Annotated in this window: 107 protein-coding genes and 3 pseudogenes; 47 read left to right on the forward strand and 63 right to left on the reverse strand. The window is 70.6% G+C overall.

Translation table 11 applies throughout. The features are described 5' to 3' along the window. Nucleotides 1-209: 209 nt before the first annotated feature. The 3 genes from Van01_RS22085 (at nt 210) to Van01_RS22095 (ending at nt 4,493) form a co-directional block, all read left to right on the forward strand. Nucleotides 210-1,421 carry a thiolase family protein gene (locus Van01_RS22085; protein ID WP_204010856.1) on the forward strand — a complete coding sequence of 404 codons (1,212 nt, stop codon included), beginning with the start codon at nt 210-212 and terminating at the stop codon, nt 1,419-1,421. Next, a complete protein-coding gene (locus Van01_RS22090; RefSeq protein WP_204010858.1) occupies nt 1,418-3,487 on the forward strand; it encodes a 3-hydroxyacyl-CoA dehydrogenase NAD-binding domain-containing protein in 2,070 nt (689 codons plus the stop codon). The genes Van01_RS22085 and Van01_RS22090 overlap by 4 nt, the downstream gene beginning before the upstream one ends. A gap of 130 nt (nt 3,488-3,617) precedes the next feature. Beyond that, a complete protein-coding gene (locus tag Van01_RS22095) occupies nt 3,618-4,493 on the forward strand; it encodes a hypothetical protein (RefSeq protein WP_204010860.1) in 876 nt (291 codons plus the stop codon). Between the two features lie 94 nt (nt 4,494-4,587). Here Van01_RS22095 and Van01_RS22100 read toward each other — a convergent pair whose 3' ends face one another. Beyond that, entirely contained in the window at nt 4,588-5,010 is a 423-nt protein-coding gene (locus tag Van01_RS22100) for a winged helix-turn-helix transcriptional regulator (RefSeq protein ID WP_444543476.1), read from the reverse strand. 138 nt (nt 5,011-5,148) lie between these two features. On the opposite strand from Van01_RS22100, the gene Van01_RS22105 reads away from it, so the two are divergent. Beyond that, entirely contained in the window at nt 5,149-6,018 is an 870-nt protein-coding gene (locus tag Van01_RS22105) for an aldo/keto reductase family oxidoreductase (RefSeq protein ID WP_204010865.1), read from the forward strand. Nucleotides 6,019-6,083: 65 nt separating this feature from the next. Here the strand turns inward: Van01_RS22105 and Van01_RS22110 are convergent, their stop codons facing one another. From Van01_RS22110 to Van01_RS22130, 5 genes are all read right to left on the reverse strand, one after another. Continuing rightward, nucleotides 6,084-6,497 (reverse strand): VOC family protein, encoded by a 414-nt coding sequence (locus Van01_RS22110; RefSeq protein ID WP_204010867.1) that lies wholly within the window; start codon nt 6,495-6,497, stop codon nt 6,084-6,086. A 621-nt stretch (nt 6,498-7,118) separates the two neighbouring features. Then, the gene (locus tag Van01_RS22115) at nt 7,119-7,511 is read right to left on the reverse strand and encodes a hypothetical protein (protein ID WP_204010869.1); all 393 of its coding nucleotides are present in this window, start codon (nt 7,509-7,511) and stop codon (nt 7,119-7,121) included. Continuing rightward, a complete protein-coding gene (locus tag Van01_RS22120) occupies nt 7,508-10,849 on the reverse strand; it encodes an RHS repeat-associated core domain-containing protein (protein WP_239099223.1) in 3,342 nt (1,113 codons plus the stop codon). The genes Van01_RS22115 and Van01_RS22120 overlap by 4 nt, the downstream gene beginning before the upstream one ends. A gap of 547 nt (nt 10,850-11,396) precedes the next feature. Continuing rightward, the gene (locus Van01_RS22125; protein ID WP_204010870.1) at nt 11,397-11,714 is read right to left on the reverse strand and encodes a hypothetical protein; all 318 of its coding nucleotides are present in this window, start codon (nt 11,712-11,714) and stop codon (nt 11,397-11,399) included. Between the two features lie 155 nt (nt 11,715-11,869). Further along, the gene (locus Van01_RS22130) at nt 11,870-12,127 is read right to left on the reverse strand and encodes a hypothetical protein (RefSeq protein WP_204010871.1); all 258 of its coding nucleotides are present in this window, start codon (nt 12,125-12,127) and stop codon (nt 11,870-11,872) included. Between the two features lie 141 nt (nt 12,128-12,268). Here Van01_RS22130 and Van01_RS22135 point away from each other — a divergent pair, with 141 nt between their 5' ends. Together Van01_RS22135 and Van01_RS22140 are read left to right on the forward strand one after the other, a co-directional pair. Continuing rightward, the gene (locus tag Van01_RS22135; protein ID WP_204010872.1) at nt 12,269-13,477 is read left to right on the forward strand and encodes a helix-turn-helix domain-containing protein; all 1,209 of its coding nucleotides are present in this window, start codon (nt 12,269-12,271) and stop codon (nt 13,475-13,477) included. Nucleotides 13,478-13,487: 10 nt separating this feature from the next. Further along, entirely contained in the window at nt 13,488-14,024 is a 537-nt protein-coding gene (locus Van01_RS22140) for a GNAT family N-acetyltransferase (RefSeq protein WP_204010874.1), read from the forward strand. Between the two features lie 10 nt (nt 14,025-14,034). Here the strand turns inward: Van01_RS22140 and Van01_RS22145 are convergent, their stop codons facing one another. From Van01_RS22145 to Van01_RS22155, 3 genes are all read right to left on the reverse strand, one after another. Next, nucleotides 14,035-15,177, reverse strand: coding sequence for a sensor histidine kinase (locus tag Van01_RS22145; RefSeq protein ID WP_204011133.1), 1,143 nt, complete (start codon nt 15,175-15,177; stop codon nt 14,035-14,037). A gap of 44 nt (nt 15,178-15,221) precedes the next feature. After that, nucleotides 15,222-15,890 (reverse strand): response regulator transcription factor, encoded by a 669-nt coding sequence (locus tag Van01_RS22150; protein ID WP_204010876.1) that lies wholly within the window; start codon nt 15,888-15,890, stop codon nt 15,222-15,224. 71 nt (nt 15,891-15,961) lie between these two features. Then, a complete protein-coding gene (locus Van01_RS22155) occupies nt 15,962-17,257 on the reverse strand; it encodes an outer membrane protein assembly factor BamB family protein (RefSeq protein WP_204010878.1) in 1,296 nt (431 codons plus the stop codon). A gap of 97 nt (nt 17,258-17,354) precedes the next feature. On the opposite strand from Van01_RS22155, the gene Van01_RS22160 reads away from it, so the two are divergent. Beyond that, on the forward strand, nt 17,355-19,175 hold the full coding sequence (locus tag Van01_RS22160; RefSeq protein ID WP_239099231.1) for a DUF6311 domain-containing protein: 1,821 nt from the start codon (nt 17,355-17,357) through the stop codon (nt 19,173-19,175). A gap of 10 nt (nt 19,176-19,185) precedes the next feature. Here Van01_RS22160 and Van01_RS22165 read toward each other — a convergent pair whose 3' ends face one another. From Van01_RS22165 to Van01_RS22200, 8 genes are all read right to left on the reverse strand, one after another. Further along, nucleotides 19,186-19,572 (reverse strand): AtzH-like domain-containing protein, encoded by a 387-nt coding sequence (locus Van01_RS22165; RefSeq protein ID WP_204010881.1) that lies wholly within the window; start codon nt 19,570-19,572, stop codon nt 19,186-19,188. 106 nt (nt 19,573-19,678) lie between these two features. Beyond that, the gene (locus Van01_RS22170) at nt 19,679-21,340 is read right to left on the reverse strand and encodes a permease family protein (RefSeq protein WP_204010884.1); all 1,662 of its coding nucleotides are present in this window, start codon (nt 21,338-21,340) and stop codon (nt 19,679-19,681) included. A gap of 12 nt (nt 21,341-21,352) precedes the next feature. Beyond that, a complete protein-coding gene (locus Van01_RS22175) occupies nt 21,353-22,045 on the reverse strand; it encodes a cysteine hydrolase family protein (protein ID WP_204010887.1) in 693 nt (230 codons plus the stop codon). Between the two features lie 8 nt (nt 22,046-22,053). Next, nucleotides 22,054-22,743, reverse strand: coding sequence for a biuret amidohydrolase (gene biuH, locus Van01_RS22180; RefSeq protein ID WP_204010890.1), 690 nt, complete (start codon nt 22,741-22,743; stop codon nt 22,054-22,056). 18 nt (nt 22,744-22,761) lie between these two features. After that, nucleotides 22,762-24,582, reverse strand: coding sequence for an allophanate hydrolase (gene atzF / locus Van01_RS22185; RefSeq protein WP_204010900.1), 1,821 nt, complete (start codon nt 24,580-24,582; stop codon nt 22,762-22,764). Nucleotides 24,583-24,658: 76 nt separating this feature from the next. Beyond that, nucleotides 24,659-25,324 (reverse strand): GntR family transcriptional regulator, encoded by a 666-nt coding sequence (locus Van01_RS22190; protein ID WP_204010902.1) that lies wholly within the window; start codon nt 25,322-25,324, stop codon nt 24,659-24,661. 44 nt (nt 25,325-25,368) lie between these two features. Continuing rightward, entirely contained in the window at nt 25,369-27,189 is a 1,821-nt protein-coding gene (locus Van01_RS22195) for a DUF6311 domain-containing protein (protein ID WP_239099224.1), read from the reverse strand. Next, the gene (locus Van01_RS22200) at nt 27,189-29,108 is read right to left on the reverse strand and encodes a DUF6311 domain-containing protein (protein ID WP_204011139.1); all 1,920 of its coding nucleotides are present in this window, start codon (nt 29,106-29,108) and stop codon (nt 27,189-27,191) included. The genes Van01_RS22195 and Van01_RS22200 overlap by 1 nt, the downstream gene beginning before the upstream one ends. Nucleotides 29,109-29,473: 365 nt before the next feature. Between Van01_RS22200 and Van01_RS22205 the strand changes: the two genes are divergently transcribed. Next, a complete protein-coding gene (locus Van01_RS22205; protein WP_204010906.1) occupies nt 29,474-30,673 on the forward strand; it encodes a hypothetical protein in 1,200 nt (399 codons plus the stop codon). Between the two features lie 153 nt (nt 30,674-30,826). On the opposite strand, the gene dxs is transcribed toward Van01_RS22205, so the two are convergent. The 3 genes from dxs to Van01_RS22220 all read right to left on the reverse strand — a co-directional run bounded on the left by dxs (nt 30,827) and on the right by Van01_RS22220 (nt 36,203). Beyond that, nucleotides 30,827-32,779: a 1-deoxy-D-xylulose-5-phosphate synthase gene (gene dxs / locus Van01_RS22210; RefSeq protein WP_204010907.1), complete on the reverse strand. Its 1,953-nt coding sequence runs from the start codon at nt 32,777-32,779 to the stop codon at nt 30,827-30,829. A gap of 149 nt (nt 32,780-32,928) precedes the next feature. Beyond that, a complete protein-coding gene (locus Van01_RS22215) occupies nt 32,929-34,149 on the reverse strand; it encodes a class I SAM-dependent RNA methyltransferase (protein WP_204010908.1) in 1,221 nt (406 codons plus the stop codon). Continuing rightward, entirely contained in the window at nt 34,146-36,203 is a 2,058-nt protein-coding gene (locus Van01_RS22220; RefSeq protein ID WP_204010909.1) for an APC family permease, read from the reverse strand. Before Van01_RS22220 ends, Van01_RS22215 begins: the two co-directional genes overlap by 4 nt. Nucleotides 36,204-36,355: 152 nt before the next feature. Between Van01_RS22220 and Van01_RS22225 the strand changes: the two genes are divergently transcribed. Together Van01_RS22225 and Van01_RS22230 are read left to right on the forward strand one after the other, a co-directional pair. Beyond that, nucleotides 36,356-37,018 carry a potassium channel family protein gene (locus Van01_RS22225; protein WP_204010911.1) on the forward strand — a complete coding sequence of 221 codons (663 nt, stop codon included), beginning with the start codon at nt 36,356-36,358 and terminating at the stop codon, nt 37,016-37,018. A 2-nt stretch (nt 37,019-37,020) separates the two neighbouring features. Beyond that, the gene (locus tag Van01_RS22230) at nt 37,021-37,710 is read left to right on the forward strand and encodes a potassium channel family protein (RefSeq protein WP_204010913.1); all 690 of its coding nucleotides are present in this window, start codon (nt 37,021-37,023) and stop codon (nt 37,708-37,710) included. Between the two features lie 58 nt (nt 37,711-37,768). Here the strand turns inward: Van01_RS22230 and Van01_RS22235 are convergent, their stop codons facing one another. The 4 genes from Van01_RS22235 to dut form a co-directional block, all read right to left on the reverse strand. Beyond that, complete coding sequence (locus Van01_RS22235; RefSeq protein ID WP_204010916.1) at nt 37,769-38,491, reverse strand: DUF3159 domain-containing protein; 723 nt, start codon at nt 38,489-38,491, stop codon at nt 37,769-37,771. A 31-nt stretch (nt 38,492-38,522) separates the two neighbouring features. Next, nucleotides 38,523-38,903 (reverse strand): OB-fold nucleic acid binding domain-containing protein, encoded by a 381-nt coding sequence (locus tag Van01_RS22240; RefSeq protein ID WP_099851986.1) that lies wholly within the window; start codon nt 38,901-38,903, stop codon nt 38,523-38,525. Between the two features lie 174 nt (nt 38,904-39,077). Then, nucleotides 39,078-39,764, reverse strand: coding sequence for a DUF3710 domain-containing protein (locus Van01_RS22245; RefSeq protein ID WP_204010919.1), 687 nt, complete (start codon nt 39,762-39,764; stop codon nt 39,078-39,080). Then, nucleotides 39,761-40,288: a dUTP diphosphatase gene (gene dut / locus Van01_RS22250; protein WP_204010922.1), complete on the reverse strand. Its 528-nt coding sequence runs from the start codon at nt 40,286-40,288 to the stop codon at nt 39,761-39,763. Before dut ends, Van01_RS22245 begins: the two co-directional genes overlap by 4 nt. A 78-nt stretch (nt 40,289-40,366) precedes the next feature. On the opposite strand from dut, the gene Van01_RS22255 reads away from it, so the two are divergent. Then, complete coding sequence (locus tag Van01_RS22255) at nt 40,367-40,867, forward strand: DUF3093 domain-containing protein (RefSeq protein ID WP_373306280.1); 501 nt, start codon at nt 40,367-40,369, stop codon at nt 40,865-40,867. 22 nt (nt 40,868-40,889) lie between these two features. Here the strand turns inward: Van01_RS22255 and Van01_RS22260 are convergent, their stop codons facing one another. Next, complete coding sequence (locus tag Van01_RS22260) at nt 40,890-41,687, reverse strand: hypothetical protein (protein WP_204010927.1); 798 nt, start codon at nt 41,685-41,687, stop codon at nt 40,890-40,892. A gap of 143 nt (nt 41,688-41,830) precedes the next feature. Beyond that, complete coding sequence (locus Van01_RS22265; RefSeq protein ID WP_007075406.1) at nt 41,831-42,127, reverse strand: DUF4193 domain-containing protein; 297 nt, start codon at nt 42,125-42,127, stop codon at nt 41,831-41,833. Between the two features lie 428 nt (nt 42,128-42,555). Here Van01_RS22265 and Van01_RS22270 point away from each other — a divergent pair, with 428 nt between their 5' ends. After that, on the forward strand, nt 42,556-43,071 hold the full coding sequence (locus Van01_RS22270; protein WP_204011142.1) for a LytR C-terminal domain-containing protein: 516 nt from the start codon (nt 42,556-42,558) through the stop codon (nt 43,069-43,071). Nucleotides 43,072-43,289: 218 nt separating this feature from the next. On the opposite strand, the gene Van01_RS22275 is transcribed toward Van01_RS22270, so the two are convergent. Continuing rightward, nucleotides 43,290-44,111 (reverse strand): inositol monophosphatase family protein, encoded by an 822-nt coding sequence (locus Van01_RS22275; RefSeq protein WP_204011144.1) that lies wholly within the window; start codon nt 44,109-44,111, stop codon nt 43,290-43,292. A 286-nt stretch (nt 44,112-44,397) separates the two neighbouring features. Here Van01_RS22275 and Van01_RS22280 point away from each other — a divergent pair, with 286 nt between their 5' ends. Continuing rightward, the gene (locus tag Van01_RS22280; RefSeq protein WP_204010930.1) at nt 44,398-45,999 is read left to right on the forward strand and encodes an RNA polymerase sigma factor; all 1,602 of its coding nucleotides are present in this window, start codon (nt 44,398-44,400) and stop codon (nt 45,997-45,999) included. 244 nt (nt 46,000-46,243) lie between these two features. After that, on the forward strand, nt 46,244-46,477 hold the full coding sequence (locus Van01_RS22285; RefSeq protein WP_099846999.1) for a DUF7455 domain-containing protein: 234 nt from the start codon (nt 46,244-46,246) through the stop codon (nt 46,475-46,477). A gap of 187 nt (nt 46,478-46,664) precedes the next feature. Here the strand turns inward: Van01_RS22285 and Van01_RS22290 are convergent, their stop codons facing one another. From Van01_RS22290 to Van01_RS22300, 3 genes are all read right to left on the reverse strand, one after another. Further along, nucleotides 46,665-48,395, reverse strand: a complete 1,731-nt coding sequence (locus Van01_RS22290; protein ID WP_204010933.1) for a DEAD/DEAH box helicase — start codon at nt 48,393-48,395, stop codon at nt 46,665-46,667. A gap of 195 nt (nt 48,396-48,590) precedes the next feature. Continuing rightward, entirely contained in the window at nt 48,591-49,244 is a 654-nt protein-coding gene (locus Van01_RS22295) for a trimeric intracellular cation channel family protein (protein ID WP_204010936.1), read from the reverse strand. Between the two features lie 40 nt (nt 49,245-49,284). Beyond that, a complete protein-coding gene (locus tag Van01_RS22300; RefSeq protein WP_119573379.1) occupies nt 49,285-49,503 on the reverse strand; it encodes a DUF3039 domain-containing protein in 219 nt (72 codons plus the stop codon). 88 nt (nt 49,504-49,591) lie between these two features. On the opposite strand from Van01_RS22300, the gene Van01_RS22305 reads away from it, so the two are divergent. Both Van01_RS22305 and Van01_RS22310 read left to right on the forward strand, forming a co-directional pair. Then, on the forward strand, nt 49,592-50,527 hold the full coding sequence (locus Van01_RS22305; RefSeq protein ID WP_204010939.1) for a pseudouridine-5'-phosphate glycosidase: 936 nt from the start codon (nt 49,592-49,594) through the stop codon (nt 50,525-50,527). Beyond that, nucleotides 50,524-51,459 (forward strand): carbohydrate kinase family protein, encoded by a 936-nt coding sequence (locus Van01_RS22310; RefSeq protein ID WP_239099225.1) that lies wholly within the window; start codon nt 50,524-50,526, stop codon nt 51,457-51,459. Before Van01_RS22305 ends, Van01_RS22310 begins: the two co-directional genes overlap by 4 nt. A gap of 15 nt (nt 51,460-51,474) precedes the next feature. On the opposite strand, the gene Van01_RS22315 is transcribed toward Van01_RS22310, so the two are convergent. Beyond that, entirely contained in the window at nt 51,475-51,837 is a 363-nt protein-coding gene (locus Van01_RS22315; RefSeq protein WP_204010942.1) for a DUF3099 domain-containing protein, read from the reverse strand. 110 nt (nt 51,838-51,947) lie between these two features. Here Van01_RS22315 and Van01_RS22320 point away from each other — a divergent pair, with 110 nt between their 5' ends. Both Van01_RS22320 and Van01_RS22325 read left to right on the forward strand, forming a co-directional pair. Further along, a complete protein-coding gene (locus Van01_RS22320) occupies nt 51,948-52,247 on the forward strand; it encodes a hypothetical protein (RefSeq protein WP_204010945.1) in 300 nt (99 codons plus the stop codon). 2 nt (nt 52,248-52,249) lie between these two features. Continuing rightward, nucleotides 52,250-52,561 carry a hypothetical protein gene (locus Van01_RS22325; protein WP_204010948.1) on the forward strand — a complete coding sequence of 104 codons (312 nt, stop codon included), beginning with the start codon at nt 52,250-52,252 and terminating at the stop codon, nt 52,559-52,561. Nucleotides 52,562-52,657: 96 nt separating this feature from the next. Here Van01_RS22325 and Van01_RS22330 read toward each other — a convergent pair whose 3' ends face one another. Together Van01_RS22330 and Van01_RS22335 are read right to left on the reverse strand one after the other, a co-directional pair. Beyond that, nucleotides 52,658-53,884 (reverse strand): low temperature requirement protein A, encoded by a 1,227-nt coding sequence (locus Van01_RS22330; RefSeq protein ID WP_204010951.1) that lies wholly within the window; start codon nt 53,882-53,884, stop codon nt 52,658-52,660. 33 nt (nt 53,885-53,917) lie between these two features. After that, nucleotides 53,918-54,499, reverse strand: coding sequence for an HhH-GPD-type base excision DNA repair protein (locus Van01_RS22335; RefSeq protein WP_204010954.1), 582 nt, complete (start codon nt 54,497-54,499; stop codon nt 53,918-53,920). 118 nt (nt 54,500-54,617) lie between these two features. Here Van01_RS22335 and Van01_RS22340 point away from each other — a divergent pair, with 118 nt between their 5' ends. The 3 genes from Van01_RS22340 to Van01_RS22350 all read left to right on the forward strand — a co-directional run bounded on the left by Van01_RS22340 (nt 54,618) and on the right by Van01_RS22350 (nt 58,430). Then, the gene (locus tag Van01_RS22340) at nt 54,618-55,673 is read left to right on the forward strand and encodes an iron ABC transporter substrate-binding protein (protein WP_204010957.1); all 1,056 of its coding nucleotides are present in this window, start codon (nt 54,618-54,620) and stop codon (nt 55,671-55,673) included. Between the two features lie 65 nt (nt 55,674-55,738). Continuing rightward, on the forward strand, nt 55,739-57,280 hold the full coding sequence (locus Van01_RS22345) for an ABC transporter permease (RefSeq protein ID WP_204011147.1): 1,542 nt from the start codon (nt 55,739-55,741) through the stop codon (nt 57,278-57,280). 76 nt (nt 57,281-57,356) lie between these two features. Then, the gene (locus Van01_RS22350; protein WP_204010959.1) at nt 57,357-58,430 is read left to right on the forward strand and encodes an ABC transporter ATP-binding protein; all 1,074 of its coding nucleotides are present in this window, start codon (nt 57,357-57,359) and stop codon (nt 58,428-58,430) included. Between the two features lie 101 nt (nt 58,431-58,531). Here the strand turns inward: Van01_RS22350 and Van01_RS22355 are convergent, their stop codons facing one another. Beyond that, entirely contained in the window at nt 58,532-59,752 is a 1,221-nt protein-coding gene (locus Van01_RS22355) for a S8 family peptidase (protein WP_204010962.1), read from the reverse strand. 176 nt (nt 59,753-59,928) lie between these two features. Between Van01_RS22355 and Van01_RS22360 the strand changes: the two genes are divergently transcribed. From Van01_RS22360 to Van01_RS22380, 5 genes are all read left to right on the forward strand, one after another. Then, nucleotides 59,929-61,413 carry a DUF7782 domain-containing protein gene (locus Van01_RS22360; protein ID WP_204011150.1) on the forward strand — a complete coding sequence of 495 codons (1,485 nt, stop codon included), beginning with the start codon at nt 59,929-59,931 and terminating at the stop codon, nt 61,411-61,413. A 52-nt stretch (nt 61,414-61,465) separates the two neighbouring features. Beyond that, nucleotides 61,466-61,888 (forward strand): D-aminoacyl-tRNA deacylase, encoded by a 423-nt coding sequence (gene dtd, locus Van01_RS22365; protein WP_204010965.1) that lies wholly within the window; start codon nt 61,466-61,468, stop codon nt 61,886-61,888. 77 nt (nt 61,889-61,965) lie between these two features. After that, a complete protein-coding gene (locus tag Van01_RS22370) occupies nt 61,966-62,430 on the forward strand; it encodes an SRPBCC family protein (RefSeq protein WP_204010967.1) in 465 nt (154 codons plus the stop codon). After that, nucleotides 62,427-62,765, forward strand: coding sequence for an ArsR/SmtB family transcription factor (locus tag Van01_RS22375; protein ID WP_204010969.1), 339 nt, complete (start codon nt 62,427-62,429; stop codon nt 62,763-62,765). The genes Van01_RS22370 and Van01_RS22375 overlap by 4 nt, the downstream gene beginning before the upstream one ends. Before the next feature lie 88 nt (nt 62,766-62,853). After that, on the forward strand, nt 62,854-63,294 hold the full coding sequence (locus Van01_RS22380; protein WP_099847015.1) for an SRPBCC family protein: 441 nt from the start codon (nt 62,854-62,856) through the stop codon (nt 63,292-63,294). Nucleotides 63,295-63,318: 24 nt separating this feature from the next. Here the strand turns inward: Van01_RS22380 and Van01_RS22385 are convergent, their stop codons facing one another. Continuing rightward, nucleotides 63,319-64,107: a sporulation protein gene (locus tag Van01_RS22385; RefSeq protein ID WP_204010971.1), complete on the reverse strand. Its 789-nt coding sequence runs from the start codon at nt 64,105-64,107 to the stop codon at nt 63,319-63,321. A 245-nt stretch (nt 64,108-64,352) separates the two neighbouring features. Here Van01_RS22385 and sigB point away from each other — a divergent pair, with 245 nt between their 5' ends. The 4 genes from sigB to Van01_RS22405 are packed head-to-tail and all read left to right on the forward strand — an operon-like array spanning nt 64,353 to nt 66,741. Beyond that, nucleotides 64,353-65,363 (forward strand): RNA polymerase sigma factor SigB, encoded by a 1,011-nt coding sequence (gene sigB / locus Van01_RS22390; protein WP_373306279.1) that lies wholly within the window; start codon nt 64,353-64,355, stop codon nt 65,361-65,363. Nucleotides 65,364-65,405: 42 nt separating this feature from the next. Further along, a complete protein-coding gene (locus tag Van01_RS22395) occupies nt 65,406-65,849 on the forward strand; it encodes an ArsR/SmtB family transcription factor (protein ID WP_204010975.1) in 444 nt (147 codons plus the stop codon). Continuing rightward, on the forward strand, nt 65,846-66,337 hold the full coding sequence (locus Van01_RS22400; protein ID WP_204010978.1) for an SRPBCC family protein: 492 nt from the start codon (nt 65,846-65,848) through the stop codon (nt 66,335-66,337). The genes Van01_RS22395 and Van01_RS22400 overlap by 4 nt, the downstream gene beginning before the upstream one ends. Continuing rightward, nucleotides 66,334-66,741, forward strand: coding sequence for a VOC family protein (locus Van01_RS22405; protein WP_204010990.1), 408 nt, complete (start codon nt 66,334-66,336; stop codon nt 66,739-66,741). The genes Van01_RS22400 and Van01_RS22405 overlap by 4 nt, the downstream gene beginning before the upstream one ends. A 13-nt stretch (nt 66,742-66,754) precedes the next feature. On the opposite strand, the gene Van01_RS22410 is transcribed toward Van01_RS22405, so the two are convergent. The 3 genes from Van01_RS22410 to Van01_RS22420 all read right to left on the reverse strand — a co-directional run bounded on the left by Van01_RS22410 (nt 66,755) and on the right by Van01_RS22420 (nt 71,444). Further along, complete coding sequence (locus tag Van01_RS22410; protein ID WP_204010998.1) at nt 66,755-69,313, reverse strand: bifunctional acetate--CoA ligase family protein/GNAT family N-acetyltransferase; 2,559 nt, start codon at nt 69,311-69,313, stop codon at nt 66,755-66,757. A gap of 28 nt (nt 69,314-69,341) precedes the next feature. Further along, nucleotides 69,342-70,523, reverse strand: a complete 1,182-nt coding sequence (locus Van01_RS22415) for an acetoin utilization protein AcuC (protein WP_204011000.1) — start codon at nt 70,521-70,523, stop codon at nt 69,342-69,344. Nucleotides 70,524-70,595: 72 nt separating this feature from the next. Then, nucleotides 70,596-71,444 (reverse strand): sulfurtransferase, encoded by an 849-nt coding sequence (locus Van01_RS22420; RefSeq protein ID WP_204011002.1) that lies wholly within the window; start codon nt 71,442-71,444, stop codon nt 70,596-70,598. A 100-nt stretch (nt 71,445-71,544) separates the two neighbouring features. Between Van01_RS22420 and Van01_RS22425 the strand changes: the two genes are divergently transcribed. After that, entirely contained in the window at nt 71,545-72,234 is a 690-nt protein-coding gene (locus tag Van01_RS22425) for an iron-dependent transcriptional repressor DtxR (protein WP_204011005.1), read from the forward strand. 15 nt (nt 72,235-72,249) lie between these two features. Here the strand turns inward: Van01_RS22425 and Van01_RS22430 are convergent, their stop codons facing one another. Beyond that, nucleotides 72,250-72,489, reverse strand: coding sequence for a DUF5522 domain-containing protein (locus tag Van01_RS22430; protein ID WP_204011007.1), 240 nt, complete (start codon nt 72,487-72,489; stop codon nt 72,250-72,252). A 91-nt stretch (nt 72,490-72,580) separates the two neighbouring features. Here Van01_RS22430 and Van01_RS22435 point away from each other — a divergent pair, with 91 nt between their 5' ends. Further along, nucleotides 72,581-72,922, forward strand: a complete 342-nt coding sequence (locus Van01_RS22435) for a YciI family protein (RefSeq protein ID WP_204011009.1) — start codon at nt 72,581-72,583, stop codon at nt 72,920-72,922. A gap of 86 nt (nt 72,923-73,008) precedes the next feature. Continuing rightward, the gene (locus tag Van01_RS22440) at nt 73,009-74,187 is read left to right on the forward strand and encodes an RNA polymerase sigma factor (RefSeq protein WP_204011158.1); all 1,179 of its coding nucleotides are present in this window, start codon (nt 73,009-73,011) and stop codon (nt 74,185-74,187) included. A gap of 117 nt (nt 74,188-74,304) precedes the next feature. Here Van01_RS22440 and Van01_RS22445 read toward each other — a convergent pair whose 3' ends face one another. The 4 genes from Van01_RS22445 to Van01_RS22460 form a co-directional block, all read right to left on the reverse strand. Continuing rightward, nucleotides 74,305-75,576, reverse strand: coding sequence for a BtrH N-terminal domain-containing protein (locus Van01_RS22445; RefSeq protein WP_204011020.1), 1,272 nt, complete (start codon nt 75,574-75,576; stop codon nt 74,305-74,307). A gap of 386 nt (nt 75,577-75,962) precedes the next feature. Further along, nucleotides 75,963-76,913, reverse strand: a complete 951-nt coding sequence (locus Van01_RS22450; RefSeq protein ID WP_204011023.1) for a DUF2332 domain-containing protein — start codon at nt 76,911-76,913, stop codon at nt 75,963-75,965. A 57-nt stretch (nt 76,914-76,970) separates the two neighbouring features. Beyond that, a complete protein-coding gene (locus tag Van01_RS22455) occupies nt 76,971-77,405 on the reverse strand; it encodes a type II toxin-antitoxin system VapC family toxin (protein ID WP_204011032.1) in 435 nt (144 codons plus the stop codon). Further along, the gene (locus Van01_RS22460; RefSeq protein WP_204011033.1) at nt 77,390-77,797 is read right to left on the reverse strand and encodes a hypothetical protein; all 408 of its coding nucleotides are present in this window, start codon (nt 77,795-77,797) and stop codon (nt 77,390-77,392) included. Before Van01_RS22460 ends, Van01_RS22455 begins: the two co-directional genes overlap by 16 nt. Nucleotides 77,798-77,885: 88 nt before the next feature. On the opposite strand from Van01_RS22460, the gene Van01_RS22465 reads away from it, so the two are divergent. The 3 genes from Van01_RS22465 to Van01_RS22475 are packed head-to-tail and all read left to right on the forward strand — an operon-like array spanning nt 77,886 to nt 79,172. Then, nucleotides 77,886-78,341 (forward strand): HIT family protein, encoded by a 456-nt coding sequence (locus tag Van01_RS22465; RefSeq protein ID WP_204011034.1) that lies wholly within the window; start codon nt 77,886-77,888, stop codon nt 78,339-78,341. Beyond that, entirely contained in the window at nt 78,338-78,967 is a 630-nt protein-coding gene (locus tag Van01_RS22470) for a DUF5753 domain-containing protein (RefSeq protein ID WP_239099227.1), read from the forward strand. The genes Van01_RS22465 and Van01_RS22470 overlap by 4 nt, the downstream gene beginning before the upstream one ends. Nucleotides 78,968-78,986: 19 nt before the next feature. Further along, entirely contained in the window at nt 78,987-79,172 is a 186-nt protein-coding gene (locus Van01_RS22475; protein WP_204011036.1) for a DUF397 domain-containing protein, read from the forward strand. 119 nt (nt 79,173-79,291) lie between these two features. On the opposite strand, the pseudogene Van01_RS33660 reads toward Van01_RS22475, so the two are convergent. The 4 genes and pseudogenes from Van01_RS33660 to nrdR form a co-directional block, all read right to left on the reverse strand. Beyond that, nucleotides 79,292-81,718, reverse strand: a pseudogene (locus Van01_RS33660) (vitamin B12-dependent ribonucleotide reductase); the annotation flags it as partial. Nucleotides 81,719-81,895: 177 nt separating this feature from the next. Further along, nucleotides 81,896-82,777, reverse strand: a pseudogene (locus tag Van01_RS33665) (LAGLIDADG family homing endonuclease); the annotation flags it as partial. Beyond that, nucleotides 82,778-83,245, reverse strand: a pseudogene (locus Van01_RS33670) (vitamin B12-dependent ribonucleotide reductase); the annotation flags it as partial. Between the two features lie 69 nt (nt 83,246-83,314). Further along, nucleotides 83,315-83,815, reverse strand: coding sequence for a transcriptional regulator NrdR (gene nrdR / locus Van01_RS22495; RefSeq protein ID WP_204011039.1), 501 nt, complete (start codon nt 83,813-83,815; stop codon nt 83,315-83,317). 552 nt (nt 83,816-84,367) lie between these two features. On the opposite strand from nrdR, the gene lexA reads away from it, so the two are divergent. After that, entirely contained in the window at nt 84,368-85,150 is a 783-nt protein-coding gene (gene lexA, locus Van01_RS22500; RefSeq protein WP_204011042.1) for a transcriptional repressor LexA, read from the forward strand. A gap of 52 nt (nt 85,151-85,202) precedes the next feature. On the opposite strand, the gene Van01_RS22505 is transcribed toward lexA, so the two are convergent. Continuing rightward, entirely contained in the window at nt 85,203-86,906 is a 1,704-nt protein-coding gene (locus Van01_RS22505) for a beta-propeller fold lactonase family protein (RefSeq protein ID WP_204011045.1), read from the reverse strand. A gap of 64 nt (nt 86,907-86,970) precedes the next feature. Further along, nucleotides 86,971-88,419, reverse strand: coding sequence for a GTPase HflX (gene hflX, locus Van01_RS22510; protein WP_204011049.1), 1,449 nt, complete (start codon nt 88,417-88,419; stop codon nt 86,971-86,973). 175 nt (nt 88,420-88,594) lie between these two features. On the opposite strand from hflX, the gene Van01_RS22515 reads away from it, so the two are divergent. After that, nucleotides 88,595-90,067: an NAD-dependent malic enzyme gene (locus Van01_RS22515; RefSeq protein ID WP_204011052.1), complete on the forward strand. Its 1,473-nt coding sequence runs from the start codon at nt 88,595-88,597 to the stop codon at nt 90,065-90,067. 105 nt (nt 90,068-90,172) lie between these two features. On the opposite strand, the gene dapF is transcribed toward Van01_RS22515, so the two are convergent. Genes dapF through Van01_RS22530 form a run of 3 tightly spaced genes read right to left on the reverse strand, consistent with a single transcriptional unit; the run spans nt 90,173 to nt 92,671 of the window. After that, nucleotides 90,173-91,018, reverse strand: coding sequence for a diaminopimelate epimerase (dapF, locus tag Van01_RS22520; RefSeq protein WP_204011055.1), 846 nt, complete (start codon nt 91,016-91,018; stop codon nt 90,173-90,175). A gap of 7 nt (nt 91,019-91,025) precedes the next feature. Next, nucleotides 91,026-91,955 carry a tRNA (adenosine(37)-N6)-dimethylallyltransferase MiaA gene (gene miaA / locus Van01_RS22525; protein ID WP_373306281.1) on the reverse strand — a complete coding sequence of 310 codons (930 nt, stop codon included), beginning with the start codon at nt 91,953-91,955 and terminating at the stop codon, nt 91,026-91,028. After that, the gene (locus Van01_RS22530) at nt 91,940-92,671 is read right to left on the reverse strand and encodes a class III extradiol ring-cleavage dioxygenase family protein (protein WP_204011061.1); all 732 of its coding nucleotides are present in this window, start codon (nt 92,669-92,671) and stop codon (nt 91,940-91,942) included. Before Van01_RS22530 ends, miaA begins: the two co-directional genes overlap by 16 nt. 259 nt (nt 92,672-92,930) lie before the next feature. On the opposite strand from Van01_RS22530, the gene Van01_RS22535 reads away from it, so the two are divergent. Further along, nucleotides 92,931-94,139, forward strand: coding sequence for a DUF349 domain-containing protein (locus Van01_RS22535; RefSeq protein WP_204011064.1), 1,209 nt, complete (start codon nt 92,931-92,933; stop codon nt 94,137-94,139). A 425-nt stretch (nt 94,140-94,564) separates the two neighbouring features. Further along, entirely contained in the window at nt 94,565-96,007 is a 1,443-nt protein-coding gene (locus tag Van01_RS22540) for a pectate lyase family protein (protein ID WP_204011068.1), read from the forward strand. 190 nt (nt 96,008-96,197) lie between these two features. On the opposite strand, the gene Van01_RS22545 is transcribed toward Van01_RS22540, so the two are convergent. From Van01_RS22545 to Van01_RS22550, 3 genes are read right to left on the reverse strand one after another with little or no spacing between them, the layout of a single operon-like run. Further along, nucleotides 96,198-96,989, reverse strand: a complete 792-nt coding sequence (locus Van01_RS22545; RefSeq protein WP_239099229.1) for a hypothetical protein — start codon at nt 96,987-96,989, stop codon at nt 96,198-96,200. 18 nt (nt 96,990-97,007) lie between these two features. Then, nucleotides 97,008-97,349 carry a helix-turn-helix domain-containing protein gene (locus tag Van01_RS33205; RefSeq protein WP_239099230.1) on the reverse strand — a complete coding sequence of 114 codons (342 nt, stop codon included), beginning with the start codon at nt 97,347-97,349 and terminating at the stop codon, nt 97,008-97,010. Continuing rightward, the gene (locus Van01_RS22550; protein WP_204011162.1) at nt 97,346-97,504 is read right to left on the reverse strand and encodes a hypothetical protein; all 159 of its coding nucleotides are present in this window, start codon (nt 97,502-97,504) and stop codon (nt 97,346-97,348) included. The genes Van01_RS33205 and Van01_RS22550 overlap by 4 nt, the downstream gene beginning before the upstream one ends. A gap of 193 nt (nt 97,505-97,697) precedes the next feature. Between Van01_RS22550 and Van01_RS22555 the strand changes: the two genes are divergently transcribed. Both Van01_RS22555 and Van01_RS22560 read left to right on the forward strand, forming a co-directional pair. Next, on the forward strand, nt 97,698-98,546 hold the full coding sequence (locus Van01_RS22555; protein ID WP_204011070.1) for a helix-turn-helix domain-containing protein: 849 nt from the start codon (nt 97,698-97,700) through the stop codon (nt 98,544-98,546). Continuing rightward, on the forward strand, nt 98,536-98,724 hold the full coding sequence (locus Van01_RS22560; protein WP_204011071.1) for a DUF397 domain-containing protein: 189 nt from the start codon (nt 98,536-98,538) through the stop codon (nt 98,722-98,724). The genes Van01_RS22555 and Van01_RS22560 overlap by 11 nt, the downstream gene beginning before the upstream one ends. A gap of 57 nt (nt 98,725-98,781) precedes the next feature. On the opposite strand, the gene Van01_RS22565 is transcribed toward Van01_RS22560, so the two are convergent. The 5 genes from Van01_RS22565 to miaB form a co-directional block, all read right to left on the reverse strand. After that, the gene (locus tag Van01_RS22565; RefSeq protein ID WP_204011072.1) at nt 98,782-99,987 is read right to left on the reverse strand and encodes a tetratricopeptide repeat protein; all 1,206 of its coding nucleotides are present in this window, start codon (nt 99,985-99,987) and stop codon (nt 98,782-98,784) included. After that, nucleotides 99,984-102,251 carry a CHAT domain-containing protein gene (locus tag Van01_RS22570; RefSeq protein WP_204011073.1) on the reverse strand — a complete coding sequence of 756 codons (2,268 nt, stop codon included), beginning with the start codon at nt 102,249-102,251 and terminating at the stop codon, nt 99,984-99,986. Before Van01_RS22570 ends, Van01_RS22565 begins: the two co-directional genes overlap by 4 nt. Continuing rightward, the gene (locus Van01_RS22575; protein WP_204011074.1) at nt 102,244-102,594 is read right to left on the reverse strand and encodes an effector-associated constant component EACC1; all 351 of its coding nucleotides are present in this window, start codon (nt 102,592-102,594) and stop codon (nt 102,244-102,246) included. Before Van01_RS22575 ends, Van01_RS22570 begins: the two co-directional genes overlap by 8 nt. Further along, complete coding sequence (locus Van01_RS22580; RefSeq protein ID WP_239099233.1) at nt 102,594-103,844, reverse strand: tetratricopeptide repeat protein; 1,251 nt, start codon at nt 103,842-103,844, stop codon at nt 102,594-102,596. The genes Van01_RS22575 and Van01_RS22580 overlap by 1 nt, the downstream gene beginning before the upstream one ends. A gap of 157 nt (nt 103,845-104,001) precedes the next feature. Next, the gene (gene miaB / locus Van01_RS22585) at nt 104,002-105,519 is read right to left on the reverse strand and encodes a tRNA (N6-isopentenyl adenosine(37)-C2)-methylthiotransferase MiaB (RefSeq protein ID WP_204011075.1); all 1,518 of its coding nucleotides are present in this window, start codon (nt 105,517-105,519) and stop codon (nt 104,002-104,004) included. A gap of 53 nt (nt 105,520-105,572) precedes the next feature. On the opposite strand from miaB, the gene Van01_RS22590 reads away from it, so the two are divergent. Further along, nucleotides 105,573-105,809, forward strand: coding sequence for a DUF2277 domain-containing protein (locus Van01_RS22590; RefSeq protein ID WP_204011077.1), 237 nt, complete (start codon nt 105,573-105,575; stop codon nt 105,807-105,809). A gap of 76 nt (nt 105,810-105,885) precedes the next feature. Here the strand turns inward: Van01_RS22590 and Van01_RS22595 are convergent, their stop codons facing one another. Together Van01_RS22595 and selD are read right to left on the reverse strand one after the other, a co-directional pair. Beyond that, nucleotides 105,886-106,365: a hypothetical protein gene (locus Van01_RS22595; RefSeq protein ID WP_204011080.1), complete on the reverse strand. Its 480-nt coding sequence runs from the start codon at nt 106,363-106,365 to the stop codon at nt 105,886-105,888. 215 nt (nt 106,366-106,580) lie between these two features. Continuing rightward, entirely contained in the window at nt 106,581-107,582 is a 1,002-nt protein-coding gene (selD, locus tag Van01_RS22600) for a selenide, water dikinase SelD (protein ID WP_204011083.1), read from the reverse strand. Between the two features lie 188 nt (nt 107,583-107,770). Here selD and Van01_RS22605 point away from each other — a divergent pair, with 188 nt between their 5' ends. The 4 genes from Van01_RS22605 to Van01_RS22620 all read left to right on the forward strand — a co-directional run bounded on the left by Van01_RS22605 (nt 107,771) and on the right by Van01_RS22620 (nt 111,096). Continuing rightward, nucleotides 107,771-108,517 carry an amino acid ABC transporter ATP-binding protein gene (locus tag Van01_RS22605; RefSeq protein WP_099847044.1) on the forward strand — a complete coding sequence of 249 codons (747 nt, stop codon included), beginning with the start codon at nt 107,771-107,773 and terminating at the stop codon, nt 108,515-108,517. A gap of 60 nt (nt 108,518-108,577) precedes the next feature. After that, nucleotides 108,578-109,444 (forward strand): glutamate ABC transporter substrate-binding protein, encoded by an 867-nt coding sequence (locus Van01_RS22610; protein ID WP_204011086.1) that lies wholly within the window; start codon nt 108,578-108,580, stop codon nt 109,442-109,444. An 81-nt stretch (nt 109,445-109,525) separates the two neighbouring features. Beyond that, nucleotides 109,526-110,200, forward strand: coding sequence for an amino acid ABC transporter permease (locus Van01_RS22615; protein WP_204011089.1), 675 nt, complete (start codon nt 109,526-109,528; stop codon nt 110,198-110,200). Continuing rightward, nucleotides 110,200-111,096 (forward strand): amino acid ABC transporter permease, encoded by an 897-nt coding sequence (locus Van01_RS22620; RefSeq protein WP_204011092.1) that lies wholly within the window; start codon nt 110,200-110,202, stop codon nt 111,094-111,096. The genes Van01_RS22615 and Van01_RS22620 overlap by 1 nt, the downstream gene beginning before the upstream one ends. A 64-nt stretch (nt 111,097-111,160) precedes the next feature. Here Van01_RS22620 and rny read toward each other — a convergent pair whose 3' ends face one another. Beyond that, nucleotides 111,161-112,927 carry a ribonuclease Y gene (gene rny, locus Van01_RS22625; RefSeq protein ID WP_204011103.1) on the reverse strand — a complete coding sequence of 589 codons (1,767 nt, stop codon included), beginning with the start codon at nt 112,925-112,927 and terminating at the stop codon, nt 111,161-111,163. Nucleotides 112,928-113,679: the final 752 nt, after the last annotated feature.

The following is a 113,679-nucleotide window of genomic DNA, read 5'->3' on the forward strand; positions in this document are numbered from 1 at the left end:
GTCGGACTGACGCAAACTTCTTGATCACCGCAGTGGGTGGGGGCGGGAGGAGGTGGGCGGAGTGTGGGGTGGGTTACAGGGGGGAGGTCGGGCGCGGTGTTATTACTGGCGAGTAGCATCGGGGAAACGCCAGTGCTGGCGACCCTTGTTCGGTCCGTCATGCGCCTGCGGCGCGACGGACCGGATCGTGGTCGAATAGGAGGCTCATCGTGCCCCGTGAAGTCCGGGATGTCGTCTTCGTCGACGGTGTCCGCACCCCCTTCGGCAAGGCGGGTGGCATGTACGCCAACACCCGCGCCGACGACCTGGTGATCCGCTGCATCCGCGAGCTGCTGCGCCGCAACCCCCAACTGCCGCCGGAGCGGGTCGAGGAGGTCGCCATCGCCGCCACCACCCAGATCGGCGACCAGGGCCTGACGATCGGCCGCACCGCCGCGCTGCTGGCGGGCCTGCCCAAGACGGTTCCGGGTTTCGCCATCGACCGGATGTGTGCCGGGGCCATGACCGCCGTGACCACAGTCGCCGGCGGCATCGCCATGGGCGCGTACGACATCGCGATCGCCGGTGGCGTCGAGCACATGGGCCGGCACCCGATGGGTGAGGGCGTCGACCCGAACCCGCGCATCATCGCCGAGAAGCTTGTCGACCCGTCCGCGCTAGTGATGGGCTCCACCGCGGAGAACCTGCACGACCGGGTTCCGCACATCACCAAGCAGCGCACCGACGCGTTCGCCCTCGCCTCCCAGCAGAAGACCGCGAAGGCGTACGCCAACGGCAAGCTCCAGGACGACCTGGTTCCGGTGGCGATCCGCGACGAGGAGAACGGCTGGGGCCTGGCCACTGTTGACGAGGCGCCCCGGGACACCTCGATGGAGAAGCTCGCCACCCTCAAGACCCCGTTCCGCCCACACGGCAAGGTCACCGCGGGCAACGCCGCCGGTCTCAACGACGGCGCCACCGCCAGCCTGCTCGCCGACGAGGCCACCGCCCGCGAGCTGGGCCTGCCGGTCGCGATGCGGCTGGTTTCGTACGGCTTCGTCGGCGTCGAGCCCGAGGTGATGGGCGTCGGCCCGATCCCGTCGACCGAGAAGGCGTTGCGGATCGCCGGGCTGACCATCGACGACATCGGCCTGTTCGAGCTGAACGAGGCGTTCGCCGTGCAGGTGCTGGCCTTCCTCGACCACTTCGGCATCGCCGACGATGACCCGCGGGTCAACCCGTGGGGCGGCGCGATCGCCATCGGTCACCCGCTCGCCTCCTCCGGCGTACGGCTGATGACCCAGCTCGCCCGGCAGTTCGCCGAGCACCCGGAGGTCCGCTACGGCCTCACCGCCATGTGCATCGGCATCGGCATGGGCGGCACGGTCATCTGGGAGAACCCGCACTGGACCGGGTCCGCGCAGGAGGGTGGAGACAAGTGAGCGCGCTCGCCGCACCGAACGAGGTCGTCACCAGGGCGCTGCTGCGGCAGGTGAACGTGCCGGGGCTGGACCGCCCGGCCGCTCTGATCACCCTGGACAACGGATTCGACCACACCAAGCCGAACACCTTCGGCCCGGCCGGTCTGACCAGCCTGGACGAGGCGATAAGCGCCGCGCTCGCGGCCGAACCGGCGTTCATCGCGGTCACCGGAAAGCCGTACATCTTCTGTGTCGGCGCGGACATCACCGGCCTGCCGCAGCTCGCGGACCGCGAGCAGGCGCTGGAGATCGGCCGCCTGGGTCACCGGGTCTTCGCCCGGCTCAAGGACAGCTCCGTACCGACCTTCGCCTTCGTCAACGGCGCGGCGATGGGCGGCGGTCTGGAACTGGCCCTGCACTGCCACTACCGGACCCTGTCGGCCGGCGCGGCGGCGCTGGCGCTGCCGGAGGTCTCCCTCGGTCTGATCCCGGGCTGGGGCGGCACCCAACTGCTGCCGAACCTGATCGGCATCCCGGCGGCCACCCAGGTGATCATCCAGAACCCGTTGATGCAGAACAAGATGCTCAAGCCGAAGCAGGCGGCCGAGCTGGGCATCGCCGACGTGCTGCTGGAGCCGGCCGACTTCCTGGAGCGGTCGCTGGAGTGGGCCGCCGGTGTCGTCCGGGGCCAGGTCGAGGTGACCCGGCCCGAGGTCGACAAGGACATGTGGGCGGGCGTGCTCTACTTCGCCCGGCAGACGCTGGACCAGCGGCTGCACGGCGCGGTCCCGGCCGCTTACAAGGCGCTCGATCTGCTGGAGACGGCGAAGGACGCCGACTTCGCCACCGGCACCGCCGCGGAGGACGAGGCCCTGGCCGACCTGGTCTTCTCCGAGGAACTGCGCAGCGGCCTGTACGCCTTCGACCTGGTGCAGCGGCGGGCCAAGCGGCCGGCCGGCGCACCGGACAAGGGCCTGGCCAGGCCGGTGACGAAGGTCGGCATCGTCGGCGCCGGTCTGATGGCCAGCCAGCTGGCGCTGCTGTTCGCCCGCCGCCTCCAGGTGCCTGTCGTGCTCACCGACCTGGACCAGTCGCGGGTCGACAAGGGCGTGGGCTACGTGCACACCCAGATCGAGAAGGCGGTGAGCAAGGGCCGGATGGACAAGGGCACGGCCGCGAAGCTGTACGGCCTGGTGTCCGGCTCGGTCGACAAGTCCGTCTTCGCCGACGCCGACTTCGTCATCGAGGCGGTCTTCGAGGACCTGAGCGTCAAGAAGCAGGTCTGGGCCGAGCTGGAGAAGATCGTCAAGCCGGAGGCGGTGCTCGCCACCAACACCTCCTCGTTGTCGATCACCGAGATGGCTGCGGAGCTGGAGCACCCGGAGCGGGTCGTCGGTTTCCACTTCTTCAACCCGGTGGCGGTGCTGCCGCTGCTGGAGATCGTTCGGGGCGAGCGGACCGACGACGCCACCCTGGCGACCGCGTTCGCCGTCGGCAAGCAGCTCAAGAAGTCGAGTGTGCTGGTGAAGGACGCCCCGGCGTTCGTGGTCAACCGGCTGCTCACCCGATTCCTGGGCACCGTGTTCGCCGCCGTCGACGCGGGCACCCCGCTGGAGGTGGCGAACCGGGCGCTGGACCCGCTGGGTCTGCCGATGCGGCCCCTCGCCCTGCTCCAGTTGGTCGGGCCGGCCGTCGCGCACCACGTGGGCGGGACCCTGCACGCGGCGTTCCCGGACCGGTTCGGCGTCAGCGAGAACCTCAAGCGGATCGCCGACTCCGGCCAGCCGATAGTGGTCGACGACGAGATCAACGCCGAGGTGGCGAAGCTGCTGGTGGTCGGCGACCAGCCGCTCACCGAGGAGCAGGTACGCCAGAACGCGCTGGACGCACTGGCGCAGGAGATCCGGCTGATGCTCGACGAGGGCGTCGTGGCCGAGGCGCAGGACATCGACCTGTGCATGATCCTCGGTGCCGGTTGGCCGTTCCACCTGGGCGGCGTCACGCCGTACCTGGACCGGACCGGCACCAGCGAGCGGGTCACCGGTAAGCGGTTCCTGCCGCGCGGCGCGGCCAGCCTGGCCGGGTGACCGGCCTGACGACACCGATCGCGGTGGTCACCCGACAAGGGTGGCCACCGCGATTCGCGTTCGGTGCCGACGGTACGGATGAACCACCTGGCTACGATGACCGGTCCACCCGAGATCAGGAGCTGACAGGATGTCCCACCCCCCGGACGAGCACCAGAACCCGCCGGCCGCCGGGCCGTATCCGCCCTCGGGCGGATACCCGAACGCCGGCCCAGCTCCGCATCCTCAACCGGGTGTCGGGCCGTACCCGCCGGCCGGTGCCCAGCCGGGCGGTTACCCGGCACCACCCGGCACCTACCCACCGCCCGGCGGCGCTCTGCCTCCGCCCGGCCAGCCGTATCCCGGGGGTCCGGGATTCGGCGGCACAGAGCCGGGGCTCGGCGGTCCGGGGCTGGCCGGTCCGGGCCTGGCAGGTCCGCAGAAGAAGAAGTTCGGGGTCGGGAAGATCCTGCTTGTCGTCTTCGCGGTCCTGTTGGTGCTGTGCGGCGGCGGTGGCACCGCCATCTGGTTCGCGGTGAAGGATGACGTCACCGAGGCCGTGGAAGCCACCCGGACCCGGATGGTCGCCCCGGACACCCTGGCCGGCCGACCAAAGATCACCGACCCGGAGTTGCAGCAGGCGGCCGACGACATGGTCCGCAACATCGAGGCGACGGTGAGCAACGAGACGAGCGCGGTGGGCGCGTTCTACGGTGACCCGGCCGACCAGGACCTCATCATGATCGCGGGCGCGTCCGGCCTGATGTCCGATCCGAAGCAGGAACTCGACGCGGCGGTCCAGGGACTTTCCGCCGAACTGGACCTCACGAACATGGCAGCTGTCGATCCGGGGCCGCTCGGTGGCGAGGCGAGGTGCGGCGACGGCGGGTCGGATGGTGTCCCGCTGGGCATCTGCACCTGGGCCGACCGGGGCAGCGTCGGCCTGATCGTGATGTTCTTCTCGTCCCGCGCCGACGCTCAGGCCGAGTTCGTCACCATTCGGAGCCAGGTCCAGCAACGCGAGTGAGCAGGGCCGGCAACAGGGCGGCGGACGCGACCCGCCAGCCCTGTTGCCGGCCGCTCCGGGTCGCCTGCCGGGCTGGAGTCCGGCAGGTGCCGGGTCAGGAAGCGTCGTATTCGTCGCGGTGGGCCAGAACCTCGCCCATGTGGGCCTGAGCCCAGTACCTCATCTCGCGTGTCGTGCGGTGCAGCGACAGACCGAGATCGGTCAGCTCGTAGGTGACGGTGACCGGGACGGTAGGCGTCACGGTACGGGTGAGCAGGCCGTCCCGCTCCAGCGCACGCAGGGTCTGGGTCAGCATCTTCTGGCTGACGCCGGCCAGCAGGCGGGCAAGCTCGGAGTAGCGCATCGCTCTCGGCGCGTCAGACGCGACAGGTCGCTGAGCGGCGTCGCCGCCCAACGCGCACAGGATCAGCACGACCCACTTGTCCGAGATCCGGTCGAGCAACTGGCGGCTGGGGCACACCGCGAGGAACGCGTTGTACTCCTCCCGGGCCTGCGCCTGCCGCTGCGCCGCCTTCATCGTCGTCACTGAGCGCCCCTCTTGCTGCTGGGTGGGTTACGCACTTTCGAGTGCCTACTTCCCGTTGGAAAGTTTCTCTCCAAGACTGACGTAGGCAAGCGAAACGCGCCACCCTCTCACCAGCGAGGAAGCGACACGATGAGCACTACTCCCTCCCTACCCGGCGGCACCTGGCCACTCGGCGATCAGACCGTCACCCGATTCGGCTACGGCGCCATGCAACTCGCCGGCCCCTTGGTGATGGGGCCGCCCGCCGACCGCGACGGTGCCCTGGCCGTGCTGCGCGAAGCGGTCGACCGGGGAATCACCCACATCGACACGAGCGACGCCTACGGGCCCCGGGTCACGAACGAGCTGATCCGCGAAGCACTGCATCCCTACCCGGAGTCACTTGTCATAGCCACGAAGGTGGGGGCGAACCGCGACGCGCAGGGCGGCTGGCCGACCGCCCGCCGACCGGAGGAACTGCGCGAGCAGGTCCACCAGAACCTGCGTTCCCTCGGGGTCGAGACCCTGGATCTGGTCAACATGCGCATGGGTGACGCCGCAGGCCCCCAGCCCGGCTCGATCACCGAGGCGTTCGAGACGCTCGCCGCGCTCCAGCAAGAGGGCCTGATCCGTCACCTCGGCGTCAGCAACGTCACCGCGGAGCAGGTCGCCGAGGCCCGGGCCGTCGCCCCGGTGGTGTGCGTGCAGAACATGTACAACCTCGCCCACCGCCACGACGACTACCTCATCGAGCAACTCGCCGCCGACGGCATCGCCTACGTGCCGTTCTTCCCGCTGGGCGGCTTCTCGCCGGTGCAGTCCGAGGCGCTCTCGGCCGTCGCCGCCCGGGCGGGGTCGACACCGATGTCCGTCGCCCTCGCCTGGCTGGTGCAGCGCTCACCGAACATCCTGCTGATTCCCGGTACGTCGAAGGTGGCGCACCTGCGCGAGAACATCGTCGGCGCGGGGCTGCCGTTGTCCGCCGAGGACGTCGCCGCGTTGGACGGCATCGGCCGCTGACCGTACGCGGGACCGACATCGGAGCGGCGGCACCCCGCCGCTCCGATGTCACGGCGTCGCTCCGCTCAGCCGTCCGTCACGGTTCCCTCCGCCGCCGGCCGGGCCGCCGCCTTCTCGGCGGCGCTCCGCAGGACGCAGAACTCGTTGCCCTCCGGATCGGCGAGCACCACCCAACCGGCACCTGTCGGCCCGATGTGGTCGGCGATGTGCCGCGCCCCGATGCCGAGCAGCCGCTCGACCTCCTCGTCCCGGGTCCGGTCGGTGGGTTCCAGGTCGAGGTGCAGCCGGTTCTTCACCGTCTTGCCCTCCGGTACCGCCAGGAAGAGCACCTCCGGACCACCCGGCGGCAGCAGCATGGCCTCCGGATCGCCCGGGAAGTCGTCCGGCTGGCGGGGGCACTCGAAGACCTGGGCCCAGAAACCGGCCAGGGCGTACGTGTCGTGACAGTCGATTCCGATGTTGTGGATCCGTGCGCTCATGTGTCGTCCCTCGTGGTGTTCGCCACCGGCGTCGCAGCCCTGTCGGCTACCGCCAAAGGACCGCCGGAACCGGCGAGCCTGCGAGAGGCACGACACGGCGCGGCGGGGTCGGAGGCGGCCCTGCGGGCACGGACGTCGGGGCAGTCAGAACTGGCGTGTCTGGTCCGCTGAGTTACGGGACAGCGATCCCGCTACAGGTGCCCCGCGAGGATGAGCGGTCAGCCGGCAAGGCGGGGCGCGGACAGCATCATGGTGAACATCGACGCACCCCCCTCCTTGATCGGGCTGACCTCGTGATCCTCGCACTGCCACGCCCGGGGGAGCAACCCGCAGCGCAAATGTAGTAGCAACCTGACATCAGCCTTCAAACTGAGGCCACCAACCGGGCACCGTGCGCCTTGGGCACGGTGCCCGGTCAGTAGCCGGCTCTACCTACGCGCCCGGGCTTCTTCTCTCTCGTAATCGCCGTGATCACCGCGAATAACGCAACAACCAGGACAGCGCCGCCGGGATCCGCTCACCACAAGCCGAGAATCCCCAGTTCAGCGCCACGGGCCCGCGCACGACGCATGCGTGGCCCGATGGTTGCTGCGCAACCATCGGGCCACGTTGCAAGGCGCGTCACCTCGACGTTACTCGCCCCGCCAGACCAGCGACGAACATCAGCGCTAAACCACACCCCAGTAGCATTAACGCGGGCAGGGAAACCGTCAAGTCAAGGTTGAGGGCGATCACCATACCGAGCAACCATAGGACTAGACCACTACCACCCGCGAGCATTAGCTGCTGCGTACCTTTTCGCGGCGGCTGGCCGTTCCATCTGCCATGCTGCACCCTCCAGGCTATTAGCACGACGAGTACCGCCGCGATCGCGATTGCGATCGCAATCCAGCCGAGGGTCGGCACGACAAGCAGAGCCAGAAAGGCAGCCATACACGACAGCGATAACAGCAGCAGAACCGGGACCAGGAACCGCGGCGCATCGCCCTTGTCGGCAGTACTGAAGTCACTCATCCCTTGAAACCGCCCTTCACGAAGACACCTCCAGCCAAGCCCATGACTGCCCCTACGGCGCACGTCAACCCCAGACCACTCGCCGACACATCACCATTCGTGGATATCACATTGGATGTCATCCCGCCAGCGCAACCAGCAACCATCGACGCAACGATCACCGGAACACCAAAACCGCCAGTGAGTAAGCCCCCCACCCCCAATGCGACCACAGTTCCAAGAATCATGCCCATCGCGTTCAGCGACTCACCCTCCGTTACCATTCCTGTGGGATCGATGAAGGTAGTCGGATTAGCGCCAGCATAAGCGTAGCGGTTGCCGTTTCCCGGATTGCCGATAAAGCTGAGGTTGTCCTGCTGGGTGAAGCGGCCTTGGGTGGGGTTGTACCAACGCTGGCCAAACTTGGTGTAGCCGGTTGCGGGGTCGTAGGTGCCGCCAGCGTATCGGAGGATGTTGGCTTGCCCGAGGCCCGTTTCTGAAGCGCCGAGAATGTTGCCGTAGGGGTCGTAGGTGTAGCTGGCGGACAACGAGCCGTCGGCTTTGACGGCGGCGACGACGGAGCCGAGGCCATCGAGGACGAACGCGTGGTCGGTGGTGCCGATGCGCAGGCCGAGCGGGGTGCCGAGGCCGTCGCGTTCGACGTAGGCGTTCAGGTTGACGCCGTTCTTCCAGGACTGGAGCCAGGGCATGCCGTGCTGGTCTTCGTACCCGTAGGTCAGGTTGATTCCACCGGCACGGGTGAGTTCGACCTGGTCGGTGCCGGCGTAGCCGTAGGTGGTGGTGCCGGTGGTGGTGGCAGTGGTCATCTGCCGTGCAGCGTTGTAGCCGATGCCGCTGACCGCCGGCGTGCTGGTCCTGGTCTGGTTGCCGCGGGTGTCGTAGGTGTTGTTGGCCGTGGTGACCTGGTTGGCGCTGTTGTAGGTCAGGGTCTGGGTGGTGGTGCCGTCGACCTTGACGGTCTCCCGGTTGCCGTTGGTGTCATAGGTGTAGTCGTAGGTCTTGGAATGGTGGTTGGCGGCCTTGGTGAGACGGTCGCCCTTGTCGTAGGTGTACTGGGTTACCTGCCCGTTGGCTTCGTTCTTCTGCCATTGCCGTATGCCGGTGTCGTCGGCCTTGGCGGTGGAGCAGGGCTGCCCGGAGACGTACTTCGCGTAGCAGTATGTGGCGTCGAAGACGGTGGCGGGAGTGGTGGAGTTGCGGGTGGCCGTGATGCGCTTGGGCCGGTCGGACTTGTCGTACGTGGTGGTGACGCGCAGGGCCCAGGTGCTGTTGGTGTCGTTGGTGGCGAACCACATGTTTGTGCGGTTGCCGTCCTTGTCGTAGGCGAAGTTGTAGCGGGTGCCGCCGGCGGTGTCCATCCGGACCAGCCAGTTGCGAGTGTTGTAGTAGTACTTCGTGGTGCCGCGCCCGTCGATGAGTTCGTCGAGGTTGCCGGCGGCGTCGGGGCGGTAGGTCTGCTCCGGGGCACCGGGGGCGGTGCGCTTGCGCAGACGGTTGAGCTGGTCGTACTGGTAGATGGTGGTGCCTGTGGCATCGGTGCGGATCAGCAGGTTCCCGGAGCCACCGTGTTCGTAGGTGACCGTGCCAGTGGTGGCGCAGCCGGAATAGCTGGTCTTCGTCAACCGGTCGTCGAGGCTGTATTCGTAGGTGGTGGTGCAACCCCCTGCGGTCTCGGTGCGCAGCCGGCCGTAGGTGTCGTAGGTGAATGTCTTCGCCGACAGGGTGTTACCGGTCGGCGGCGTCATCGTCTTGAGTTGCTTGTCGCTGTCGTAGCTGTAGGTCGTGGCATTTGTGCCGTTGCCGGGGTCGGTGGACGACTTGACGGTGCCGTCGCTGTTGTAGTCGACCTTCGCCTCGGCGGCGAGGGCGTCCGTGCTTGAGGTCTTGTTGCCGGCGCCGTTGTACGTGTAAGTGGAGCTGTTGCCCTGCGTGTTGATCGACGACGACGGCTGGAAGTTCGCCGTCGGATTCGTCGAGGTCGCCGTGTTCGCGTACGCGGCCGACGCGCTGGCACCGGTGGGCGACTCGGACTTCGTCTGGGACTGACCGCTGTTGGCGCCGTGCGTGTTGGTGGTGGTGCCGCCCTCGGCGGAGACGCTCGTCGCGACGTCGCTGAACGGGGTGTACGTCTTGCTACGGCTGTTTCCGGCCGGGTCGGTGACCTTCGTGACCCGCTTGTTGGAGTTCAGCTCGTAGGTGGTGCGCGGCACCGAGGTGACCGGCAGCGACAGATCCTGTCGGGGGTCAGCCACGTCGGTGACCGTGGAGCTGGTGTAGGCCAGGCGGGTGGTGGAGCCCTTCATCGTGGCGTTGTCGGTGACCTGGGTCAGCGACGTCACCCGGTGCTGCCCGTCGTAGGTGATCGTGACGAAGGTGTCGTCCTCCATGATGATCTTCGTCAGGTCACCGGAGCCGTCGTACTCGAAGGACACCTTGCGCCAGGTCGCACTCTGGATCGTCTTGAGTCGGTTGTTGGCGTCGTAGACGTACGACACGTCACGCCAGTTGCCGTCGCTGCCGGTGTGCCGGTAACGGGTCAGCCGATCACCGGTGTAGGTCACCGCCGCCGTACGCACCGACCCGACGCCCCGGTCCGAGGTCACTGTCGACATCTTCCCCCCGCTGTAGGAGAAGTCGACCACGTTGTCGTTACGGTCCTCGGTCTTGTCGAGCACACCGTCCGAGGTGAAGAACAACTCCTTGCCGCTGTCGTTCTCGGTCAGCTTCCAGCCGGTGCCGTTGCGGGCCAACTGCGCCTTGAACTCACCCGGCGAGGTGTAGCCCGAGCCCGACGCGGTGAACTTCCCGACCACTCCGTCGGCGGCCACGTAGGTGACCGAGTTGTCGTCGGTGGCCTCGATCAGCCGTACGTCCACTCCAGAGCGGGTCCGCCACCCCGGGCCGTGCGCCCCGTTGGCGATGTCGCTGCCCAACAGCAGGCTGTTGAACGACGCCCCGAGGGTCACGTTCTCCGCGATCCCCGGCAACGTCAACTCCGTGCTGGTCAACAGCAGGTTCCCGGAGCCGACGTTGACCTTCGCCTGCAATCGGTCGGTCAACGAGAACGACAACTGCGTACCGTTGCGCACCGGCCCGGTGCCCTTCGGCACCGACGGTGCCGCACCCGCCACCATCGCCCGAGCCGCCGGCTGCGTCGCGGAGTCGAAAAGCCACACGTTCGGCCCCGACTGCGGCGACACCACCGGCTCAATTCCGGCGGACGGCGGAACCGCAGCCTCTGGCGCCGCCTGCACCGGCAGCGCAACCAGGGTTGACGCGGCGATGAACACCGACGCCACCCCGACACTTACCTGACGAGATAACACACACCCTCCCAATATGAATTCGACAGGCCGATCCCGCCGAAGAAAAACCCGTTTCCGGATTACCGATAAAGCGCACGGTGCCGCCGCGACGCATCCCAAACAGGTAATGCATCGCAAGCAGATAAATCAGGCGGCCCGCTTCAGTTCGTCATCCTCATGGAGCGACGGATCATCCTGCCGACTCGGCGGCAGCGACGCGAGAATGCGCAAGTCGCGGTCGACTCTGCGGGACGCTCGAATCAACGCCCAGGCGGCGTACAGACTCAGGAGAAAACAAACTAGCCCGACAGCAGCCGCCCTCATGGACAGCGCACAATGGCATAACGCACGAAGCTCCCCGTAACAGCTCGTCCAGCAGATACTTGCCTTACGACAAGCTATAGCAGGGCTTGAATCAGAGCAATGCAAGTTACAAGCTGCAAGGAGCTTCCTCATGAACCGGGCAATACGAACCTTTGGTGTCACAGCCAGTTACTTGTGACAGTCCTGTCTGAGTGGCGGCGAAGAGGCACCTGACGGACAACCCGTACACGGCCCTGGCATCAGCCGACGCGCCGCGTCACCGTCGCCTCCGTAGTGGTCGGGGTGTGGCCGCCGGGCCGGCGGACGGTTTGCGTCCCTGCCTGCGCAGACATTCGGGCTCCGGGCAGATACACCGGAAGCGCACCTCCTCGGTGGGGATCTTCGATCCGCCGCAGTCGTGCTCGATGCCGGGCAGGATCGTCGGCACGCACCCCATGCACCGGGTCTCCGCGATGGGCTGGGCGCGACGCACCCAGCCGACGATCCGCAGGTGCAGCTCCTGCGGCGACACGTCGGGCAGGTCGGCGATGGCGTCGTAGTAACAGGCGGCCATCGCCAGGGACAGTCCGGACACATCCGGGCCGTACCTCCGCAGCAAGTGGCCGCGTACCGTGCCGCAGGGCCACGCGTCGCCGCACCCCGCGCAGCCCCAGGAAGGGCGACCAGGGCGGTGTCGGTCAGGATGCGACGGGTCCGCCAACCGCCGCCGGTCGCCAGGCTCGCCGCCGGTCATCGCGCGCCGGACAGGCACGCCCTGATGGCCGCCACCAAGACGTACGCCTCCCAGCAGTGATGACGTCCACAGTCGGGACTCCGGTGGTCACAGGAGTGGGCGTGCGTCAGGACCAGTCCGTCGGTGACCTGACGGCTCACCGCGACCACCGACACGAGGACATCGCGCCCGGCAGCCCTACCCGGCTCCGGATACCACTCACCGGCCAGCAGGAGCAGCACCTGGCCGGGGGGCACGTCAATGTCGATCGGCACGCCGCACCTCCACCTGAGCGCCTTCATCCCTTCGGTTCCGGCCAGTCGGCGCGGACCTGAACGTAGGTTGCCGACTACCCTGCGTGTGCGGAAAGGTGTGAGCAGTGTGCCCACAGCACAGCCAACGTGGTGGAGGCGCCGATGGCGGATTTCGGGGCGACCCTGAAACGGCACCGGCTGGCGGCAGGCTTGTCGCTGCGCGCACTCGGTGCGGCAACCCACATCGACTACTCGTACCTGTCCCAGGTGGAGCGAGGTGCCCGGAACGCGTCCCGGAAGCTGGCGCAGGTTTGCGACGACACGCTCGGTCTGGGCGGCGCGCTCGTACAGGTCTGGCAGCAGCAGGTAGGCGAGGCCGACATGCACAGACGCAGGTTCCTTGCAATGGGTGCCCTGGCCGCCGCGCCAGCTGTCGCCCCGATGGTCAATCTGGAAGCCCTCCGGCACGGTTTCAGCACCGCCGCAGGACACACCGACGAATGGGACCAGATCGTCGTCGACTACGGCTATGACTATTACCGGCTCCCCGCCGACCTGCTGGGTCGCCAGCTCACCGCCGACCTGACTGTTCTTCAGCATCAGCTCGCAGTCACCAACGGCCCCGAGCGGGCAGGGCTGCTACGGGCCGCCTCGAAGCTGTCGCTGGTCGTCGCGTTCGGGATGGTCGCCTCGGGGCAGGGTTGGGCGGCCAGCAGGTGGTGGCGGTCAGCGCGCAGACTCGCCGAAGAATCCGCTGATCCGGACTCGGTTGTCGCAGGATGGGCGTGGGATGTGGTGAACGGCTGCTACGACGGCCGTGATCCCGACAAGGTCGTAGAGCTGTCGGACCATGCAATGCCACTGATATCCGGGCGAGCGTCGGCGGCGACATGCGGTCTACTGGCCGGACGGGCGCAGGCCCTCTCGCTGGCTGGACGGCATGCGGAGGCGATAGCCACCGTCGAGCAACTGTCGGACCTCGCAGAACAGCTACCCACTTCGGTGATCAACGACGTTGGATCACTTTGGGGGTGGCCCGAGCACAGGCTGCATCACACAGCCTCGTGGGTGTACACGCACGCCGGGCGCTTCGTGGACGCGGAGCGCGCCCAAACCCAGGCACTCGCGTTGTATCCGCAGCCCCAGGCGCGGCTACGCGCCCAGGTGCAACTGCACAAGGCCGCATGCTTGGTTCGGGACGGTGACATCCCCGACGGTCTGCGGTTGGCCGCCGACCTGCTCGATGGTTTGCCGGCCGAGCACCGCAACGAACTGCTGCTGACCGTGGCCAGGCAGGTGGCAGACGCCGTTCCGGCAGGTGAGCGGCGGCGACCCGCGTACGGGGAGTTGACCGCCCGGGTCGGCGCATAGGCTGCCGGCCATGGGCATCGCCTACATTCACCACACCAGCCTCACCCCTGCCCTGGTGGACGTCCTGGCTGACCTGTACGCGGTGGTGTACGCCGAACCGCCCTACGACGAGGGACCGGACGAGGTGGCGGGTTTCCGCGACGGCCTACCCGAGCAGGCCGAGCGGGCCGGATTCACCCTGCACACCGCCCACCAGGATGACGCGTTGATCGGAGCGGCGTACGGATGGACGATGCCGGCCGGGGCGTGGTGGCGCAATGCCGACCGGCATCCGGCCCCCGACATCCACGGCGCCGACAAGCTCGCGGTCATGGAATGGATCGTCCATCCACGGTTCCGCCGCCGGGGTGTCGGTGCTGGGCTGATGCGACGTCTGCTCGACGGGCGGCAGGAGCCGGTCGCGACACTTGCAGCCAACCCGGAGTCGGCCGCCCGAGGCATGTACGAGCGGGCCGGGTGGGTGCAGGTCGCGAAGTCGACGTTGCCGTGGGGTACGCCGATGGACGTTCTGGTGTTGCGGCTGCCCTCCGACGGCATCGACGGTTGACGGCGACGGGTCAGCGGGCGACCTCGGCCGCCGGCAGGCTGACGGTCACCTCCAGGCCGCCACCGGGCTGCGCGATGGCTGTCACCGTGCCGCAGTGCGCGTCGCAGACCGCGCGCACGATGGACAGGCCGAGGCCCGACCCGCGTGCCCCGGTCCGCTCCCGGCCGCCCCGCCGGAAGGGCTCGAACAGCCCCGGCACGTCGGCCGGGTCCACCTCGAAGCCGGTGTTGCCGACCACCAGCCAGGATCGCTGCCCGTCCGAGCCGGTCCGCACCCAGAGCCGGCCGTGCAGGTGGTTGTAGCGGACCGCGTTCTCGATCAGGTTGCCGGCCAGCCGGTCCAGCAGCCCCGGATCGCCCACCACCGGCGCCGGCTCCAGCGACGTCTGGACCGCCAGCTTGATCCGCTCCACCTCCCGGCGTACGGCGGAGAGCGCGTTGACGGTGCCGGCGGCCAGGTCGAACTCGCTGCGCCGGCCGAGCCGTTGACCGGCCTGCGCCTCGCTGCGCGCCAGCACCAGCAGCGCGTCGACAAGCCCGTTGGCCCGTTCGGAGGCGTCGCGGACCACCGTCGCCATCCGGCGGTACTCGGCCGTGTCCGCCTCGTCGTCGCTGAGCGTCACGTCGATTTCGGTACGCATCACCGCCAGCGGCGTACGCAGCTCGTGTGAGGCGTTGGCGACGAACCGTTTCTGTGCCTCGAAGGCGGCGGCGATCCGATCCAGCATGGCGTCGAACGTGTCGGCCAGCTCGGCCACCTCGTCGTTCGCTCCGGAGTAGCCGATCCGTTGGTCCAGCGTGGTCTCGCCGAGCCGACGTGCGGTGGCGGTGACCTGGTGCAGCGGACGCAGCGCGCGCCCGGCGACGGCGTACGCGCCGACCACGCCGACCACGCCGATCGCGAGCAGCGCGGCCAACCCCTTGGCCAGCAACTCCCCCGAGGCCGAGTCGACGAGCCGCTGCTGCCACGCGGCGGCCTCCAGGGTGCTCCCGTCGGCGAGCACGACGGTGGTGCCGGGCAGCAGCTCGTCGGTGGGGCGCAGCGCGTCGCGCACCAGCAACCAGGCCAGCAGGACCAGGATCGCACCGGCGCCGACAAGCAGCACGCCGTTGAGCAGGGTCAGCCGCAGCCGCAGCGTGGGACGTAGCCGCAGGTCGGGCCGCCGCAGCACGGGCAGCCGCCGGTTCGATGGGCGGCTCACGCCACCACCTCGGCCGTCCGGTAGCCGGCACCGACCACGGTCTCGATAAGCGGTGGGTCACCCAGTTTGCGGCGCAGCGTCATCACGGTGACCCGGACGATTGTGGTGAACGGGTCGGTGTTGGCGTCCCAGACCCGTTCCAGCAGTTCCTCGCTGGAGACCACCGCGCCCCGGGCCTTGAGCAGCTCGCAGAGCACACCGAACTCCTTGTTCGTCAGCTCCACGGACGCGCCGCCCCGGGTGGCCGTGCGGCGGGCCGGGTCGACCACCAGGTCGGCGAGTTCCAGCACCGGCGGTGCCGCCGGAGTGGCGCGGCGGCCCAACGCCTGCACCCGGGCGACCAGTTCGTCGAAGGCGAACGGCTTGGGTAGGTAGTCGTCGGCACCGAGCTGTAAGCCTTCCACCCGGTCGGCGACCGTAACGCTGGCGGTGAGCATCAGCACCCGGGTCAGCGCGCCGGAGGCGGCCAGCTCCGCGCAGATCTGGTCACCGTGCATGCCGGGCAGGTCGCGGTCGAGCACCACCACGTCGTACCGGGTCACGAACACCATCTCGTGACCGCTGTCACCGTCGTACGCGACGTCCACAGCCATGCCGCGTTTGCGCAGGCCCCGCGCTATCGCGTCGGCGAGGTTGCGCTCGTCCTCGACCACCAGTACCCGCATGCCCGCCCCTTTTCCGCCCGCTGACCACCGACAACGTAACGTCGCCGGCCAAGCCGCCCGTGACGGGACGGTCAGCCGGGCAGTTGCCAGATGCCGAAGTCGCCGTCGACCAGGCGGCAGGCGACGAGGTCGTCCCGGCTCTGGCAGTCACCGCCGGCGTCCGGCAGCACATCGATCCGGCGGGCCGGTGCGCCCGTCGGGTCGAGCCGGGCCAGCACCACGCCCACCTCGGGCACGGCACGCACCACGAACACCTGCGGGGTGTACTCGTAGCGGGCCACCATGTTCCACGACCCGTGCTCGGTCAGCACCGCACCGGAATCCAGGACGATAGTGACGATCTCGTTGTTGTTCGGTGCCACCGCGAGAACGTTGCGATCGCCGACGAGCGCGATGTCGAGGATCTCCTCGCTGCGCCACCGTTGCGCCCCGGTGGCCGGGTCGAGGACCTGCACGCCACCGCTGGCCAGCCCCGCGCAGAGCAGTGGTCCGCAGGCGGTGACGTAGGTGGCCGTCGGCACCGTCGTCTGCCAGCGCTGGACCAGACCGTCGACGGTGAGCGCGACTACCGCACTGGAGTTGCGCACCACTGTCACCAGGTCACCCGCCACCCACGCCTGCTGGTAGCCGCTCTGGTGGTCGACGGGCGGGGGAAGGCGGTGTCGTACCGTCCCGGACATCGGGTCGATCACCTGGACCTCGCCGGCGAGCGTGGCCACGACGATGGCGTCGAGCCCACCGTCGTCGCGCTGCCGGAGGTCGACGTTGGCCGCCGACAACGGCATTGACCACAGCTCACGGGCGGTCGCCAGGTCGATCATCCGGAGCACGTTCGGCGTGCTGTCGCTGTACGTGCGCAGCAGCGCCCGGTCGGGCATCTCCACGATCGCGATACCGGGCACTCGCCAGCGTTCCTCGCCGGTACGCGCGTCGAGTCGTACGGTCTCGCTGGCACCGGTGTCCCGCCGGGCCGTGGCGATCAGGAGCCCGCCGTCGGGCACGGGCTGCGCCCGGTAGACCCGGGTCTGCGGTGGCACGGGTGTCCGCCACTGCGGCACCAGCCGCTGCGGCGTCGCGGTGGCCCGGTCGGGGCGCGGGTAGGCGATGAGTTCCTGGCTGCCGTCGGTGACCCCGGGCAATGGAACGACCGTGAAGATCTGATCCCCGGCGAGGAACAGGTCGCTGCCCAGGAAAGCGGGCACTATCGCGTGGACCCGCCCGGCCGGCGGTGCCGCACCCGCCAACGTGAGCAGCGCTACCAGCGCCATCACCACCACCGCCACCCGGCGGCCAGCCGGTGTGGGGCGGCGGTGCGGCGCTGGCGGATCGGTCAGCTCGGTCAGTTCACCGAGGTCGATCAACGTCACGCTTGTCCTCCCCTGACACACACCAGACACGCGGCGGGCCGGCGAGGTTCCGCCTGTACGATGGCCCGTCGTGGCTGCGCCGGTGGTGAATCCCTCGCTGAACTCCGTCTCCGAGAGCGTCGAGACGCGATCAACGACAACACGTCCCCGGCGACGGCCGACGCGCGCCGACGCGCTGGCCATCGGAGCCTACGTGCTGCTCGGCGTCGTCGTCTGCCTGAACTACTGGGCCGACGTGAACAACCGGGTCTCGTCCCACCTGCCCACCGACCACAGCTGGTTCGAGTGGCTCTTCGCGCACGGTGCTTACTCGGTGCAGCACCTGGAAAACCCTCTCTTCACCGCCCGGCAGAACGCGCCGGACGGGGTGAACATGATGGCCAACACCTCGCTGCTCGGGGTGACGTTGCCGTTGGCGCCGCTCACCCTGTTGCTCGGCCCTCAGGTGGTCTACGCGCTCTATCTCGGCGGGGCGCTGGCCGCCACCGCCGGCACCTCGTACTGGATGCTGTCGCGGCACCTGGTGCGCTCCCGGGCGGCAGCCTTCGTCGGTGGCGCGTTCCTCGGTTTCGCCCCCGGCATCGTGCACCACGCCAACGGTCAGCCCAACTTCGTCTCCAACTTCCTGCTGCCACTGATCGTGGTGCGGGTGTTTCGGTTGGCCGAGCCGGGCCGGTGGCGGCGCAACGGGCTGGTGCTGGGGCTGCTGGTGGCGTACCAGATCTTCATCAACGAGGAGATGCTGCTGCTCACGGCGATGGCCTGCCTGGTCATCGTGGTCGCGTACGCGGCGATGCGTCCCCGCCTGGCGTGGGCGCGGGCCGGGACGTTCGCGGCGGGTCTCGGCACCGGCGGGGCGTTGGCGCTGCTGTTGACCGCCTACCCGATCTGGTTCCAGTTCAACGGCCCGCAGTCCTACCGGGGGCTCCAGGGCGGGGTGTTCCACAGTTGGGGCGAGGACGTCGTCGCCTTCGTCACCTTCCCCCGCGACACCATCGCCGGCACCGAGGCGGTGGAGGCGACGATCGGCATGACCGAGCAGAACACCTGGTTCGGCTGGCCGCTGGTGCTGCTGTCGGTGGTGGCTCTGGTCCTGCTGGTCCGCCGCTCGTTGGTGGCCCGGATCCTGGCTGTGCTCGTGGTGCTCTTCTCGGTCGCCGCGTTGGGCCCGGAGATCCGGTTCAACGGCGAGCTGACAGGCATCGCCGGCCCGTGGTCGTACATCCCGGCGGATCTGCCGCTTGTCGAGATGATGATGCCGACCCGGCTGACCCTGGTGACCACCGCCGCGCTCGGCGTACTGCTGGCACTGGCCTGGGACGCGGTGGCCGGCCACCGCTCGCCGGTGCCGGCGCCGCGCGCCCCGGAGGGCGCCGCGACCGACCGGCGGCGACCCCGCTGGCAGCACCTCGTCGGGTACGCCGCGATAAGTCTCGCCGTGCTACCGCTGCTACCCACGCCGCTGCCGGCCGAGCCGGTCGACCCGCCGCCGGCCTTCATCACCTCCGGCGCCTGGCGACCGTACGTGCCGGACGGCCGCACGCTGGTGCCGGTGCCCATCCCCAGCAACGTGCACGGCCTGCCCACGCTGCGGTGGAGCGCGCTGACCGGACACGAGTTCCCCATTCCGGCCGGGTACTTCATCGGCCCCAACCTGGACGGCGAGGGCGTCTTCGGCGCGCCGAACCGACCCACCAGCACCCTCATCTACCAGACCATGGACGCCGGTGAGCTGCCTGAGATCAGCGACGAGAACCGCCGGCAGGCGGTGGAGGACCTGCGTTTCTGGCGGGCCTCGGTGGTGGTACTCGGCGCGCATCCCCGCGAGCCGGTGCTGCGGGACCTGCTGACCGCGCTGCTCGGTGCCCCGCAGCGCGTCGACGACGTCTGGCTCTGGGACGTACGCGACCGGGTGTGACGAACCATCGTCAGGCGTCGGGAGGCAACGGCTCGGAGACGTGGGCGGTGACGATGCGCCAGCCCTCCGGTAGGCGTACCCAGGTCTGGGTCTGCCGGCCGGTGGTGGTGCCGCCGACGTACCCGAACCGGGTGGTGACGACCGCGAGGTCCGCGCCGAAGGCGGTGACCACCGTGTCGACAAGCCGGCGGCCGGGCGGCAGTGGCGGTTGCGCGGCCCGCCACTTGCGCTGCTCGTCCAGGCCGTACTGGTGGTCGGCGAGGCCGAAGCGCACGGTGGCCTCGGAGTCCCAGAAGTATCCGCAGATCCGGTCGGCGTCCCCGTCCATCAGCGCCCGCTCGTAGCCGGCGAAGGCCGCCGTCACCTCGGCGACCACGTCGGTCCGGTCGATCTCCATGCGGCGAGTCCTTTCTGGACGGCTGGGGGCGGCAGGTGGGGCGCACCCGGCCGGGCGACGGCGGACTGGTGCGCGCCACGCCGCCGCCCGGCCGGGCGACTTCGGCTCAGCTGTTCACCGCTGGCTCGCGCTTCTCGCCGCCGGCCGGCTCACCGCTGCCGGCCGGTGCGGCGGCGGGTTCCGGGGGCGTCGAGGTGTTGCCGCCGTGCAGGCGGTCCAGTTCGGCCTCCTCCGGGTCGGGCACCCGGGGCGGGTACTTGCCGAGCGCGAAGACCGCGCAGATCACCGCCACGAAGAGGTAGCCGAGCGCCACCTGGCCGTTGGCGTTCCACTGGACCTCCTCGCCGTGGATCAGGCCGATGAAGGCGAGCACCGCGCCGGAGGCGGCGAAGATGGTCGCCTGAACGAAGCGTTTGTCGATGATGAAGGCGACGATCGCGCCGAGCACCAGACCGGCGAGGATGGCCCCCTCGCCGAGGATGCGTAGGCCGTCGTAGACCACCCCGGCGCCGGCCAGGGCCTCGTCGCCCACCTCGGCGGCGGTGGTGCCGGCCGCCGCCAGGGCATTGTTCATCTGCCCGGTCGCCCACGCCGCGATGTTTGGTATCAGGGCCGCGACCACCGCCGCGGCGTGCGCCCGGGGTGTCGCCTGGAACGCCTGGGCACCGATCAGCAGCCCGATGTAGAGCAGGATCGGCACGATCGCCGCGGTCGGGAAGATCGCGCCGAGCAGGGAGAACATGCCGAGGAAGCAGAGCAGCGCGATGACGATCCCGGTCGCCATCGAGTAGCCGGTCCGCCCACCGGCGGCCTTCCAGCCCGGGTGGCCGACGTAGACCGCGGGCGGGAACGGCGAACCGAGCGCGGAGCCGATGACCGCGCCGGCCCCGTCGGCGAGCAGCACGCTGCGCAGGTTGTAGTTGTCTCCGGCGGTGGCCGCGCTCTCCACGTTCGTCATCGCCTCGGTGAAGTTGTAGACCCCCAGCGGGATAGCGGTCGCCAGCAGCGGCGCCATGTCGGAGAGCCCGCGCAGCAGCAGGTCGAGCTGGAAGGTGGGGAAGGCGAACGCGATGTCCCGGGCCGCCGAGGTGACGTCCGGCACCGACATCGCCCCGCCGAGCCAGCCGATCGCCGTGCCGAGCAGCAGGGCGGCAAGCCCGATCGGGAAGTTGAACGGCAGCTTCACGTCGGTCAGCAGGCCGATCAGCAGCAGCGCCAGGACCGGCAGGGCGATCCAGGCCAGCCGCCACATCTGGCCCGCCGGGTTCATCGAGATGAAGGTGATGGAGATGCCGGCGAGGGTGCCGAGCAGCGCCGCGCGCGGCGTGTAGCGACGGATGTACGGGCCGACGAACGCGCCGATCAGCACGATCACGCCGATGATGAAGGCCCAGGCCAGCCCCGCCTCCCAGGCGCGTACCGCGTCACCGGTGCTGAGGTAGATGGGCAGCATGATGACGAAGATGACGATGAACATGTGCGGCACGCTCGGCCCGTACGGCAGGGCTGTCACGTCGGTGCGGTTCTCCCGCCGGGCCAGCCGTCGGGCCAGGTGGGTGTAGTAGATGTTGCCCGCGACCAGGGCGATGCCGAGGGCCGGCAGGATCGTGCCGAACACCTCCCGCTCGGGCAGGTTCACCACGAAGAGACAGAGCCCGGTCAGGGTGAGCACGTTTACCAGGACGTTGACGCCGAAACCGAAGAACGCGTTTGTGTCGCCGCGCACCCAGTACGGCAGCGGCACGACTGAGGGTCTGGTGGGGACCATGGCTGCTCCTGGTCAGGAGGAGGGTTGCAACACAGGGGTGGTGGGCAGCACGGCGAGCACGTCCGTGGAGTCGGCGACCCACCCGAAGATGCCGCCCTGGGCGGCGATCATGTCGAGCCCCACCCGGTGGAACTCCGGGAAGTAGGACCCGACACAGTCGGCGAGCACGAGGCACTCGTACCCGCGGTCGTTTGCCTCCCGGACCGTGGTGTGCACGCACACCTCGGTGGTGACCCCGGTGACAAGCAAACTCTGGATCCTCCGCTCGGCGAGCAGAGCGTCCAGCCCGGTGGCGTGGAAGGCGCCCTTGCCCGGCTTGTCGATCACCGGCTCGCCGGGCAGCGGCGACAACTCGTCGACGATGTCGTGGCCGTACTCGCCCCGGACGAGGATCCGGCCCTTGGGTCCGGGGTCGCCGATCCGCTTGCTCGGCAGGCCCCGGTTGAGCTTGGCCGGTGGGCAGTCGGAGAGGTCGGGCAGGTGCCCCTCCCGGGTGTGCACCACGCTCAGTCCGGCGGCGCGGGCACCGGCCAGCAGCGCTGTCAGCGGCGCGATTGTCCGCCGCAGCTGGCTGACGTCGTTGCCCAGGCTCTCGCCGAAACCGCCGGGCTCCAGGAAGTCGCGCTGCATGTCGATGACGAGCAGCGCGGTTGTCGAAAGGTCGAAGGTGTACGGGAAGGGCCGCGCTGCGGCAACTGTCAACATGGCTCACCTCAGCTGGTCGTGGCGGCGATGACGTCGTCGGAGGTGGCGACGCAGCCGAAGACGCCGCCCTGCATGGTGACCATGTGCAGCGCGGCGTCGTGGTTGTCCTTGTCGGTGGCCCCGGTGCAGTCGGAGAGGATCAGGCACTCGTAGCCCCTGTCGTTCGCCTCGCGCATCGTGGTGTGCACGCAGACGTCGGTGGTGATGCCGGTGAGGATCAGGTGGGTGATGCCCCGGGTACGCAGCACCAGGTCGAGATTCGTGGCGTAGAAGGCGCCCTTGCCGGGCTTGTCGACGATCACCTCGCCGGGTGCCGGGGCGACCTCGGGCACGATCTCCCAGCCGGGCTCGCCCTTGACCAGGATCCGCCCGCACGGGCCGGCCGCACCGATCTCGGCACCGATCTGCGCCGAGCGCCAGCGCTTGTTCGCCGGCAGGTCGGACAGGTCGGGATCGTGGCCCTCCCGGGTGTGCACCACGAGCATGCCGAGCGACCGGACGTGATCCAGCAGCCGGGCGGTGGCCGGCAGGCCGGCCCGGGTGAGGCCGATGTCGTAGCCCATCGCGTCGACGTAGCCGCCCGGGCCGCAGAAGTCGGTCTGCCAGTCGATGCAGAGCAGTGCGGTACGCGCGGTGTCGGCCGAGCCGTCGTACGGCCACGGGTAGGGGTTCGCCGTGACCGGCCCGATCCTGCCCATCGTCTCCTCCTCCGTTCGTCAACTCCGGTGTGCCGCGGCCCGGCGGTAGGCCCGCCAGCCGCCGGCAGCGCTGATGTCCTCGGCCGGCGGGCCGACGGCGTACGCCTCGCAGAGGAAGCCGAGCACGTCCCGCCCGTCGTGCAGCCGGACCCAGCCGAGCGAGAGCGGGGCCGGCACCCCGGCCAGCAGCTCGCCGACAGCGGATACCGGCAGCCGCCACAGCTCCACCTCGATCGGATGCCCGTCCGGGTCCGTGGCGGCGACCCGGACCAGGCCGGGCAGCCCCTCACCGTCGGCCGTCTCCAGCCGGTAGAGCCGGTAGCGCGGGGCGGTGCGCGCGGCCCCGGCGAGGGTGCCGCCCCGCTCGGTCAGCTCCGCGTTGCGGGACTCGCCGGCCAGGTGCCGGCCGACGACGGCGATGAGCGTCTGCGCCGGCCCGGTCGCGACGGCATCGGGGGCGGTACGGGTCGCGACGGCATCGGGAGCGGTACGGGTCGCGGCGGTGAAGGCGGCGGCGAGCTGGGCCAGGGTGGTGTCGCTGAACGCTGGGCCGAGCAGGGTCAGGCTCGCCGGCCGGCCGGCGGCGGTGAACCCGTTGGGCACCGTCACCGCCGCCAGGTCGAGCAGGTTGGCGAACTGGGTGTAGCGGCCGAGCGTCGTGTTGCGGCCGATCGGGTCCTCGGCGATCTCGTCGAGCGTGAAGGTCGTACCGACCGTCGGCACCACGAGCACGTCGACCTCGTCCCACAGCTTGTCGACCCGGGCCCGCAACTCGCGCAACCGGTGCTGGCCCCGGAAGACGTCGATCGCGTCATAGCGTCGGCCGGTCTCCAACACGCTCCGGGTGACCGCCAGGACGGCCTCGGGATGTTCCCGCAGGAAGCCGTCGAGCGCGGCGAGCCGCTCGGCCACCCATGGCCCCAGGTAGAGCAGCTCCCCCGCCTCGAAGAAACTCCGCAGCGGCACCGACCCGACCTGGCCGACCAGACCGCGCAACGCCTGCACGCCGGCCGCGAACCGGACCGTCTGCCCGGCGTCGCCGAAGAACTCCAGGTCTTCTGCGCGAGGCACCCCGAGGCGTAGCGTCCCGGGCATGCGGGCCGCGACCCGCTCCGCCGGCAGCGGACGCCCCCACGGGTCGGCCGCCGAGACGCCGCGCGCGGCGTGCAGCACGTCCATCGCGTCCGAGACGTCGGTGGCGAAGACCGAGACGCAGTCGAGCGAGCGGCAGGCCGGCACCACACCGGCGGTGCTGAGCAGGCCCCGGGTGGGCTTGAGGCCGATGATGCCGTTCAACGCCGCCGGCACCCGGCCGGAGCCTGCGGTGTCCGTACCCAGGGCGAAGCTGACCTGGCCGGCGGCGACCGCGACGGCCGACCCGGAGCTGGAACCACCGGAGATCAACCCACCACCGAAGACGCTCTCGCAGCTTCCGTACGGGGATCGCGCCCCGGTCAGCCCGGTGGCGAACTGGTCCAGGTTGGTCTTGCCGACGAGCAGGGCACCGGCGTCGAGCAACCGGCGCACCACTGGCGCGTCCTCGGCGGCGGAATACCCGAAGTCGGGGCAACCGGCCGTGGTGATCATGCCGGCGACGTCGATGTTGTCCTTGACCGCGAACGGGATTCCGTACAGCGGCAGGGTCGCGGGGTCGGCGGTGGCGGCCAGCCGCTCGGCGCGGGCGAGGAGCTGGCCGGCCGGCACGGTGCTGATCCACACCGGCCCGCCGTCCGTGCCCGACAGCCCGGCCAGGACACGTTCCGCCAGGTCGGTGGGGGTCAGGCCGCCGTGGCGGTACGCCGACCGCAGCTCCGAGATCGATCCGATCCGCTCTGGCATACTGTCGATTGTCGACAGTTCTGTTACGACGAACAGCGCCGAACGTAACGACGGCATGACGGGCGGCCCGGTGGCGCTACCCGAGATACGACCGGGCTCCGTGTTCGGAGAGCACGGCCAGGACCAGCTCCGGATCCCCGGCGGCAACCGCCTCGAAGAGCCGCTCGTGCCGGTGCACACCGTCGTGCGGCTGCGCCACCTCTGCCTCGCGGCGCAGGTTGATCGCCATGTAGAGCTGCAACTTCACCAGGATCGAGTCGTACACCGAGGAAAGCTGCCGGTTGCCGGCCAGCGCCACGAGCGCGACGTGGAACGCCCGGTGCGACTCGGCCACGGCCAGCCGGTCAACAGCCCGGGTGGCCTCCCGCATCTGGTCCAACGCCGCCCGCAGGCCGGCGAGGTCGCTCCCCCGCTGCACCGGGATCGCCGACCGCACCGCGAAGCGTTCCAGCACGTCGCGCAGCTCGTACAGCTCCCGCACGTCACGATCCGACAGCGTGGCGACCCGGACCCCCCGCCGGGGTACGTGCTCGACGAGCCCTCGCTGCGCCAGCAGCCGCAGCGCCTCGCGCAACGGCGCCCGGCTGATGCCGAGCCGCCGGGTCAGCTGCTCCTCCACCAGCCGTTCACCAGGGTCACTACGGCCGCTGAGGATCTCCCGGGTCAACCGGGAGACGGCGAGTTCCACCAGACTGACACTCTCCAGCTCGCCCTCCGCCGGCGATGCGGCCACGTCGCTCACCCCGACGAGTGTGCCACCTGCCGCCGCAGCCCTCGCCGGACGCGTCAGCCCACCAGGGGCCGGACGTCCCAGATGAGCGCACCATCGACCTCCCGGGCCGGGCCGAGCAACGCCTCGACCGTCCGGCGCACCGGGTCACCGTGGTGCAGTCCACCCTGGACCACCACTGCCGCGCGCCAGTGCCGCAGGTCAGCCACCGCCTGCCGGCGGTCGGCCTCGCCGATCTGTGGCACCTCGCCGGTGTCGGCCACCCGACGCAGCAGCAGCGAGGTGGGCCGGTCCGGTGCGCCCCAGCGCGCTGCCGGGTCGTCCGGGGATCGGGGGCCGATGAAGAAGCCACCCGGGGCGGTGAAGGCCAGTCCGGTCCGGGCGGACCAGAGCATCGCCGGGCTCTGGCCCGCGTTCGTCACCGGCGGGACCGACACCAGCGTCCGCCCCGCCGGCACGTACGCCCGCCAGGTCCCCTCCGCCACGAACGCCGGAACCGGCCAGGTCGGAACGGTGCGGATCGGTGTCGGCGCCAGCGGCAGCAGCGCGGCGGCCACCGCGCCGGCCCAGAGCAGCCGCACCGGCACCGGGTCCGGTGGTGCGCCAGCGGTGGCCGGGTGCCGCCGTACCCGGTCCACCGAGAGGGCCAGCAGGATGCCCAGCACCGGCACGCAGACCAACGAGAACCGGGCCGGCACCACATGGTCGAGCAGCGGCAGCTCGGCGATCAGCCGGTACGGGCCGGGCAGCTCCGTCAACGCGCCGTCGAGGCGTACTCGGGCACCGAGCGAGAGCAACGCGAACACCACCCCGCAGGCGGCGAGCGCCCGGACCAGCGGACGACGCCACAGCCACACCGTCACGACGAGCGCCAGCACCAGCAGGCCCGGCCCGAAGAAGGAGTTCTCCTCGGTGGCGTTGGGAGCCAGCAGGGCGGGCAGGCGATGGTCACCGAAGACGGTCTGCCGGGCCGTGGCGGTGAACGAGGCGGCGTCCAACTGGTAGGCGATCGCGTGGAACGGCATCCCCCGGTAGTGGCCGGGGCCGAAGAACTGGAACCACAGCGGGTAGGCCAGCAGGGCCCCCGCCACCACCGCACCCACCCCGATCCGGCCGGCCATGACCGGGGCGAGCCGGCGCGCGGTGACCCGGTCGGCGAGGGCGTACCCGAGCACGAAGACACCGGCGGCGAGCGCCACGAAGAGCAGCACCTCCTCGCCGAGGAAGACCTGGTACGTCACGACGAGACCGAGCAGGACGCCGGGCCGCCACACCTGTGACCAGGCGTCAGGTGAGTCCGCCCGGTCGGCGGGCTCGGGCACGAACACCAGGGCCAGGATCACCGGCACCAGGAACTGGGCGGCCATGTGCAGGTGCGACCCGGCCTGGGCGACCATGCCGGGGGCGAACCCGCAGACCAGCCCACCGACCGCGGCGGCCAGCCGGGACTCGACGAGCCGGCGGCGCAGCAGCACGTACCAGGCGGTGGCCGTGCCGGCGAGGCACCCGATCACCGCCACCTCGAACGCCACCTGCGAGCCGAAGAGCAGCGTGACCGGGGCCAACGGGACACCCAGGCCGAGCACCGAGGTGTTGGCCATCAGGTTCACCCCGTCGGGCGCGTTCAGCGCGTCGCTCCACAGCGGGTTCTCCAGGGCGGCCACGGCGCGGGCGGCCCGGGCCAGCATCCACTCGAAGAGGATCTGGTCGCCGGCCTGATGGAAGAGCCGGTCCGGCCGGCCCCACTGCCCGCTGGTCAACCAGCTGGCCAGCGCCAGGTAGCCGGCCACCACCGCCACGTCGGGCGTACGCGGGCGCAGCCGCCAACGGCGACCGGTGCGGACCTCGACGTCCCGCTCGACCGTACTGACGGACATCAGATCCGGGGGTCGGTGAGGGACCGTACGTCCCACACCCAGACGTCCAGTTCGAGCCGGGCCGGGCCGACCAGTTGCTCGACGGTCTGCCGTAGCGGCTCGGAGTGCGGTTGCCGGACCGGCAGCACCAGGATCGCCGCCCGCCAGTGCCGCAACTCGTCCAGGGACCGGCGCCGCTGACGGTCGTTCAGTTCCGGCGTCCGGCCGGTGGTGGCGACCTCCTCCAGCAGTTTCCCGACACCACTCGGCCGGCCCCCGAAGCGGCCCGGGTCACCTGTGTTGCCGTTGCGGGGGGCGAGGAAGTAGCCGCCGGGGATCTTGAAGTCGAGGTTCGTGGAGGCGGCCCAGCGCATGCCGTGGGTGTTGCCCATGCTCGGCACCGGGATCGGCACAAGAGTCTGGTCCGGCCCGACGTAGGCGCGCCACCGGTCGGAGGTGATGAAGTCCGGCACCGGGGGGCGGGAGGTCATCGGCAACGGCATGGGGGTGATCGGCAGCAGCGCGAGCACCAGACCGGCCACGGTGAGCGTACGCACCGTCCGCCGGTCCATGGACAGCGTGCTGGTCCGCTCGATGGCCAGGGCCAGCAGGACCGCCACCACCACGCTGGTGATCATGCCGAACCGGGTCGGCACCACCGCGTCGAGCAGCGGCAGCCGGACCAGCCACTCCCACGGGCCGACGATCAGCTCCCGGTCCCACCAGCTGATCCGCTCACCGAGCGAGAGGATTGTGTAGAAGGCGGCGGTCGCGGCGAGCGCCCGGACCAGCACCTCCCGCCGGAGCCAGAGCACGATCCCGACCGCGATCAACGCCAGACTCCAGCCGAAGAAGGCGTTCTCCTCGGAGTAGTTCGGCGCGAGGTTGACGTTCGCCCGCTGGTTGCCGCCGATGGTGGGCGAGCCGGGGGCGAAGTACGCGGCGATGTCGTTGCCGTAGTCGCGTACGGCGTCGCTGAGCCCGTGGTACGCCATCGGGCCGGCGAACTGGATGTACAGCGGGTACGCCAGCAGCGAGCCGGCGACCACCGTGCAGGTGGCCAGCGCCTTGGCCAACGGCCGCCAGGCCGCCGACCAGAGCCCGGGCCGCTGGACCACCACCGCGATCAGGAAGATCCCGCAGCCCATCGCGGTGAAGAGCAGGATCTCCTCGTTGATGAACGCCTGGGCGGAGACCAGCAGGGCCAGCAACGCGCCGTCCCGGTACGGCCGGGTCGACCTGGTGATCACCATGACCCGCCAGACGATGAACGGCAGCAGGAACTGGCTGATGATGTTCGGGTGCCAGCTGGCGTGCGACAACATCGCCGGGGAGAAGCCACAGAACCAGCCGCCCACCACCGCGGCGAGCCGGTTGTCCACCACGTGCCGGGACAACACGAAGTACCAGGCCGAGGCGGTGCCGGCGAGGCCGAGCGTGACCAGCAGCACGAAGGTCACCGCCGGCCCGAAGAGCAGGGTCACCGGCACCATCGGGATGCCCAGGGCGAGGATGGCCGTGTTGGCCATCAGGTTGACCCCGTCGGGGTAGTTGAACTGTTCGGTGAAGAACGGGAACTCCCCGTGCAGCACCACCCGTACCGAGTGGGCGAGGAAGAACTGCACCTGGGCCGGGTCACTGCTGTAGAGCGACGCCACCCGACCGGCCGGGTCCATCCAGATCTGGCTGGTCACCCAGAGCGCGGTCAACAGGAACCCGCCGAAGATCGCGAGGTCCCGACGGCGAGGCGTCCACCGGAAGCGGCGTCGGCGGGCCGGAGCGGCATCGCCGGTGTCGGCTCCCCGCGTACCGTCGGCCGGTCCGGTCTCCGCGATCCGCCGGGTCGTCCCGACCTCGGCCACGGACGCCGGCGCTTCGGTCGTCGGTGCCTCGGTCACGGACGCCGGTGCCTCGGTCGCGGTCGTCGGCGCCTCGGTCATCGGCGCTTCGGTGGTCGGCGCGTCGGTGGTGGGTGCCTCGGTGGTGGGCGCGGACTGGATGTTCATGCCGGCGGCCGTCCGGGCGGTACCGGCAACGCCGCGCACCCCATCACTTACGGTGACGGCTTCGGACGGAGAGTCGGCGACGTCGGCGGATCTCGGCAGCGCGGCGGCGCGGGTCTCGGCAGGCGTCACAGTCGGCGGAGTCTACCCGAGTGGGGAAAATGCCCCAAGTCAACGCGGTGTCCCCTGTGGCCGGTGTGGTGACCGCGCGACGCAGCGTATGGCGACACGAAGCGCCGGCGGGACATCTCGTACTATTGCCCTCCGACACGACGACGCGATGCGATCGGGGGGCGTGACAGGTGGCTCCAGCCCGTTGGCGCGGCTTGACCGCCACCGGCCTGTCCACCCTGCTGATCGCCGTCACCGCCTGCGGGCCGGTCGCCGAGCGTCAGCCACGGGACCTGCGGGTCGGCTACGACAGCATGGACGGTTCGTTGACGGTGTGGCCGCCGCGCGGCTCACTCGCCGAGGACAGCGCCGTGACGGCCGCCGTCACCGAGGCGGTGCGCGACTGGCGCTCACCCGTGGACGACCGGGTACACCTACCGTCGTCCGGGATTCTCTTCTCCGGTGAGGTCGACGGCCTGCCGCTGGCCCTGGTCGCCGCGTCGGTACCCGGTGAGGCCGCGTCCTGGCTGCTCCAGCTCACCAGCGACGGCGCACGGTACACGGTGAGTCACGCCACCGAGTACACCGATCCCGGCTACCTGATCTACTCCGACGTGCTGCCGGTCCAGTCCCCCGACGGGCGGCGCTACCTGACCTCCGAACGGGTCCGCCGGTTGGCCGGACCGAACGGCCGCACCCTCTCCGCCACCGACGGCCTGACCGATCCGGTGTCGGTGCCCCGGTGCCGGGCGGTCACCGTCACCGCGACGCTGCGCTCCACCGAGTCGCTGCCCCGGGGACGGGCCACCGACCGGCTGCTCGACCTCGGCACCGGCACCACCGCACCCCGCTATCCACTGGTCCGTGACGAGAGCGGCTCCGGCCGGCGAGCCCTGACCGGCCTCGACACCTGCCTGCTGGCCGGCGAGGACGGCCCGTTCGGCAGCATCCTCCGGCGTGTCGGCGACCGGGACGTCCCGCAGTCGGTGCCGGCGTCCTGGCCGATGGCGAAACTGGCCGTCCGTACCCTCGGCGAGCTCACGCTCGACGGCGGCGAGCCGGGCGAGTTGGAGCAGCTCACCTGGGAGAGCGCCGAAGGCACGATGAGCGCGGTGGTGTACCGGCCCGCCGACGACGGCCCGGTGGTGCTCTCCCCCGCCGACCGGACGAACCCGTTGCAGGTCTACGAACTGCCGGTACCGGATCAGCCGCTTGTCGTGTTGAGCTGGCGCGCCACCAAGGACACCACGCTGTCCGTCCCGCCGAACACGACCCGCCTGGTGGACCGTCCCGGCTTGGTGGTGGCCCCGCTTCCCGAGCGCCGCGAGACCTTCAGCCTCGCCGCCGACGAGAAGACCCACTACCGCTCCGCCGGCTCCCCCCGCCGCTGACCCTGCACCCCCACCCTCCCCCGGGCCCCCACCCCCGCCACCGAGCGTCGATCATGAAGTTGTTGTCGGGCCACGCCGACCGGGGTGACAACAACCTCATGATCAACACCGCCGACCGCCCACGCGGTGCTCACGGAGGCGGGGTGGGGTGGGTCAGTTGGGGGTGGGAGTGGGGTTGGGGGTTAGGCGGGGCGGGTCGACCGGCTCGGTGTCGAGGCGGGAGATCCAGCCGGTGATGTCGCGGGCCACATCCTGAGCGGTCAGGCCGAGGTCGGTCAGGAGCTGGTTGCGGGAACCGTGCGGGTACCACCCGGGCGGCACGCCCAGGTCCCGCAGCGGCACCCGGACGTCGGCGTCGCGCATGGCCTGGGCGAGCGCGTCGCCCACCCCGCCGGACCGTACGCCGTCCTCGACCGTGACCACCAGCCGGTGCTCGGTGGCCAACTCGACCAGCTCCGCCGGGATCGGACGCACCCAGCGCGGGTCCACCACGGTGACCCCGTAGCCCTGCTCGGCGACCCGGGCGGCGACCTCCATGCCGAGCTGGCCGAAGGCACCCACCGCGACCAGCAGCACGTCGGTACGCGCCGACTCCGCCAGCACGTCGACCGACCCGACCCGCCGAACGGCGGGCAGGTCCGCGGCGACCGCGCCGGTCGGGAAGCGGACCACCGTCGGGCCGTCGTCGACGGCGACCGCCTCGCGCAGCTCCTCGCGCAGCGTGGCGGCGTCCCGGGGGGCCGCGATCCGCAGGCCCGGCACCACCCCGAAGACCGACATGTCCCAGATGCCGTAGTGGCTCGGCCCGTCGGGGCCGGTGATCCCGGCCCGGTCGAGCACGAAGGTGACAGGCAGCCGATGCATCGCCACGTCCAGCAGGACCTGGTCGAACGCCCGGTTGAGGAAGGTCGCGTAGACCGCCACCACCGGGTGCAGCCCACCGAGCGCCAGGCCGGCCGCCGAGGTGGCCGCGTGCTGCTCGGCGATGCCCACGTCGTAGGTGCGCTCCGGGTACTTGCGGGCCAGCTTTGCGATGCCTGTCGGCTCGGCCATCGCCGCGGTGATGCCCACCACGTCGGGCCGCTCGTCCGCGATCGCGACAAGCTCGTCGGCGAAGACGTGGGTCCACTTCACCGACGGTGCGGCGGTGGCCTTGCCGTCGGTGACGTCGAAGGCCCCGGGGCTGTGGAAGCAGTCCGCCTCATCCTCCTCGGCGGGGCGGTAGCCGTAGCCCTTGCGGGTCACCGCGTGCACGATCACCGGGCCGCCGAAGTTCTTCGCCGCCCGCAACGCCGTCTCGACGGCGGCGATGTCGTGCCCGTCGACCGGGCCGACGTACTTGATGCCGAGATCCTCGAACATCGCCTGCGGCGCGACCGCGTCCTTGATGCCCTTCTTGACCGCGTGCAGCACCTCGTACATCGGCTTGCCGACGAGCGGAGTCGAGCCGAGGGCGTCCTTGACGGCGTCCAGGACCTTCTCGTAGCCGGGGTTGAGGCGCAGCGTCGAGAGGTGATGGGCCAGGCCGCCGATCGTCGGCGCGTACGAGCGGCCGTTGTCGTTGACCACGATGACGAGCGGGTTGTCGGTGGCGGCGATGTTGTTGAGCGCCTCCCAGCACATGCCGCCGGTCAGCGCCCCGTCACCCACCACGGCGACGACGCTGCGGGACTCGCCGCGCAGCGCGTACGCCTTGGCCAGCCCGTCGGCGTACGACAGGGCGGTCGAGGCGTGCGAGTTCTCGATGAGGTCGTGTTCGCTCTCGGCCTGGTTGGGGTAGCCGGAAAGCCCGCCCCGCTGGCGCAACTGGTCGAACCCGCCCTGCCGGCCAGTGACGATCTTGTGCACGTACGCCTGGTGGCCGGTGTCGAACAGCAGCCGGTCCCGCGGAGAGTCGAAGACCCGGTGCATGGCCAGGGTGAGTTCCACCACGCCCAGGTTGGGACCGATGTGCCCACCGGTACGCGACACCTTGGCGATCAGGAAGTCGCGGATCTCGGCGGCGAGGATGTCCAGTTCGGTGGCGGACATCCGCTTGACGTCCTGGGGACCGTGCACCGTGGCCAGCAGCCGGCCGTGGTTGGCCGTGTCCTCTTCAACACTCATGACCGCAGAGTCTATCGGCCCTCGCGTACCTCGCAGCCCGGGCGCGGCGACCACCGGGACTGAGCACCTGGTCAGCTCCGCACCCGTAACCGGCGTGGCGGCCCGCTCGCGGGCGGGCCGAGTCGAGGACGCCGCCCGGAGACGGCCGATCAGGCCGGCGTCAGCAGCCCGACCAGCTCCACGTGCCGGGTCATCGGAAACAGGTCGTACCCACGCAGCGCCACCAGCCGCCACCCCAGCTCGGCGAAGACCCGTACGTCCCGGGCGAACGCGGCGGGATCACAGGCGACGTACGTCACCGCGCGCGGGCCGGCGGCCACCACGTCGCGTACCACCCGCTTCCCGGCCCCGGTCCGGGGCGGGTCGAGCACCACCACGTCGACCGGGCCGGTGACCCGACGACGAGCCAGGGCGGTCTCCACCCGGGCCGCCACCACCTCGACAGCGGGCAGGTCACGCAGGTTCTCCCGGGCCGCCGCGACGCCGTCGCCGGCCGCCTCGACCACCGTGACCCGCCCGGTCCCACCGACCCGACCGGCCAACGCGGCGGCGAACAGGCCGGCACCGCCGTAGAGATCCCAGGCCCGCTCCCCCGGCCGGGGGTCGGCCAGCTCCAGCACCGCGTCGACGAGGGTGTCCGCGGCGGCGGGATGCACCTGCCAGAACGACGAGGTGGGCAGCACCCACTCCCGGCCGGCGGCCCGCTCCCGGACCCGTTCCGGGCCACTGACCCGGTGGCTGGACCCGGTCGCGACCGCGGTCACCGCCACGTCCCCGCCGGTGGAGGCGACGGTCTCGACCGCCTCGGCGTCCGGCCAGTTCGCCCCGGTGACGGCGAGCACCGGCAGCTCCTGGATGGCCGGATGGGCGATCAGGCAGCGGTCTACCGGCACCACCTCGTGGGAGCGGTGCTTGAGCAGCCCGGCGCGACCCGCCGCGTCGACCGCGTACCGGACCCGGGAACGCCAGCCCAGCGGACCACCCGGCAGCGCCGTCACCCGCACGCCCAGCGCGTCGCAGTCGGCCTCGGTCAGCCCGCCGAGGCGGACGAGCTGCTCCCGGACCACCGCCGCCTTCCAGCTCAGTTGGGCGTCCGGGGCGACGTGTTGCAGGTCGCAGCCGCCACAACGACCTGGTCGGGCGTACGGGCAGGGTGGGGTGACCCGGTCCGGGGCCGCCTCCAGCACGCGTACCGCGTCGGCCCGGACGAAGCCCCGGTGCACCTCGGTCACCTCGGCCAGCACCCGCTCTCCGGGCAGGGCGTGCCGGACGAAGACCACCTGGCCGTCCACCCGGGCCACACAGTGCCCTCCGGGGGCGACCGCCGCCACGGTCAGCTCGACCCGCTCCGCCTCCTCCAGCCCGCTCATCGCGGTTCCCCGTCCGTCGGTTCGAGCTCCGGTGGCGGCGCGGCCGGGGGCAGGGTGCCGCGCGGGGCCACCCGGGGGCCACGCACCGGCCCACGGGCGAGCGTGGCGTCCATCCGGTCCAGATCCTTGCCGGCCGTGGAGGCGAGCTGCCACGGCACGCTTGTCACCATCACCCCCGGCTCGAACAGCAGCCGGCCCTTGAGCCGCAGCGCGCTCTGGTTGTGCAGCAGGTTCTCCCACCAGCGTCCCACCACGTACTCGGGAATGAAGACCGTGACCACGTCGCGTGGCGACTCCCGGCGGACCCCGGCCACGTAGTTCAGGATCGGTCGGGTGATCTCCCGGTACGGCGAGTCGATCACGGTCAGCGGGATCGGCACGTCCCGCCGCTCCCAGTCGGCCTGCAACTGCCGGGTGTCGTGGTCGTCGACGTTGACGGTCACCGCGGTGATCGTGTCCGGCCGGGTGGCCTGCGCGTACGCCACCGCCCGCAGGGTGGGTTGGTGCAGCTTGCTGACCAGCACGATGGCGTGGTTGCGGGCCGGCAGCACCGGCCGTCCGTCGTCCGGGGCGAGTTCGACGGACACCCGGTCGTAGTGCCGCCGGATGGCCAGCATCAGCACGTAGATCAGACCCATCGCCACGATCGCGATCCAGGCGCCGAGCAGGAACTTGGTGATCAGCACGATCACCAGCACCACAGCGGTCATCGCCATGCCGAAGGTGTTGATCGCCCGGGACCTGACCATCCGGCGGCGCGCCTGCGGATCCCGCTCGGTACGCAGCAGCCGGTTCCAGTGCCGGATCATCCCGGCCTGGGAGAGGGTGAACGAGACGAAGACACCCACGATGTAGAGCTGGATGAGCTTTGTCACCTCGGCCTGGAAGCCGATGATCAGCAGGATCGCGAAGCCGGCCAGGAAGAGAATTCCGTTGGAGAAGGCGAGCCGGTCGCCCCGGGTGTGCAGTTGCCGGGGCAGGTAGCGGTCCTGGGCGAGGATCGAGCCGAGCACCGGGAAGCCGCTGAAGGCGGTGTTGGCGGCCACGAACAGGATGGTCGCGGTCACCCCGACGACCAGGAACAGCAGCACCGAACCCGGCCCGAAGATCGTCTCACCGAGCTGGGCGGTTACCGTCTTCTGCACGTACCCCTCCGGGCCCGAGACGATCTGCAGGGCCGGGTTCTCGACGAACTGCAACCCGGTCAGCCGGGCCAGCCAGACGATGCCGACAAGCATCGTAACCGCGACCAGGCCGAGCATCAGCAGCGTGGTGGCGGCGTTGCGGCTCTTCGGTGCCTTGAACGCCGGCACCCCGTTGGAGATCGCTTCCACCCCGGTCAGCGCCGCACAGCCGGAGGAGAAGCTGCGCAACAGCAGGAACGCCATCGCCCAGCCGGTGGTGTCGTGCCACTCGGCGGCGATGACCAGGTCGGCGCTGGGGGCCCGCAGGTCCTCACCGAGCACGACGATCCGGACCAGCCCGGTGAGGATCATCCCGATGATGACGATCATGAAGCCGTACGTCGGGATGGCGAACGCGCTGCCCGCCTCCTTGATCCCGCGCAGATTGACAGCGGTCAGCAGCACCACTGCGGAAACCGCGATGAGCACCTTGTGGGTCGCCACGAAGGGAATCACCGAGCCGAGGTTGGCCACCCCGGAGGAGACCGACACGGCGACGGTGAGCACGTAGTCGACAAGCAGCGCGCTGGCCACCCCCACCCCGGCACGCGGGCCGAGGTTGACAGTGGCCACCTCGTAGTCGCCGCCGCCGGAGGGGTAGGCGTGCACGTTCTGCCGGTAGCTGGCCACCACTGTCAGCATGACCACCACCACCCCGAGGGCGACCCATGGCGAGAACACGAACGCCGAGGCGCCGGCGATGGAGAGCATCAGCAGGATCTCGTCCGGCGCGTACGCCACGCTCGACAACGCGTCCGAGGCGAAGACGGGCAGGGCGATGCGCTTCGGCAGGAGGGTGTGCTTGAGCCGGTCGGACCGGAACGGCCGGCCGACGAGCAGCCGCTTCAGCAGGGAGGTGGATCGGGCCACAACGGCAAAGCGTACGACCATCGTCGGTGGGCGCGTGGGGTGGCCGGCTGCGGGCTCGTCCGGGGCGGGAGTACCGTCGGTCCCCGCCCGCGCGCCCGACGTGGCAGGCTCGCAGGCGACGAGGCGCAGCGGTACGCACCGTGGGAGGCAGCGTGCATGTCGTGATCATGGGTTGTGGCCGGGTCGGCTCGACCCTGGCGCACAACCTGGAGTCCCGGGGGCACTCGGTAGCGGTCATCGACCAGGACGCGGACGCCTTCCGCCGGCTGCGGCCCGACTTCGCCGGAGTCACGGTCACCGGGGCGGGCTTCGACGGCGACGTGTTGCGGCAGGCCGGCATCGAGCGGGCCGACGCCTTCGCCGCCGTCTCCAGCGGCGACAACTCCAACATCATCTCGGCCCGGCTGGCCCGCGAGACCTTCGGTGTGGTCCGGGTCGCGGCCCGGATCTACGACCAGCGCCGAGCGCAGGTCTACGAACGGCTGGGCATCCCCACCGTGGCCACCGTGCGGTGGACGGCCGACCGGATGCTGCGACACCTGCTGCCCGAGGGCAACGTGGAGATCTTCCGCGATCCGACGAGCACCGTCTCGATCGTCGAGGTGCCGGTGCACAAGGACTGGATCGGCCGCCCGGTACGGGCCCTGGAGGAGGCGACAGGCGCCCGGGTGGCGTACCTGATCCGGTTCGGGATCGGCACGCTGCCCACCGCCTCCAGCGTGGTGCAGGAGGGCGACCAGGTCTTCATGCTGGTCACCGACGACATGGTGGCGGCGGTCACCTCGGTGGCCGCGACGCCGGAAGGGGGGCAGTGATCATGCGGGTCGCCATCGCCGGTGCCGGCAACGTGGGCCGCTCCATCGCCCAGGAGCTGATCGAGAACGGCCACCAGGTGATGCTCATCGAGCGACAGCCCCGGATGCTCCGGCCGGCCCGGGTACCGGACGCGGAGTGGGTGCTGGCCGACGCCTGCGAGCTGGCCAGCCTGGAGGAGGCCGAGCTGGCCGGCTGCGACGTGGTGGTCGCGGCCACCGGCGACGACAAGGTCAACCTCGTGGTCTCGCTGCTGGCCAAGACCGAGTTCGCGGTGCCCAGGGTGGTCGCCCGGGTCAACCGGGCCGAGAACGAGTGGCTGTTCACCGAGCAGTGGGGCGTGGACGTGGCGGTCAGCAAGCCACGCGTGATGGCCGCGCTCGTCGAGGAGGCGGTGACGGTCGGCGACCTGGTCCGTCTGATGACGTTCCGGCAGGGTGAGGCGAACCTGGTCGAGATCACGTTGCCGCCGACCGCGCCCTACGTCGGGCATCCGCTGCGTGAGGTGCCACTGCCCCGGGACTCGGCGCTGGTGGCGATCCTGCGCGGCAAGCGGGTCCTGGTGCCCAGCCCGGACGACCCGCTCGAGGCCGGCGACGAGTTGGTCTTCGTCTGCACCGCCGAGATGGAGGACGCGGTACGGGCGGTGGTGCTCGGCCCGGACAGCGTCGAGCGCACCCGCGAGTCACGCTGACCGCGCCAGCCCCGGCTGAGGGCTGGGCGGCGGGCGGCGGCTCGCCGCCGGTGACGGCTCAGGTCGGCAGCGGCTCCGGCCGGCTCTCGCGGGTCACCCGCCGCACCGTCCAGACCGTGATCAGCAACAGCAGCACGTACGGCGGGTAGCCCAGGGCCAGCCGCGCCACCCCGAGAGCGGTCTCCATGTCGGCGGCGGCGGCCTCGTCGCCGAGTTGGTCGAACCGGCGGGCCGCCAGGTAGATGCCGGCCTGCACGCCGACCTTGGCCAGCCAGACCACACCCCAGAGCACGGTCAGCCGGGTGAAGGTACGGACCAGCCGGGGATCGTCGCGCCACTCGGAGCTGCCCTTGGCCACCAGCACCGACCAGATCCAGCCGACAAGCGGTTGCCGGATCACCGCCGAGAGCAGCAGGGCCAGGCCGTAGCCGATGCCGTAGAGGATCCCCGGCAGGTAGAAGTCACGCGCATCGCCGGTACGCCAGGCGATGGCGGCACCGATCCCGATGCCGAACAAACCGTTTACCGCGTGCCGCACCGGCCGACGCTGCGCCAACCGCAGACCGCCGATCAGCACCGCCACCGCCACCGATGCGATCACGGCCGGCCGCAGGTCGGTGACGATGTTGGCGATCACGAAGACCACCACCGGGATGCTGGACTCGGCCAGCCCCCGCCAGCCGCCGAGCTGGTCGGCCATCTGTTCGGCGACGGTGGGCAGCCGCTCCTCGTCCGCAGCCCCGGTCTCCGGCTGGGTCGCCGGGTGCTGTCCGGTGGTCATCGCCCGACGCCCATGCGCAATGCCCGCAGGTTCACTTCGACGGCTCCAGCTCGTAGTACGGGTTGTAGATCACCTTGCGGTCGTCGCGCACGGCGACCCGCCCCCGGGCGGTCAGGTGTCGTCCCGGTTCGATGCCGGCGATGTGCCGCCGGCCGAGCCAGACCAGGGTCACCACGTCGCTGCCGTCGTAGAGATCCGCCTCCAGGGCCGGCAGGTTCGTCCGAGGGGTGTAGACGACGGTACGCAGCCGGCCGCTGACCGACACCACCTGCCCCCGCCCGCACTGCAGCACCGGCACCGCGCCGCAGCGGGCACTCTCCCGCTGCAACTGCTGCGCCTCGATCTCGGCCTCGCTCGCGGTCAGCCGTCGCAACATCCGCCGCAGCGAACCCCGACCCTCGTCGGTGGTCATCAGCTCCGCGTCACCCTCTCCACACCGGCCGGCTGGCACCGGAAGCCACCGTCCCTGGACGACAGCCGGGACGGCACCCGTCAGCGTACGCCGGACCGGGCGCTTCCGGCGCGTCGGAAGCGCCCGTACGGCCGGTCCGGGCAACCTCGGCGGCGCTGGGCCGTCGCCGGGCGCTCAGCGGCCTCCGGGCGCCGACGCGGCGCCTGCCTGCCCGGCAGCCGGGTCCCCCGTCGCCACCTGCTCGCCCGCCTCGCGCGGCAACCGTAGCGGCAGCGGCTCACGGACCGGCTTGGCCTCCACCCCCCGGTCGACCACCAGCCCGTCCAGGCAGTGGGCCAGCGGGCCGGCGGCGGCCGGGTCGGTGGCCGCCGCGCCCTGGTAGACCGCGCGGACCATCCAGCGCGGTCCGTCGACGCCGACGAACCGTAGATCGGTCAGGCCGTCCTCGGTGCGGACCTGGGCGTGCAACTCGGTGCCGTACTCACCCTCGACCTCCTGCGCGGCGGCGCCGTCGGCCAACAGCGACTGGCGGATCTCCTCGCGCACCTCGTCCCAGATCCCCTCGGACCGGGGAGCGGCGAAGACACCGAGCTGGAGGGCGCTCTGGCCGTGCACCAGCACGACCTGCTGGACCACCCCCTGCTGGTCGGCCTGCACCCGCACCTCGACCTCGGGCACCGCCGGGATCTGCAGGCTGCCCAGGTCGAGCCGCTGCACCCCGTCCGGTGCCTCGGTGACGTCGTACGGCCCACGCGCCGGCTCCACAGGCGTCGACAGGGCGCCCGCTGCGGTCTCGGGCAGGTTCGTGGCCCGCTCGTCAAGGGCGTGCCGTCCCGCGGCCCGCTTTCGGGAGAAGATCACTGCGTCCAACCTCCGCTGTTCGCACTCACGGTGCCATCCTGTCCGTTCGCGCCGTCCATGGCCGGCGTCGGCACCAGCCCGGCGTGGCCGCCGGTGGAACCGTGCCCACCGGTCCCGCGTCCGGACCCGGGTAGTTCGGCCACCGGCTGGAAGACCGCCCGTTCCACCCGCTGCACAACGAGCTGCGCGATCCGGTCACCCCGGGAGATCTTCACCGACGCGGCCCGATCATGGTTGATCAGGTTGACCAGGATCTCACCCCGGTAGCCGGCGTCGACCGTACCGGGCGCGTTGAGCACCGTCACGCCGAGTCTGGCGGCGAGCCCCGATCGGGGATGGACCAGGCCCACGTACCCCTCCGGCAGCGCGATCGCCACGCCGGTCGGCACCAACGCCCGGCCACCGGGGGGCAACTCCACGTCGGTGGCCGCCACCAGGTCGGCACCGGCGTCACCGGGATGGGCGTACGCCGGCATCGGCAGCTCGGGGTCGAGCCGCCGGACCGGCACGGGCACGTCGGTCACGATGTCCCTCTTTCGTCCGTATCCGCTGGGGGTGACCCTGTCATCCTGCCCGGTACCCGGGGGCCGCCGCGCCGTACCCTGGCACGAGTGAGTCAGACACCGTCACCCTCGTCCGTCTCGGCGCCCCCGGCGTACGCCGAGCGTCTGCGTCTGCCCTGGTGGTTGTGGCTCGCGGGGCTGGCGGCCGGCACGCTGCTCGCGGTGGAGGTGTGGATGGGCGCGCCAGGTCTGCGGGCCTGGCTGCCGTTCGCGGTGCTGCTGCCGGCCACCGTGGCCGGGCTGGCGTGGCTCAGCCGGATCCGGGTCGCGGTGGCCGATGGAGAGCTGCGCGTCGATGACGCCAGACTGCCCGTCCGGTTCGTCGCCGACGCTGTCGCGCTGGACGCCGAGGGCCGGCGTGAAGTGCTCGGTGTTGGTGCCGATCCGCTGGCGTTCGTCGTCCAGCGGCCGTGGATCTCCGGTGCCGTTCAGGTGGTCCTGAACGACCCCGCCGACCCTACGCCGTTCTGGGTGGTCAGTACCCGCCACCCGGTCGAACTGGCCGAGGCCCTGCTGGCCGCGCGGGACGCGGCGCGCTGATCCGAGCCGTCACCCGTCGGGCTCAGGAGGATCCGGGCAGGGCGGGCGGAGCCGGTGGCACGCCGGGCAGGCCGGGACGCTGCCGGCGCAGGTCGGCACGAAGATGGTCGGCCAACGTCCGGGTGGCCCGCCGGTTGAGGTAGCTCGCCACCGCGGCTCCGGTCAGGAAGGGCCCCAGCGTGGTGAGGTTGCGGCCGAACCGCTTGAGCAGGGTGTCCCGCAGCTCGTTCCGGGCGGCGGTGCCCAGCACCGCGCCCACGCCGACGCCCGGCATCATCGGATTGACCCCGCGTTGACTGGCCCAGGCCTGCACCAACGCGATCGTCCGCTCGGTGCCACCGCGCGGCAGCGGTACCCCGTAGACCTCGTGCAGCTCACCTGTCAGTTTCAGCTCCACCGCCACCACGGCGACGGTCTCGGCGGCGAGCAGCACCGGCGCGGACAGCAGGCTCGGGGTGACCGTCCACTGCACCGCCGACGCGCCACCGCCGGCGGCGCCGACCCCCGCCGTCGCCCGGGACGCGTTGCGGACCAGCCGATCGGCCAGTTCCTCGTCGGTCAGGCCGGGAAAGTGCCGACGCAGGGTGGCCAGGTCGCGGACCGGCACGTGGGGAGCGATCTCGGCGACCGTGTCCACCATCCAGCGCAGCGCGGCCCTCGGCTTGAACAGATCGCTGATCCCCCGGGCCCGGGCCTGCCCGACCAGCCGAGCGAGCAGCTGACGCCGTTTCGCCGGCTCGATCTCGTCGGCGGTCAGGGCCGCGACCGTCTTCACCAGCTCGTCCGGGCCGTCCTCGGCACGCTCGCTGTGCTCGTTCATGATCGCACCACGGCACCGAGCCCGCCGATTCGCTCGCTCATGGCTAACGAGTCAACCAGGTTGAGCGGCGTGGCGCTCGTCGAGCCGGGCGGCGGCGACTCCACTCGGGAGTCGCCGCCATGGTCGTGGTCGTCGCCCTGCGGTCAGACGCACTCTCGGCAGATCAGCTCGCCGTTCCGCTCCACCGCCAGCTGGCTGCGGTGATGCACCAGGAAGCACCGGGCACAGCGGAACTCGTCCTGCTGCATCGGCAGCACCTTGACCGTCAGTTCCTCGTCGGCAAGGTCGGCGCCGGGCAACTCGAAGCTCTCAGCCACTTCGGCCTCGTCGACGTCCACGGCGCCCGACTGCGAGTCGACACGCCGGGCCTTGAGCTCTTCCAGGCTGTCCTCGCCGAGGTCGACCTCGTCGCGGCGCGGGGCGTCGTAGTCGGTGGCCATCGGTTTCACTCTCCCATTTCGATGTTGTCGCTTCCGGTTGTAACGCCGGACGACGCTGTTTCGGTTCCGCTGGCCGGCCACCGCTAGTGTCGGCCACCTGACCCGACGACCGCTCGGACCAGACCGCCAGAGGATCTCCCCGGCGAGCGCGGAACCCTACCCCCCCTTTGGGCGAGGCATGTATACCGCCCTCGTGGCTGAGATGTACGCCCCTGCACGGGAAGTTGTTCCCAATGTGACTCAGGCGACACGAAGATAGGGGTAGTACTACCCCGTTCTCCGATGGCGCGCCGGCATGTCGGACTGTTTCCACGCGACGGTCGGACACCCGTTAACCTCAGCGGCGTACCCGACGGCCGGCGGACGGCCCGATCGCCGGCCGTTGCCACCCACCATTGCCCGGGAGTGCCCTGATGAGCTTTGCGCGAGTGCGAGCACTCGTTGTCGTCGGCGTGCTGGCGGTGGTCGCCCTGGTTTTCGTGGTCATGGCCCTGGTCAGGGACACCCAGGGTAGCGCCGGTGCCGGCGAGGGTTGTCCGGACGACTGGCCGCGCGCGGACGTCACCCTGCGCGACCACAAGGATGTCAAGATCAACGTGGTGAACGGCACGGACCGTCCCGGGCTGGCCGCCGATGTCGGCGGCGACTTCCGCAACCGCGACTTCCAGGTGCAGAAGGAAGTCTCCCAGAAGAAGAAGATCGACGACGTCGCGGTCCTGCGCTACGGCCCGAAGGGGGTCGGCTCGGCGCACCTGCTGCGGGCGTACTTCCTCGGCGACGCCGAACTGGAGTACAACGCCAAGCGCGAGGACGACATCGTCGACGTGGTGCTGGGCAGCAGCTTCCAGCAGTTGGCCACCACCACCGAGGTCAACCAGTCGCTGGGCGACCTCGGTGCCCCGGTCGCCCCTCCGGGTTCCTGCCCGCTGCCCGTCGACAACTGACCGTCGGGCCGGTGCCAGTGCCGGTGCCGGTCGGCGGTCGGCGGTCGGCCGGGTCGCCCGCACATGGCCGTGCCGGCCCCTGACGGACACCAGGCGGCGCGCCCCACTCCGGGCCCTGACCGACGCCCGCACCGGCCCCTGACGGACACCAGGCGGCGTCCAACGGCACGCGCCCCGCTCCGGGGCCGTCACCGGGCACCAGGGGGCGTCAGGGGGCGTCAGGGGCCGCCGGAGGCGTCCAACGCGGCCAGGCGGTCGTGCAGCGCGTCGAAGAGCGCCGGTGGCGCGGCGACGACCATCTCCGGCCCGGGGTCCAGGCCCTTGAGCCCACCGACCCGTACGCCGGCCTCGGTGGCCACCAGCGCCCCGGCGGCCTGGTCCCAGGCGGCCAGGCCCTTCTCGTAGTAGGCGTCGGCCCGCCCCTCGGCGACCAGGCACAGATCGATGGCGGCGGCGCCGAGCCGACGGATGTCGCGTACCTGCGAGATCAGTTCGGTGAGCACCCGGGCCTGGTGCACCCGGCGGGCGGAGTCGTAGCCGAAGCCGGTGACCACGAGCGCCTGGCCGAGCTCGGTCTCGGTGGAGCAACGCAACCGTCGGCCCTCGCGCCAGGCGCCCCCGCCGACTGTCGCGGTCCACTCCTCGCCGGTGTGGATGTTGCGCACCACACCCGCCACCACCTCGCCGTCCACCTCTGCGGCGATCGACACCGCGCAGTGCGTCAGGCCGTACAGGTAGTTGACGGTGCCGTCGATCGGGTCGACGATCCACCGCACCCGGGGCCGGGGTCCGTCGCCACCGCTCGCCGCGCCGTACTCTTCGCCCAGCACGGCGTCGTCCGGTCGCAGCCGGCGCAGGTCGGTGGTGATCTGGCGCTCCACGGCCCGGTCCGCCGCGGTCACCACGTCGGTGACCGTGCTCTTGGTCGCGGCCACCGAGACACCCTCGGTACGCATCCGGTACGCGGTGGCCGCCGCGTCACGGGCCACCCCGATCGCGATCTCCAGCAGTTGCGGTGGTGGCGGCGCCGAGCGCTCCATCATCGGTCCCTTCCCGCACGGCCAGGTATCCGGCTTTCGCACGGGTATCATCCTTACAAAGTCCAAATGCGCACCGAATCGGCGGTCTCGACCGCCGATCAGCCGTGCGGCGCAGGATGATCGCCGCAGACGGCGTTACAATTCACCCCTGCCCACGCGCCACGGACCGCCCGACAGCCGGCCGGCCCGGGACACGCGGGTTCCTCAACCACATCGCCCGGCGCGGTGCCCCACGCTGCGTCGGACGACCCGGCCGTGCTCGCTCTTCGCCTCCGGAAGGTCATTCGTGACAGAACCCCGCCAGACCGGCGCCGACGTTCGCTCGCTCACCGACACCCTGATCGCCCACGCGCAGAGCGCTGGCGGCCAGCTCACGTCGGCCCAGCTCGCGCGCACCGTCGAGTCCGCCGAGGTGACTCCGGCCCAGGCCAAGAAGATCCTGCGGGCGCTCTCCGAGGCCGGGGTGACCGTCGTGGTCGACGGCTCGGCCAGCACCCGCCGACGGGTCGCCGCCGCCCGATCCGCCACCCCCGCGTCCCGGGCCACCACCGCCAAGACCACCAAGAAGGCGGCCGCGCCCGCCCCGAAGCAGGCGCCCTCGGCCGAGGAGGCACCGGCACCGGCACCGCGCAAGGCAACCTCGCGCAAGGCGGCCGGCACCACCGCCGAGGTGGCCGCCAAGGCCGCCGCGCCGGCCAAGAAGTCCACCCGGGCCACCAAGGCCACCGTGGCCGCTGCGGCGGGCGCGGCGAAACCGGCGAAGGCCGCGGAGGGTGAGGCCGCCGAGGGTGAGGTCAACCCCGAGGAACTCGCCGCCGAGATCGAGGACGTGGTGGTCGAGGAGCCGGCGGAGCTGGCCCAGGCCGCCGCGGCCGACGCGGCGAACTCCGCCACCGACAACGACTTCGAGTGGGACGACGAGGAGTCCGAGGCGCTCAAACAGGCACGCCGGGACGCCGAGCTGACCGCCTCGGCGGACTCCGTCCGGGCGTACCTCAAGCAGATCGGCAAGGTGCCGCTGCTCAACGCCGAGCAGGAGGTGGAGCTGGCCAAGCGGATCGAGGCCGGGCTCTACGCCGCGGAGCGCCTGCGGGCCGCCGACGAGGGCGAGGAGAAGCTCGTCCGGGACATGCAGCGCGACCTGCTGTGGATCTCCCGGGACGGCGAGCGGGCCAAGAACCACCTGCTGGAGGCGAACCTCCGCCTGGTCGTCTCGCTGGCCAAGCGGTACACCGGCCGTGGCATGGCCTTCCTCGACCTCATCCAGGAAGGCAACCTCGGCCTCATCCGCGCCGTCGAGAAGTTCGACTACACCAAGGGCTACAAGTTCTCCACCTACGCCACCTGGTGGATCCGCCAGGCCATCACCCGCGCCATGGCCGACCAGGCCCGCACCATCCGCATCCCGGTCCACATGGTCGAAGTGATCAACAAGCTGGGCCGGATTCAGCGCGAGCTGCTCCAGGATCTGGGCCGTGAGCCCACGCCGGAGGAACTGGCCAAGGAGATGGACATCACACCGGAGAAGGTGCTGGAGATCCAGCAGTACGCCCGGGAGCCCATCTCGCTCGACCAGACCATCGGTGACGAGGGTGACAGTCAGCTCGGCGATTTCATCGAGGACTCGGAGGCGGTGGTCGCCGTCGACGCGGTCTCCTTCTCCCTGCTCCAGGACCAGCTCCAGCAGGTGCTGCAGACGTTGTCCGAGCGTGAGGCGGGTGTGGTACGCCTGCGGTTCGGGCTTACCGACGGCCAGCCGCGTACCCTGGACGAGATCGGCCAGGTCTACGGCGTGACCCGCGAGCGGATCCGGCAGATCGAGTCCAAGACGATGTCCAAGCTCCGGCACCCGTCCCGTTCGCAGGTGCTCCGCGACTACCTCGACTGATCAGCATTCGTCAACTGATCGTGCCCGTTTGACCACCTGGCGTACAACGCCGGATGGTGATCAGGTGGTTGCACGAATGTGATCGTTGACGTGGCACCCTTGGTGCACGGCACACTGTCCGTGCCATGTGTGACCTCGGTCCCCCGCGGGCACACAGGGAAGGCGAGGCCCCGCAAGGGTGTTGCACGATAGGTGACCAAGACCGAAGAGAGTGTTCATCGGTGACGACCAGAGGAGGAAGGCGATGACCCCGACCCTCACGCCGCCGCCCGAGACGGTGAGCCCCCCGGCCGCCGATGAACGGTGCGACCGCTGCAATGCCGCCGGCAAGCTCCGGATCACCCTGTCGGGTGGCAGTGAGCTGGTGTTCTGTGGGCACCACGCCAACAAGTACGCCGAGGATCTCGTCAAGATCACGGTTCGGTACGCGACGGACCCGGAGTTCACCTGGCGCGGCGCTGACCTGATGGCCAACTGAGGGACAGCAAACCCGACATAAAGCCGGCCGGAGACATCCCAAGGATGTCTCCGGCCGGCTTTCCGCATACCCACCCCTCCCCGGAAGCGTCGATCATGAAGCTATTGCCCAGGAAAGCGCTTGCCTAAGCAATAACCTCATGATCAACCGCGGTTCGGCGGGGTGTGGGGGTGGGAGGTGGGGTGGGTTAGAGGGTTTGGACTGTGGCTATGCGTTCTTCTAGTTGCTCGATGGTGGCCTGGGCGCTGGGGGGGCCGCCGCAGAGGCGGCGCAGCTCGGCGTGGATCTTGCCGTGGGGCTGGCCGGTGCGGTGGTGCTGGGCCGCGACCAGGGCGTTGAGCTGGCGACGCAGTGCCACCCGGCGCTGGGCGGCGCTCATCGGTGCCGCCGGAGCGGAGGCGGGGGCTGCGGATTCCGCCCGCCGCTCGGTCGCCCGACGTCGCTGGGCGGCGAGCTGATCGGCCTGCCGCTTGGCGAGCAGCGACGCCACCTGTTCCGAGGTGAGCAGCCCCGGCAGGCCCAGGTACTCCTCCTCCTCGGGGGTGCCGGCCTGGGCAGCCGTACCGAACGAGGCACCGTCGAAGATCACCTGGTCCAGTTCGGCGGTGGCGGACAGCGCGGCGAAACGCTTCTCCAGTTCCCCGCTGGCCTGCTCATCGCGTTGGGCCCGGTCCAGCAGGTCATCGTCGAAGCCCTCCCGGTCCTTGGGCTTGCCGAGCACGTGGTCCCGCTCGACCTCCATCTCGCTGGCCAGTCCGAGCAGGTGCGGCACGCTGGGCAGGAAGACCGACGCGGTCTCCCCCGGGCGCCGGGCCCGGACGAAACGCCCGATCGCCTGCGCGAAGTACAGCGGGGTGCTGGCACTTGTCGCGTACACGCCGACGGCCAGCCGGGGGATGTCGACGCCTTCGGACACCATCCGCACCGCGACCAACCAGCGCTGCTCGGAGGCCGCGAACGTCGCGATCCGGGCCGAGGCGCCCACGTCGTCGGAGAGCACGACAGCCGCCCGCTCCCCCGTCACCTGCTCGATGAGCTTGGCGTACGAGCGGGCGGCCTGCTGGTCGCTGGCGATGACCAGGCCGCCCGCGTCCGGCATGCCCGCCTCCCGCAGCACTGTCAGTCGGGCGTCGGCGGCCCGCAGCACCTGCGGCATCCAGTCGCCGGCCGGGTCCAGCGCGGTACGCCACGCCTGGGCGACGAGATCCTGGGTCATCGGCTCACCCAGCCGGGCCGCCAGTTCCTCTCCGGCGTTGGTACGCCATCGGGTCTCCCCCGAGTACGCCAGGAAGAGCACCGGCCGCACCACGCCGTCGCGCAGCGCGTCGCTGTAGCCGTACACCGAGTCGGCCCGGGAGCGCAGCAGGCCGTCGCCGCCCCGCTCGTAGCTGACGAACGGGATGGGGTTGTCGTCGGACCGGAAGGGGGTTCCGGTGAGCATCAGCCGGCGTACCGCGGGCTCGAAGGCCGCCTTCACCCCGTCACCCCAGGTGCGCGAGTCACCGGCGTGGTGGATCTCGTCGAGGATGACCAGGGTCCGCCGGGTCATGGTGCGCCGCCGGTGCACCTGTGGCGCCATTCCGACCTGGGCGTAGGTGACCACGGCACCGTGGAAGTCCGCCGAGGAGTGCAGGTCGGCGTTGCGGAACGCGGCGTCGAGCTGGATGCCCACCCGGGCGGCGGCGTCCGCCCACTGGGTTTTCAGGTGCTCGGTCGGCGCGACCACGGTGACCGCCTCGACGCTGCCGTCGGCGAGCAGTTCGGCGGCGATCCGCAGGGCGAACGTGGTCTTTCCGGCCCCCGGGGTGGCGACCGCCGTGAAATCCTCGCCGCGACGGCGCAGGTACTCCACCAGAGCCTTGCGCTGCCAGGCGCGCAGGGGTGGAAACGTCTCGAGCGCCGGCGTCCGGACTGCCACGCGTTCGCTCCTCTCCGGCCGCACGGGGATGTCCCGACCGCAGGCCGGCGGACCCGGGCCGAGGGGCACGGCGTCACCCCACGAAAATGCCTCCGCGCAGCCGAGCCGCGAAGGCCGACTCAGCATAACCAGGACGCGCTGTGCCGCCCACGCCCCGCCACACCGGTCACCGGCGTGCCGTTGGCCACTCGCGGCTCACTCCGGCGGCGGCCCCGACATGCCGGTGCGCGGCGGCCGCAGCGTCGCCACCGGCGCCGACCAGCGCCGCCGCAGGGCCACCAGGCGTACGCCGAAGACCAGTCCGGCAGCGACGGTGAGCGGAAGCGGCCCGGTGTGGCCGAGGCTGTTCAGCAGCACCACCACCATCGAACCGAGGAGCGACGCGACGGCGTAGATCTCCCGCCGTAGCACCACCGGGATCTCACCGGTGAGCAGGTCACGGACGAGTCCGCCGCCGATCGCGGTGATCATGCCGATCAGGCAGGCGCCGACCGCCGGAACCTGGGCGTCGAGGGCCTTGAGGGTGCCGGCGACGGTGAACAGGCCGAGCCCGGCCGCGTCCAGCACCAGGACGGTGGTGCGCAGCCGGGCGAACTGCGGATGCAGCCAGAAGATCGCCGCAGCGGTCACGGCGGCGGTGCCTGCGTAGCGCCAGTCCGCGAAGGCCAGCGGTGGTACCTCGTCGATGACCAGGTCCCGCACGATTCCGCCGCCGAGGGAGGCGACGAAGCCCACGAAGACCACGCCGAAGAGGTCGAGCCGCTTGGCCACCGCCGCGGAGGCGCCCGAGGCGGCGAAGACCGCGACTCCGGCCAGGTCAGCCAGGAGCAGGGCGGTGGAGGTGGTCACCGCCGCAGGTTACGCCTGCCACAAACGCGGGCCGAAAGCTTCACTCGCGGTACGAGTCGTAGATCTCCTTGCACTTCGGGCAGACCGGCGAACCCGGTTTGGGCGTCTTCGTCACCGGGAACGTCTCCCCGCACAGCGCCACGACGAAGGTGCCCATGACGGCACTTTCGGCGATCTTTTCCTTCCGGACGTAGTGGAACATCTCCGGACCGGTGTCGGCGTCCTTGAGCTCGGGACGTTCGAGGACCTGTGTACTCACGTCTGCACCTCCAACCGACAAGTCTGGCAGGTCACCCTCACCCGGTCCACCTGAGGTGACAGGTGTGCCGGGCGTACGGTGAGCGATTGTGACCGACTTTCATCTTCGCTACGGCACCGAGGTGGCCCGGGCACTGCGCGAGCAGGGTCCCGTGGTCGCCCTGGAGAGCACAATCGTCTCGCACGGCCTGCCCCGGCCGGACAATCTTCGGGTGGCCCAGCAGATCGAACAGGCCGTCCGGGACGCCGGCGCGACACCGGCCACCATCGGCATGGTCGCCGGCGAACTCGTGGTGGGGCTCGACGACGCCGAGCTGACCCGGCTGGCCACCGCCGACGGCGTGACCAAGCTCTCCGTACGCGATCTCGCGGTGGCCGCCGCGACCGGCGCGGACGGCGCGACCACAGTGGCCGCGACAAGCGCCGTGGCAGCCACGGCGGGCATCGGGGTGTTCGCCACCGGCGGGCTGGGCGGGGTGCACCGCGAGGCGGCGCAGACCTTCGACGAGTCGGCGGACCTGGTGACCCTGGCGCGTACCCCGATCGCTGTGGTCTGTGCCGGGGTGAAGTCGATCCTCGACGTGGGTGCCACCCTGGAGCGGCTGGAGACCCTCGGGGTGGCCGTGGTCGGCTACCGGACCCGCCGGTTCCCGGGTTTCTTCATCACCGACGGCGGCTTCGACCTGGACTGGTCGCTCGACTCCCCCGAACAGGTCGCCGACGTGCTGGCCGCCCGCGAGCAGCACGGCGCACACCACGGCGGGCTGATCGTCGCCAATCCGCTGCCCACCGACGAGCAGCTCGACCCGGAGCTGCACGACAGCACCCTCGCCGAGGGTCTCGCCCGGCTGGAGCGCGACGGGGTGAGCGGCAAGGCCGTCACGCCGTACCTGCTGGCTCACTTCCACTCCGCGACCGAGGGCGCCAGCCTGGCGGTAAACGTCCGGATCATCCTGCGCAACGCCGACCTGGCCGCCCGGATCGCGGTCGCCGCCGCCCAGCGCCGGACCGCCGTGTCGGCGTGAACGGGCACGCTGACGGGGCTGGCGAAGTGGGTCGAGGCGACACCGGCCGCGTCCTGGTTGTCGGTGACGTGGTCACCGACGTGGTGGCGGTGCTCTCCGCCCCGTTGGCTCCCGGCTCCGACACCCCGGCGGCGATCAGGTCCGCCGGGGGTGGGCAGGCGGCCAACACCGCCTCCTGGCTGGCCGCCCAGGGCGTACCGGTGACCCTGGTGGGCGCGGTCGGCGATGACGGCACCGGGCGTGACCGGGTGGCCGAGTTGACGGCTGCCGGGGTCGACTGCGCGGTCGAGCGGGTCGCCGGGTCCGCCACCGGCACGGTGATCGTGCTGACGGTCGGCGACGAACGCACGATGGTCACCGAACGCGGGGCGAACGTACGGCTGGCTCCCGGGCACGTGGACGCGGCGCTGGCCGGCACGCCGGACGCGACGCACCTGCACCTGTCCGGGTACACCCTGTTGGACGCGGACTCCCGACCGGCCGGCCTGCGGGCGTTGGCCGGCGCTCGCGAGCGCGGCCTCACCACGAGCGTCGACGCGGCTTCGGCGGCACCGCTGCGGGCGGTCGGTACGGCAGCCTTCCTGGACTGGGTACGTGAGGTCGACCTGCTGCTGGTAAACGTCGACGAGGCCACGGTGCTGGCCGGTGGGCTCGAACCGGCGGCGCAGGGCAGGGCACTCACCGCCGCGGCCCGCCGCGTGGTGGTCAAGCGGGGCGCTGCCGGCGCGGTCTGGGTCGACCGGGACGCCACGATCGTCACCTCGTCAGCGCATCGGGTGGCGGTACGGGACGTGACCGGGGCGGGTGACGCTTTCGCGGCCGGGCTGCTGAGCGCCTGGCTGGCCGGGGCGACACCGGACGGGGCTCTGGCCCGGGCCGCCGATCTCGGTGGCGCGGCGGTGGCGCAGGTCGGGGCCCGACCGGCTCGGTGAGCCGCGCCGGACGGGTCAGGGCTCGGCGTCGATGATCTTGTGTGGCCGCTCCTCGGCGGCGAGGCTCATCGGGGGCGGCGCCGCCTCGGTGGCCGAGCGCGACGAGAAGCGGTTGGCGAGGCGGTGCTGCTCCTTGGGCGGCCGGTCGTTGGCCAGCAGCACCGCGAGCCACGGGATGAGCACCATGCCCAGCGCGACGAGCGGCAGCCAGAGCCAGAGCAGGGGTGCCCCCACGCCGACCAGGACCGCGCCGACGATCACGCAGACGACGCGGACGCCCATCATCACCACGTAACGCCGCTGCCGGCTGGTCAGTTGATCGTCCTGGCTGCGGGCGGCGTCGGTGATGAGGATCGGCTGGTACGCCTGGTGCTTCACCGTGGTACCTCCTCCGGAGGGGTCGCACTCCATCCTGTCACCCTGGCCGGGCGAGCGACGAGGATCGTCACCGTCGAAGTTCGTGTTACGCCCGTGGTACGCTCACCCGCGTGGGCAGCAGGTTCAGCTTCACCGACGAGGCGCTGGCCAATCTGCGGGTCTACGACGTCACGCCGAGGGAAGTCTGGGAGTCGCTGCACAGCGGCCGGCGGGTGATCCGCCATCTCGGCGACGACGTGATGGTGGTCTACGCCACCACCACCCACGGACGCCGGGTGGCCGTGCTGCTCGCCGAGGCCGACGGAGCCGACAACGACTGGGACGTCCTCTCCGCCCGCGAGCTGAGCGACGTCGAGACCAAACGCTACGACGAGGCCGTGCGGAGATCTCCGGAGACGAGGAGGCGGTGACGATGAACCGTCACGACGCGACCAAGCAGTTCCACAGCGGCGGCGACCGGATCGCCGAGCTGATCGACGAGAGCCAGGCGGTGGAGTTGCCCACCCCGGACACCGAGACCCCGATGGTCAGCCGGTCGGTCCGGCTGCCCCTGGAGACGTACGAACGGGTACGGGCCGCCGCCGACGCCCGGGGCATCGGCGTGACGACCTTGATGCGGCAGTGGATCGAGGCGGGCCTGGCCGACCTGGACGACTCGGCGACCGTCTCGCTTGCCGACGTCCGCCGGGCCATCGCCTCCCTCGCCCACCCGAGCGCCGCCTGAGCAGCCTCCCGCCGCCGAACGCCGCCTGACCGGATCTCCAACCGCGCGAGGACCGGACGCTTGGAACCGCTTTCCGGCGGGCACCGAGCGCGCGGGTCAGGTCGGGAAGTCGCCGCGACGGAGTTCCACCCGGCCCAACGGAGACGCCGACGGCTCCATCGGCTGGTGCCGGGACAGCACCCCGTCCACGACGGCCACCACGGTCAGCCCACCGGCGACCACGGACAGCGCCAGCATCGGCGTACCGAGCAGGAGCAGTGGCGCGGAGGCGATCAACGCCAGCATCATCAGCAGCCGTCGACGGGACACCCGGGCGAAGATCTCGTACTCGAAACGGGTCCGCCCCAGCAGGAACAGTGCCGGCCCGCCGACGATGAAGAACAGCCAGGCCGGCTCGACCCGGTCGAACGGCTTCACGATGACCAACTCGTAGCCCACTCCGGTGAGCAGCACGCCGAGCACCATGACCAGGTGCGTGGTGGACGTGGACACGCCGAGCCGACCCGGTGACGGAGCCATCCGCAGGGCCTCGACGAGTAGGTGCCCGGCCCGGTAGAAGTAGATCCGCCAGAGCAGTGCGGTGGTGAAGACGGAGACGGTGAAGGCCGCCGCGGCCAGCAGGCCGAACCCCTCGCCGCTGTAGCTGATCCCGATCACCAGGATCGTCTCGCCCAGCGCGATGAGGAACATCTGCTGGTAGCGCTCCGCCATGTGCTCGCCGGCGATCCGCCAGGCCGAGACCGGTGCCCGCCCCAGCCCGGGCACCGGCCACCCCAGCAGGTATCCGGCCATGTCGACGGTGATGGCCAGCGCCCACATCCCGAACCGCAGCTCGTCCGGCCCGAGCGCACCGGCCAGCCAGAGCACCCCTCCCACGACCGCCCAGGCGGTCAGCCGCCACGGCACGGTACGACGCGGATGGCGCCCCAGAACGAAGGCGATAAGCAGTGGACGACCGATCACCGCCACCAGGTACGCCACGACGAACGGCAGCGCGCGTTCCTCGAACGCCCGGGGCAGCGTCACCGCCATCACCAGGGTGCCGAACATCGTCCCGACCACGACGAACTGAATTGTCAGGGCGTCCGGCTCGTAGCGACTGGTGACCCATGTGATCAATGTCCAGACGTGCCACAGCACGAGAAACAGGATCAGGGCCTCCAGGAAGCCCATCACGGTCAGCCCGTGCTCGATCTCCTCGATGAAGCGCACCGACACCCGGGTCAGCGCGAAGACGAACGCGAGGTCGAAGAAGAGTTCCAGGAAGGTGGCCCGCGACGATCCGGTCCCCCCGCGTAGCAGCGCCCCGCCCCGCTGCTCCATCGACGCCCCCTGCCATCGTCGGAGGCGGCCCGGTCAGTTCCCGCCCGTGCTGGCCTTCGCCGCCGCCTTCATCTGCTGTTTGTACTCCCGTACCAGGCGCAGTGACTCGGCATCGGTGACATCGGCGACGGAGCGGTGGGTATCCGGATCCCCGTAGTCGCCGGCCGCCTCCTGCCAACCCGGTGGCCGCACCGCGAACCGCTTGCCGAGCAGCGCGAGGAAGATCTGCGCCTTCTGCCGGCCGAACCCGGGCAGGGCGGTGATCCGCCCGAGCAGTTCGCGACCGTCGGCGGGGTCCGCCCAGAGCCGGGCGGCATCGCCGTCGTAGCGCTCGACAAGCACTCGGCACACCTCCTGCACCCGGGCCGCCATCGCCTTGGGGAACCGGTGCAGCGCGGGCGGCTGGGCGAAGACCGCCACCAGGGCCTCCGGATCGAACCCGGCCAGCTCCCGGGCGTCCAGGTCGTGTCCGAGCCGCTGGGCCAGCACGTACGGCGAGGAGAACGCCTTCTCCATCGAGACCTGCTGGTCGAGCACCATGCCGATCAGCAGGGCCAGCGGATCGCGGGCCAGCAGCCGGTTCGCCTCCGGGTCAATGGGCAGTGCGAGCGTCATCCCCACATCCTGCCTGTCCGTCGAGGGTTGACAGTGATCCGCCACCCACTCGATGCCCAAGTGAGGTTAGGCTGTGCTAACTTCCCTCCGGTCGCCCAGACCGGAAGAGGGGTTCACCGTGCCAAGCACCCGCCGCGCCACCAGCGCGCTACTCACCGCCAGCCTGCTCGTCCTCGGCCTGGCCGCCTGTGGATCCGGCGGAGAGGACGAAGCCGGTTCCGGCGATCAGGGCGACAAGCAGATCACCGTCTACAGCGGGCGCAGTGAGCAGTTGGTCAAGCCGTTGCTGGAGAAGTTCACCGCGCAGACCGGCATCGCCGTGCAGCCCCGGTACGCCAGCACCGCGCAGCTCGCCGCCCAGTTGGTCGAGGAGGGCGACAAGTCCCCGGCCGACGTGTTCTTCGCTCAGGACGCCGGTGCCCTCGGCACCGTCGCCAAGCGCGGCATGTTCAGCACGCTGCCCGAGGCGACCACCTCACAGGTGCCGCAGAACTACCGGGCCGGCAGCGGCCAATGGGTCGGTGTGAGCGCGCGGGCGCGGGTCCTGATCTACAACCCGGACCTGGTCCCGGCCGACCAGTTGCCGAAGTCCGTATTCGACCTGGTCGGTCCAGCCTGGAAGGGGAAGGTCGCCCTGGCTCCGACGAACGCCTCCTTCCAGGCGTTCGTCACTGCGATCCGGGTGCAGCACGGTGACGCCCGGGCCGAGGAGTTCCTGGCCGGGCTCCAGGCCAACGACCCGCAGATCCGCGACGGCAACGGCAAGATCGTCGAGGACGTGAACAGCGGCACCGTCGCGGTCGGCCTGGTCAACCACTACTACCTCGGGGAGATCGCCAAGGAACAGGGCACCACCCCGGAAGCGCTCAAGGCCAAGCTGCACTTCTTCCCCGGCGGCGACACCGGCGCGCTTGTCAACGTGGCCGGCGTCGGTGTGCTCAACCGCGCTGCGTCCGACCCGGACGTGCAGCGGTTCGTGGACTTCCTGCTCGGGCCGGAGTCGCAGACCTACTTCGCCGAGCAGACGTTCGAATACCCGGTGATCGGCGGTGTGCCGGGGCCGGCGTACGTGCCGCCGCTGGCCGACCTGTCGGTGCCCGAGGTCGACCTGAACGACCTGGACACGCTGGACGAGACCGTGACCATGATCAAGAATTCGGGGCTGGTCCCCTGACCGCTCCGCCGACCACCGCAGGGCCGCCCGTCACCGGGACGGCCCTGTCGGTCGTCTCCGGCTGGCTGCGGAGACTGGCCCCCCGCCCGGCGCTGCTGGCCGCCTCCACCGCTGCGGTGGCCGTCGCCCTGATCCCGCTTGTCTATCTCGCGGTACGCACCGCGGAGGCCGGTGCGGACCGGATCGCCGCCGAACTCTGGACCGAGCGGGTCGGTCTGCTCGCCCTGCGCAGCCTCGGCCTGGCCGGCGTGGTCACCGTCGCCTGCGTCCTGCTCGGGGTCGGCACCGCCTTCCTGGTCACTCGCACCGACCTGCCCGCACGGCGACTCTTCGCCGTGCTGGCAGCGCTGCCGCTGGCGGTCCCCACCTACATCGCCGCCTTCGCCTGGGTTTCGACAGCGCCCCGGCTGGAGGGTTTCTGGCCGGCGGCCCTGGTGCTCACGCTCTGTTCCTACCCGTACGTGCTGCTGCCGGTGGCAGCCGCGCTGCGCGGTGCGGACCCGGCCCAGGAGGAGGTCTCCCGGTCGCTGGGGCGCAGCGGCTGGCGTACCTTCACCGCCGTGACATTGCGGCAGGTCCGGCCGGCCACCGCCGCCGGGGCGTTGCTTGTCGCGCTCTACGTGCTCTCCGACTTCGGCGCGGTCTCGATCCTGCGTGCGGAGACCTTCACCCGGGCCATCTTCGTCTCCTTCGATCTGGGCTTCGACCGCACCGGAGCGCTAGTGCTCTCCGGCGTGCTTGTCGCGCTGACGGTGCTGCTGCTGGGCGGCGAGACCACCACCCGCCGTCGCGGTGCCCGGTACGCGCGGCTTTCCGGCGCGCGCCGTCCAGCGTCCCGGCTGTCGCTCGGTCCGGCCCGCTGGCCGGCCATGGCAGTCCTGGTGGTTGTCGCCGTACTGGCGCTCGGTGTGCCGGCGGCCAGCCTGGGGCGACGACTCGCCGCCGGCACGTCCCGTCCGGGGGCGCTGCCCGAGGTGCTCACCGCCGCCGGGAACTCCCTGACCGTGTCACTGGCCGGTGCTGCGTTGACCATGCTGCTGGCGCTGCCCCTCGGCCTGCTCGCGGCCCGTGCTCCGGGCCCATTGACGACCGCGCTGGACCGATTGGCGTACCTCGGTCACGCGCTGCCCGGTGTGGTCATCGGGCTCTCGCTGATCTTCTTCGGCATCAACGTGGCGTACCCGCTCTATCAGACGCGGTGGTTGCTGGCCCTGGCCTACGCCACGCTGTTCCTGCCACTTGCGGTCGGAGCGGTGGCCAGCGCAGCCGCTCAGTCCCCCGCCCGGCTGGAAGAGGTGGCACGCTCCCTCGGTCGCGGGCCGTGGACGGTCCTGCGGACGGTGACCCTGCCGCTGATCCTGCCGGGCATCGGCGCCGGTGCGGCGCTTGTGTTTCTCACCGGCATGAAAGAGCTTCCTGCCACCCTGCTGCTGCGTCCCACCGGGACGGACACCCTGGCGACCGAGTTGTGGACCAGCACCTCCGTCGGTGCGTACGCCGCAGCGGCACCCTATGCCGTGTTGCTTGTGGTGATCTCGGCCCTGCCCACCTGGCTGTTGGTCGCCCGCAGCGGACTGCTCGACAAGGAGAAGCGGGTGCACCAATGAGCGAACGTCGGCGAACGAATCATCGACACGGCGAGCTGGTGCCTCAGGCCGGCACGAGGCGGAGCGGAGAGTCGGTATGAGCGAGGTCGTGGTCAGTGGCGTGATCAAGCGGTACGGCCGGGTGACCGCCCTCGCCGGGGTGGACCTCCGCGTACCGTCGGGCCGGTTGACCGCCGTGCTCGGCCCGTCCGGCTGCGGTAAGACCACCCTGCTGCGCTGCCTGGCCGGCTTCGAGCGGTTGGACGCCGGGGAAATTCGCATCGACGGCGCCCTGGTGGCCGGCGGCGGGCGGCACCTGCCGACGCACCGGCGCAACATCGCGGTGGTGCCCCAGGAGGGTGCCCTCTTCCCGCACCTGAACGTGGCGGACAACGTCGGCTACGGCCTTGATCGGGCGACTCGGCGTTCCGACCGGATCGCGGAAGTGCTGGCACTGGTCGGGCTGGCCGGGTTCGGCGCCCGCATGCCGCACGAACTCTCCGGCGGGCAGCAACAACGGGTGGCGGTCGCCCGCGCCCTGGCACCCAGGCCGTCGGTGGTGCTGCTGGACGAGCCGTTCAGCGCCCTCGACGCGGGCCTGCGCGCCGGGCTGCGCCACGACGTACGCGACGCGCTGCGGGCCGATGGCGCGACAGGCGTGCTTGTCACCCACGACCAGGGCGAGGCGCTGTCGGTGGCCGACCAGGTGGTGGTGCTCCGCGACGGGCGGGTGATACAGGCCGCCGCACCGGCCACCGTGTACCGCGAGCCGGCCAACCCCTGGGTGGCCGAGTTCGTCGGCGACGCGGTGCTGCTGCCGGCAGACGTCGAGCAGGGTGTCGCGCGAACCGCGCTCGGCCTGGTGCCGGTCACCGGTGCCGTGCCCGACGGTCCGGTCACCGTGCTGGTACGCCCCGAGCAGGTCCGTCTCACGGCCGGTACAGGCGGGGTCACCGCGACCGTCCTGCGACACGACTTCCACGGCCACGACGCACTTGTCGGTCTCGGGCTGCCCGACGGTACCCGGATCACCGCCCGGGTCCTCGACGGCGGTGCCCCCGTGGCCCTGGGTGGCGAGGTGACGGTACGCGTGGACGGCGCGGCCCGGGCCTTCCCGGCCGACGCGTCCGTCGGCCGGCCGGTGCCCACCCCGGTGCGGCTGGTCGGCTGAGGCCACCGCACACCGCGACGACACGAAGCGGCCCGGCGGATCGATGTCGGTCCGCCGGGCCGGTTCACGTCAGGGCTAGTTGACGCCGGTTCACGTCAGGGTCAGTTGACCACGAACAGGAGGCGGTTCGGCGAGCCCGAGCCCGGGCTGGTCACCACGCCGGTGGTGGCGTTGTTGATCAGGTAGCTCTTGACCTGGGCCGGCGAGTAGGACGGGTTGGCGCCGAGCACGAGAGCGGCGGCACCGGCCACGTGCGGCGAGGCCATCGAGGTGCCGCTGATCGTGTTGGTCGCGGTGTTGCTGGTGTGCCAGGTCGAGGTGATGCTCGAACCCGGCGCGAAGATGTGCACGCAGGAGCCGTAGTTCGAGAAGGACGAACGGGCGTCGGTGCTGGTGGTCGAGCCGACAGTGATCGCGGTCGAGGTCCGGGCCGGCGAGTAGTTGCAGGCGTTGGCGTTGGAGTTGCCGGCCGCGACCGCGTAGCTGACGCCGGAGGCGATCGAGTTGGCCACCGCGTTGTCGATGGAGCTGCTGGCGCCGCCGCCGAGGCTCATGTTCGCCACGGCCGGCTTCACCGCGTTGGCGGTCACCCAGTTCACCCCGTTGACCACGCTTGTGGTGGTGCCGCCGCCGGAGCAGTTGAGCACCTTCACCGCGATCAGGCGGACGCCCTTGGCCACACCGTGAGTGGAACCGCCGACGGTGCCGGCGACGTGGGTGCCGTGGCCGTTGCAGTCGGTGTTGTTGCTGTCCACCGTGTTGGTGCCCCAGGTGGCCCGACCGCCGAACTGGTTGTGGCTGGTCCGAATGCCGGTGTCGATGATGTACGCCCGCACGTTCGAGGCCGTGTTCGGGTAGGTGTAGGTGGTGCTCAGCGGCCGGTTCCGCTGGTCGATGCGGTCCAGGCCCCAGGTCGCATTGGTCTGGGTCGCCTGGATCGTGACCACCTGGTCCTGCTCCACGTAGGCCACGGCCGGGTTGGCCGCGAGCCGGGCCGCCTGGGTCGCGTTCATCTTCGCGGCGAACCCGGTAAGTGCCGCGCTGTAGGTGTCGGAGACGCTGCCCCCGTACCGCTTGACCAGGGCGCTGGCCCGGTCCGGAACTGCGGAACGAGCCGTCGACGAACCGGCGGCACCGACGGCGTCGGTGCGCAGGACGACGAGGTAGCTGCCGCTTACCGCGTTCGACACACCGGCACCACGGATCTCGCCGGTGGGTGCGGCGACCGCCGCGGTGGTGCCGGCCGCCGAGACGGCCGCCGCGGTGGCGACGACGGCGAGCGCCCGGATGAGCTGCCGTCGCGCGGTGAACCCTGAGGACATGCTGCCTCCCTTACCTGGGCGGCCGACCGGGCTTCTGGCCGGGCGGTCCGCACCCTGGACTGAGTTGGAGAGATGCTAGCGTTAGATCGACGAATATGACAGGGATGTTCATCGATCTATTTCCGATGTCACGGGCGGCGCTCTCCAACCCCGACGTCACCAGGCAGGATGGCGGTGTGGACGGACACGACATGCTGCTCTCCCCTGCCGGCGTCGAAGCGCTGCGGACCGCGTTGACCAGGGCCGACTTCACCGCGAACGGCATCGCGGGACGGCTCGGCCCGCAGGCGACCGGCGGGGTCGCCCGCAACGACTTCCGGGCCGCGCTGCGCGCCACCGCTGACCGGGATCGCCTGGCCACCCTGATCCGGGTGTTCATCTGCGAGCAGACCGAGCCGGAGGCAGCGGTCGCCGCCGCGCTGGCGCCGCTGCCGCTCACCGACGCGCTCGACGCGGGCCTTGTCGAACGGCACGGTGACGGGCTGCGGATGGGACTGGACCTGGAGCCGTACGGCGACGACTGGTGGGTCCTCGCGGACGTGCCGGCCAGCGCCCGCCCCGGCCGCCCGCTGCACGCCGAGCACGTCCTCGGCATCGGCGGGGCGACCCAGACGATGATCGGCGCCGCCGTACGCCGGCCGGTGGACACCGCCCTGGACCTGGGCACCGGTTCGGGGGTGCAGGCGCTGCACCTGGGCACCCACGCCCGGCGGGTCACCGCCACCGACGTGTCGCGGCGGGCGCTGCGCTTCGCCGCCACCACCGCCGCCCTCAACGGCCAGGACTGGGAGCTGTTGGCCGGCGACCTGGTGGCCCCGGTCGCCGGCCGACGGTTCGACCTGGTGGTGAGCAACCCACCCTTCGTGGTCGGGCCGGGCACCACCACCCACGTCTACCGCGACTCCGGTCGGGTCGGCGACGCGATCGGCGCCGAACTGGCCGCCGCCGCTCCGACGCTGCTCACCGAGGGTGGCACCATGCAGTACCTCGCCAACTGGGTGCATGTGACCGGCGAGGACTGGGGAGACCGGGTCGCCGGCTGGTTCGCCGGCACCGGCCTGGACGCCTGGGTGATCCAGCGCGAGGTCGCCGACCCGATGGCGTACGTGAACCTGTGGCTGACCGATGTCGGGGAGACCGCCGACCCGCAGCGGATGGCCGACTGGCTGGACTGGTTCGACGCGCACAAGGTGGAGGCGATCGGCTTCGGCATCGTCTCGCTACGCCGCAGCGGGCACGACGACCCGGTGCTGCGGGTGGAGGATCTGCGCCAGCGGGTGCAACCACCGATGGGTGACCGGATCGCCGACTGGTTCGACAGGCAGGACTGGCTACACGGACGCGGCACCGACGGGCTGCTGGCCGCACGCTACCGGGCCGCCGACGGGCTCCAACTGCGCCAGGAGGCGACGATGGGTGCCGACGGTTGGGCGGTGGACCGGCAGGTCCTCGCCATGCCGGACGGGCTGCGCTGGACCGAGGAGATCGACCCACTGGTGCTGGCCCTGGTGGGCGGGGCCGACGGTCGGTTGCCGCTGCGTGACCAGCTCGCGCTGCTCGCCGTCGCGCACGACGTGGCCGTCGACGAACTGGCCGAGGCGGCCGGGCCGATCGTGGCGCACCTGGTGGAGCGCGGCTTCATCGCGCCGGTGCAGCCGTGAGGCCGCCGGCGCCGACGACGTCGGCAAGCGTTCGCGCGCCGGTGGTCGCCTGATGCGGGCCGTGGTGCAGACCGTCGGCCGGGCCAGCGTGACAGTCGACGGTGAGGTGGTAGGCGCGGTCGATGACGGGCTGCTGGTGCTGCTCGGAGTCACCCACAGCGACACGGCCGAGATCGCCCGGACGATGGCCCGCAAGGTGCACGAGCTGCGCATCCTGGACGACGAGCGGTCGGCGGCGGAGATCGACGCGCCGATCCTCGTGGTCAGCCAGTTCACCCTCTACGGCGACGCCCGCAAGGGCCGCCGCCCGAGCTGGACCGCCGCCGCCCCGGCCGAGGTAGCGGAACCGCTTGTCGAGGAGACGGTCCGGGCGCTGCGCCAACGCGGCGCCACAGTCGCGACCGGCCGGTTCCGCGCCCACATGCTCGTGGAGAGCGTCAACGTCGGCCCCCGCACCATCCTCCTCGACCTGTAGCGCAACCAGTGGTTGCACATCCCGGCGCCAACCCATACAGTCAGACGCAACCACTGGTTGCATGTCTGGAGGAGCGCATGGAGTACGGCAGCATCGAGCGGGAGATCCACGTCGAGGCCACCCCCGAAGTGGTCTACGAGGTCGTCACGACTCCCGAACACCTGCGGCAGTGGTGGCCGGACGACGCGGATCTCGAGCCGGTCCCCGGGGCCACCGGGACTGTCTCCTTCGGCGACAGCTCGACGCCGAACGCGCAGGTCGTGCCGCTCACCGTCGTGGAGGCCGACCCGCCCCGGCGGTTCTCGTTCCGCTGGGTGTACGACGATCTCGCCGTCGCGACGCCTACCAACTCGCTCCTGGTGACCTTCGAACTGGTCCCGTCGGGCACCGGAACGCTGCTGCGACTCACCGAGACGGGATTCCGGGAGAAGGGTTGGGAGGCGGCGGTGCTCGAAGCGCACTACCGCGACCACGTCAGCGGCTGGGACTACTTCCTGCCCCGCCTCGTCGAGTACGTCGCGCGGTTGGTCTCGACCCGATGAGCGTCACCGTCGACGACGACCTCTGGTCCGCCGTCGGGGACCCGACCCGGCGGCGGATGCTCGATCTCCTGCTCAGTGACGGCGGCGGCACGGCGACCACGCTGAGCGAGCAACTGCCGGTCACCCGGCAGGCGGTCGCCAAGCACCTCGGCGTACTCGACCGGGTCGGGCTGGTCCACGGCACACCGTCCGGCCGCGAACGTCGCTACGAGGTGGACGAGGCGCAACTCGCCCGTGCCGTCGCGCAACTGTCGTCGGTCGGTGCCACCTGGGACGCCCGGTTGCGTCGGATCAAGCAGATCGCCGAGGCGATCCAGCGCGGCCAGCAGAGCTGAACCCACCAGAACCTTCGTCGCCATGTCCCGTGGCGGCGTGATCCATCCTGCCCGCATCCGGGCAGCTCAACAGAGACGAGGCAGCACGATGCTCAACATTCTGCACCGGGTCGGCGTCACGTCGGCTCCCGAGGACGTCTATGCCGCCCTGACCACCGTCGACGGGCTGGCGAACTGGTGGACCGAGGAGACGGACGGCGACGGCGACGTCGGCGGAGTGCTCCGGTTCCGCTTCATACCCGGCGGCTTCGACATGAAGGTCCTGGAGACTCGGCCGGCCGAACTGGTGCTCTGGGAGGTCGTCGACGGTCCCGAGGAGTGGCTCGGCACCCAGGTCCGGTTCGAGTTGAAGCGGGAGGGCGACTTCACAATCGTGCTGTTCCGCCACGAAGGTTGGCGGGAGCCGGTGGAGTTCATGTACCACTGCAGCACCAAATGGGCGACCTACCTGATGAGCCTCAAGCGGCTTGTCGAGACCGGGAAGGGTGAGCCCGCGCCGCACGACGTGCAGATCAGCAACTGGCACTGAGGTACGACGCGGGGCCCGCGGATGTCAGCCGAAGAGGCCGCGACGTTGGAGCGACTGACGCAACCAGCCGTCGAGCTGGGCTGCCCAGTCGGTGTTCGCCGCCGAGGCGTGCTCGACGGCGAAGCGACCGAAGACGTCGCGGCCCTCGGTGAACAGCCCGCCCCGCTTGTCCAACTCCAGCACCACCTGCACCTGCCGGGGGTCGGTGACGAAGGTGACCTCCAACTGCTTCATCGCGCCGGCGTACTGCGGCGGCGGGTAGAACTCGATCTCCTGGTAGAACGGCAGCGTCTGGTGCACGCCGTAGATGTGCCCGCGCTCCACGTCGGCCCGCGCGAACCGGAAACCGAGCCGCAGCAGCGCCTCCAGCAGGCGCTCCTGGGCCGGCAACGGATGCACCGCCACCGCGTCCAGGTCGCCCTTGTCGACGGCGCGGGCCACCTCCAGCTCGGTACGCAGACCCATCGTCATCCCGTGCAGGTGCTGCCCGTACAGCTCGGTGAGCGGGGTTTCCCACGGCACCTCGAACCGGAACGGGATGTCGTAGCGCTGCCCCGCCTCGAGCCGGAACGGACCCGTTGCCTGCTGGCGCTGGAACTCCTGGTTCGTGGCGTACTCGTTGTCGCCACTCTCCACCTCCACCCGGGTGAGCAGCCCCAGGGCCACGTAGGACACGTCGACCGCGTGATCGCCGCCGGTGACCGCGATGCTGCCCTCCAACTGGCCACCCGGCCGGCAGTTCGGATTCGACAGCACCGTCTCCACCGACGGGCCACCGACTCCCATCGCCTGCATCAGCCGTTTGAAGACCACGATTGCCTCCGTCTTTGATCGCCCGCATCCGGGTGGGGAACGCCGACCTGTCGGTCGACCGCTGGCACGGTAACCGGCGCCGACAAGCCGAGCCGACCGAACCGCCGGGTCACCGAGTGCCCACTCAGACACTGTCGGTTCCCCGATCGCCTCACTCCCGTTTTACGCCCCTACCGCCAAGCTGTTGTCACCGGCCTAACCGGCCGGCGGACACGGCACGGACGTGGACACGGGGAGAGACTGAGATGGCCCAGCAGATGACGGAGCACCGGACGCACACCGCCACCGAGGCGGAGCACGGCGCGGACACCCTGACCGACCTGGACGCCACCGACGAGCGCGGCGTCTCCACCGACCTGGTCCGGGCATACCTCAACGGAATCGGTCGGACGAAGCTGCTCACCGCCGTACAGGAGGTGGACCTGGCGAAGCGGATCGAGGCCGGCCTCTTCGCCGAGGAGAAACTCAGCACCTGCATCCCGGTCTCCGATGAGCTGCGCGCCGACCTGGAACTGGTCGCGCGCCAGGGCCGGACCGCGAAGAACCACCTGCTGGAGGCGAACCTGCGGCTGGTGGTGAGCATCGCCAAGCGGTACACCGGCCGTGGCATGGCCTTCCTCGACCTCATCCAGGAAGGCAACCTCGGCCTCATCCGCGCCGTCGAGAAGTTCGACTACACCAAGGGCTACAAGTTCTCCACCTACGCCACCTGGTGGATCCGCCAGGCCATCACCCGCGCCATGGCCGACCAGGCCCGCACCATCCGCATCCCGGTCCACATGGTCGAGCAGGTGAACCGGATGGTCCGCGCCCGGCGGGAGTTGTCGGTGTCGCTGGGCCGCGAGCCCACTGTCGCCGAGGTGGCCCGCGCGCTCGACGTGCCGGAGTTCCAGGTGATCGAGCTGATCTCGTACGACCGGGAGCCGGTGAGTCTGGACCAGGCTGTCGGCGAGGACGGTGAGAGCGCCCTCGGTGACTTCGTCGCCGCCGTCGGCCCGGCCGCCGGGCCCGGCGACGCCGCCACCCACGGCGAACTGCGCAACGAGGTGAGCATCGTGCTGGCCACCCTCTCGCAGCGTGAGCAGGCGGTGATCCGGCTGCGGTTCGGCCTCGACGACGGCCGGCAGCGCACCCTGGACGAGGTCGGCCGGGAGTTCGGCCTCTCCCGGGAACGGATCCGGCAGATCGAGAAGGTGACGCTGCTCAAGCTCCGGGCCCCGGAGCGGGCCCAGCGACTGGAGGCGTACGCCTGCTGAGCTGAGCGTACGGCCATCGGCCCCGGCGGTTCGCCGGGGCCGATGCGCGTCCCGCTTGACGACCCGGGCAGCCAACCGGTAGAAACCTTTGGTTATCTAACCGGAAGGTTATATAGAGTGCTCACCGACTTGGACGCCACCTTCGCCGCGCTCGCCGACCCGACTCGGCGGGCCATTCTGGCCCGACTCGCGGCCAGCGAAGCCACCGTCACCGAGCTCGCCGCGCCCTTCGCGATGAGTCAGCCGGCCATCTCCAAACACCTGCGGGTGCTGGAACGTGCCGGACTGGTCAGCCGAGGGCGAGACGCCCAACGACGCCCCTGCCGGCTGGAAGCCGCGCCGCTGCGGGAGGCCACCGCCTGGCTCGCCGCGTACCGCGACCACTGGGCCGAGCGCTACCAGCGTCTCGACGCCCTGCTCGACGAGCTGCGCTCGGCCGAGGAGGGGCAACGCGACACCGGCGCGGCGAACAGTGCGGCACCGTGATCGACGACCATCTGGTGGTCGACACGCCCGGCGATCGGGAGATCGCGCTGAGCCGGCTCTTCGACGCACCGGCGCGACTCGTGTTCGCCGCCTTCACCCGCCCTCACCTGCTGGTCCGCTGGTACGGCGCACGCGGCTGGCAACTCATCGGATGCGAGGTGGACCTGCGCGTGGGCGGACGCTGGCGGTTCGAGTCGCAGGGCCCCGACGGACAGCGGATGGTCCAGCGCGGGGTCTACCGGACAGTCGACGCGCCCCACCGGATCGTCTGCACCGAACACTTCGACGACCAGTCCTACCCGGGCGAGACCCTGGTCAGCCACACGTTCACCGAACTCGCCGGGCGGACCACCGTCACCACCACCCTGCGCTACGCCACCCCCGAGGGACGCGACACCGCCCTGCGGTACCCGATGGCCCGTGGGATCACCGAAAGCTTCACCCGGCTCGCCGAACTGCTGGCCACCAGAACAGGAGAACAAGAATGAACTGGACGCTGGAAGTAGTTGTCGTACCGGTCTCCGACGTGGACCGGGCCAAGGCGTTCTACGCCGACCAGCTCGGATTCGCCGTCGACCACGACACGGTGATCAGCGACGACGTCCGCATCGTGCAGCTGACCCCACCCGGCTCGGGCTGCTCGATCGTCATCGGCAAGGGCGCCGTGCCGCAGATGCCGCCGGGGTCGCTGAAGGGCCTGCAACTCGTCGTGCCCGACCTCGGCAAGGCCCGCGCCGAGCTGCTCGAACGCGGTGTCGAGGTGAGCGAGATCCAGGTGCTCGGCGAGAACCCGCGCCCGGTGCCGGACCCGTTGGACAACGTCGGCTTCATCTTCTTCACCGACCCCGACGGCAACTCCTGGGCGGTGCAGCAGATCTCCAGCCGGACCTGACCGCGCCTGCCCGTCACAGCCGACGCGGCCCGGTGTCGGGGCGCGGCGCGGCGGCGGAACCGATGCGCACGTGCGCGTGCAGCACGGACAGGCCGTCGGGTCGGGCGAGCACCGGGTTCAGCGTCAGTGCCCGTACCCGGGGCTGGTCGTCGGCGAGGCGACCGACCCGCAACAGCAGGTCGGCCAGGGCGGCGCGATCCACAGGCGCGGCCCCACGATGACCACGGAGCAACGGGGCCGCCCGGGGCGCGTCGACAAGCTCGGCCGCGTCCCGGTCGGTCAGCGGCACCGCCCGCCAGGCCCGATCACCGAGCAGTTCGGTGGCGACCCCACCGAGCCCGAACCCGACCACCGGCCCGAACGCCGGATCCTCGACCAGTTCCACGACACAGGCCACGCCGGGCGGCACCATCGGCTGCACCAGTACCTCCGCGCCGAAGGCCGCCGCCAGCTCCGAACAGGCGCGGCGCACGGCGGCGGCGTCGGGCAGGTCGAGGCGGACCGCACCGAGGTCCAGGCGGTGCCGCAGCCCCGGTGCCGCGGCCTTGAGCGCCACCGGGTACCCGAGCCGGGTGGCCGCCGCGACGGCCTCGTCGACCGAGGCGGCCGGCACCGACTCGACCACGTCGATGCCGTACGCGGCCAGCAACGCCTCCGCGTCGGTGTCGTCCGCCCGCAGCGCCGCCTGGGCCGCCTCCGGGTCGACGTCGGACAGCTCCGCCAGGCTGCCGGTCGGCCGGCGCAGCCACTGCGCGTACGCGGTGACCCGGGCCAGCGCCCGAACCGCCTCCTCCGCGCTCGGGTACGAGGGCATCCCGGCCGGGGCGCGGCCGACGAGAAAGGTGGCCACCGCGGGCTTGCCACCCGACAGCGCCGCGGGCAGGGCTGCGGTGAGGTCGGCCTCGGTGCCGGTGAACTGGCCGGGCAACGGCGGGGCGAAGAGCGCCACAAGCGCGTCGACCGAATCGTCGGCGGCGGCCCCGGCCAACGCCTCGGCGAACTCGGCGGCGCTGGCCCTCGGCCCGACGTCACGCGGGTAGCCGTCGGCGACGGCGAGCCCCTGGGCCGCGCAGGCGGTGGCCGCCAACCCGGTGAGCGCCGAAGAGTTACCCACCACGCCGACCCGGTTGCCGGCCGGCAGCGGCTGATTGGCCAGCAGCACCCCGACGTCGAGCAGCTCGCCGACGGTGTCCACCCGGATCACCCCGGACTGGGCGAACAACGCGCTGACGGCCGTGGCGTCCGGGCCGGTGGCGTCACCCACCCCCGGCGGGCGGGCCGGCGAGGCCAACGCCACCACCGGCTTGTCCCGACCGATGCGCCGGGCCAGCCGGGCGAACTTGCGCGGGTTACCGAAGGTCTCCAGGTACAACATGATCACGTCGGTGCCGGGGTCGTCCTGCCAGTACTGCAACAGGTCGTTACCTGAGACATCGGCCCGGTTGCCGGCGGAGACGAAGCTGGACAGGCCGAGCCCTCGCCGGTCGGCCTCCGCCAGCAGCGCCACCCCGAACGCGCCGGACTGGCTGAAGATGCCGACCCGACCCGGCACCGGCAGGCGCGGGGCGAGGGTCGCGTTGAGGCGTACCGCCGGGTCGGTGTTGGCCACCCCCAGGCAGTTCGGGCCGATCACCCGCATGCCCGCGGCGTGGGCCGCCCGGACCAGGGCACGCTGCGCGGCGGCCCCCTCGACGCCGGCCTCGGCGAAGCCTGCGGAGATCACGACCAGGCCGTGCACCCCGGCCGCCGCGGCATCGGCGACCACTGTCGCGGCGGCCTCCGGAGGTACCGCCACCACCGCCAGGTCGACAGGCAGCCCGGCCTCGGCCGCCGACGGGTACGCGGGCAGCCCGGCCACCCGCGCGGCGCTGGGGTGCACCGGCACCACCGACCCGGTGAACCCGCCGTCGCGCAGGTGCCCGAGCACCGCCGCACCGACACCCTGGCCGGTGGCGCTGGCGCCGTAGACGGCGACACCACGCGGGGCGAGCAACCGGGCGATGGACCGCGCCTCGGTGCGGTGCTCCCGTCCGCGCTGCACCTCGAGGGTGGCCTCGGTGGGTGCGATCGGGAAACTCAGATGCACCACCCCGTCGGCGAACTGGCGCTGGATCTGGTAACCGAAATCGGCGAAGACTCGCAGCATCTGCCCGTTGGCCGGCAGCACCTCGGCGACGAAGTTCACGATCCCGGCCCGACGGGCGGCGTCGGCGAGATGCTCCATCAGCACCGAGCCGATGCCCCGCCCCTGGTAGGCGTCCTCGACGACGAAGGCCACCTCGGCGTCCGGCGACTGCGGGCCGAGCCGCTCGTAGCGGCCCACGGCGACGATCCGGTCGCCAGCCAGCACCACGAACGCCTCCCGGTCGCGGTGGTCGACGTTGACGAAGCGGTGCAGGTCCCGCTCGGGGATCCGGGGGTACGGCGAGAAGTAGCGCAGGTAGCGGGTGCGCTCGGAGAAGCGGGCGTGCATCGCCACGATCTCGGGCGCGTCGGACGGATCGATCGGTCGCAACTGGACGGTGCTGCCGTCGCTGAGCAGCACGTCGACGGCTTGTTCGGCGGTGGTCACCTCGGACGGCCCTCCCTGGCCGGCTCAGTCAGTCACGGGGATCGTGTGGGTCGAGACCGAGCAACGGAAAGACCGCCTTGCGGGTCGCCGCGATCGCGCGGTCCACCGGGCTGGGTTCACCTGTCGGCTGCCACGGCTCGTACCCCGGGTCGACGTCGTCGGTCATCCGCAACGGCACGTCGAAACCGGGCCGCCGGGTGGCCGCCAGCTCCCGCCAGGCCGGCGGGGTCAGCGTCGCCGGGTCCACCGGCGCGCCGGTGGCCACCGCCAGCAGATGCGTCCAGGCCCGGGGCACCACCTCGACCAGGGCGTACCCGCCACCACCGGTGGCCACCCAACGCCCGTCGCACAACTCGTCGGCGAGCGCCCGCAACGCCAGGTACGTGGCGCGCTGCCCGTCGACCGACAGGTGCAGGTCGGCGAGGGGATCGACACGATGGGCGTCCGCTCCGCACTGGGTGAACAGGAGTTGTGGGCGGAACGCCCGCAACACCGACGGCACGACCGCGTGGAAGGCGCGCTGCCAACCGGCGTCCTCGACCCCGGGCGGCAACGGGATGTTGACAGCGGTGCCCGCGGCGTTCGGACCGCCGGTCTCGTCCGGGAAACCGGTGCCGGGAAAGAGGGCGAGCGGCGTCTCGTGCAGGCTGATCGTCAACACCCGTGGGTCGTCCCAGAAGATCTGCTGCACCCCATCGCCGTGGTGCACATCCACGTCCACGTACGCGATGCGCTCGGCACCCAGGTCGAGCAGCCGGGCGATGGCCACCGCCGGGTCGTTGTAGACACAGAAGCCGGCGGCCCGGGCGGGCATCGCATGGTGCAGGCCACCGGCGACGTTCACCGCCCGGCGGGCCGCGCCCCGCCACACCGCCTCGGCCGCGATCACGCTCGCCCCGGCGACCAACGCGCTGGAGTCGTGCATCCCCTCGAAAACTGGATTGTCCGAAGTGCCCAGACCGAAGCCGGCGAAGAGCGGATCGCGCGGCGCGATTCGGACCGCGTCCAGATAGCGGGGGTCGTGCACCCGGGTGAGCAGGGCGTCGTCGGCAGGCGACGGCGGCACCAACCGCACCCCGGCGCGTTCCAGGATGCCCAGTTCCCGGGCGAGCGCGATGGTCAACTCCACCCGCACCGGATCCAGCGGGTGGTCACCGAGGTCATAGGCGAGCAGCGACTCGTCCCACACCACCACCGTGTCGTCGGACATCTGCCCATGGTCGCACGGGGTCCGCCCGAGGGCCCGGTCGCCGGGCCGCGCGCCTGCCGAACGTCCGACAGGTCAGGGCGTCGGGCCGGTGGCCACCGGCCGGTTCTGATCGGCGACCCAGTGGCTCCACGAGCCGACGTAGAGGGCGGCGTCGGTGCGGCCGGCCAGATGCAGCGCGAACACGGCCTGGGCGGCGGTCACCCCCGAACCGCAGTACGCACCGACCGGAGCCTCGGCGGCCACGCCGACAGCGGCGAAGCGGTCCCGCAGCGCATCGGCGGTCGGGAAGCGGCCCTCGGCGACGTACTCGGGCGCGGGCAGGTTCACCGCGCCGGGGATGTGGCCGGCGACCGGGTCGATCGGCTCCTGCTCGCCCCGGTACCGGGGTGCGGCCCGCACGTCGACCAGGACGCCGTCGCCGGCCGCCAGCCGGGCGGCGGCCGCCGCGTCCAGCACCGGTAGGGCTCCCGGGCGCACCGCCACGTCGCCGTGGGCCGGTGCGGGTTGGTCGGTGCTGACCGGCAGGCCGGCCGAGATCCAGGCGGGGTAGCCGCCGTGCAGCAGCCGGACCGGTAGGTGCCCGGCCCAGCGCAGTGTCCACCAGGCCCGGGCCGCCGCCATCCCGTCGCCGCCGTCGTACACCACCACGGGATGACCGGCCCGTACCCCGGCCGCCCGCAACGTCGCCTCCAGCGCGGCCGGATCGGGCAGCGGGTGCCGACCGGCCGGACCGGGCGCGCCGCACAGCGCGGTGTCCAGGTCGACGAAGACCGCGCCCGGCAGGTGACCCGCCAGGTAGTCGTCCCGCCCGGGCGGCCCGACCAGCCGCCAGCGGACATCGAGCAGGGTGGGTGGGTCGGTGCCGTCGAGTTCGGCGGCGAGCCGGTCGGCCTCGACCAGAAGATCCTCAGTAGCGGACATGTGCTTCAGTCAACACCATGAGTGACATGCCCAACGGTTCGGCGACACACGTCCGGGGTGCGGGAGGGTACCATCGAGGGCCTGGAGGGCCGCTGACACCATGAAGTCACACGACCTGGTCGACACGACCGAAATGTACCTGCGTACGATCCTCGAACTCGAGGAGGAGGGCGTGCCTCCGTTGCGCGCCCGGATCGCCGAACGGTTGCGCCAGAGCGGTCCCACGGTCAGTCAGACCGTCGCCCGGATGGAACGCGACGGCCTGCTCACCGTCGAGGGTGACCGGCACCTCAGCCTCACCGAGCAGGGGCGCAGCACCGCCGTCTCGGTGATGCGCAAGCACCGGCTCGCCGAGCTGCTGCTGGTAAACGTGATCGGGATGCCCTACGAGGAGGCCCACGAAGAGGCCTGCCGGTGGGAGCACGTGATGAGCGACGCGGTCGAGAAGCGGGTCTACGACCTGCTCAACCGGCCGACCCGGTCGCCGTACGGGAACCCGATTCCGGGTCTGGAGGAGCTGGGCTCGCCCAGTCAGGCCGAGCCCGAGCCGACCGACGGCGAGCGCAACCTCGCCTTCCCCGGCCTGACCGGCACTGTCGTCGTACGGCGGATCTGCGAAAGCGTCCAGACCGACGCCGAGGTGCTCCGGCAACTACACGCGGCCGGCGTCGACCCCGGTGCCACTGTGACGGTGGCGCAGGAACGCGATGCCGTGTCGATCGACCGCTCCGGCGAGAGCGTCCGGCTCCCCCGCGAGATCGCCTCCCGGGTCTTCGTCGCCGCCGCCTGACCACGCCTGCTCGGCCTAACTGACGTACGGGCAGTGGCGGCAGCCCCGGCCGCAGCAGGTGCCCCGGCGGGCCAGGAATCCGGCCGTGAGGACGAACAGGCCGGTGTCCGGGTCGAGGTAGCCGGCGTCACCGGCGGCCAGGGCAGCGGCGTGCACTGTCAGGATGCGCTCTCGGCCGGGATGATCGGGCGGCAGCCGCGACGGGTGCGGCTCGGTCAGGGGCCGTGCCGCCAGGGGCCGTCGTTCTCCGCTCATCCCGAGCAGTCTAGGTTTTCCCGGGCGGCGTCAATCCGCACTGGCCCCGTCCAGCGATGGGACAGAGGATGAAGTCGATCAAGGAGACACCATGGTTCAGTACGCGGTCCTGATCTACTCGCCGGCACCGGCCGACCCGATGGACCTCACCCCCGACTACATCGCCCTGCTGGAGCGGTACCCCGCGCAGGTGGCCGAACTGGGCGGGCAGATCGTGACGGGCTTCGCGCTGCAACCGAGCACCACGGCCACCGCCGTCCGCGCCGACCTCGTCACCGACGGCCCGTTCATCGAGGCCAAGGAGGTCGTCGCCGGCTTCTTCGTGCTGGAGGCACCGGACCTGGACACCGCCGTGCGGATCGCCAAGCTGAACCCGGCCACCATTGACGGCGGGGTGGAGGTCCGACCGCTGTTCCAACCGCCCGCCGAGTGAGCGGCGGCGAGCGCGACGTCGTACCGCCCGGGACCGCCGAAGCCGAACGGGCCGTGGCGGACGCGCACCGCCGCGAGTGGACCTTCGTGCTCGCCGCCACGGCGCGCGTCGCCGGTGACTTCGACCTCGCCGAGGAGAGCGTCCAGGAGGCGTACGTGGCGGCGCTCGGCGCGTGGGCCCGGGACGGCGTACCGGACCGACCAGGGGCCTGGCTCACCGCGACCGCCCGACGCAAAGCCCTCGACGTACTGCGCCGACGGCAGGTGCTCCGCGCGAAACTGCCGCTGCTTGTGGAGCCGGAGGAGGCCGGACCGGACATCCCGGACGAGGTCGCCGTGCCGGACGACCGGCTACGCCTCGTCTTCACCTGCTGCCATCCGGCGCTCGCCCGGGAGGCGCAGGTGGCGCTCACCCTGCGCCTGGTGTGCGGGGTGAACACCGCCGACATCGCCCACGCCTTCCTGGTCGCCGAACCGACGATGGCGGCCCGGCTCACCCGCGCCAAGAAGAAGATCGCCGCCGCCCGGCTCCCCTACCGGGTCCCCGAGGCCGCCGAACTGCCCGAACGGCTGGATGCGGTGCTCACAGTCGTACACCTGCTCTACACCACCGGGCACATCGCGCCGACCGGCGGCGACCTGGTCCGCGCCGACCTGGTCGACCGGGCGCTGCACCTGGCCCGGATGCTTGCCACCCTGCTGCCCGACGAACCGGAGGTCCCCGGGCTGCTCGCGCTGCTGCTGCTCACCGACGCCCGCCGGGCCACCCGCACCGACGTCGAGGGACGACTGCTGCGCCTGGCGGACCAGGACCGATCCCGCTGGGACCGGGACGCCATCGACGAGGGACGCCGCCTGGTGCTCGGCGCGTTCCGCACCGGACGACCCGGCCGGTACGCGGTGCAGGCCGCCATCGCCTCGCTGCACGCCCTCGCGCCCAGCTACGCGGCGACCGACTGGCCACAGATCGTCAAGCTCTACGACATGCTGCTGGACCGCTGGCCCTCGCCGGTGGTGTCGTTGAACCGGGCGGTTGCGGTGTCGATGGTGGACGGACCGGTTGTCGCGCTCGCCGAGGTCGACGCCCTCGCCGAGGACCCGCGACTCACCGGCTATCACTACCTGCCGGCGATCCGGGCCGACCTGCTGCACCGGCTCGGCCGCGACGACGAGGCGGCGCAGGCCTACCGAGCCGCCATCGACCTGGTCGACAACGACGCCGAGCGCGACTTCCTCACCACCCGTCTCGCCGAACTCACCCCCTGAGACTCCCCACCCCCTGCCCGCCGAGCATGCACTTCTGGTCGCCGAAATGGCCGTCTTCAGCCACTTCGTCCCGACGGAAAGTGCATGAACGACGCGCTATGTGCAGGGTGGGCGAGGTTACGTCGCGAGCGACCGGACCGCCTTGCGTAGCTGGTCCACCGCTACCGACTCGATCTCGTAGGCCGTCTCGATAGCGGTCGCCAGGGCGGGGAAGTCAGGATCGACAGGTGGCCGCCGGTCGAGTTCCGCACGAGCGGCCCAGAGCGCAGCGGCGGAGGTCGAGCGCTCGCCGTCGCCCTCGTCGCCGAGCGTGACAGCCGCCGCGAGATCGGCGCTCAACTCTCGCAGCTGCCGGTAATCGGGTACGTCGGCGGGGAGCGCCGCCTCGGCCACCGCGTGCCATGCCGCTGCCGCCTCGCGGAAACGATCCCCGCAGGCGGTCAGATCCGGAGCGCGGAGCAGGACGGCCGCCTCGTCGAGGAAGCGGGCGTAGAGGTCACGCAGGTGCCCGCCGGTGGCGCCCACCGGCTCCACTCCCTCCCAGATGGACAGCAAAGCGCCGACCAGTCCCGTGCCGCCCGCGAAAACGGTAGGCCATCCCTTCGCCGCCCTGGCGTCGGCGGTAGACCTGGCCCACTTGCGCCAAGCCGGCAGGGCGAACGACGTCGAGGAACCCCCGAGGCCAGCGAGACAGTCACCGAGTCCGGCCAGCACTGCCGCCCCGAGATCCGTGCCGCCCGGACCTTCGATTTCCCACAGACAGTTCCGGTACGAGCCGACCCGGGCCCGGGCCCGGTCCAGGCGGGCACTGTCGACGGTGAGCGGACCGAGGTTTCGATCATCGAGCCGGATCCCGCCACCGGTGTGTGCGTACGCCACCACCTGGTGACCGCCATAGCCGTCGAGGTGCGCGGGAAGATGCCAGTAGCCGACGATCTGCCGGTCCGGCACGATGATCGCCGGATGGCCGGCGTCGAGGGCGTTTGTCAACGCGGCCTGGGCCTTCCTCGTCCCGCCGGTCCGCTCCGCCCGGAACGGCACACCGAGCCGGGTGAGCGTCGCGTCGGTCCAGTCCAGGTAGTTCCACCGGTGCCGGAACCCGAGCGTCAGCACGGCGCTGTCGTGCGCCGCGAACTCCCACAGGATGTAGCCCGCGCCGAGGCCGCCACCGACTCCGAGCACCATCGCCTCGGAGATCTCGCGCCCGTGGTGGTGCAGCACGTTCGCGATGTTCGCGGTCTCGGGGTGGATTCCGCCACGCAGCGCGTACCCGTGGTCGGTGTGCTCGCGGCTGATGCCCACGATGTGCCGGCGCGCTTCGGCGTAGCGCTCGCCGGTCTTGGCCATGCGGGCACGAATGCGGGCCTTGAGATGCTTGTCGCTGGTCATGGTGTCCTCGTCTGCGGCGCGCCGACCCGCCCGACCCACGCCCGCGACGGTGCGACGGCCAACAACCGGACATCCGCAAACCAGTCTCGTGCTCCCCCGAGGCCGTGGACCCCTTGCCTCCGCGATCGCCCGGCGGCGTGGGCACCGGGTCTGGAGGTCGGGCGCAGGGGCGCGCCACGCACACCCTACCGCAGCCGCCCGCACGCCCTCGCTCGTTGTCAGACGGGCGCGGTCCGCGACTCTGGCCGGCCCTCGCCGCGGCCTCGCGACACGGGGGTGGGCAGGTAGCTGCGAGACCTGCGACCCGGTCATCGCGCTCTGGTACCTGACCAGCGGCTGGTCACTGCGAGACCTGCTCCGCCGCCGGCCCGCGCTGGCCGTGCCGGCTACCCGAACCAGGTGATCTCCTGCCCGTGCCCGCGCGTCCAGGCCAGTGGCTGCCCGTCGAGCGCGAGCACGTTGAGGTGCGCGTCGCTGGGCGGCTGCGGCAGCCCGGCGTACGGCAGCACCGCCGGCCCCTCGTTGGCGATCCAGTGACCGGGCAGCCCGCGTACCGTCTCGGCGAAGGCCACCCGGCGCGGCGCCGGCACCAGGTAGAGCACGCTCGTGTGAAAGACCACAAGGGTCGCGTCGGCCGGTGCCTGCGCGGCCAGCGCCGGCAGGTCGTCGACCAGGTCGCCACGGACCAGCAGCGGCGGATCGGCGGCGACGACGGCTACCGCCGCCCGCAGTCGGTCCCGACGATGCTCGTTCTCCGGCCAGATCAGGGCGTCGAGCCACGCCACGTCGGCCGGATCGGTCACGTCCAGCGGGTTCAGGTCCAGGCCGGCCCGCCACACCACCTCCGGCCGGTGGTCCGGCGGGGTCAGGTTCGTGGCCACACAGTCGAGCACCGGCTCTGCCGCGCCGATCAGATGGCCACCGGGTGCGCTGCCGGCATACCGGTACGCGTACCGGTCCGGATAGAGGCAGAGGCCGGCGGAGGCACCGACCTCCAGCAGGGCGAGCGGCTGCGGCAGCGCCGCGAGCAACGGCAGCAGTACGGCGCAGCGACCGGCCTCGTTCGTCTGCGTGACCCGGGTGCGGACCTCCGGCTCGACCGTCGACCAGTTGGCGAACGTGTAGTCACGGAACTCGGCCGGATCGTCGACCGGCCCGCCGAGCAGGCGTACCACGCCGAAGAGCAGGTTTGGCTGCTGCTTGGCCTCCGGCAGGGTGCCGAGCAGGGTGAGCAGTTCCTCGTCGCGGGAAACCGAGTGGGCCAGCCGCTCGTACGAGGGAGAAACCCCGCGCGCCTCGCGCTCGGCGAACCTGACGTAGCGCTCAGCGATCGTCATCGCCCGATCATCGCAACGTCTGCCTCGGTAAGGTCAGATGTCGGCCCGGGATCTGGCTCACACGTGGATCACGGCAATGCGTTCGTCCTTCGGCCGGTCCGGCTCCTCGACGAGCCTGTGCAGGTCGTCCGGGTCACTTGTCAGCAACACCACGGGTCGCGCCAGTTCCAGGGCCGTCGCGGCCACCACCGCATCGATGGCACATCGATGACCGGACAGGCCGGTCGCGCCGAGAAGTTCGCCCGCGCGGCGACCAAGCTCCGCGCTCACCGGCTGCACGGTGATCCGGGCCAGCACCCGGTGCACGGTGGCGTCCCGAGGGCCTCCTCGTAGCACTTCGGTCAAGGTCAGCGCGCTGACGATCACTCTGGCGCGGCGTTCGTGGGCGGTCTGCAGAAAGGCGCGTACGCGCTGGTCTCCCGCCGCAAGCTTGACCAGACCTTCGCAGTCGAGAACGAGTGCGCCACCCGCGCCCACTACACGTCGGGCCACGAGCGCCTCGCTTCGTCCAGAGCCTCGTCGGAGATCGGCCCGTGCTCCGCTTCGAGGAGCGCGGAGAGTTCCGCGAGGAGGTCCAGTTCGAGCTGCCGCGCGACCGCCTCGGTCACGTACTGACTGAACTCCCCCCGCCCCACCCGCTGCTGCACGGCGGCCGTGAGGTCTTCGGGCATCGACACGCTCACCTTGCGAGCCCGGCTCACCAGACGGAGCCGCCGGCCCGACCTGGCGGACGGGTCAGCGAGAAGGCGTGCCAGCGCGGCCCGGATCTCCGGAGGCGCCGACTCGGGATCGTTGAGTGCGCTCGCCAGCTCCGAAATGAGATGAAGCGTTGCCTCGCCCTCGCCCTCCGGGGTCGAGGGCGGCGGAAGTGGCTCTGCGGTCATCATCCGATGCTACCGCTGGTGGCAACCGGCGGGATCCCCGACACTCACCTGGGTTACTGGAGCGCCCGCCAAGGCGCTACCTTCGGGGATGGACTGCTATGTGTGCCGCAGCAAGGAACGGTTCGACACACTGCCGCCACGGGAACGCGTCGACGCCGACGAGCACTGGCGGGTGGTGCACGCGTTCGACAGCCGACTGCCCGGCTGGCTGGTGCTCGTACCCCGCCGGCACGTCACGTCGATCGCCGAACTGACCGACGCCGAGGCGGCGAGCCTCGGCACCTGGCAGGTCCGGCTCTCCCGGGCGCTGACCGCCGTCACCGGCTGCGTGAAGACCTACGTCATGCAGTACGCCGAACAAGCCGGCTTCGCGCACGTCCACTTCCATGTGGTGCCGCGCCCGCCGGACATCCCGCTCGACCACCGTGGTCCGCGCGCCTTCGCCTACCTGCACGCGCCACCCGACGAGCGTGTCCCCGAGGCCCACATGGACGCCCTCGCCATCGACCTGCGCCGACACCTCACTACCGAATCCACCCCATGAAGCGCCGGTGCAGCAGACCGGCACCCAGGTCAGGTCCTCGGCGGCCCAGACCAGGTAGGACCCCATGTAGAGGGCGAGCGACACGGGCGCACCCTCGAACTCGGCCCGTAGCTCACCACGCCGCGTGCGACACGGCCCAGGTAGAGTCGTACATCCGCGCGCTGAATGCCACCGCTCATCCACGCCTCACCGACGAGGACATCGACCGTCAGGTCGAGGTACGCCTGGAGCGGCAGGCGATCTTGCGCGAGCTGGACGGCCCACATGTCAGCGTCGCACTCAGCGAATCCGCACTGCGGCGCACCATCGGCGACCACGGCACCATGCGCGAGCAGTTGCTCCATCTGATCGACGTAAGCAACCGACCCAACGTCGAGTTGCAGGTGTACCCGTTCGACGCGCAGACGTACGCCACGGCCTCCTACAGCTTCATCATCCTGCGCTTCGGCGATGACGCGGCCACAGATGTGGTCTACGTCGAGACGTTCACGGACGCCGATTACCTCGACCGCCCGGACGCGGTGCGGGCCTACACTCGACTGTGGGACCGACTCCGGGCAGCCGCTCTCGGGCCGGTAGAGTCGCGCACGCTCATCCAGCGGATGGCGGACGACATGAAGCGGTGACAGACCCGAGGGGGTGGCCATGGAGACCCCGCATCGCCCGGTCTGGCGCAAGTCCAGCTACAGCGACAACAACGGCGGCGCCTGCGTCGAGGTAGCGCGCACCCCGCTCAGAATCCTTGTCCGCGACAGCAAGGACGCCACCGGGCCGGTCCTTCGCTTCAAGGGCCAGCGCTGGTCGGCGTTCCTCGCCTCGCTCAAGCACTGACGAGAGGCTCGACCGATCTTGGTACGAAAGTGCCCCTGGGAGGGCCGTTTCGGCCCAAGATCTCAAGAGACGACCGAGCCCCGGGCGGATCCCCGCCCGGGGCTCGTCGCGTACTCGGATCAGCTGCAGCCGCTTGTGGAGCCGCAGCCTTCGCAGACGTAGCAGCTACCGGCCGGGCGCATCTTCGTACCGCAGGTGAAGCAGAGCGGTGCGTCGGCGGCCTTGCCGATCACGGCCTCCAGCAGCTCGGTGCTGGAACCGACCGACGGTGCCGGCTTGATCGCGGCGACGTCGGCGAGTTCCTGGGCCGGCTGGGCGACCGGGCCGGCCTTCGACTCCTCCGGCTTGCTCTCCACCGGAGCGGAGGCGGCCATCGCGGTCAGGTCCGTGCCGTTCGCCTCGGCCTCGGCCTCGGCCGCGAGCTGGGCGGCCCGCTCCTTGGCGGTGAAGATGCCCAGCTCGGCGCGACGCTCGTAGGGCAGGAAGTCAAGCGCCAGGCGACGGAAGATGTAGTCCATCACCGAGGCCGCCATCCGCACGTCCGGGTCGTCGGTCATGCCGGCCGGCTCGAAGCGCATGTTCGTGAACTTGCTGACGAAGGTTTCCAGCGGCACGCCGTACTGCAACCCGATGGAGATGGCCACCGAGAAGGCGTCCATCACACCGGCCAGGGTGGAGCCCTGCTTCGACATCTTGAGGAAGACCTCACCGAGGCCGTCGTCGGGGTACGACGAGGCGGTGAGGTAGCCCTCGGCACCACCCACGGAGAAGGAGATGGTTTCCGACGGACGCTTCTTCGGCAGCCGCTTGCGTACCGGGCGGTACTCGACGACCTTCTCCACCACCGGCTCCACAGCGGTGACGGTCGCCTCCGGCTCGGCGGTCTTCTTCTTCGCCACCGACAGCGGCTGGCCGACCTTGCAGTTGTCCCGATAGATCGCGAGGGCCTTGAGGCCGAGCTTCCAGCCCTCGAAGTAGATCTTCTCGACGTCGGCGACGGTGGCCTGCTCGGGCATGTTGACCGTCTTGGAGATGGCGCCGGAGATGAACGGCTGGACCGCCGCCATCATCCGCACGTGACCCATCGGCGCGATGGAGCGCTCGCCCATCGCGCAGTCGAAGACCGGGTAGTGCTCCGGCTTGAGGCCGGGGGCGTCCACCACGTGGCCCTGGTCGGCGATGTGCTCCACGATCGCCTCGACCTGCTCCTCCGGGTACCCGAGGGAGCGCAGGGCGCGCGGCACGGTCTGGTTGACGATCTGCATCGAGCCGCCGCCGACAAGCTTCTTGAACTTGACCAGGGCCAGGTCCGGCTCCACGCCCGTGGTGTCGCAGTCCATCATCAGGCCGATGGTGCCGGTCGGCGCGAGCACGCTGGCCTGGGAGTTGCGCCAGCCGTTCTTGTCACCGATCTTGTTGCCGAGGGTCCACTGCTTCGTGGCCTCGCGGACCACGGCGGTAGCCACCGTGCCGGACGGCTTGATCTCGTCGTTGGCGGCGGCGTGCTTGCGCATCACCCGCTTGTGCGGCTCCGCGTTGCGGGCGTAACCGTCGTAAGCGCCGACGATGCCGGCCAGCTCAGCGGAACGACGGTACGCCGTGCCGGTCATCAGCGAGGTGATCGCGGCGGACAGCGAGCGACCCTGGTCCGAGTCGTACGGCAGGCCGGAGGCCATCAGCAGGGCGCCCAGGTTGGCGTAGCCGATGCCGAGCTGCCGGTACGCCCGGGTGGTCTCGCCGATCTTCTCGGTCGGGAAGTCGGCGAAGCAGATCGAGATGTCCATCGCGGTGATGACCAGCTCGACCGACCTGACGAACTTCTCCACCTCGAAGCCGCCGTCGGCACGCAGGAACTTCATCAGGTTCAGCGAGGCCAGGTTGCACGAGGAGTTGTCCAGGTGCAGGTACTCCGAGCACGGGTTCGACGCGGTGATCCGGCCGGTCTCCGGGCAGGTGTGCCAGTCGTTGATGGTGTCGTCGTACTGGAGGCCGGGGTCGGCGCACTCCCAGGCGGCCTTGGAGATGGTGCGGAACAGGTTCTTGGCGTCGATGGTGTCGATCACCGAGCCGTCGAGCCGGCCACGCAGGTCGAACGTGCCGCCGTTCTCCACCGCCGACATGAACTCGTCGGAGACCCGGACCGAGTTGTTGGCGTTCTGGTACTGGACGCTGACGATGTCGGAACCGCCGAGGTCCATGTCGAACCCGGCGTCGCGCAGCGCGCGGATCTTGTCTTCCTCGCGCGCCTTGGTGACCACGAACTCCTCGATGTCGGGGTGGTCGACGTCGAGGATGACCATCTTGGCCGCGCGCCGGGTGGCGCCGCCGGACTTGATGGTGCCGGCGCTGGCGTCAGCGCCGCGCATGAAGCTGACCGGGCCGGAGGCGGTGCCGCCGGAGGAGAGCAGCTCCCGGGAGGAACGGATCCGGGACAGGTTGACCCCGGAACCGGAGCCGCCCTTGAAGATCAGCCCCTCCTCCTTGTACCAGTCCAGGATGGAGTCCATCGAATCATCGACGGCGAGGATGAAGCAGTTGTGCACCCGCAGGTTGCCGGCCAGGAACTCGCCGCTCTCAGTCTGGATGTCGTAGACCTCCATCGAGCCGAGCGGCTCAATCCGGTCGATCTCCAGCCGCTTCACGTCGGCGGCGGGCCGGCCCGGCTTGGCGAAGCCCGCTTCGAGCTTGGCCATCTTCTCCGCGCCGATGAACCCGATGTGGGTGGCGAACAGATCCCGGTCACCGTCGTTCTGGATCCGGACGGACCAGCAACCCTTGCGGTCCGGTCGGGCGTCCGCCTTGAACGACACCCGGGAGAAGATGCCGAAGCGCAGCAGCAGGCTCTGCACGCCCCGGATCAGCTCTTCGGAGATCATGTCGACCGCGACGAGCGTTGACCGGTCGCGCGCCGAGACGTAACCCTCGGCCTGGAAGATGCTGCGCAGGTACGCGGCGACGACCGGCAACGGCGCGGTGAACAGCCGCTGCGGCACCGTCATTTCGGTGCCCCGGGTCAGCAGGTCCCACTTCTCCACGAACGGACGGAGGTGCTCGCCGTAGAGGCGGGTACGCCGGCAGTCGAGGTTCTCGTCCTGAGTGCTCACCGAGCGCTCGTTGCGGTGCGCGCCAGGGAACACCTCGTCGAGGGTGGTGGTGACCCAGTCCAGTTCGTCGTCGTTGACGGTCATCGCCTCGATCGTCAATGACCGGTTGGTCCCCTCGGCGTACTGGCCGACGAACCCGTCCGACTGCAACCAGCCGGCCAGTGCGGCTTCGCGGATCTCCCGCAGGTCCAGTTCGCTCTCGCCGTAGGCGTAGGTGCGGTGCCATTCGAGCTTGTCACCGGGGTTGAGGGTGCCGGCCTCGACCCACGTACCGGTGCCGCTCCCCGTGCTCTTCCACACCACGTGGTCCGGGGTGACATCGAGCGTGTAGCCCGCCTTGGTGTGCAGTCGGAGAACCTCGCGCACGCCGTTGGCCTTGACGGCGACGATGCTGGTAAGGCCGGTGCCGTCGTAGACCTTGGTACCGACCGCGCCGTCTTCGACAAGCTTGCCGATCGGCACCAGGCCACCGGGAGTGCTGACCAGGGAGTCGTACGGCAGGCACGCGCTGACCTGCTGGGGTGAGGGCGTGCCGACGTTGAACCAGACCGGGGAGTTGAAGCTGAACACCTGGTGCAGCAGCATCCAGGTCAGCTCGTGCCCGAAGATCTCGGCGTCCGCCGGGGAGGCGAAGTAGCCGTACTCCTCACCTGCGGTGCGGTAGGTGGTGACCACCCGGTCGATCAACTGCTTGAGCGACCACTCGCGCTCCGGGGTCCCCACCGCGCCCCGGAAGTACTTGGTGGTCACGATGTTCGCGGCGTTGACGCTCCAGCTCTCCGGATACTCCACGCCCCGCTGCTCGAAGTTGATCGAGCCGTCCCGCCAGTTGGTCATCACGATGTCGCGGCGTTCCCAGGCGACCTCGTCGTACGGGTGCACCCCGGCGGTCGTCCAGACCCGCTCGACCTTGAGCCCCGCGCCTGCCTTGCTTCGTGACCTGCTTGTCGTCACACCGTCCCCCGGCATCTCATCCGCCCCCTCGTCCGCGCGGGTCCGCCGCGCGATCCGACTGTCACTGGTACTGCTGAAAGAAGCTCACTGCGCGCGGCCGGCGGCGCTGGCCGCCTCGGCTCCGGCACCTTCCCGGGCGCGCGCGGCGGCCCGTAGCGTCTCGATCTCCCGCTCGAAGTCGGCGAGCGAGTCGAATGACCGGTAGACGCTGGCGAACCGCAGGTAGGCCACCTCGTCCAGGTCCCGTAGCGGACCCAGGATGGCCAGCCCCACCTCGTGGCTGGGAATCTCGGCGGCCCCCTTGGCCCGGACGGTCTCCTCGACCCGCTGCGCCAGCAGTGCTATCGAGTCCTCGTCGACCGGCCGGCCCTGGCACGCCTTGCGCACCCCGCCGATAATCTTCGTCCGACTGAACGGCTCGGTCACGCCGCTGCGCTTGACCACGGCGAGCACCGCCTCCTCGACGGTGGTGAACCGCTTGCCGCACTCGGGGCAGGACCGCCGCCGCCGGATCAGCTGGCCGTCGTCGGCCTCCCGCGAGTCGACCACCCGGGAGTCGGCGTGCCGGCAGTACGGACACCGCATCGCCTGACCTCCTCGATCGACCACAGGTTCGCCTGCCCGCCCTCCGGGCACGCCTCGGTGGCCGGAGCCATCCCCGCAGGATGGCCACCGGCTCGGCGGCGCAGGAGTGCGGTCGGTAGTCGAACCCAACCTGTAGGCAACTTACGCCCATGTGACTACTACATCTAGGGGTCGACCGTATGCCGCCGACGATCCGGGGTCAAGTTGGTCGGCGTGTCCGGCGCGTCACCCCGGACCACACCCGCATCACCTGTTGCGCCCAACCGGAGAGCCCAACGCGAACCAGCCGCAGCGGTTACCCCCCGGCCCGGCGGGAGCGTCGACAATTCCTCTCCGATAGAACACACGTACTATTTATCAGTACGGCCCCGGGGTCGTGACGATTTTCCGCATCGACACGCGAAGACAGGTCGTACAGATGTTTGAAAAAGACCGATCTCACCTATACGGTCATGAACAGCCGGAGGTGACCATGGTCTGCCATCCGGCCATGAGATCACCGTGCGCACCACGAGCCGCCGAGGCACCCAGCGCCGACCAGGGAGGACGGACGTGACCGAGGACCGGGCCAACCGGCCGCAGAGCCCGCAGCAGAGCGTCGAGGCGGGTCCGCCGGCCGCCCGACGCCGGAGCGTCACCCGTGCCCGCTCCGGTCAGCCGGCCGTGCGCCAGGTGACCCCGGTGGTCAGCGGTTTTCCCGACCCGGCGACTGTCGATCTGACCGCCCGGCAGCGTCGCATCCTGGATTTCATCCGCACCTGGGTGGAGCGCCACGGGTACCCACCGAGCGTGCGCGAGATAGGTGAGGCGGTCGGGCTGGTCTCCCCGTCCAGCGTCGCCTACCAGCTCAAGGAGCTGGAGAAGAAGGGCTTCCTCCGGCGCGACCCGAACCGGCCCCGGGCTGTCGACGTCCGGTCCCCGAACGACGTCGACGACGAGTTGAGCCGCGCCCAGCGACCCACCCCGGCCTACGTGCCGATGCTCGGTCGCATCGCCGCCGGTGGGCCGATCCTCGCTGAGCAGTCGATGGAGGACGTCTTCCCGCTGCCCCGCGAGCTGGTCGGCGAGGGCGAGGTCTTCATGCTCCAGGTCAAGGGTGACTCGATGCTCGACGCGGCGATCTGCGACGGTGACTGGGTGGTCGTCCGGCAACAACCGACAGCAGACTCCGGCGAGATCGTCGCCGCCATGCTCGACGGCGAGGCGACAGTGAAGACCTACCGTCGCCGCGACGGTCACGTCTGGCTGATGCCGCAAAATCCGGCCTTCGACCCGATCCCCGGTGACGACGCCACCATCATGGGCCGGGTGGTCGCGGTGCTGCGCCGCATCTGACTCGACGGTCCGCGACACCGGTACTGACCAGGGGTCAGTACCGGTCACCAGCTCAGTACCTGTCGCCCCGGTAGCCGTAGTTGCCGCCGCGTACCTGACCGTACGGTTCGCCGTCGTCCTCCCGGTAGCGGCCGGAGCGTCGACCCCGGTAGTCGGGCTCGGTGGGGCCACCACGCCGAGGGGGCTCTGCGCGCCCTCCCCCGCCGGGCTGTCCACCGCCGCGCGCACCACCACCGCTGCCGCCGTAGACGCCACCGCCGGGACGGCCACCGCCACCGGCCGGTCTGCCACCTCCGGGCCGCCCGCCGTAGACCGGAGCACCGTCACCGCCGGGCCGGCCACCACCGCCGTAGACGCCACCCCCGCCCTGACCGGGGCGCGCGCCGTTCCCGGCGGCCGGTCGGCCACCGCCGCCGTAGACTCCGCCCGGACGTGTGCCAGCGCCGGGTCGCTCGCCGGCCGGCGAGCCGCCGTAGACGCCAGCGGACTGCGCGCCGCCGTACACCCCACCCCGGCCCCGGTCCTGGGCCGAGCCGAATCCGTCGCTCGTGCCGCCCGGTACGTCGGCGTCGTCGTCGCGGTTCCGGCCGGCAGGTGCCGGGCGCTTACGGGCGCGCAGGATGCCGAAGATGCCCGCGCCGACGAGCAGGGCTCCGATCACGCCGACCGCGGCGATCAGGTACATGATGTCGGTGGGGGTCAGTCCGTCGAGGAAGGACTGCCCGGACTTCTGCGCCGCGTCGGGGTCGTTGGCCAGCTTCTTCGGCCCCTCGGTGGAGGGGGTGTAGCCGAGGATGTTGACGGGGTCGTCGTCCTCCAGGTGGCCGGCGTCGGAGACGGTCAGGAAGGTCTTGCCGTCGGTCGAGTAGGCGATCGCCTCGCCGAACGGGTCGGCCAGGGCGGTGACCCGGGGCGTGCCCGTGGTGAGAGCCGCGACGATGTCGCCGTTCTGGACGTCGTACTCGAAGGCGTCGGCGTAGGTGCGCAGGACCACCCGCGCACCGTCCGAGGAGCGGGCCGCACCGGTGATCGCGACCCGACCGAAGGTGCTCAGCGGATTCTCGGTGTCCGACTTCGGCAGCTCGATGTCGCCGAGCTTCTTCATCGGCACAGGCTCGGTATTGCCGGTCTTGAGCGGCCCGTCCGGGGTGAAGATCTCGGCCTTGCCGGCGGTGACCTTGGTGATGATCAACGGCAGTTTGTCGTCGCCGATCAACAGCGCCTCGGCATCGCGCGGCTTGCCATCCGGGTACGACAGCCGGTGCAACTTCGGTTGGCTGCCGCCGCCGATCGGCATGCTCCACACCGCCACCCGCTCGCGACGCTCGCGGCTTGTCACGTTGTCACCGGTGTCGGCGATCCACAGCGTCCTGCCGTCCGGTGAGACGGCGAGATCCTCGGTGTCGAACGGCCCCGCGCCGGAGTAGGGGACCTCGCGGACGACCTGACAGTCCTTGTTGAGGTAGAAGACCCGCTTACGGTCGTCCTGCTCGGTGCTGTCGTTGATGACGATGTAGCCGTTCTTGGTCACGACCAGGCCGGACAGTTCACGCAGTCGCGAGTCGGTGACCGCACACTGCTTCTTGCCCGCAGCCGTGACCGGCGGCCCGACAGCGGCGGCCGGAAGCGCCGCCACCACCGGAGATGCAGCCTTGGCGGGGGTCGAACCGGGCGCGGCGAGCGCGGCACCGGTTACCGCCACGGTGGCCCCGACCAGGCCGAGGGCAACCGTGACGGAGGAAACAGTGCGGAGCATGAAAGAAGTGTCGCATGCCGCAGGTTTCCGCCGGGTGACGCGGCTGTGCGATCACCGCCGGCGATCACCGGGTGGTATGGACCGCCTGCGCCGTGTCGCCGTACGGGGCCAGTTCGGCAGCGAGTGCCTCGTTGACCCGTACGTGCAGCATCGTCCCTTCCGGCAGATGGGCGGTGCTGAGCACCTCGCCCTGCCGGTGCAGGCGGGCCACCAGATCGCCCCGGTCGTACGGCAGCACCACGCGCACCTCGACCGCCGGCCGGGGCAACCGCCGCTCGATCGTCTCGCGCAGGCCGTCGATGCCCCGCCCGCGGTGTGCGGAGACGAAGACCGCCTCCGGCCAGAGCCGCTTGAGCCGGAGCAGAGTCTCCTCGTCGGCCGCGTCGATCTTGTTGACCACCAGCAGCTCGGGCAGCCGGTCGGCACCGACCTCGCTGAGCACCTCGCGGACGGCCCGGACCTGCTCCTCCGGGTCGGGGTGGGCACCGTCGACCACGTGCACGACCAGATCCGCCTCGGCGACCTCCTCCAGCGTCGACCGGAACGCCTCGACGATCTGGTGCGGCAGGTGCCTGACGAAACCCACGGTGTCGCTGAGGGTGTAGACCCGCCCGTCGGACGTGGTGGACCGGCGGGTGGTCGGGTCGAGCGTGGCGAACAGCGCGTCCTCCACCAGTACGCCCGCCCCGGTCAGGCGGTTCAGCAGACTGGACTTGCCGGCGTTCGTGTAACCGGCGATCGCCACCGCGGGCACCGCGTTGCGGGTGCGGCGGGCGCGCTTGGTCTCGCGTACCGTCCGCATGGCCTTGATCTCCCGGCGGAGCCGGGCGATGCGGTGGCGGATGCGCCGCCTGTCGGTCTCCAGCTTCGTCTCACCGGGACCACGCACGCCGACGCCACCGCCGGCACCGCCGCCACGGCCCGACCCACCTGTCTGCCGGGACAGCGTCTCGCCCCAGCCGCGCAGCCGGGGAAGGAGGTATTCGAGCTGGGCCAGCTCGACCTGGGCCCGACCCTCCTTGCTCTTGGCGTGCTGGGCGAAGATGTCGAGGATCAGCGCGGTGCGGTCGACCACCTTGACCTTCGTGCGCTGTTCCAGGTTGCGCAGTTGGGACGGGGACAGCTCGCCGTCGCAGATCACCGTGTCGGCACCCGCGGCGAGCACCATCGAGCCGAGGTCGTCGACCTTGCCGCGACCGATGTAGGTCGCCGGGTCGGGGCGGTTGCGCCGCTGGATGAGCCCTTCGAGCACCTGGGAGCCGGCGGTCTCCGCCAGCGCGGCCAGCTCGGTGAGGGAATTCTCCGCGTCGACCTGGGTGCCCTCGGTCCAGACGCCGACGAGAACCACCCGCTCCAGCCGGAGCTGTCGGTATTCGACCTCGGTGACGTCGGTCAGCTCGGTGGAGAGGCCGGGGACCCGTCGCAGCGCCTGCCGTTCGGAGAGCTCGTACTCGCCAGTGGTGCTGTCGAGCTCGTCGTCGGGGATGGGAACGTAGGTCTCCTGGTCTCGCAAGCGATCTCTCCTGTCCGTTCTGTGCACGTACCGAGCAATCCTGACATGTGTCAACGCCCACTGCACCTGGTATATGCCCACCTGCGACGCGGCGGGAACGGGGGCGGGTGCCGGCGGCCCGGGGTGGGCGAGTAGAAATGCGGACGAGCCGTTCAGCGCCGACGGAGGGACCTGCGTGGCCACGACCAGACTGCCCAGTGCCGGATTCTCGATCACGATCCGGATCGCCGTGCCTGCCGACGCCTCCTCGATCGGCCGGCTCACCACGTCGGTCGGTGAGGCCGGCGCTGTCGTCACCGCGCTGGACGTGGTGGACTCCGACCCGACCTGCGTGATCGTCGACCTGACCTGCGACACCGCCGACTCCGGTCACGCCGACCAGGTGGTCGAGGCGCTGAGCGCACTCGACGGCGTCGACGTGCGCAAGGTTTCCGACCGCACCTTCCTACTTCACCTCGGCGGCAAGATCGAGGTCAGTCCGAAGGTCGCCCTGCGCAACCGGGACGAGCTTTCCCGCGCGTACACCCCGGGGGTGGCCCGGGTCTGCCAGGCGATCGCTGACAACCCCGCCGACGCCCGGCGGCTGACCATCAAGCGGAACACGGTCGCGGTGGTCAGCGACGGCTCGGCCGTGCTGGGGCTGGGCAACCTCGGTCCCGCCGCGTCGCTGCCGGTGATGGAGGGCAAGGCGGCGTTGTTCAAGCGCTTCGGCGGGGTGGACGCCTGGCCGGTGGTGCTCGACACGCAGGACACCGACGAGATCGTCGCCATCGTCAAGGCGATCGCGCCCGCGTACGGCGGGATCAACCTGGAGGACATCGCCGCGCCGCGTTGCTTCGAGATCGAGGCCCGGTTGCGCGCGGCGCTTGACATCCCGGTCTTCCACGACGATCAGCACGGCACCGCCATCTGCGTGCTGGCCGCGCTGACGAACGCGTTGCGCGTGGTGGGCAAGCAGCTCGCGGACGTACGGGTGGTGGTCTCCGGGGCCGGCGCGGCGGGCACCGCGATCATGAAGCTGCTGCTGCGCCAGGGCGTCGGCGACATCATCGCGTCCGACCGGCAGGGCGCCCTGCACCGTGGCCAGGCCGACCTCAACCCGGCCTGGCAGTGGCTGGCCGACAACACCAACCGGAACGGCTACTCGGGTGACCTGCCCGGTGCGCTGGCCGGTGCCGACGTGTTCATCGGAGTGAGCGCCCCGAACCTGCTCACCGGCGACGACATCGCCACGATGGCGAAGGACGCGATCGTGTTCGCGCTGGCGAACCCGGACCCGGAGGTCGACCCTCGGGAGGCGCGCAAGCACGCCGCGGTGGTCGCCACCGGCCGCTCCGACCAGCCGAACCAGATCAACAACGTGCTCGCCTTCCCGGGCGTCTTCCGCGGCATGCTCGACGCGCACGCCGAGGAGTTCACCGAGGAGATGGCGATCGCCGCCGCCCGGGCCATCGCCGACGTGGTGGGTGAAGACAAGATCAACCCGACGGTCATCGTGCCAAGCGTCTTCGACGCCCGAGTCGCTCCGGCGGTCGCCGCCGCCGTACGCGCCGCCGCGCAGAACCCGACCGCCACCCCACCCCCCGCCGCCGACCCCGGCCCGGCCGATCTACCCGAAATCGCCGCCACCGCCTCCGCCACCCCCTGACGCCCCTCCCCGCCCCCGCCCCGCCCCACCCCCACTCGCGTTGATCATGAGGTTAGCGGCGGTCGGAAGATCGACAACTGCCGCTAACCTCATGATCAACATGGGTCAGGGGGGCGGGGGTGGGAGGGTGAGCTGGCCGGTGGCGACGAGGACGGCGGGGCCGGAGAGCCAGCAGGAGTCCTCGTCCACGGTCACGGTCAGGCGTCCGCCGGGGACGTCTACGGCGACAGTGCCGGTCTCCCGGTCGGCGTCGCGCAGGGCCACCGCCGCGACGGCGCAGGCGCCGGTGCCGCAGGAGAGCGTCTCGGCGGAGCCACGCTCGTGGACGCGCATCAGCACGTGTGCGTCGACGCCGGCAACCGGCGCGCCGACGGTGGTGAACTCGACGTTGACCCCGCGGGGAAAGACCGCCGGATCGACGTCGGGGGCCCGGGTCAGGTCCAGCCCGGTCAGGTCCAGGCCGGCGGGCACCTGACAGACCAGGTGGGGGTTGCCGACGTCCACAGCCGTGCCGGGCAGGGCCAGCCCGCCCAGGGCGGCGGCGGAGGCGCCGAACAGTCGGGGGCGTCGCATCTCGACGGCGATGGCGTCGCCCTCGACCCGCGCCCGCACCACGCCGGCCCGGGTGGCCACCGGCAGGGCGTCGCCGGCCGGTACGGCCAGCCCGGTCTCCAGCAGGTACCTGACGAAGACCCGGGCGCCGTTGCCGCACATCTCGGCGAAGGAGCCGTCGGAGTTCCAGTAGTCCATGAACCACTCGGCCTCGCCGGCCAGGGCGGCGCCGTCGGCGTGCTTCGCGGCGCGGACCACCCGCAGCACGCCGTCCCCGCCGAGGCCACGTCGCCTGTCGCAGATCGCCGCCACCAGCTCGGGCGTCAGGTCGAGCGCGCCGTCCGGGTCGGGCAGGATCACGAAGTCGTTGCCGGTGCCGTGCCCCTTGGTGAACTCCACGCCCCCATCATCGCGCAGTCTCGCCGAGGATCCGCACCGCGGCCCCGACCATGCCCTGGTCCGCCGAGTCGAACCAGTGCACCCGCGGATCACGCCGGAACCAGGAGCGCTGGCGGCGGACGAAACGGCGGGTGGCCCGGACCGTCTCGTCGTGCGCCTCGGTCTCGGTGAGCTCCCCGTCCAGGAAACGCAGCACCTGCTGGTAGCCGAGCGCCCGGCTCGCGGTACGCCCCTGCGGCAGGCCGCGCTCGACAAGTCCCCGGGTTTCCGCGACCAGCCCGTCGGCCCACATCCGGTCGACCCGGACCGCGATCCGCTCGTCGAGCCGGGCGGTGTCCAGGTCCACGCCGATCTGCACCGCCGGGTAGTAGGGCGTCGGCTCGGGCAACGCCGCGGTGAACGGCCCACCGGTCAGCTCGATCACCTCCAGCGCGCGCACGATGCGCCGGCCGTTGCCGGGCAGGATGCCGGCCGCCGCTGCCGGGTCGGCCTCGCGGAGTCGCGCGTACAGCGGTGCCGGTCCGTGCGCGGCCAGCTCACCTTCCAGACGTTGCCGCAGCGCGGGGTCGGTGCCGGGGAACTCGAACTGCTCAAGCACCGCCCGGACGTAGAGCCCGGACCCGCCGACAAGCAGTGGCACCCGACCCCGGGCGAGGATGTCGTCGACCGCCGCCCGGGCCAGCCGCTGGTACTCCGCGACGCTGGCCGGCTCGGTGACCTCCCAGATGTCGAGCAGGTGGTGCGGCACGCCGTCGCGTTCGGCGACGGTGAGCTTCGCCGTACCGATGTCCATGCCCCGGTAGAGCTGCATCGAGTCGGCGTTGACCACCTCGCCGTCGAGCGCGTGCGCGAGCGCGATGCTCAGGGCCGACTTGCCCGCCGCCGTCGGTCCGACCACCGCGACCACGACGCCCGGGCCAGTCACGGCCGCCTCCAGCTCGCCACGAGGTAGCCCACCCCGTAGGGCGCGGCGTGGTAGCGCAGTTCGCCGCGCCAGTGCCCGCCGGCCGCCCGCGCCGCACCGGCGAGCACCTGCCAGGGTGCCCGTCCCGCGACCTTGAGCTGCGCCGACAGGACGGGGTCCAGGCCGAGCAGGGCGTCGGCGTCCGCGTCGGCCAGGGCCCGGGCGACCGTCTCGTCGTACGCCTCGGCGCGCGGATCGGCGTAACCGGGTGCCTTCTCCCCCCGGCACGCCGAGCCGTCCCCCATCACCAGCAGCGCCCACGGCTGGTTCGACCCGAGCCGGGCACCGAGGTCGGCGCAGGTACCGACCGGTTCGTCGGTCCCTACCGTCTTCATCCGCCAGCCCACGCCGCCGGTTCCGGCCGCCGGCCGCCGGCCGAGCAGCCAGACGCCGACCAGCAGGCTGAGCGGGAGGTGGTCGGTGCCCACCACACCGTCGGGATGGTTGCCGAGGCGTACCTCCAGCGGCAGCCCCCACCTGGCGAAGCTGCCCCGGAAGGGGAAGTCGAGGTCCGCTCGGTGGTCGCCGGCGCCGACCACCAGGACGCTGCGCGCGCCCGAGTCGAGCAGCCCGGCCACGGCGGCGTCACAGGCGGCGCGCAGGTCGTCCAACTCGGACGCGGCGGCACCGGCGATCTCGGGGACGAGCAGCGGCGGGTGGGGGCAGACGGCGGCGGCGACCAGTGGCACCAGGCAAACTTAGCGGCCCCGGATCACCGCCTGCCGGGTACCGCCCGGACGGACGACCGCTCGTACGTACGCGTACGGGCGAAAGCGGCACGCCGGTCGGATGGCCCAGACGGGCCCTAGGACACCGTATGGTCACGGTCGGCGATAGGCGCTCGACGCGGACCGGGGCGCACCTGTGACAATGCCCGGAGAAACTTGGCTGCGCCGTGGCGGCGCCCGGGAGACTGCTCCCTGGTGCCGGGAGAACGAGGATGGGCACATGAGCGACTGGACTGCCTTCGGACGGGTGGACGCGGACGGCACCGTTTACGTCAAGACCGCCGAGGGCGAGCGGGTTGTCGGATCCTGGCAGGCGGGAGCACCGGAGGAGGGGCTGGCGCACTTCGCTCGCCGCTTCGCCGACCTGGTGACCGAGGTGGACCTGACCGAGGCACGGCTCAAGTCCGGTGCGGCGGACGCCAACCACTCGCTCACCACCATCCGGCGGATTCGCGGCTCCCTCGCCGAGGCCCACGTCGTCGGCGACATCGACGCCCTGGCGACCCGGCTGGACAAGCTCGCCACCGTGGCCGAGGAGAAGGCAGGTGAGGCCCGGGCGGCGAAGGAGGCCGCCCGCGTCGAGGCGCTCGCCCGCAAGACCGCCCTGGTGGAGGAGGCCGAGAAGCTGGCGGCCGAGTCGACCGGCTGGAAGACCGCCGGGGACCGACTCAAGGAGATCCTCGACGAGTGGAAGACCATCCGGGGGGTCGACAAGAAGACCGACGGTGAGCTGTGGAAGCGGTTCGCCGCCGCGCGGGACGGTTTCACCCGCCGCCGGGGTGCCCACTTCGCCTCCCTGGACGCGCAGCGCAAGCAGGCGCAGACGGTCAAGGAGGAGCTGGTCGCCGAGGCCGAGAAGGTCGCCGAATCGACCGACTGGGCGGCTACCGCAAACCAGCTCAAGGACCTGATGACCCAGTGGAAGGCCGCGCCGCGCGCGTCGAAGGAAGCCGAGCAGCGGCTCTGGGAACGGTTCCGCGCCGCGCAGGACGCCTTCTTCAGCCGGCGTAGTGAGGTCTTCTCGGCCCGCGACAACGAGCAGCGCGCCAACCTGGAGCGCAAGCAGGCGCTGCTGGCCGAGGCGGAGGCGCTCGACGTCGACGGCGACCCGAAGGGTGCGCAGGCGAAGCTGCGGGAGATCCAGGCGCAGTGGCACGAGGCCGGTCGGGTGCCGCGCGAGGCGGCGGCCGGGCTGGAGCGGCGGCTGCGCGCGGTCGACGAGAAGGTCCGTGAGGTGATGGACTCGGCCTGGCGGCGCACCACCCGGGAGGACAACCCGCTGCTCGCCCAGATGCGGTCGCAGGTCGCGGAGGCCGAGGAGCGGTTGGCCCGGGCGCAGGCTGCCGGCGACCCCCGGCGGATCAAGGAGGCCGAGCAGGCGCTCGCCTCGAAGCGCCAGTTCCTCCAGTTGGCCGAACAGGCCGGCTGAGTCGCACGTCCGGTGCCCCCGGTTCCCCCTCAGGGGAGTCGGGGGCACCGTCTTTTGCGCAGGTCGGGGCGATGTTAACGTACGACATTTACATCGACGTCGATCTGTGATTATCTGGGGAAAGCGTTTGCCCGCTCGTCGGGCGAGGCACGGGAGCCATTCCGACCAGTTCATCCACCGGCAGGGCGCATCCTGCGACCGCCACGGCATCGCTGCCGCCGGGCACGGCAGCTCCCTTGCCGAGGCGCACCCCCTGCCGACCGCACCGGATGACGCATCCGGGCGACCGCCACGGCCACGCCACCCGTAGTCACCGTGGCCGCCCACGTCACGGACCGGTCCGGGCCGGCCCTGACCGCCGGTCCCGCGGTGCGCCCACCGCGTCACCCGCTCCGTCCCATTTACCGAGGATGAGGAGAACGACCGTGCTTGCAGACGTCAAGCCTCGCCTGACGCGACGGCTGGCGGTGCTGGCCGCGACAGCCGTCGCGCTGCCCGCCGCCGCCGTCGCGGTGATCGTCACCCCGGCCGCTGCGGCGACCGTCGACACCAGCGCCTACTACGTGTTCGTCAACCGCCACAGCGGCAAGGCCATGGACCTCTGGAACTGGTCCACCGCCGACGGCGGTGAGATCCGGCAGTTCACCCGGGCCGACGGCAACAACCAGCAGTTCCAGTTCGTCGACGTGGGCAGCGGCTACTACCAGCTGCGCAACCGGCACTCCGGCAAGGTCGTCACGGTGCCCAACTCGAACGACGGGGTACAGGTCACCCAGGTCACCGCGAGCAGCGACACCAAGCAGCACTGGCGGCTCGCCGACGCCGCGAACGGTGACGTCCGGTTCGTCAACCGGCACAGCAACAAGGCGCTCGACCTGTGGGGATGGTCCACCGCGGACGGCGCGATGATCTCGCAGTACGCCGACCTGGACGGCGCCAACCAGCGGTGGCAACTGGTGCGGCTGGGCGGCGGCACCACTCCCCCGACGTCCAACCCGCCCACCACACCGCAGACCGGACTTGTCGGCTGGGCCACCCAGAACGGCGGCACCTCGGGCGGCGGCAGCGCCGCAACCACCACCGTCACCAGCGCCTCGGCACTGACCAGCGCGCTCAACTCCACGAGCGCAGCGGTGATCCGGGTCTCCGGCACCATCAACTGCTCGGGGATGCTGCGGGTCCGCTCCAACAAGACAATCCTCGGCAACTCCGGTGCCACGATCGCCGGCTGCGGATTCACCATCAACGGTGACCGCAACGTGATCATCCGGAACCTGACCTTCCGGAACTGGGGTGACGACGCGATAAACGTGGAGCAGTCGGCCACCAACATCTGGATCGACCACAACACCTTCACCGCCGGGTACGACGGCGCTGTCGACATCAAGCGCGGCTCGGACTTCATCACCGTGTCGTGGAACCGCGTCTACGGCCACGACAAGTCGATGCTGCTCGGGCACAGCGACGACAACGCCAGCCAGGACGTCGGCAAGCTGCGGGTGTCGTACCACCACAACTGGTTCGACGGCAGCAACCAGCGCCACCCCCGGGTCCGGTTCGGCAACCCGGTGCACGTCTACAACAACTACTACAGCAACGTGCGCGGCTACGGTGTGGCGTCCACGATGAACGCCGGCGTGCTCGTCGAGGGCAACTACTTCGAGAACACTCCCGACCCGTACCACCTGGGTGAGGGCAGCTCCGGCCCGGGCTCGCTGGTGGCCCGCAACAACCACTTCGTCAACTCGGGCAGCGGACAGACCGGCGGCAGCGTGGCCGGCATCCCCTACCCGTACACCCTGGACACCCCGAGCAACGTCAAGTCGATCGTGACCGGCGGCGCGGGCGCCGGCCGAATCTCGGTCTGACCGTAAGGTCAGGGCCCGCACCTCTTCTGGGCCCGCCTGAAATGCGTTGATCATGAGGTTAGCGGCACGCTAGAGATCGAAAACCGCCGCTAACCTCATGATCGGCAAGGTGTTTGACAGGGGTGGGGATCTACTCGTGCTCGCGATGTCGGTCGCTTGCGCGCTGTTCATGTCGGGCGTTGTGGTGGGGTCAGGGTTGACGGGTCAGGCCGACGATGGTGGCCAGGCGCGCGACGTCGGCCGCTGCGGGTCCGCGTTGGATGACCTGGGCGAGGAGAGTACGGGCGACCGGGCGACTGCGGACTTCGGCGGGGGCGATACGGTCGGCGTGCAGCAGGGTTTGCCCAGCCTCGGTGGGGTCGCCGGTGTCGAGGTAGGCGCGGGCGGCGTCGATGAGGTGAGCGGCGCGGTGTTCGGGCGGTAGGCGTCGCCAGCCGTCGCTGCGGATGGTGTGCTCGTGCCGGTGGATGGCTTCGGTGGTGTCGCCGAGGTGATGCGCGGCGAGGGCACGGGCTGACTGGACGGCGGCGCGTCCGCAGCCGGTGTGGTGCGGGTCGCTGCCGCCGATGTGTTTGTCGGCGAGGACGGCGGCGTGGTCGAGCAGGTCGTGGGCGTTACGGCGGTCGCCGCTGCCGGCGGCGGCGAGTCCGGCCTGGAGGTACAGGGTCGCGCGTACGGCAGGGTCGTCTGCGGTGTCCGTCGCGGTGAGGGCGGTGGACAGCGCGAGGTGGTGGTGGCCGAGGGCACGCAGGGCTTGGGTGACGGCGATCGTGGCGGTGGCGGTGAGGGTGGGACCACCGGCGGCGGTGGTGACGGCCCGGTCGGCGGCGAGCCAGGCGAGGTCGGGGTGGTCGAGTTTGACCAGCACGGCGGCGGTGATCCGGTAGGTGGACACCAGCAGGCTGCGGGTGCCGTGGGTGGCGTCGAGCAGGCCGGGTAGCGCGTCGAGCAGATGCGGGTAGCGGGCGTGCTGGTAGCTCATCCAGGCGTGGGCGACCTGCTAGCTGACCTGCTGCGCCGTGACGGTGCGCTGAGGTCGGTCGTGGTAGCGGGCGAGAGCGGCACGAACCCCGTCGACCCCGTCCAGGCTGGGTGCGGTGGGTGAGGTTTGGCGGGGACCGAGGAGCAGATCCGGGTCGAGGCGCAGCACGTCGGCGATCTCCCGGATGACCGAGTAGCGGTCGAGTCGGCGTACGCCTCGTTCGATCTTGTCGACCCAGCTTTTCGACTTGCCGAGCCGGTCGGCGAACGCCTGCTGGCTCATCCCTCGGCGGGCCCGCAGCTCGGCCACCCGCCGCCCGATGGGTTCGGAGTTGTGGTCACGCCGGTGCGGGCGGTTCACCGGCCCCCCTGCACCGACGGCATGGCGTGAGTGGACGCCCCGCAGCGCGGACACCACCGCGACTTCACCCGAAACGCGAACAGCCCGGCCAGGAACCCCAGCAGCACCCCGCTGAGCACCATCATCACCAGCTCGACAACCACGAGCCCGCTCACCTCCCAGCGATGCCTGCGGCACCCATCCCGACGGGGGACGCGCCACAACGGACACGATCTGAATCCATCCCGTTGCTTGAGGTAACCAGAGTTGCGCATCACATGATGCTAAGCAAGTAACTAGCCCATGATCTTCTGCGATCGCACGTGAGTCGGGGCAGGCGAGCCGACTGGATGGATGCAGAATCAAGACATGCCTCGATTCGCGCCCGCGACGCCGCGATCCCGCCGACTCGGCCGAGAGCTGCGCAAGCTCCGTGAAGCCAAAGGGCTGACCGGTGAGGAGACCGCGAAGCTCGTCCGCTGCTCCACGTCCCGGATCAGTCGAATCGAATCCGGCGAGATCAAGCCTCGCGCCGGCGACGTCATGGAACTGCTTGTCACCTACGGCATCCGGATCGACGAAGAACCCGGCACGTCGCTGTTGGAGCTTGCCCGCGACCTGCGCGAAGAGGGATGGTGGCAGCGCCTCGGCGGCAAGTACGCCACCTACATCGCTTACGAGACCGAGGCCGCCGAACTCAAGAACTTCGAGCCGATGCTCGTGCCCGGTCTACTTCAGACCGAACGGTACGCGCGCGAGGTCAACATCATCGGCCGGGAGACCGACCCGGCAACCGTTGAGCAGCGGGTCGTCGCCCGGATGACCCGCCAGGAGGTGCTGCACCGGCAGCCGACCCCGCTGCGACTGCACGCCATCCTGTCCGAGGCGTCCCTGCGGACCGAGGTCGGCGGCCCGGAGGTGCTGCGCGAACAACTGCACCACCTGGTGAAGGTGAGCCAACTGCCAAACGTCACGATCCAGGTGCTCCGCTTCGAAGCTGGCGCACACCTGGCGGACAGCTCCGGCTTCGCCCTGCTCAGCTTCGAGCACGACGACCCTCCGCTGGGTTACATCGAGACCCTGGCCGGTGAGCTGTTCCTCGAGTCGAGCCGCGACCTGGCGCGGCTGTCGGCGGCGTACGACAATCTGAGGATGCTGGCGAGGTCGCCGGCCGAGTCGGTGAAGTTCGTCAAGGAGCTGAGCGAGCATGGAGCGTAACGTCTGGCGCACGTCGAGCCGTTCCGGCAGCAACGGCCAGTGCGTCGAGGTCCGCGACCGAGGCACCGCTGTCGACGTACGCGACTCCAAGGCCCCTGCTGCCGGGACGTTGAGCTTCGCCCCTGCGGCCTGGGGCACATTCGTCAGCGGCATCAAGACGGCCGGGACCCGCCCCTGAGCTGCGGCCGTCCGTGCCGTCTTCGCCGAACTCCAACGCCTGAGCGTCGGCGGTGTTTCAGCCTTGTTCAGGGCTCGGATCAGGTTGCTGAGCGGTTGCCCGTTCCTGGCGTAGTTGTTCGAGCATGGCAGTCTCGGCTGCGTTCGGTTGGCCTATCTGGCGCTCAAGGTCGACTACGAGTTCGAGCTCGCCGATCGCCTCGTCGAGATGCCCTACGTCGCGATGAATCATCGCGATGTTGTATCGAGTGGCGGCTTCACCGACGCGGTCGCCGACCTCACGCCGGATGGGTAGAGCCTGCTCGTAATAGGTGAGAGCCTGCCGCCGATCCCCAAGCCCCGCATACACACGGCCGATGTTGTTCAAGGTGACGGCCTCGCCAGCACGGTCACCCACCTCCCGCCGAATGGATAGCGCCTGCTCGTAGAAGTTCAGGGCCAGCCGCAGATCCCCCAGCCCGGCATACACGGCACCGATGTTGTTCAAGGTGACGGCCTCGCCAGCACGGTCACCCACCTCCCGCGCGATGGGTAACACACGCTCGTAATAGGCCAAAGCCCGCCGCCGATCCCCCAGCTCGATATACACGCGACCGATGTTGTTGAGGGTGGTGGCCTCCCCAGCACGGTCACCCACCTCCCGCGCGATGGGTAACACCCACTCGTAATAGGCCAAAGCCCGCCGCCGATCCCCCAGCCCGGCGTAAACGAGACCGATGTTGTTGAGGGTGGTGGCCTCCCCAGCACGATCACCCACCTCTCGCAGAATCGGTAGCGCCCGCTCGTAGAAGGTCAGAGCCTGCCGCCGATCCCCCAGCCCGGCGTACACACCGCCGATGTTGCTAAGGGTGACGGCCTCCCCACCACGGTCACCCACCTCCCGCATAATCGGTAGCGCCCGCTCGTAGAAGGTCAGAGCCTGCCGCCGATCCCCCAGCCTGTTGTATGCGAGACCGATGCCGGTGAGGGTGGCGGCCTCGTTGGCGTGGTCATCGGCCGCGCGGTACAAGCGCAGGGCCTGCTTGTAGCTGTCCAGAGCCTGCCGTGGCCTCCCAGTGGCGGACTGGGCCCACCCCAGGTCATAGAAGGCACCGGCGTCCGGGCCCAGGGTCAGGGTCGCGGTCGCGAGGGCCTCGGCATCGGCGAATCGGGACGTGCGCAGCCACACTTTCGCTACCCGATCACCGACATAGCGGGCGATCACCGGCTCCCGGCCAGCCACCGCCAGCCGGTGCACCTCCACCCACTGGGCGAGGGTGGTCATGACGCGTGCTCGGTCGTGGCGGGCTCGGTGATCCAGAGTGCGTAGAGGGATCGTGCGGCGGCGGCGCAGGCCTGGGTGTATTCGTCGCCGGTGAGGAGGGGGCGGATGAGCGGGCGCAGCACGTTGGAGACGTAGTAGCGGGGTTTGCGGGTTTCCGGGTCGGTGCCTTCCTCCATCAGGCCGAGTTGGACGGCGCGTGCGATGTGATCGGTGGCGTCGGGGTGTTCGTGGACGGCGTGGACGGTGTCGGCAGGGACGGGGAGTTCGACGACGTTGACCTTGGCGAGCATCTTCTGCAGCTCGGCGGGTTGGGAGCCCAGAAGGTTCTTGGCGAGGATGGTTTCCCGGCGGAATCGGTCGGCTGTGGCCTCGATGGCGGTGATGAGGCCGTCGATGTCGAGGCCGGGGGCGGCGACGATCCGGTCGAGCCAGTCGAGCAGCCGAGGGTTGCCGGCTGCGGCCTCGATGGCACGTTGGCGGATGTCGGGGTCGACCGGGGAACCGGGGCGCAGGTTGGGCAGGTTCGCGAGTTTCTTGGCCTGCTCGGTGTCGGTGAGGGTTTCCAGTGACTCGATGACCATGCGGGTGCCTGCGGGTGCGGGGAGGCGGTAGCGGCTGGTGATGATGACCCGGCTGAGGCTGCCGGTGTCGCGGATGGCCGTCAGCAAAGCCGGGAGGATGTCGGCCGCCTCCGGGGACAGCACGTGCCCGCCGTCGCGTTCATCGAGGTTGCCGTCCTCGAAGTCGTCGAACACGAACAGACAGGGAGTCTGCCCGAGAGGGCCGTTGACGTGCAGCAGGTGGCGCAAGCGAACCAGGAGGGGAGCCTCGGTGGTGTCGAGCAGCTTTGTCGCTTCGATCTGCTGCTCCATCGTCGGGAAGTCGACCTTGGCGGTGAGTTCCCGGAACTTGGGCAGGTCGACGCGGCCGTACCAGACGACACGCTGGTGGGTGGGCATGCGTTCCAGCAGCCGAGAGGCGAGGCTGCTCTTCCCGAGACCGCCCATACCAGCCAGGACCAGGGCCTGCACCGCGCCGTCGCCACCGTGCGGTTGTTTGAGGGTACGCAGGCAGCGCTGGATGACCCGCCGTCGTCCGACGAACGCGGCGCGGGAGGCGACCCGGGAGAGTTGAGTCTGCGGGTCCAGGAATTCCTGGTCAGCGGGGAGGATCTGGATCAGGGCCCGTCCCGGGTGGTTCCGGGGCGTGACCATGGGGGCGAGTGGGGATCTGTCGGCGTAAACGCGCAGCAGATGCCAGTTGCCGCGCTTGCTCGCGTACAACTGCTGGCGGGCCTCGACCACGGCCCGGTCGAGGGGCTGCCCGGCAGCCAGCGATCGGTAGAGTTCGGCGGCGAACTCGGTCGCGGAGACGTCACCGACCGGCAGCGCCCACCCCAACACGACAGGGGCACCCGCGCGGACCAGGCTCTCACTCATCGACGGAAACGCGCCCCCGCTTGGGGCGCTGGCGGTCAGGCAACCGGAGACGAACACCAGGCGGGGCCAGCGCCCGCCCAACGCCTGGGCGATCTGGTCAGCGGTGGCATGGGCGCGCCCACCGAACTCGTTCTCCACCAGGAAGACGGGCTGGCCGTCCGAGCCGACGTTGGCGTGGCCGCTCAGATGCAGGACGTCGAAGTACCCCGCGCCGTGGTCGAGACTGACGAAGCGAAGACCCTCCAGCGTGCCGCTTTCTTCCACCACCAGTTCCGCTCCGGTGCGGGTGGTGGCGTCCAGGATGGCCGCCTCCTCCGCTTCGTAACCGAGCACCGGCTCGACACCCTCGGGGGAGGTGGCCATGAACAGCACCCGCAGCGGCCGGTTCTCGGGCTTGACCTGGTCCTTGAGCGCCGCGTTGGTGCCGATGGACCGCACCGGCAGCAGCGGCGCACTGGTGGAGATGGTCAGATACGAGCCGCCTGCGGCGAGCAACTCCCAGGGCAGATGCCGCAGCCGTTCCGCCGCGGTGATGCGCAGCGTGCTGCCGGGCGGACGGCCCAGGACCGGGGTCAGCCACCGCTCATCGCCGTCGAGAAAGTCAGCCAGCTTCGCGCCGAGATCACGTAGCTGCGGCGCACCGAACACCTCCTGCGCGACCGCGTGCTGGCTGTAGTCGCGTTCCACCATCCCGATCAGTCGGTCGATCGTCGCCTTGTCCAGGCCACGGGTCTTCGGTGGGCCGCCACCTGTCGACAGGCGCAACTCGGAATAGTCGGAGGTCTGCTCGAAGACTTCCAATTCGTACGTGCGCAGCTCAGCCATTGTGGTTTCCGTCCTCAGCCTGCCGCGATTCGATCTGCTGGAACGCGATCTCCAGCTCGCCACTGCTGACATCGGACAGCTTGACCCGGGTGCCGTCGCTGAGCAGGATAGTGACGCTGACGTTCTTCGGGCGGCGGGAGTGCCACCAGTCCCAGATCGTCTTGGCCGTGGCGACCCCGCCGAACACCAACCCGATGACCGCGATCACCAGCTCTGCGGAACGCCGCACCTCGACCGGCGACACCTCATCACCAGGCCCGGCCTTAGCGGCCAAAGCGCCACGCAGCTCCGCAGCCCAACGCGCGGCGTCCGGCCCTGACACCTCAAGTACGGCAGTTCCCACTATCTATCCCTCCCTTGTTGCTCAAGCTCGACGAGGAACGCTCGCATGCCGTCTAAGCTTGGATGGCTCGTTTCATCGGCCAGCGCCACCGCTCGGCGCTGGTACTCGATGGCATCGGCCACTCGCTCCAACCGCAGCAGTAGGACGGCCATGTTGAAGCTGACCGTGGCCTCCAGTCCGCGATCGCCGACGGTGCGGAGGACCTCAAGAACTTCGCGCAAAGCGTCCCTGGCCCCATCGAGATCGCCCTCCTGAAACCGGATTGAAGCGATGTTGTTGAGGGTGACGGCTTCGCCAGCACGGTCACCGACCTCCCGCCGAGTGGATAGCGCCTGCTCGTAGTAGGTAAGGGCCTGCCGCCACTCCCCGAACCCGGCGTACACGTGACCAATGTTGTTCAGGGTGACGGCTTCGCCAGCACGGTCACCGACCTCCCGCCGAGTGGATAGCGCCTGTCCGTAGTAGGTAAGGGCCTGCCGCCACTCCCCGAACCCGGCGTACACGTGACCAATGTTGTTCAGGGTGACGGCCTCGCCAGCACGGTCACCCACCTCCCGCGCGATCGGTCGCGCCTGCTCGAAATAGCCCAGAGCCTGCCGCCGATCCCCAAGACCGTCATACACACCGCCGATGTTGTTCAGGGTGACGGCTTCGCCAGCACGGTCACCGACCTCCCGCCGGATGGGTAACGCCTGCTCGTAGTAGGTAAGGGCCTGTCGCCACTCTCCGAGCCCGTCGTATGCGAGACCAGTGTTGTTCAGGGTGACGGCCTCGCCAGCACGGTCACCGACCTCCCGCAGGATGGGTAATGCCTGCTCGTAGTAGGTAAGGGCCTGCCGCCGATCCCCGAGTCTGTTGTACGCGAGGCCGATACTGGTAAGGGTGGCGGCTTCGTTGGCGTGGTCATCGGCCGCGCGGTACCAGCGCAGGGCCTGCTCGTAGCTGTTCAGGGCGGGCCGGGGTCGACCGGTGGCGGATTGGGCCCACCCCAGGTGATAGAAGGCTCCGGCGTCTGGGCCCAGGGTCAGGGTCGCGGTCGCGAGGGCCTCGACATCCGCGAACCGCGACGTGCGCAGCCACACCCTCGCCACCCGAACCCCGACGCGCCGGGCGATCGCGGACTCCCGGCCAGCCACCGCCAGCCGGTGCACCTCCACCCACTGCGCGACCGTGGCAGCCGACCGTGAGCGAGTCAAAAGATCCTCCACACCGGCCAGCACGATACGGCCGGCACCAATTCGGAAGACCACAACGACCAAGATCTGACACCACGGAACCGTCGAAATAGGACGGAGCGGGGAGGTGGAGGCCACGGCGGCGGGTTCGACCACCGCAGCTACCAGCGGGTTCAGGCGAGGATGACCGCCTGCCGGCAGGCGCTTGAGCCTGGAGACAGGCCGACCTGGCTCAGGGCGAGACCGCGCAGCCGGTCGTCGGCTCGGGCGCCGCAGCCGGCGCGCCGATCGTGGGCAGCCCCAACAGCACCCCGGGGGTACGTGGCGAACGACCCGCCTCAGCCGCGTCGCCGGCCCGGGTGCGGCGGTGCGACAGCGGCGCTCCGTCGGCGTTGAGGTGGTGCGGTGCGGCGTAGGTGATCGTGGTGTGCACGATGTCGCCGGGCCGGATCGTGCCGGCAGCGCCAGGTCCACCGGCGTCACCGGTGGCGAAGTGCACCAGGCGGCCGTCGCGGGCCCGGCCCGACATCCGGCCGGTGCGCTCGTCCTTGCGGCCCTCGCCGACGGCGACAAGCACCTCGACCGTCTCGCCGACGAGCTTGCGGTTCTCCGCCCAGGTGATCTCCTCGACGCAGGCGATCAGCCGCTCGTACCGCTCCTGCACGACAGGCTTGGGCAGCTGGCCGTCCATGCTCGCGGCCGGGGTGCCGGGGCGCTTGGAGTACTGGAAGGTGAAGGCGGAGGAGAACCGCGCCTCACGGACCACGTCCAGGGTGCGCTCGAAATCCGCCTCGGTCTCGCCGGGGAAGCCGACGATGATGTCGGTGGTGATCGCCGCGTCGGGCATGGCGGCGCGGACCTTCTCGATGATGCCCAGGTACTTCTCCGACCGGTACGAGCGGCGCATCGCGCGCAGCACGTCGTCGGAGCCGGACTGCAACGGCATGTGCAGTGAAGGGCAGACGTTCGGCGTCTCGGCCATCGCCGCGATCACGTCGTCGGTGAAGTCCTTCGGGTGCGGGCTGGTGAACCGGACCCGCTCCAGCCCGTCGATCTCGCCGCAGGCGCGCAGCAGCTTGCCGAAGGCGTACCTGTCGCCGAACTCGACGCCGTAGGAGTTGACGTTCTGCCCGAGCAGGGTCACCTCCAGCACGCCCTCGTCGACGAGCGCCCGCACCTCGCTGAGGATGTCGCCGGGTCGCCGGTCCTTCTCCTTGCCGCGCAGCGACGGCACGATGCAGAAGGTGCAGGTGTTGTTGCAGCCCACCGAGATCGACACCCAGCCGGCGTAGGTCGACTCGCGGCGGGTCGGCAGCGTCGACGGGAAGACGTCGAGGGCTTCGAGGATCTCCACCTCGGCGGCGGCGTTGTGCCGGGCGCGCTCCAGCAGCACCGGCAGCGAGCCGATGTTGTGGGTACCGAAGACCACGTCCACCCAGGGTGCCCGGCGGACGATGTCGCCGCGGTCCTTCTGGGCCAGGCAGCCACCGACGGCGATCTGCATGCCCGGGTGCCGGTTCTTGACCGGACGCAGGTGACCGAGGTTGCCGTACAGTCGGTTGTCCGCGTTCTCGCGGACCGCGCAGGTGTTGAACACCACCACGTCGGGGGTGTCCTCGGCCTCGCCCGCGCGGACGTAACCCGCCTGCTCCAGCAGGCCGGAAATGCGCTCGGAGTCGTGCACGTTCATCTGGCAGCCGTAGGTGCGCACCTGGTAGGTGCGCGGGCCGCCCGCCGCTGCGGTAGTCATGACGTGCACAGCGTAGCCGGGCCCGAGTTGTCGGACGCAAACGAGGAGAAGCCATGTGCCGCAGCATCAAGACCCTGCGTGAGCCGTACACCCCGGAGGTCACCGACGCGGACGTGCGGGCCGCGGCGTTGCAGTACGTCCGGAAGATCTCCGGGTTCCGGGCACCGGCGGCGCACAACGCCGAGGCGTTCGACGCCGCGGTGGCCACGATCGCCGCTGCCACCCGCACCCTGCTCGACGAGCTGGTGGTGCGCGGCGGCACCCGACCCGCCGCCCCGGCCGGCAACTGAGTCGCCACGACTGCCGGGCCTGCGGCGGTCGGTGACGGCGGTAGCCAGGCGGTGTCGGCCGGCCGGTCGCCGGTCGTCAGGCGGCGGCCAGGGCCGGGTTCACCGAGTCGGGCGCCCAGCGGGAGCGGTGGCAACGCGACCAGCCCCGGCAGCGCGGGTCTGCCTCGGTGCACAGGCGGCGGTCGCTGAGCACCTCGCCGTCGTCGGTCTCGCGCACGTCGAAGTGCACCGGGCGGATGCTGCCGTCCGGGGCCACCAGCAGGTGCCGGGTGTCGTCGAGCGTGTCGTCACGCAGTAGGCAGTTGCGGCCGAGCAGTCGGGCCAGCGCCGCGATGCTCGGCAACTCCGGCAGCCCGTCCGGTACGCCGTAGCAGTCCACGATCGTGGCGAACTCCCCCGGCGCCTGCCAGACGTCGCAGACCACCGCGTACGCCGGCAGTCGCAGCGGATCCGCCACCGCCAGTGGCATCACCACCCGACCGAGCGCGTCGGCCAGCGCCGGGTAGACCTCCACCGGTCGTACCTGGTCGATTCTCCAGTTCCACAGCTCGGTCATGCCGTCTCCTCGCTGTGCTCGTCCCCACCGGCCTCCGGATCGGGCCTTACCGACGATGGTGCGGGGCATTTGCCCCCAGCCGTGGGCAAGTTACCGGTCTGTGACCATTCTGGCCCAAATTTCCCTGAGCTTCATCGCTCCAGGTAGCGGGAAGATGACAGTTTATCGGGTATGGTGCGCGTTCCCACGCAACGGCACGCTCGGGCCGACCCCGCTCAGCGCAGCACGATCCGGTGGTCGCCAGCGGGCAGCAGCTCACCGATCACCGGGGCACCCGGGATCTCCCCGACCACCAGCAGTCCGCCCGAGGTCTGCGCGTCGGCAAGCAACAGCCGGTCCGGCTCGGTCGCCGCGCCGAAATCGGTGGACGGGGTCACCCACTCCAGGTTGCGGCGGGAACCGCCGCTGACGTACCCGTCGCGGACCGCCTCGCGGGCACCTTCCAGGTACGGCACCCGCGCGATGTCGATCGCTACTGTCACCCGGCTCGCCCGGGCCAGCTTCGTGGCATGGCCGAGCAGACCGAACCCGGTCACGTCGGTGCCGCAGCGCACACCTGCCGCCACCGCCGCCCGCGCGGCGTCCCGGTTCAACGTGGTCATCGCCGCCACTGCCGCCGGGAAACTCTCGCCGGTGCTCTTGTGGCGGGTGTTGAGCACGCCGACGCCCAGTGGTTTGGTGAGCGACAGCGGCAGCCCGGCTCGCCCGGCGTCCAGGGTGATCAACTCCTCCGGCCGGACCAGCCCGGTCACCGCCAGGCCGTACTTCGGACCGTCGTCGTCGACGCTGTGCCCCCCGGCCAGGTGGCACCCGGCGGCGCGGGCCACGTCCAGACCGCCGCGCAGCACCTCCCGGGCCAACTCCAGCGGCAGCGCCTCCCGGGGCCAGCAGAGCAGGTTCAACGCGACAAGTGGGGTGCCGCCCATCGCGTACACGTCGGACAGGGCGTTCGTGGCGGCGATCCGACCCCAGTCGTACGCGTCGTCGACCACAGGCGTGAAGAAGTCAGCAGTGGTGACCAGGCCGGTGCGTTCGTCCAGCCGGACCACCGCCGCGTCGTCGCCGTGGTCGAGCCCGACCAGCAGCTCGGCGGTGCCGTCAGCGGGACCGGCGGCGGGACCAAGGTCGGCGACCATCGCCTCCAGCTCACCGGGCGGGATCTTGCAGGCGCACCCGCCGCCACGGGCGTAACGGGTCAGCCGCACGGGCTCGGTCATCCCCCCATGATCTCCGTCACGGGGACGGGACGCCAGTCGTGCCCGTCAAACTCGGACACCGGAGTCGGATCGTCGATGGTGTTACCGCTCCGTGACCATCTAGGTTGTGTTCCGCCACGTCACCACGCCTACAGTGGCCGCTACCGGGGGTCGACCGACTCCCGACAGCGACGAGGAGGACAGACGACGTGGCGACGGGCGAACCGCTCATCGTGCTGGACTCGGTAAACAAATGGTTCGGGCCGTTGCATGTGCTTGACGACGTCTCGCTGTCGGTGGGGCGGGGCGAGGTGGTCGTGGTGATCGGCCCGTCCGGCTCCGGCAAGTCGACGCTGTGCCGCACCATCAACCGGCTTGAGCCGATCAACTCCGGCACCATCACCTTCGACGGGCAGGCCCTGCCGGCCGAGGGCAAGGCCCTGGCCAAGCTGCGCAGCGAGGTCGGCATGGTGTTCCAGTCGTTCAACCTCTTCGCGCACAAGACGATCCTGGAGAACGTCACCCTCGGCCCGATCAAGGTCCGTAAGGAGAAGCCGGCGTCCGCCCGCGAGCGGGGTCTGGCCCTGCTCGACCGGGTCGGCATCGCCAACCAGGCCGACAAGTACCCGGCCCAGCTCTCCGGCGGCCAGCAGCAGCGCGCCGCGATCGCCCGCGCGCTTGCCATGCAGCCCAAGGCGATGCTCTTCGACGAGCCGACGAGCGCGCTCGACCCGGAGATGGTCGGCGAGGTGCTTGACGTGATGACCTCCCTGGCCCGCGACGGCATGACCATGGTCGTGGTCACCCACGAGATGGGTTTCGCGCGGCACGCGGCCAACCGGGTCATCTTCATGGCCGACGGCAAGCTCGTCGAGGATGCCGCTCCGACGGAGTTCTTCGCGAACCCGCGCAGCGAGCGTGCCAAGGACTTCCTCTCCAAAATCCTCACCCACTAGGCGTCCGGTAACGGAGATTGTCGTGACCCGGCAGGCTCCAGTCGAAGAAGGAGAACAGGTATGCGAATGAAGCGGATGGCGGCGGTCGCCGCCGTTGCCGGCCTCGCGGTAGCGATGACCGCCTGCGGCGGGGACAGCGACGAGGGCAATTCCGGCACGGGCGCCGGTGGCATCGTCGGCAAGGCCGAGGGCCAGAAGAAGCTGGTCATCGGCGTCAAGGCCGACCAGCCCGGCCTGGGCCTGCAGACCGGCAGCCAGTACGAGGGCTTCGACGTGGAGATCGCGAAGATCATCGCGAAGGGCCTCGGCGTCGAGGAGAGCGGCATCGAGTGGAAGACCACCGTGTCGGCCAACCGGGAGCCCTTCATCGAGCAGGGCACCGTCGACCTCGTGGTCGCCACCTACACCATCAACGACGAGCGCAAGCAGAAGATCAACTTCGCCGGCCCGTACTACGTCGCCGGCCAGGACCTGCTCGTCAAGTCCGACTCCACGCTCACCGGTCCGGACCAGCTGGCCGGTAAGACGGTCTGCTCGGTGACCGGCTCCACCCCGGCCAAGCGGATCCAGGAGAACTACCCGGACGCTCGGCTCCAGCAGTTCGACGCGTACTCCAAGTGCCTGCCGCTGCTGGAGAACGGCCAGGTCGACGCGGTGACCACCGACGACATCATCCTCGCCGGCTACGCCGCGCAGGACCAGTACGCCGGCAAGTTCAAGGTCGTCGGCAGCACCTTCTCCGACGAGCCGTACGGCATCGGCCTGAAGAAGGACGACACCGACGGTTGCGAGAAGGTCAACGAGATCCTCAAGACCGCTGCCGAGGACGGCAGCTACAAGGCCGCCTGGGACGCCACCCTGGGCAAGAGCGGCACCCCCGCGCCCGAGCTGGACACCACCAAGCTGACCCACTGCGGCGCAGCCTGACCGGTACCGGAGCCGGCACCCCCAGCGGGTGCCGGCTCCGGCCTGTCACCGGCCGCCGCCACGTGCCCCGGGAGCCGAAGCATGCACGTATTCACTGATCCGGACAACTTCGACGCGTACGTGTCGGGTTTCCTCTGGATCCTCAAGCTGACAGGCGCGTCCGCGGTCTGCGCGCTGGTGATCGGCGTACTGCTGGCCGCGATGCGGGTCTCCCCCGTACCCGTGCTGCGCGGCTTCGGCGCGGCCTGGGTCAACGTCTTCCGTAACACCCCGCTGACGCTCGTCATCTTCTTCTGCTACTTCGGCCTCTTCGCCACCCTCGGCCTGAGCCTGTCGCAGGACCTGGACCTCAACATCTACTGGCTCGGCGTGATCGGTCTGTCGGTCTACACCGCCGCCTTCGTCTGCGAGGCGGTGCGCTCGGGCATCAACACCGTGCCGACCGGTCAGGCCGAGGCGGCCCGGGCGATCGGCCTCTCCTTCGCCCAGACCCTGCGGATCGTGGTGCTGCCGCAGGCGGCGCGCTCGGTGATCGCGCCGCTCGGCAGCATCCTGATCGCGCTCTGCAAGAACGCCACAATCGTCGGCACCATCGGCTTGCTGGAGTCCTCAAACATCATGAAGGACCTGATCAACAGCAACGGTGACGCCGTCATCCCGATCTTCCTGGTCTTCGCCGGCACCTTCGCCGCTCTCCTGATTCCCACCGGCTACTTCTTCGGCTGGCTGGCCAACCGTCTGGCGGTGAAGCGCTGATGAGCACCAGCAGCGTCCTCTACGACCACCCGGGGCCCCGGGCCAAGGTGCGCAACGCGGTGCTGAGCGTCATCTTCGGCGTCGCGCTGCTCGGCCTGCTCTACTGGATCTACACCAGATTCGACGAGGCCAACCAGTGGGAGTCCTGGCTGTGGGAGCCGTTCACCCGGTCGACCACCTGGACGCAGTTCATCCTGCCGGGCCTGTGGGCGACCCTGAAGGCGGCCGGCGTCGGCATGGTGCTGTCGCTCGCCTTCGGCATCATCTTCGCCTTCGGCCGGCTCTCCGACCGATTGTGGATCAGTGTGCCGGCCGGCGCGGTGGTGGAGTTCTTCCGCGCGGTGCCGCTGCTGCTGATGATCTTCTTCATCTTCTACGGCGTACCATTCCTCATCCAGGGCCCGGTGACCGCCTTCTGGGCCGTGGTGATCGGTCTGACCCTCTACAACGGCTCGGTGCTGGCCGAAGCGTTCCGAGCCGGCATCCGGGCCGTGCCGGGCGGACAGTCCGAGGCGGCGTACGCGGTAGGCATGCGTAAGAACCAGGTCATGCGGCTGATCCTGCTCCCGCAGGCGGCCCGCGCCATGCTGCCGATCATCGTCAGCCAACTGGTGGTGCTGCTCAAGGACACCGCGCTCGGGTACATCGTGGCCTACCCCGAGCTGCTCCAACGCGGGGTCAACGACCTCGCCGCCAACTACGGCAACATCATCCCCGCGGCCATGGTGATCGCGGTTATCTACATCGTCATCAATTCGCTGCTCACCTGGTTCGCCGGCTGGTTGGACCGCCGCACCGGTATCCGATCCTTCCGGATGCCCAGGCAGACCGGCCCGGTCGCCCCCGCCAACGCCGCCCCCGGCGGTGACGGCACAGTGGCGGAGCCGCAGGGCTGAGCCCCCGAAGATGGATGCGGCGCCGGCCATAAGGCCGGCGCCGCGCTGTTTCACAGCCCCCGAATCAGCGGGCGATCTCGGTGACCCGGGACTCGCGCACCACCGTCACCCGGATCTGACCGGGATAGGTCAGCTCCTCCTCGACCTGCTTGGCCACGTCCCGGGCCAGCACTGCCGCGCCGATGTCGTCGACATCGTCAGGCTTCACCATCACCCGGATCTCCCGGCCCGCCTGCATAGCGAAAACCTTCTCCACGCCCTGCTTGCCGGCCGCGATCTCCTCGATCCGCTCCAGCCGCTTGACGTACGCCTCAAGGCTCTCCCGCCGCGCCCCCGGCCGCCCGCCCGAGCAGGCGTCGGACGCCTGGGTCAGCACCGCCTCCACGGTCTGCGGCGGCACCTCGTTGTGGTGCGCCTCGATCGCGTGCACCACGTCCTCGCTCTCGCCGTACTTGCGCGCCACGTCGGCGCCGACGATCGCGTGACTCCCCTCGACCTCGTGGGTGAGCGCCTTACCGATGTCGTGCAGGAACGCCGACCGCTTGATCAACGGAACGTCCAGCCGCAGCTCGGCAGCCATCATGCCGGCGATGTGCGCGGTCTCCACCAGGTGCTTGAGCACGTTCTGCCCGTACGAGGTGCGGTAACGCAACCGGCCCAGCAGGTTGACCAGCTCCGGGTGGATCTCGGTGATGCCGACCTCCACCAGGGCGTCCTCGGCAGCCCGGTGACAGAGCTGGTCCACCTCCTGCCGGGCCAGCTCGTGCACCTCCTCGATCCGGTGCGGGTGGATCCGGCCGTCGAGCACCAGCTTCTCCAGCGTCAACCGGCCCACCTCCCGGCGGACCGGGTCGAAGCAGGACAGCAGCACCGCCTCGGGAGTGTCGTCGATGATCAGGTTGACCCCGGTGACCGACTCGAAGGCCCGGATGTTGCGGCCCTCCCGACCGATGATCCGCCCCTTCATCTCGTCGCCCGGCAGGTGCAGCACACTCACCACGCTCTCGGCGGTCTGCTCGCTGGCCACCCGCTGGATCGCGTCGACCACGATGTGCCGGGCCCGCTGCTCGGCGGTGGACCTGGCGTCGGACTCGATGTCCCGGACCAGCAGCGCGGCCTCCCGCTTCGCCTGGCCCTCGATCGCCTCGATCAACTCGGCCCGCGCGGCGTCGGCGGTCAACTCGGCGACCCGCTCCAACTCACGCCGACGCTGGTTCTCCGCCTCGGCCAGCTCGGCCTCCCGCTCGGCCAACGCCGCCTCACGGGCGGCCAGCGCGGCATTCGCCGCCGTGAGCTGGCGCTCCCGTTCCGCGAGCCGCTCCACCTCCTCGGTGTGCAGCCGCTCCCGCTCGTCCATCCGGGTCGCCCGCCGCTCCACCTCGGCGGCCTGCTCCCGGGTGGTCGCGGCGAGCACCGCCACCTCCCGTTCGCCACTGCGCCGGGCCGCGGTGCGCAACTGCTCGGCATCCGCCTCGGCCTGCTTGTGCGCCCGTTCGAGCACCGTGTCCGCCTCGGCGCGGGCGTCGTCGAGCACCCGACGGGCCTCCGCCCGAGCCGCCTTCGCCTCGGCCTTGGCCGCCGCCGCCTCCGTACGGGCCGCCGCCGCAGCGGACTTCGCCACGTCGATAGTGCTGTTGACCTCGTCTGCTGCGGTACGCAGCGCGGCAAGCGACTGCTCCTGCCGGTCCTTCTCCGCGACGTACGCGGGATCCTCAGGTGCCGGACGCGTCAACAGTCCCCGAATCAACCGCACCCCGAACAGGACCGCGCCGAGCACCACGAGAGTCAGCACCAGCACGGCGGTCAGGATCACGACATCGAAGGCGCTCACGAGGCGACTCCGTCCGGCCGGTCACCACGATGAGCCACCACACCTACGACTTCCCCGGCACCCCCGAGCCCGGCCACGGCGGCACCGGAAGACGACCCAGGCTGCTGCCCCGGCGACCCCGAACCCTGCTCACCGTCGTCGGCGGCCTCGGACTCCGCCGCCCCCGAAGTGCCGCGCCCCCCGCTCATGCCGACACTCCGCTCCGCCGCGCACCCCGACCGGGCAGCGCCGGACACAGCCTCAAGGTCGGCCCGCTCCGCTCGCTCATGTCGGGACTCCGGTGAACCTGTGCCGCCTCGCCATGGCGCGCCTCCCCTGAACCGTCGCGCCGCAACAGCCTGCCGGGTGGGCATGCTCCTGCGACTCTGGACGCCCGACCGGAGCGCGTGGCCGTGGGTTGGCTTTCTCCGCCGGCGTCCCAGACGGACACCGGCGGGCCGGGTGCAGTGTCACGCGAGCCCGGACCGGCCTGTCCGAAGCTGACGTACGCGGCCGAGGGTTCCGGCCAAAGTGATGCTGTTCTGTTACGGGATCTATGTTGTGCGCTTAGCCTGCGCTTGGTCGGGCAATGTGAGCCTTTATGGCGAGGCTAGGTCCCAACCGGCCTCCGGTCAAGAACAGATGATCAAACCACCCGGACGGAGAGAAGTTAACTCGTCACCCTCCGGTGATGAATACTCGGACGCCAGCGGGCAAAAAAGACGAAAACCCGACGCCGAGTTGACTCATCCGGGCTGGTCAGGTCAACGGAC

Source organism: Micromonospora andamanensis, from assembly GCF_016863495.1.
Taxonomy (GTDB): domain Bacteria; phylum Actinomycetota; class Actinomycetes; order Mycobacteriales; family Micromonosporaceae; genus Micromonospora; species Micromonospora andamanensis.

What these genes read in the sequence shown, in the direction of transcription:
- Van01_RS22095 (WP_204010860.1), top strand. Translation starts at nt 3,618, where the DNA reads ATGTCCCACCCCCCGGACGAGCACCAGAACCCGCCGGCCGCCGGGCCG.
- Van01_RS22100 (WP_444543476.1), bottom strand. Translation starts at nt 5,010, where the DNA reads ATGAAGGCGGCGCAGCGGCAGGCGCAGGCCCGGGAGGAGTACAACGCG.
- Van01_RS22105 (WP_204010865.1), top strand. Translation starts at nt 5,149, where the DNA reads ATGAGCACTACTCCCTCCCTACCCGGCGGCACCTGGCCACTCGGCGAT.
- Van01_RS22110 (WP_204010867.1), bottom strand. Translation starts at nt 6,497, where the DNA reads ATGAGCGCACGGATCCACAACATCGGAATCGACTGTCACGACACGTAC.
- Van01_RS22115 (WP_204010869.1), bottom strand. Translation starts at nt 7,511, where the DNA reads ATGAGTGACTTCAGTACTGCCGACAAGGGCGATGCGCCGCGGTTCCTG.
- Van01_RS22135 (WP_204010872.1), top strand. Translation starts at nt 12,269, where the DNA reads ATGGCGGATTTCGGGGCGACCCTGAAACGGCACCGGCTGGCGGCAGGC.
- Van01_RS22140 (WP_204010874.1), top strand. Translation starts at nt 13,488, where the DNA reads ATGGGCATCGCCTACATTCACCACACCAGCCTCACCCCTGCCCTGGTG.
- Van01_RS22150 (WP_204010876.1), bottom strand. Translation starts at nt 15,890, where the DNA reads ATGCGGGTACTGGTGGTCGAGGACGAGCGCAACCTCGCCGACGCGATA.
- Van01_RS22165 (WP_204010881.1), bottom strand. Translation starts at nt 19,572, where the DNA reads ATGGAGATCGACCGGACCGACGTGGTCGCCGAGGTGACGGCGGCCTTC.
- Van01_RS22170 (WP_204010884.1), bottom strand. Translation starts at nt 21,340, where the DNA reads ATGGTCCCCACCAGACCCTCAGTCGTGCCGCTGCCGTACTGGGTGCGC.
- Van01_RS22175 (WP_204010887.1), bottom strand. Translation starts at nt 22,045, where the DNA reads ATGTTGACAGTTGCCGCAGCGCGGCCCTTCCCGTACACCTTCGACCTT.
- biuH (WP_204010890.1), bottom strand. Translation starts at nt 22,743, where the DNA reads ATGGGCAGGATCGGGCCGGTCACGGCGAACCCCTACCCGTGGCCGTAC.
- atzF (WP_204010900.1), bottom strand. Translation starts at nt 24,582, where the DNA reads ATGCCAGAGCGGATCGGATCGATCTCGGAGCTGCGGTCGGCGTACCGC.
- Van01_RS22195 (WP_239099224.1), bottom strand. Translation starts at nt 27,189, where the DNA reads ATGTCCGTCAGTACGGTCGAGCGGGACGTCGAGGTCCGCACCGGTCGC.
- Van01_RS22200 (WP_204011139.1), bottom strand. Translation starts at nt 29,108, where the DNA reads ATGACCGAGGCGCCGACGACCGCGACCGAGGCACCGGCGTCCGTGACC.
- dxs (WP_204010907.1), bottom strand. Translation starts at nt 32,779, where the DNA reads ATGAGTGTTGAAGAGGACACGGCCAACCACGGCCGGCTGCTGGCCACG.
- Van01_RS22215 (WP_204010908.1), bottom strand. Translation starts at nt 34,149, where the DNA reads ATGAGCGGGCTGGAGGAGGCGGAGCGGGTCGAGCTGACCGTGGCGGCG.
- Van01_RS22230 (WP_204010913.1), top strand. Translation starts at nt 37,021, where the DNA reads ATGCGGGTCGCCATCGCCGGTGCCGGCAACGTGGGCCGCTCCATCGCC.
- Van01_RS22235 (WP_204010916.1), bottom strand. Translation starts at nt 38,491, where the DNA reads ATGACCACCGGACAGCACCCGGCGACCCAGCCGGAGACCGGGGCTGCG.
- Van01_RS22240 (WP_099851986.1), bottom strand. Translation starts at nt 38,903, where the DNA reads ATGACCACCGACGAGGGTCGGGGTTCGCTGCGGCGGATGTTGCGACGG.
- Van01_RS22260 (WP_204010927.1), bottom strand. Translation starts at nt 41,687, where the DNA reads ATGAACGAGCACAGCGAGCGTGCCGAGGACGGCCCGGACGAGCTGGTG.
- Van01_RS22265 (WP_007075406.1), bottom strand. Translation starts at nt 42,127, where the DNA reads ATGGCCACCGACTACGACGCCCCGCGCCGCGACGAGGTCGACCTCGGC.
- Van01_RS22275 (WP_204011144.1), bottom strand. Translation starts at nt 44,111, where the DNA reads ATGGAGCGCTCGGCGCCGCCACCACCGCAACTGCTGGAGATCGCGATC.
- Van01_RS22285 (WP_099846999.1), top strand. Translation starts at nt 46,244, where the DNA reads ATGACCCCGACCCTCACGCCGCCGCCCGAGACGGTGAGCCCCCCGGCC.
- Van01_RS22325 (WP_204010948.1), top strand. Translation starts at nt 52,250, where the DNA reads ATGAACCGTCACGACGCGACCAAGCAGTTCCACAGCGGCGGCGACCGG.
- Van01_RS22330 (WP_204010951.1), bottom strand. Translation starts at nt 53,884, where the DNA reads ATGGAGCAGCGGGGCGGGGCGCTGCTACGCGGGGGGACCGGATCGTCG.
- Van01_RS22335 (WP_204010954.1), bottom strand. Translation starts at nt 54,499, where the DNA reads ATGACGCTCGCACTGCCCATTGACCCGGAGGCGAACCGGCTGCTGGCC.
- Van01_RS22350 (WP_204010959.1), top strand. Translation starts at nt 57,357, where the DNA reads ATGAGCGAGGTCGTGGTCAGTGGCGTGATCAAGCGGTACGGCCGGGTG.
- Van01_RS22355 (WP_204010962.1), bottom strand. Translation starts at nt 59,752, where the DNA reads ATGTCCTCAGGGTTCACCGCGCGACGGCAGCTCATCCGGGCGCTCGCC.
- dtd (WP_204010965.1), top strand. Translation starts at nt 61,466, where the DNA reads ATGCGGGCCGTGGTGCAGACCGTCGGCCGGGCCAGCGTGACAGTCGAC.
- Van01_RS22370 (WP_204010967.1), top strand. Translation starts at nt 61,966, where the DNA reads ATGGAGTACGGCAGCATCGAGCGGGAGATCCACGTCGAGGCCACCCCC.
- Van01_RS22375 (WP_204010969.1), top strand. Translation starts at nt 62,427, where the DNA reads ATGAGCGTCACCGTCGACGACGACCTCTGGTCCGCCGTCGGGGACCCG.
- Van01_RS22380 (WP_099847015.1), top strand. Translation starts at nt 62,854, where the DNA reads ATGCTCAACATTCTGCACCGGGTCGGCGTCACGTCGGCTCCCGAGGAC.
- sigB (WP_373306279.1), top strand. Translation starts at nt 64,353, where the DNA reads ATGGCCCAGCAGATGACGGAGCACCGGACGCACACCGCCACCGAGGCG.
- Van01_RS22395 (WP_204010975.1), top strand. Translation starts at nt 65,406, where the DNA reads ATGCGCGTCCCGCTTGACGACCCGGGCAGCCAACCGGTAGAAACCTTT.
- Van01_RS22405 (WP_204010990.1), top strand. Translation starts at nt 66,334, where the DNA reads ATGAACTGGACGCTGGAAGTAGTTGTCGTACCGGTCTCCGACGTGGAC.
- Van01_RS22415 (WP_204011000.1), bottom strand. Translation starts at nt 70,523, where the DNA reads ATGTCCGACGACACGGTGGTGGTGTGGGACGAGTCGCTGCTCGCCTAT.
- Van01_RS22420 (WP_204011002.1), bottom strand. Translation starts at nt 71,444, where the DNA reads ATGTCCGCTACTGAGGATCTTCTGGTCGAGGCCGACCGGCTCGCCGCC.
- Van01_RS22425 (WP_204011005.1), top strand. Translation starts at nt 71,545, where the DNA reads ATGAAGTCACACGACCTGGTCGACACGACCGAAATGTACCTGCGTACG.
- Van01_RS22430 (WP_204011007.1), bottom strand. Translation starts at nt 72,489, where the DNA reads ATGAGCGGAGAACGACGGCCCCTGGCGGCACGGCCCCTGACCGAGCCG.
- Van01_RS22435 (WP_204011009.1), top strand. Translation starts at nt 72,581, where the DNA reads ATGGTTCAGTACGCGGTCCTGATCTACTCGCCGGCACCGGCCGACCCG.
- Van01_RS22445 (WP_204011020.1), bottom strand. Translation starts at nt 75,576, where the DNA reads ATGACCAGCGACAAGCATCTCAAGGCCCGCATTCGTGCCCGCATGGCC.
- Van01_RS22450 (WP_204011023.1), bottom strand. Translation starts at nt 76,913, where the DNA reads ATGACGATCGCTGAGCGCTACGTCAGGTTCGCCGAGCGCGAGGCGCGC.
- Van01_RS22460 (WP_204011033.1), bottom strand. Translation starts at nt 77,797, where the DNA reads ATGACCGCAGAGCCACTTCCGCCGCCCTCGACCCCGGAGGGCGAGGGC.
- Van01_RS22465 (WP_204011034.1), top strand. Translation starts at nt 77,886, where the DNA reads ATGGACTGCTATGTGTGCCGCAGCAAGGAACGGTTCGACACACTGCCG.
- Van01_RS22470 (WP_239099227.1), top strand. Translation starts at nt 78,338, where the DNA reads ATGAAGCGCCGGTGCAGCAGACCGGCACCCAGGTCAGGTCCTCGGCGG.
- Van01_RS22475 (WP_204011036.1), top strand. Translation starts at nt 78,987, where the DNA reads ATGGAGACCCCGCATCGCCCGGTCTGGCGCAAGTCCAGCTACAGCGAC.
- nrdR (WP_204011039.1), bottom strand. Translation starts at nt 83,815, where the DNA reads ATGCGGTGTCCGTACTGCCGGCACGCCGACTCCCGGGTGGTCGACTCG.
- Van01_RS22505 (WP_204011045.1), bottom strand. Translation starts at nt 86,906, where the DNA reads ATGCTCCGCACTGTTTCCTCCGTCACGGTTGCCCTCGGCCTGGTCGGG.
- Van01_RS22535 (WP_204011064.1), top strand. Translation starts at nt 92,931, where the DNA reads ATGAGCGACTGGACTGCCTTCGGACGGGTGGACGCGGACGGCACCGTT.
- Van01_RS22545 (WP_239099229.1), bottom strand. Translation starts at nt 96,989, where the DNA reads ATGAGCTACCAGCACGCCCGCTACCCGCATCTGCTCGACGCGCTACCC.
- Van01_RS22555 (WP_204011070.1), top strand. Translation starts at nt 97,698, where the DNA reads ATGCCTCGATTCGCGCCCGCGACGCCGCGATCCCGCCGACTCGGCCGA.
- Van01_RS22560 (WP_204011071.1), top strand. Translation starts at nt 98,536, where the DNA reads ATGGAGCGTAACGTCTGGCGCACGTCGAGCCGTTCCGGCAGCAACGGC.
- Van01_RS22565 (WP_204011072.1), bottom strand. Translation starts at nt 99,987, where the DNA reads ATGACCACCCTCGCCCAGTGGGTGGAGGTGCACCGGCTGGCGGTGGCT.
- Van01_RS22570 (WP_204011073.1), bottom strand. Translation starts at nt 102,251, where the DNA reads ATGGCTGAGCTGCGCACGTACGAATTGGAAGTCTTCGAGCAGACCTCC.
- miaB (WP_204011075.1), bottom strand. Translation starts at nt 105,519, where the DNA reads ATGACTACCGCAGCGGCGGGCGGCCCGCGCACCTACCAGGTGCGCACC.
- Van01_RS22590 (WP_204011077.1), top strand. Translation starts at nt 105,573, where the DNA reads ATGTGCCGCAGCATCAAGACCCTGCGTGAGCCGTACACCCCGGAGGTC.
- Van01_RS22595 (WP_204011080.1), bottom strand. Translation starts at nt 106,365, where the DNA reads ATGACCGAGCTGTGGAACTGGAGAATCGACCAGGTACGACCGGTGGAG.
- selD (WP_204011083.1), bottom strand. Translation starts at nt 107,582, where the DNA reads ATGACCGAGCCCGTGCGGCTGACCCGTTACGCCCGTGGCGGCGGGTGC.
- Van01_RS22610 (WP_204011086.1), top strand. Translation starts at nt 108,578, where the DNA reads ATGCGAATGAAGCGGATGGCGGCGGTCGCCGCCGTTGCCGGCCTCGCG.
- Van01_RS22615 (WP_204011089.1), top strand. Translation starts at nt 109,526, where the DNA reads ATGCACGTATTCACTGATCCGGACAACTTCGACGCGTACGTGTCGGGT.
- Van01_RS22620 (WP_204011092.1), top strand. Translation starts at nt 110,200, where the DNA reads ATGAGCACCAGCAGCGTCCTCTACGACCACCCGGGGCCCCGGGCCAAG.